The sequence below is a fragment of the Pseudomonas sp. NBRC 111131 genome (assembly GCF_001320525.1).
In the GTDB taxonomy this organism is placed as follows: Bacteria; Pseudomonadota; Gammaproteobacteria; order Pseudomonadales; family Pseudomonadaceae; genus Aquipseudomonas; species Aquipseudomonas ceruminis.
Map to the genome: position 1 here is coordinate 1 of NZ_BCBH01000008.1, position 115,343 is coordinate 115,343.

105 protein-coding genes and 1 pseudogene (1 of these 106 running past the window's edge) are annotated in these 115,343 nt (G+C 62.6%); 52 read left to right on the top strand and 54 right to left on the bottom strand.

Annotated features, from left to right (window positions below):
• Positions 1-2,608 (top strand): membrane-targeted effector domain-containing toxin (locus APH34_RS09770; protein ID WP_054900969.1); only part of this gene is annotated, 2,608 nt, incomplete at its 5' end.
• Positions 2,609-2,672: 64 nt separating this feature from the next.
• On the opposite strand, the gene guaA is transcribed toward APH34_RS09770, so the two are convergent.
• The 4 genes from guaA to APH34_RS09790 all read right to left on the bottom strand — a co-directional run bounded on the left by guaA (position 2,673) and on the right by APH34_RS09790 (position 7,243).
• On the bottom strand, positions 2,673-4,250 hold the full coding sequence (gene guaA, locus APH34_RS09775; RefSeq protein ID WP_054900970.1) for a glutamine-hydrolyzing GMP synthase: 1,578 nt from the start codon (positions 4,248-4,250) through the stop codon (positions 2,673-2,675).
• A gap of 77 nt (positions 4,251-4,327) precedes the next feature.
• The gene (gene guaB / locus APH34_RS09780; RefSeq protein ID WP_054900971.1) at positions 4,328-5,797 is read right to left on the bottom strand and encodes an IMP dehydrogenase; all 1,470 of its coding nucleotides are present in this window, start codon (positions 5,795-5,797) and stop codon (positions 4,328-4,330) included.
• Between the two features lie 86 nt (positions 5,798-5,883).
• Positions 5,884-6,441, bottom strand: a complete 558-nt coding sequence (locus APH34_RS09785) for a hypothetical protein (RefSeq protein WP_054900972.1) — start codon at positions 6,439-6,441, stop codon at positions 5,884-5,886.
• A gap of 46 nt (positions 6,442-6,487) precedes the next feature.
• A complete protein-coding gene (locus APH34_RS09790; RefSeq protein WP_054900973.1) occupies positions 6,488-7,243 on the bottom strand; it encodes a sulfite exporter TauE/SafE family protein in 756 nt (251 codons plus the stop codon).
• A 97-nt stretch (positions 7,244-7,340) separates the two neighbouring features.
• On the opposite strand from APH34_RS09790, the gene APH34_RS09795 reads away from it, so the two are divergent.
• From APH34_RS09795 to leuA, 4 genes are all read left to right on the top strand, one after another.
• Positions 7,341-8,228 (top strand): LysR family transcriptional regulator, encoded by an 888-nt coding sequence (locus APH34_RS09795; RefSeq protein WP_054900974.1) that lies wholly within the window; start codon positions 7,341-7,343, stop codon positions 8,226-8,228.
• Between the two features lie 45 nt (positions 8,229-8,273).
• The gene (xseA, locus tag APH34_RS09800) at positions 8,274-9,653 is read left to right on the top strand and encodes an exodeoxyribonuclease VII large subunit (RefSeq protein ID WP_054901128.1); all 1,380 of its coding nucleotides are present in this window, start codon (positions 8,274-8,276) and stop codon (positions 9,651-9,653) included.
• 3 nt (positions 9,654-9,656) lie between these two features.
• Positions 9,657-10,484 carry a M23 family metallopeptidase gene (locus tag APH34_RS09805; protein WP_054900975.1) on the top strand — a complete coding sequence of 276 codons (828 nt, stop codon included), beginning with the start codon at positions 9,657-9,659 and terminating at the stop codon, positions 10,482-10,484.
• Positions 10,485-10,898: 414 nt separating this feature from the next.
• Entirely contained in the window at positions 10,899-12,572 is a 1,674-nt protein-coding gene (gene leuA / locus APH34_RS09815; protein ID WP_054900977.1) for a 2-isopropylmalate synthase, read from the top strand.
• A gap of 156 nt (positions 12,573-12,728) precedes the next feature.
• Here the strand turns inward: leuA and APH34_RS09820 are convergent, their stop codons facing one another.
• The 3 genes from APH34_RS09820 to zwf are packed head-to-tail and all read right to left on the bottom strand — an operon-like array spanning position 12,729 to position 15,590.
• Positions 12,729-13,403 (bottom strand): bifunctional 4-hydroxy-2-oxoglutarate aldolase/2-dehydro-3-deoxy-phosphogluconate aldolase, encoded by a 675-nt coding sequence (locus APH34_RS09820; protein WP_054900978.1) that lies wholly within the window; start codon positions 13,401-13,403, stop codon positions 12,729-12,731.
• 17 nt (positions 13,404-13,420) lie between these two features.
• Positions 13,421-14,134 (bottom strand): 6-phosphogluconolactonase, encoded by a 714-nt coding sequence (gene pgl, locus APH34_RS09825; protein WP_054900979.1) that lies wholly within the window; start codon positions 14,132-14,134, stop codon positions 13,421-13,423.
• Positions 14,121-15,590: a glucose-6-phosphate dehydrogenase gene (gene zwf / locus APH34_RS09830; protein ID WP_054900980.1), complete on the bottom strand. Its 1,470-nt coding sequence runs from the start codon at positions 15,588-15,590 to the stop codon at positions 14,121-14,123. The genes pgl and zwf overlap by 14 nt, the downstream gene beginning before the upstream one ends.
• A 212-nt stretch (positions 15,591-15,802) precedes the next feature.
• On the opposite strand from zwf, the gene hexR reads away from it, so the two are divergent.
• Entirely contained in the window at positions 15,803-16,666 is an 864-nt protein-coding gene (gene hexR, locus APH34_RS09835; RefSeq protein WP_176513231.1) for a DNA-binding transcriptional regulator HexR, read from the top strand.
• On the opposite strand, the gene APH34_RS09840 is transcribed toward hexR, so the two are convergent.
• From APH34_RS09840 to edd, 11 genes are all read right to left on the bottom strand, one after another.
• Positions 16,659-17,513 (bottom strand): D-hexose-6-phosphate mutarotase, encoded by an 855-nt coding sequence (locus APH34_RS09840; RefSeq protein ID WP_054900982.1) that lies wholly within the window; start codon positions 17,511-17,513, stop codon positions 16,659-16,661. The genes hexR and APH34_RS09840 overlap by 8 nt on opposite strands.
• 117 nt (positions 17,514-17,630) lie before the next feature.
• Positions 17,631-18,974 carry a carbohydrate porin gene (locus APH34_RS09845; RefSeq protein ID WP_054900983.1) on the bottom strand — a complete coding sequence of 448 codons (1,344 nt, stop codon included), beginning with the start codon at positions 18,972-18,974 and terminating at the stop codon, positions 17,631-17,633.
• A gap of 42 nt (positions 18,975-19,016) precedes the next feature.
• The gene (locus APH34_RS09850) at positions 19,017-20,171 is read right to left on the bottom strand and encodes an ABC transporter ATP-binding protein (protein WP_054900984.1); all 1,155 of its coding nucleotides are present in this window, start codon (positions 20,169-20,171) and stop codon (positions 19,017-19,019) included.
• 3 nt (positions 20,172-20,174) lie between these two features.
• Positions 20,175-21,026, bottom strand: coding sequence for a carbohydrate ABC transporter permease (locus APH34_RS09855; protein ID WP_054900985.1), 852 nt, complete (start codon positions 21,024-21,026; stop codon positions 20,175-20,177).
• Positions 21,019-21,927: a carbohydrate ABC transporter permease gene (locus APH34_RS09860; RefSeq protein WP_054900986.1), complete on the bottom strand. Its 909-nt coding sequence runs from the start codon at positions 21,925-21,927 to the stop codon at positions 21,019-21,021. Before APH34_RS09860 ends, APH34_RS09855 begins: the two co-directional genes overlap by 8 nt.
• 131 nt (positions 21,928-22,058) lie before the next feature.
• Positions 22,059-23,345 (bottom strand): ABC transporter substrate-binding protein, encoded by a 1,287-nt coding sequence (locus APH34_RS09865; protein ID WP_054900987.1) that lies wholly within the window; start codon positions 23,343-23,345, stop codon positions 22,059-22,061.
• 104 nt (positions 23,346-23,449) lie between these two features.
• Positions 23,450-24,676: an AGE family epimerase/isomerase gene (locus tag APH34_RS09870; protein ID WP_054900988.1), complete on the bottom strand. Its 1,227-nt coding sequence runs from the start codon at positions 24,674-24,676 to the stop codon at positions 23,450-23,452.
• A 108-nt stretch (positions 24,677-24,784) separates the two neighbouring features.
• Entirely contained in the window at positions 24,785-26,236 is a 1,452-nt protein-coding gene (locus APH34_RS09875; protein WP_054900989.1) for an ATP-binding protein, read from the bottom strand.
• Positions 26,220-26,942, bottom strand: coding sequence for a two-component system response regulator GltR (gene gltR, locus APH34_RS09880; protein WP_054900990.1), 723 nt, complete (start codon positions 26,940-26,942; stop codon positions 26,220-26,222). Before gltR ends, APH34_RS09875 begins: the two co-directional genes overlap by 17 nt.
• Before the next feature lie 69 nt (positions 26,943-27,011).
• On the bottom strand, positions 27,012-27,971 hold the full coding sequence (locus APH34_RS09885; RefSeq protein WP_054900991.1) for a glucokinase: 960 nt from the start codon (positions 27,969-27,971) through the stop codon (positions 27,012-27,014).
• Positions 27,968-29,794, bottom strand: a complete 1,827-nt coding sequence (gene edd, locus APH34_RS09890) for a phosphogluconate dehydratase (RefSeq protein WP_054900992.1) — start codon at positions 29,792-29,794, stop codon at positions 27,968-27,970. Before edd ends, APH34_RS09885 begins: the two co-directional genes overlap by 4 nt.
• Positions 29,795-30,057: 263 nt before the next feature.
• Here edd and gap point away from each other — a divergent pair, with 263 nt between their 5' ends.
• From gap to APH34_RS09920, 6 genes are all read left to right on the top strand, one after another.
• On the top strand, positions 30,058-31,059 hold the full coding sequence (gene gap, locus APH34_RS09895; RefSeq protein ID WP_054900993.1) for a type I glyceraldehyde-3-phosphate dehydrogenase: 1,002 nt from the start codon (positions 30,058-30,060) through the stop codon (positions 31,057-31,059).
• A 204-nt stretch (positions 31,060-31,263) separates the two neighbouring features.
• Entirely contained in the window at positions 31,264-31,776 is a 513-nt protein-coding gene (locus APH34_RS09900) for an RNA polymerase sigma factor (protein ID WP_054900994.1), read from the top strand.
• Between the two features lie 90 nt (positions 31,777-31,866).
• On the top strand, positions 31,867-32,829 hold the full coding sequence (locus APH34_RS09905) for a FecR family protein (RefSeq protein WP_054900995.1): 963 nt from the start codon (positions 31,867-31,869) through the stop codon (positions 32,827-32,829).
• A 126-nt stretch (positions 32,830-32,955) separates the two neighbouring features.
• A complete protein-coding gene (locus APH34_RS09910) occupies positions 32,956-35,541 on the top strand; it encodes a TonB-dependent receptor (RefSeq protein ID WP_054900996.1) in 2,586 nt (861 codons plus the stop codon).
• A 165-nt stretch (positions 35,542-35,706) separates the two neighbouring features.
• Entirely contained in the window at positions 35,707-36,300 is a 594-nt protein-coding gene (locus APH34_RS09915) for a biliverdin-producing heme oxygenase (protein WP_054900997.1), read from the top strand.
• A gap of 53 nt (positions 36,301-36,353) precedes the next feature.
• On the top strand, positions 36,354-36,767 hold the full coding sequence (locus APH34_RS09920) for a YbaN family protein (protein ID WP_054900998.1): 414 nt from the start codon (positions 36,354-36,356) through the stop codon (positions 36,765-36,767).
• Here APH34_RS09920 and arcD (APH34_RS09925) read toward each other — a convergent pair.
• Complete coding sequence (gene arcD, locus APH34_RS09925; protein ID WP_054900999.1) at positions 36,747-38,174, bottom strand: arginine-ornithine antiporter; 1,428 nt, start codon at positions 38,172-38,174, stop codon at positions 36,747-36,749. The genes APH34_RS09920 and arcD (APH34_RS09925) overlap by 21 nt on opposite strands.
• Positions 38,175-38,613: 439 nt before the next feature.
• On the opposite strand from arcD (APH34_RS09925), the gene arcD (APH34_RS09930) reads away from it, so the two are divergent.
• The 13 genes from arcD (APH34_RS09930) (at position 38,614) to APH34_RS09990 (ending at position 54,195) form a co-directional block, all read left to right on the top strand.
• On the top strand, positions 38,614-40,041 hold the full coding sequence (gene arcD, locus APH34_RS09930; RefSeq protein ID WP_054901000.1) for an arginine-ornithine antiporter: 1,428 nt from the start codon (positions 38,614-38,616) through the stop codon (positions 40,039-40,041).
• 33 nt (positions 40,042-40,074) lie between these two features.
• Positions 40,075-41,328: an arginine deiminase gene (arcA, locus tag APH34_RS09935; RefSeq protein ID WP_054901001.1), complete on the top strand. Its 1,254-nt coding sequence runs from the start codon at positions 40,075-40,077 to the stop codon at positions 41,326-41,328.
• A gap of 69 nt (positions 41,329-41,397) precedes the next feature.
• Positions 41,398-42,408, top strand: a complete 1,011-nt coding sequence (locus APH34_RS09940) for an ornithine carbamoyltransferase (protein ID WP_054901002.1) — start codon at positions 41,398-41,400, stop codon at positions 42,406-42,408.
• 85 nt (positions 42,409-42,493) lie between these two features.
• Positions 42,494-43,423, top strand: coding sequence for a carbamate kinase (gene arcC / locus APH34_RS09945; protein WP_054901003.1), 930 nt, complete (start codon positions 42,494-42,496; stop codon positions 43,421-43,423).
• A gap of 56 nt (positions 43,424-43,479) precedes the next feature.
• Positions 43,480-43,848 carry a DUF5064 family protein gene (locus APH34_RS09950; protein ID WP_054901004.1) on the top strand — a complete coding sequence of 123 codons (369 nt, stop codon included), beginning with the start codon at positions 43,480-43,482 and terminating at the stop codon, positions 43,846-43,848.
• A gap of 137 nt (positions 43,849-43,985) precedes the next feature.
• Positions 43,986-45,494: a sigma-54-dependent transcriptional regulator gene (locus APH34_RS09955; protein ID WP_054901005.1), complete on the top strand. Its 1,509-nt coding sequence runs from the start codon at positions 43,986-43,988 to the stop codon at positions 45,492-45,494.
• Positions 45,495-45,667: 173 nt separating this feature from the next.
• Positions 45,668-46,873 carry a sodium/glutamate symporter gene (gene gltS, locus APH34_RS09960; RefSeq protein ID WP_054901006.1) on the top strand — a complete coding sequence of 402 codons (1,206 nt, stop codon included), beginning with the start codon at positions 45,668-45,670 and terminating at the stop codon, positions 46,871-46,873.
• A 313-nt stretch (positions 46,874-47,186) separates the two neighbouring features.
• Positions 47,187-47,570: a glycine cleavage system protein GcvH gene (gcvH, locus tag APH34_RS09965; RefSeq protein WP_054901007.1), complete on the top strand. Its 384-nt coding sequence runs from the start codon at positions 47,187-47,189 to the stop codon at positions 47,568-47,570.
• Between the two features lie 11 nt (positions 47,571-47,581).
• Positions 47,582-50,437: an aminomethyl-transferring glycine dehydrogenase gene (gene gcvP / locus APH34_RS09970; protein WP_054901008.1), complete on the top strand. Its 2,856-nt coding sequence runs from the start codon at positions 47,582-47,584 to the stop codon at positions 50,435-50,437.
• A gap of 82 nt (positions 50,438-50,519) precedes the next feature.
• On the top strand, positions 50,520-51,896 hold the full coding sequence (locus APH34_RS09975; protein WP_054901009.1) for an L-serine ammonia-lyase: 1,377 nt from the start codon (positions 50,520-50,522) through the stop codon (positions 51,894-51,896).
• Positions 51,897-51,922: 26 nt separating this feature from the next.
• The gene (gene gcvT, locus APH34_RS09980) at positions 51,923-53,044 is read left to right on the top strand and encodes a glycine cleavage system aminomethyltransferase GcvT (RefSeq protein WP_054901010.1); all 1,122 of its coding nucleotides are present in this window, start codon (positions 51,923-51,925) and stop codon (positions 53,042-53,044) included.
• Between the two features lie 357 nt (positions 53,045-53,401).
• Positions 53,402-53,614 (top strand): cold-shock protein, encoded by a 213-nt coding sequence (locus APH34_RS09985; protein ID WP_028631500.1) that lies wholly within the window; start codon positions 53,402-53,404, stop codon positions 53,612-53,614.
• Between the two features lie 92 nt (positions 53,615-53,706).
• Positions 53,707-54,195, top strand: a complete 489-nt coding sequence (locus tag APH34_RS09990) for an RDD family protein (protein ID WP_054901011.1) — start codon at positions 53,707-53,709, stop codon at positions 54,193-54,195.
• Positions 54,196-54,247: 52 nt separating this feature from the next.
• Here APH34_RS09990 and lptG read toward each other — a convergent pair whose 3' ends face one another.
• On the bottom strand, positions 54,248-55,309 hold the full coding sequence (gene lptG, locus APH34_RS09995) for an LPS export ABC transporter permease LptG (protein WP_054901012.1): 1,062 nt from the start codon (positions 55,307-55,309) through the stop codon (positions 54,248-54,250).
• A complete protein-coding gene (lptF, locus tag APH34_RS10000; RefSeq protein ID WP_054901013.1) occupies positions 55,302-56,417 on the bottom strand; it encodes an LPS export ABC transporter permease LptF in 1,116 nt (371 codons plus the stop codon). The genes lptG and lptF overlap by 8 nt, the downstream gene beginning before the upstream one ends.
• Positions 56,418-56,707: 290 nt before the next feature.
• On the opposite strand from lptF, the gene APH34_RS10005 reads away from it, so the two are divergent.
• The 5 genes and pseudogenes from APH34_RS10005 to rlmF all read left to right on the top strand — a co-directional run bounded on the left by APH34_RS10005 (position 56,708) and on the right by rlmF (position 63,135).
• Entirely contained in the window at positions 56,708-58,201 is a 1,494-nt protein-coding gene (locus APH34_RS10005; protein ID WP_054901014.1) for a leucyl aminopeptidase, read from the top strand.
• Between the two features lie 48 nt (positions 58,202-58,249).
• Positions 58,250-58,678 carry a DNA polymerase III subunit chi gene (locus APH34_RS10010; RefSeq protein WP_054901015.1) on the top strand — a complete coding sequence of 143 codons (429 nt, stop codon included), beginning with the start codon at positions 58,250-58,252 and terminating at the stop codon, positions 58,676-58,678.
• 5 nt (positions 58,679-58,683) lie between these two features.
• Positions 58,684-59,049: a hypothetical protein gene (locus APH34_RS10015; protein ID WP_054901016.1), complete on the top strand. Its 366-nt coding sequence runs from the start codon at positions 58,684-58,686 to the stop codon at positions 59,047-59,049.
• A 118-nt stretch (positions 59,050-59,167) separates the two neighbouring features.
• Complete coding sequence (locus tag APH34_RS10020; RefSeq protein ID WP_054901017.1) at positions 59,168-62,014, top strand: valine--tRNA ligase; 2,847 nt, start codon at positions 59,168-59,170, stop codon at positions 62,012-62,014.
• A gap of 171 nt (positions 62,015-62,185) precedes the next feature.
• Positions 62,186-63,135 (top strand): annotated as a pseudogene (rlmF, locus tag APH34_RS10025) (23S rRNA (adenine(1618)-N(6))-methyltransferase RlmF).
• Between the two features lie 51 nt (positions 63,136-63,186).
• Here the strand turns inward: rlmF and APH34_RS10030 are convergent.
• A complete protein-coding gene (locus APH34_RS10030; RefSeq protein ID WP_008098055.1) occupies positions 63,187-63,468 on the bottom strand; it encodes an HU family DNA-binding protein in 282 nt (93 codons plus the stop codon).
• Positions 63,469-63,859: 391 nt separating this feature from the next.
• Between APH34_RS10030 and yejK the strand changes: the two genes are divergently transcribed.
• Positions 63,860-64,867: a nucleoid-associated protein YejK gene (yejK, locus tag APH34_RS10035; RefSeq protein WP_054901018.1), complete on the top strand. Its 1,008-nt coding sequence runs from the start codon at positions 63,860-63,862 to the stop codon at positions 64,865-64,867.
• Here yejK and APH34_RS10040 read toward each other — a convergent pair whose 3' ends face one another.
• From APH34_RS10040 to APH34_RS10105, 14 genes are all read right to left on the bottom strand, one after another.
• Entirely contained in the window at positions 64,868-65,152 is a 285-nt protein-coding gene (locus tag APH34_RS10040) for a GIY-YIG nuclease family protein (protein WP_054901019.1), read from the bottom strand.
• Positions 65,153-65,191: 39 nt separating this feature from the next.
• Positions 65,192-65,662, bottom strand: coding sequence for a nuclear transport factor 2 family protein (locus APH34_RS10045; RefSeq protein ID WP_054901020.1), 471 nt, complete (start codon positions 65,660-65,662; stop codon positions 65,192-65,194).
• Between the two features lie 114 nt (positions 65,663-65,776).
• On the bottom strand, positions 65,777-67,057 hold the full coding sequence (locus APH34_RS10050) for an MFS transporter (RefSeq protein WP_054901021.1): 1,281 nt from the start codon (positions 67,055-67,057) through the stop codon (positions 65,777-65,779).
• 13 nt (positions 67,058-67,070) lie between these two features.
• A complete protein-coding gene (locus tag APH34_RS10055; protein ID WP_054901022.1) occupies positions 67,071-67,721 on the bottom strand; it encodes a FadR/GntR family transcriptional regulator in 651 nt (216 codons plus the stop codon).
• A gap of 134 nt (positions 67,722-67,855) precedes the next feature.
• Positions 67,856-68,902, bottom strand: a complete 1,047-nt coding sequence (gene hisC / locus APH34_RS10060) for a histidinol-phosphate transaminase (protein ID WP_054901023.1) — start codon at positions 68,900-68,902, stop codon at positions 67,856-67,858.
• A gap of 2 nt (positions 68,903-68,904) precedes the next feature.
• Positions 68,905-70,230, bottom strand: a complete 1,326-nt coding sequence (hisD, locus tag APH34_RS10065; protein WP_054901024.1) for a histidinol dehydrogenase — start codon at positions 70,228-70,230, stop codon at positions 68,905-68,907.
• 126 nt (positions 70,231-70,356) lie between these two features.
• Positions 70,357-70,992: an ATP phosphoribosyltransferase gene (gene hisG, locus APH34_RS10070; RefSeq protein ID WP_023382134.1), complete on the bottom strand. Its 636-nt coding sequence runs from the start codon at positions 70,990-70,992 to the stop codon at positions 70,357-70,359.
• 169 nt (positions 70,993-71,161) lie between these two features.
• Positions 71,162-72,427, bottom strand: coding sequence for a UDP-N-acetylglucosamine 1-carboxyvinyltransferase (murA, locus tag APH34_RS10075; RefSeq protein WP_054901025.1), 1,266 nt, complete (start codon positions 72,425-72,427; stop codon positions 71,162-71,164).
• 23 nt (positions 72,428-72,450) lie between these two features.
• The gene (locus APH34_RS10080) at positions 72,451-72,690 is read right to left on the bottom strand and encodes a BolA family protein (RefSeq protein WP_003255121.1); all 240 of its coding nucleotides are present in this window, start codon (positions 72,688-72,690) and stop codon (positions 72,451-72,453) included.
• Between the two features lie 119 nt (positions 72,691-72,809).
• On the bottom strand, positions 72,810-73,112 hold the full coding sequence (locus APH34_RS10085) for a lipid asymmetry maintenance protein MlaB (protein WP_054901026.1): 303 nt from the start codon (positions 73,110-73,112) through the stop codon (positions 72,810-72,812).
• A complete protein-coding gene (locus APH34_RS10090; protein ID WP_054901027.1) occupies positions 73,109-73,762 on the bottom strand; it encodes a phospholipid-binding protein MlaC in 654 nt (217 codons plus the stop codon). Before APH34_RS10090 ends, APH34_RS10085 begins: the two co-directional genes overlap by 4 nt.
• A gap of 9 nt (positions 73,763-73,771) precedes the next feature.
• Positions 73,772-74,257 carry an outer membrane lipid asymmetry maintenance protein MlaD gene (gene mlaD, locus APH34_RS10095; RefSeq protein ID WP_054901028.1) on the bottom strand — a complete coding sequence of 162 codons (486 nt, stop codon included), beginning with the start codon at positions 74,255-74,257 and terminating at the stop codon, positions 73,772-73,774.
• Positions 74,257-75,054: a lipid asymmetry maintenance ABC transporter permease subunit MlaE gene (mlaE, locus tag APH34_RS10100; protein ID WP_054901029.1), complete on the bottom strand. Its 798-nt coding sequence runs from the start codon at positions 75,052-75,054 to the stop codon at positions 74,257-74,259. Before mlaE ends, mlaD begins: the two co-directional genes overlap by 1 nt.
• Positions 75,054-75,863 (bottom strand): ATP-binding cassette domain-containing protein, encoded by an 810-nt coding sequence (locus tag APH34_RS10105; protein ID WP_043213285.1) that lies wholly within the window; start codon positions 75,861-75,863, stop codon positions 75,054-75,056. The genes mlaE and APH34_RS10105 overlap by 1 nt, the downstream gene beginning before the upstream one ends.
• A 247-nt stretch (positions 75,864-76,110) precedes the next feature.
• Here APH34_RS10105 and APH34_RS10110 point away from each other — a divergent pair, with 247 nt between their 5' ends.
• From APH34_RS10110 to APH34_RS10155, 10 genes are all read left to right on the top strand, one after another.
• Positions 76,111-77,085 (top strand): SIS domain-containing protein, encoded by a 975-nt coding sequence (locus tag APH34_RS10110; RefSeq protein ID WP_054901030.1) that lies wholly within the window; start codon positions 76,111-76,113, stop codon positions 77,083-77,085.
• A 15-nt stretch (positions 77,086-77,100) separates the two neighbouring features.
• Positions 77,101-77,625 carry an HAD family hydrolase gene (locus APH34_RS10115; RefSeq protein WP_054901031.1) on the top strand — a complete coding sequence of 175 codons (525 nt, stop codon included), beginning with the start codon at positions 77,101-77,103 and terminating at the stop codon, positions 77,623-77,625.
• 7 nt (positions 77,626-77,632) lie between these two features.
• A complete protein-coding gene (lptC, locus tag APH34_RS10120; protein WP_054901032.1) occupies positions 77,633-78,205 on the top strand; it encodes an LPS export ABC transporter periplasmic protein LptC in 573 nt (190 codons plus the stop codon).
• Positions 78,192-78,716: a lipopolysaccharide transport periplasmic protein LptA gene (lptA, locus tag APH34_RS10125; RefSeq protein WP_054901033.1), complete on the top strand. Its 525-nt coding sequence runs from the start codon at positions 78,192-78,194 to the stop codon at positions 78,714-78,716. The genes lptC and lptA overlap by 14 nt, the downstream gene beginning before the upstream one ends.
• On the top strand, positions 78,717-79,442 hold the full coding sequence (lptB, locus tag APH34_RS10130) for an LPS export ABC transporter ATP-binding protein (protein WP_054901034.1): 726 nt from the start codon (positions 78,717-78,719) through the stop codon (positions 79,440-79,442).
• Positions 79,443-79,617: 175 nt separating this feature from the next.
• Positions 79,618-81,111, top strand: a complete 1,494-nt coding sequence (locus APH34_RS10135; protein WP_054901035.1) for an RNA polymerase factor sigma-54 — start codon at positions 79,618-79,620, stop codon at positions 81,109-81,111.
• Positions 81,112-81,190: 79 nt separating this feature from the next.
• On the top strand, positions 81,191-81,499 hold the full coding sequence (hpf, locus tag APH34_RS10140; protein ID WP_003255135.1) for a ribosome hibernation-promoting factor, HPF/YfiA family: 309 nt from the start codon (positions 81,191-81,193) through the stop codon (positions 81,497-81,499).
• 12 nt (positions 81,500-81,511) lie between these two features.
• Complete coding sequence (gene ptsN / locus APH34_RS10145) at positions 81,512-81,976, top strand: PTS IIA-like nitrogen regulatory protein PtsN (RefSeq protein ID WP_054901036.1); 465 nt, start codon at positions 81,512-81,514, stop codon at positions 81,974-81,976.
• Between the two features lie 2 nt (positions 81,977-81,978).
• Positions 81,979-82,833, top strand: coding sequence for an RNase adapter RapZ (rapZ, locus tag APH34_RS10150; RefSeq protein ID WP_054901037.1), 855 nt, complete (start codon positions 81,979-81,981; stop codon positions 82,831-82,833).
• A 20-nt stretch (positions 82,834-82,853) separates the two neighbouring features.
• Positions 82,854-83,126 (top strand): HPr family phosphocarrier protein, encoded by a 273-nt coding sequence (locus tag APH34_RS10155; RefSeq protein WP_054901038.1) that lies wholly within the window; start codon positions 82,854-82,856, stop codon positions 83,124-83,126.
• 60 nt (positions 83,127-83,186) lie between these two features.
• On the opposite strand, the gene APH34_RS10160 is transcribed toward APH34_RS10155, so the two are convergent.
• From APH34_RS10160 to pmbA, 6 genes are all read right to left on the bottom strand, one after another.
• Positions 83,187-84,080, bottom strand: a complete 894-nt coding sequence (locus tag APH34_RS10160; RefSeq protein ID WP_054901039.1) for a ZIP family metal transporter — start codon at positions 84,078-84,080, stop codon at positions 83,187-83,189.
• A gap of 11 nt (positions 84,081-84,091) precedes the next feature.
• The gene (locus APH34_RS10165) at positions 84,092-84,703 is read right to left on the bottom strand and encodes a superoxide dismutase (protein WP_054901040.1); all 612 of its coding nucleotides are present in this window, start codon (positions 84,701-84,703) and stop codon (positions 84,092-84,094) included.
• 1 nt (position 84,704) lies between these two features.
• Positions 84,705-85,166 carry a hypothetical protein gene (locus APH34_RS10170; RefSeq protein ID WP_054901041.1) on the bottom strand — a complete coding sequence of 154 codons (462 nt, stop codon included), beginning with the start codon at positions 85,164-85,166 and terminating at the stop codon, positions 84,705-84,707.
• Positions 85,167-85,210: 44 nt separating this feature from the next.
• Positions 85,211-86,587, bottom strand: coding sequence for a lyase family protein (locus APH34_RS10175; protein ID WP_054901042.1), 1,377 nt, complete (start codon positions 86,585-86,587; stop codon positions 85,211-85,213).
• Positions 86,580-86,981: a FagA protein gene (locus APH34_RS10180; protein WP_082422766.1), complete on the bottom strand. Its 402-nt coding sequence runs from the start codon at positions 86,979-86,981 to the stop codon at positions 86,580-86,582. The genes APH34_RS10175 and APH34_RS10180 overlap by 8 nt, the downstream gene beginning before the upstream one ends.
• Before the next feature lie 129 nt (positions 86,982-87,110).
• On the bottom strand, positions 87,111-88,457 hold the full coding sequence (pmbA, locus tag APH34_RS10185; RefSeq protein WP_054901043.1) for a metalloprotease PmbA: 1,347 nt from the start codon (positions 88,455-88,457) through the stop codon (positions 87,111-87,113).
• 108 nt (positions 88,458-88,565) lie between these two features.
• Between pmbA and yjgA the strand changes: the two genes are divergently transcribed.
• On the top strand, positions 88,566-89,087 hold the full coding sequence (yjgA, locus tag APH34_RS10190; RefSeq protein WP_054901044.1) for a ribosome biogenesis factor YjgA: 522 nt from the start codon (positions 88,566-88,568) through the stop codon (positions 89,085-89,087).
• A 125-nt stretch (positions 89,088-89,212) separates the two neighbouring features.
• Here the strand turns inward: yjgA and tldD are convergent, their stop codons facing one another.
• From tldD to mreB, 8 genes are all read right to left on the bottom strand, one after another.
• Positions 89,213-90,652: a metalloprotease TldD gene (tldD, locus tag APH34_RS10195; RefSeq protein WP_054901045.1), complete on the bottom strand. Its 1,440-nt coding sequence runs from the start codon at positions 90,650-90,652 to the stop codon at positions 89,213-89,215.
• A 2-nt stretch (positions 90,653-90,654) separates the two neighbouring features.
• Entirely contained in the window at positions 90,655-91,506 is an 852-nt protein-coding gene (locus APH34_RS10200) for a carbon-nitrogen hydrolase family protein (RefSeq protein ID WP_054901046.1), read from the bottom strand.
• A 14-nt stretch (positions 91,507-91,520) separates the two neighbouring features.
• Positions 91,521-95,330 carry a YhdP family protein gene (locus APH34_RS10205; RefSeq protein ID WP_054901047.1) on the bottom strand — a complete coding sequence of 1,270 codons (3,810 nt, stop codon included), beginning with the start codon at positions 95,328-95,330 and terminating at the stop codon, positions 91,521-91,523.
• Between the two features lie 88 nt (positions 95,331-95,418).
• Complete coding sequence (gene rng / locus APH34_RS10210) at positions 95,419-96,876, bottom strand: ribonuclease G (protein WP_054901048.1); 1,458 nt, start codon at positions 96,874-96,876, stop codon at positions 95,419-95,421.
• Between the two features lie 54 nt (positions 96,877-96,930).
• On the bottom strand, positions 96,931-97,542 hold the full coding sequence (locus APH34_RS10215) for a nucleoside triphosphate pyrophosphatase (protein ID WP_054901049.1): 612 nt from the start codon (positions 97,540-97,542) through the stop codon (positions 96,931-96,933).
• A gap of 33 nt (positions 97,543-97,575) precedes the next feature.
• Positions 97,576-98,064, bottom strand: coding sequence for a rod shape-determining protein MreD (mreD, locus tag APH34_RS10220; protein WP_054901050.1), 489 nt, complete (start codon positions 98,062-98,064; stop codon positions 97,576-97,578).
• Positions 98,064-99,050, bottom strand: a complete 987-nt coding sequence (gene mreC, locus APH34_RS10225; RefSeq protein WP_371263303.1) for a rod shape-determining protein MreC — start codon at positions 99,048-99,050, stop codon at positions 98,064-98,066. Before mreC ends, mreD begins: the two co-directional genes overlap by 1 nt.
• A 192-nt stretch (positions 99,051-99,242) precedes the next feature.
• Positions 99,243-100,280, bottom strand: a complete 1,038-nt coding sequence (mreB, locus tag APH34_RS10230) for a rod shape-determining protein MreB (RefSeq protein ID WP_003255163.1) — start codon at positions 100,278-100,280, stop codon at positions 99,243-99,245.
• A gap of 204 nt (positions 100,281-100,484) precedes the next feature.
• Here mreB and gatC point away from each other — a divergent pair, with 204 nt between their 5' ends.
• From gatC to APH34_RS10260, 6 genes are all read left to right on the top strand, one after another.
• Positions 100,485-100,772 (top strand): Asp-tRNA(Asn)/Glu-tRNA(Gln) amidotransferase subunit GatC, encoded by a 288-nt coding sequence (gatC, locus tag APH34_RS10235; RefSeq protein WP_054901051.1) that lies wholly within the window; start codon positions 100,485-100,487, stop codon positions 100,770-100,772.
• Positions 100,773-100,787: 15 nt separating this feature from the next.
• Complete coding sequence (gene gatA / locus APH34_RS10240) at positions 100,788-102,239, top strand: Asp-tRNA(Asn)/Glu-tRNA(Gln) amidotransferase subunit GatA (RefSeq protein WP_054901052.1); 1,452 nt, start codon at positions 100,788-100,790, stop codon at positions 102,237-102,239.
• Between the two features lie 11 nt (positions 102,240-102,250).
• On the top strand, positions 102,251-103,696 hold the full coding sequence (gatB, locus tag APH34_RS10245) for an Asp-tRNA(Asn)/Glu-tRNA(Gln) amidotransferase subunit GatB (protein ID WP_054901053.1): 1,446 nt from the start codon (positions 102,251-102,253) through the stop codon (positions 103,694-103,696).
• A 122-nt stretch (positions 103,697-103,818) separates the two neighbouring features.
• Positions 103,819-104,193 carry a septal ring lytic transglycosylase RlpA family protein gene (locus APH34_RS10250; RefSeq protein ID WP_054901054.1) on the top strand — a complete coding sequence of 125 codons (375 nt, stop codon included), beginning with the start codon at positions 103,819-103,821 and terminating at the stop codon, positions 104,191-104,193.
• 71 nt (positions 104,194-104,264) lie between these two features.
• Entirely contained in the window at positions 104,265-105,308 is a 1,044-nt protein-coding gene (locus tag APH34_RS10255) for a calcium/sodium antiporter (protein ID WP_082422770.1), read from the top strand.
• A gap of 10 nt (positions 105,309-105,318) precedes the next feature.
• Entirely contained in the window at positions 105,319-105,690 is a 372-nt protein-coding gene (locus tag APH34_RS10260) for a carboxymuconolactone decarboxylase family protein (RefSeq protein WP_054901056.1), read from the top strand.
• 49 nt (positions 105,691-105,739) lie between these two features.
• Here APH34_RS10260 and APH34_RS10265 read toward each other — a convergent pair whose 3' ends face one another.
• From APH34_RS10265 to APH34_RS10280, 4 genes are all read right to left on the bottom strand, one after another.
• Complete coding sequence (locus APH34_RS10265) at positions 105,740-107,101, bottom strand: amino acid permease (protein ID WP_054901057.1); 1,362 nt, start codon at positions 107,099-107,101, stop codon at positions 105,740-105,742.
• A gap of 55 nt (positions 107,102-107,156) precedes the next feature.
• A complete protein-coding gene (locus tag APH34_RS10270) occupies positions 107,157-108,098 on the bottom strand; it encodes an AEC family transporter (RefSeq protein ID WP_054901058.1) in 942 nt (313 codons plus the stop codon).
• Positions 108,099-108,251: 153 nt separating this feature from the next.
• A complete protein-coding gene (locus tag APH34_RS10275; protein ID WP_054901059.1) occupies positions 108,252-108,812 on the bottom strand; it encodes a response regulator transcription factor in 561 nt (186 codons plus the stop codon).
• Positions 108,812-110,068: an ATP-binding protein gene (locus tag APH34_RS10280; protein ID WP_054901060.1), complete on the bottom strand. Its 1,257-nt coding sequence runs from the start codon at positions 110,066-110,068 to the stop codon at positions 108,812-108,814. The genes APH34_RS10275 and APH34_RS10280 overlap by 1 nt, the downstream gene beginning before the upstream one ends.
• 202 nt (positions 110,069-110,270) lie before the next feature.
• Here APH34_RS10280 and APH34_RS10285 point away from each other — a divergent pair, with 202 nt between their 5' ends.
• From APH34_RS10285 to APH34_RS10300, 4 genes are all read left to right on the top strand, one after another.
• Positions 110,271-110,987 carry an SIMPL domain-containing protein gene (locus tag APH34_RS10285; RefSeq protein ID WP_054901061.1) on the top strand — a complete coding sequence of 239 codons (717 nt, stop codon included), beginning with the start codon at positions 110,271-110,273 and terminating at the stop codon, positions 110,985-110,987.
• Between the two features lie 355 nt (positions 110,988-111,342).
• Positions 111,343-112,968, top strand: a complete 1,626-nt coding sequence (locus APH34_RS10290; protein WP_054901062.1) for an ABC transporter substrate-binding protein — start codon at positions 111,343-111,345, stop codon at positions 112,966-112,968.
• A 148-nt stretch (positions 112,969-113,116) separates the two neighbouring features.
• Complete coding sequence (locus tag APH34_RS10295) at positions 113,117-114,709, top strand: ABC transporter substrate-binding protein (RefSeq protein ID WP_054901063.1); 1,593 nt, start codon at positions 113,117-113,119, stop codon at positions 114,707-114,709.
• 145 nt (positions 114,710-114,854) lie between these two features.
• On the top strand, positions 114,855-115,343 hold the 5' portion of the coding sequence (locus APH34_RS10300; protein WP_054901064.1) for an OprD family porin. It continues 891 nt past the right edge of the window; only the first 489 of its 1,380 coding nucleotides appear in the window; its start codon is at positions 114,855-114,857; the stop codon falls past the right edge of the window.

A 115,343-nucleotide genomic window follows, 5' to 3' on the forward strand; every position in this document is an offset into this window, starting at 1 on the left:
CAAGGACGGTGCGGACAAAGAAGTATTCGACGAGCACAACGAAATTGCCATCGCCCCTCGCGACGTGCTTCAGGACTTCTGGGAAATCGATTTCAGCAGCGCATTCCATAAACGCCTGGATGATTTCTGGACCCAGCACGCCGACGACTATCGCACCCTGGCCAAGGTCAACTTCCTCGCCAAGGTGCTGGAGTTATGCGTGGAGGATGGCCAAAGCGAACTGGCCAGGCGCGCCCGCAGGGTAGCCACCGCCCTGACCGGCGCCAGCACCTGGCCGCCGACCCTTGAGCAACTGCAGCAGCACGTCCCGCCCGCCGCTGGCTACCGCGTTTGCACCTTCGATATCGGCGGCCATGTGGCCACCGACATCCTCCGGGTCGAGATGGACGATGGTTACCAACTGCTCTACACCCCAGGCGAGTTCGAAGCCCTGCACATATTTCGCAACCGCAGCGAGCTGTATTGGTGGGTGCTGATGAACACCAACCAGGCCGATAACAGGGCGCGCTTCATGGGGCATTTCTCGCTCGACACGCTCGACCAAAAGGACAGCAGCGTGGGCCTCAACCACCTGATCGATCTTCTGTTCTTCAACTGGGGAGGCGACGACCACCCCTGCCTCAACCAGCTCGACCGGACAGTGCCCGGTGATGCATTCAGCCATTTGCGAGACTGTGCACGTAAACGCATGATCGACGATGCACAGTTCGCCCTGCGCTCCAATGCCGATTTGCGCAAACAACTGTGGATCGGTTACTTCAAGGCCTTCGGCGAGATAGTGGGCCCCATGGCTGCTGTGTCCTGGCCCGTGGCCCTGGCGGTGGTGGGCGCCGGCCTGGCAGAGACCGGCCTGAGCATCGACCAGGCGGTCAATGGCCATACCACCGCTGAACGCCAGCAGGGGGTGGCCGGCGCGGTGCTGGCTGCCATCAATACGCTGTTCAGCGCGACCCTGCTCGCTGGTGCGCCGGACGCCCGCCTGGGCGAGATTGGCGAGCCCGAGCCGCCGCTGCCGGGCGAGCCCGATGAAACGTGGCACGCCGCCGAGGACAGCGAGCCTGCGACGCCGGCCGAGATCGAAACCTGGGTCCCTGAACCGCACAGACCTGTCAGGCAAAGCGCCCTGCTAGCCCCCTTCGAAACCAACGAGGTACTGACAGGCTCCCCTGGCAGCGGCCCTCTGGAAGGCATTTATACCCAGGGTGGCAACTTCTACGCCTTGATCGACGAGCAGCCCTATCAGGTACGCTTTGTCGGGCAAATGAACAGCTGGGTGGTGGTCGACCCGCAAAACCCGTTTTCTTTCTACCGCAACGTCCCTGTGTCCCTGGATGCCAATGGACAATGGCAGCCCTTCGAGCGCCTCGGGTTACGCGGCGGTATGTTGCCGCGCAAGCTGCTGTCCCTTTGGGGCGGAGCACGGAGCGCTGCAGTGACCGAACTGCCCGCCAGCCCTTATGAAATCCCCCAAGCCCTGCGCAGCGGCTTGAAAAGCGCCGCTGAAGGGGGCAATGACAAAACGTTGAGTGGCATCTTTGTCGACCTGAACCCTGAAGCCAATGAGCAATACATCGAATTCAGGAGACGCCGCGACAGCTTGGCCAGCGACGCCCGGCAGTTCTTCGAAAGCGTACAGCTGCCTGCGCGCCCCAAGCCTCCCGAGCTGCCTCGAGAGGCGAGCCCAAAACAGATCATCCGCAGCCTGTATGAGCGCAGCCACGGCGTTGTCATTGGTGAGGGGCACTCGCAACTGGGCAGCAAACGCTTTCTGATCGACAACATGGCGCTGCTGAAAAAGCAGAAAGTCAGCGTGTTGTACATGGAGCATTTTCTGACGGACTTCCACCAAGCGGACCTGGACTTGTTCAATCGCACCGGGCAAATGCCAGCAAGCCTGGAGACCTACGCGGACACCTTGGACATGGGGCACTTCACCGATCGCGCAGGCCGCTACACGTTCAAGCACGTACTGATCGCAGCCCAAAAACAGCGGATCCGCGTCCAGTCCATCGATTGCATGGCCAGCTACCGCCAGGCCTGGGACAGCGCACCATTGCCGCAGACCCGGCAAACGATGATGAACTACTTCGCGCACCTGACCATCGATGCCGACCAGGTCGTACGCGGCCCGGGCAAGTGGGTAGCCCTGGTGGGCAGTACGCACTCGAACACCTTCGAAGGCGTACCCGGCCTGAGTGAACTACAAGGCGCGATCGGGCTGCGCTTTGAAGACATTCAGATCGGTGAAGTGGGCGGCATTGAAGTCGATCCGGGACGCGTGGTTGTCAGCGCCGACCTTGACATCCATCGCCTTCAGGGCGATCTGCGGGTACAGGTAGCGGTGGCCCAGACCACACGGGGCAGCAGGAACCTGGAAATGAGCCTGGCCAGCAGAGGCATGTTCACCTTCAACGACCTCGATGGCCAAATCAAACTGGTCCATCGAAGCAGCGACGGGCAACTGAAATATACCCTGGTGCGCCAGGACGGGCGTTACGTCTACATCGAAAAGCCAGACTGGCCATGGATCAGCGGACGCCACCTCAATGGCCTGGCGCAGTTGCGCACCGCCCTCACCCGCCAAGGCATGCACTACGTTCACACGTGAACAGCGCGCATGCCCTGCAAGCCAGATACGACAAGGGCGCCTTGCGGCGCCCTTGTGGCTTAACTCATTCCCACTCGATAGTGGCCGGCGGCTTGCTGGACACGTCGTAGGTCACGCGCGAGATACCGTCGATCTCGTTGATGATGCGGCCGCTGACGGTCTCCAGCAGATCGTACGGCAGGTGCGCCCAGCGCGCGGTCATGAAGTCCACGGTCTCGACGGCACGCAGGGCGACAACCCAAGCGTAACGACGGCCGTCGCCAACAACGCCCACCGACTTGACCGGCTGGAACACCACGAAGGCCTGGCTGGTCTTGTGGTACCAGTCGGCCTTGCGCAGCTCTTCGATGAAGATATGGTCGGCGCGACGCAGGATGTCGGCGTACTCTTTCTTCACTTCACCCAAGATACGCACGCCCAGGCCCGGGCCCGGGAACGGGTGGCGGTAGACCATGTCGTACGGCAGGCCCAGCTCCAGGCCGATCTTGCGCACTTCGTCCTTGAACAGTTCGCGCAGCGGCTCGACCAGCTTGAGGTTCATTTCCTCTGGCAGGCCACCGACGTTGTGGTGCGACTTGATCACGTGGGCCTTGCCGCTCTTGGCGCCCGCCGACTCGATCACGTCCGGGTAGATAGTGCCCTGGGCAAGGAACTGGATATTCTCCAGCTTGCTGGCTTCGGCGTCGAACACGTCGATGAAGGTGCGGCCGATGATCTTGCGCTTCTTCTCCGGGTCGGCTTCGCCTTCCAGGTTGTCGAGGAACTGCTTCTCGGCATCGGCACGGATCACCTTGACGCCCATGTTTTCCTTGAACATGGCCATCACCTGGTCGCCCTCGTGCAGGCGCAGCAGGCCGTTGTCGACGAATACGCAGGTCAGCTGATCGCCGATGGCGCGGTGCAGCAGCGCGGCAACAACGGAGCTGTCAACGCCACCGGACAGGCCCAGCAGGACGTTGGCCGAACCGACTTGCTCACGCACCTGGGCGATGGCGTCTTCGACGATGTTGGACGGTGTCCACAGGGCTTCACAGCCGCAGATGTCCTGGACGAAGCGCGAGAGGATGCGACCGCCCTGCTTGGTGTGGGTCACTTCCGGATGGAACTGCACGCCGTAGTAGCCACGGGAATCGTCGAACATGCCGGCGATCGGGCAGCTTGGGGTGCTGGCCAGGATGTTGAAGTTGCCCGGCATCTGGGTGACCTTGTCGCCGTGGCTCATCCACACGTCCAGGCCCAGCACACCGTCGTCATCGACGTGGTCTTCGATGCCGTCCAGCAGGCGGCTCTTGCCGACCACGTCAACACGGGCATAGCCGAATTCGCGCAGGTCGGAACCTTCGACCTTGCCGCCCAACTGCTCGGCCATGGTCTGCATGCCGTAGCAGATGCCCAGCAGCGGTACGTTCAGGTCGAACACGGCCTGCGGTGCACGCGGGCTGTTGGCTTCGTGGACCGACTCAGGGCCGCCAGCAAGGATGATGCCGCGCGGGTTGAATTCGCGGATCGCTTCATCATCCATGTCGAACGGATGCAGTTCGCAGTAGACACCGATCTCGCGCACGCGGCGGGCGATCAGCTGGGTGTACTGGGAACCGAAATCGAGGATCAGGATGCGGTGAGCGTGAATGTCGAGGGCCATGACTCAATCTCGTCAGTGGAAATCGGAAACGACGCGGGGCTGTCGTGACAGCCCCGCTTCTGTTGTAGCTGGAAGCCTCAGCCTACGCGGTAGTTAGGGGCTTCTTTAGTGATCTGCACATCGTGCACGTGGGACTCGGCCATGCCGGCACCGGTGATGCGCACGAATTCCGGCTTGGTGCGCATCTCTTCGATGGTCGCGCTGCCGGTGTAGCCCATGGACGAACGCAGGCCGCCCATCAGCTGGTGGATGATCGCGGCCAGGGCGCCTTTGTACGGGACGCGGCCTTCGATCCCTTCCGGAACGAGCTTCTCGGCGCCGGCCGAGGAGTCCTGGAAGTAACGGTCGGACGACCCTTGCGCCTGCGCCATGGCACCCAGCGAGCCCATGCCACGGTAGGCCTTGTAGGACCGGCCCTGGAACAGCTCGACTTCACCCGGTGCCTCTTCGGTACCGGCGAACATCGAACCCATCATCACGCACGAAGCACCGGCAACGATGGCCTTGGACAGGTCACCCGAGAAGCGGATGCCGCCGTCGGCGATCAGCGGCACGCCCGTGCCTTCCAGGGCTGCGGCGACGTTGGCGATGGCGCTGATTTGCGGCACGCCGACGCCGGCGACGATACGGGTGGTGCAGATCGAGCCTGGGCCGATACCGACCTTGACTGCGTCAGCGCCAGCCTCGGCCAGGGCCTTGGCCGCAGCGCCGGTGGCGATGTTGCCGCCGATCACCTGCACTTGCGGGTAGGTTTCCTTGACCCAGCGCACGCGATCGATCACGCCCTTGGAGTGGCCATGGGCGGTGTCGACCACCACCACGTCAACGCCGGCGGCAACCAGGGCGGCAACGCGCTCGCCGGTGTCCTTGCCGGTGCCGACCGCAGCGCCGACACGCAGACGACCCTGGTCGTCCTTGCTGGCCAGCGGGTAGGCCTTGGCTTTTTCAATGTCCTTGACGGTCATCATGCCCTTGAGGCTGAACTTGTCGTCGACGATCAGGACTTTTTCCAGGCGGTGCTTGTGCAGCAGCTCGCGGACTTCGTTCTTGTCGGCGCCTTCGCGCACGGTGACCAGACGCTCTTTAGGCGTCATCACGTCGCGCACCTTGGCATCCAGGCGGCTTTCGAAGCGCACGTCACGGGAAGTGACGATACCGACCAGGTCGCCGTTCTCCAGCACCGGAACACCGGAGATGTTGTTCAGGCGGGTCAGGTCGAACAGGTCGCGCACAGTGGCGTCGGCTTCGATGGTGATCGGGTCCTTGACCACGCCAGCCTCGAACTTCTTGACCTTGCGGACTTCGCCGGCCTGCTGTTCGATGGTCATGTTCTTGTGGATGATGCCGATGCCGCCTTCCTGGGCCATGGCGATAGCCAGGCGCGCTTCGGTCACGGTATCCATGGCGGCGGAAACCAGTGGGATGTTCAGCTCGATGCCACGAGTCAAACGGGTCTTGAGACTGACTTCATTGGGCAGTACCTCAGAGTAGCCAGGTACAAGGAGGATATCGTCGAAGGTCAGGGCTTCTTGGCTGATACGCAGCATCGCGGGGGCTCCCGGGCGGGAAAAATGGAAGCGCGCCATTATACTCATCCACGGCGCGCCGCTCAATGCAAAATAAGGGCCTTCGGTCAGCGTACTGGCAGTTTTACCTGCACCACCGCCACCGGCTGATCCAGCCAGTCGGCGAAGCTGTCGAGAAAGGCTTGGGTAAACCCGGCCTCGCCCCAGTTGTTGAAGATGAACCCCAGGTTGGAAAAGGCACATGGCTGCAGGAAGATGAAGCCATTGATGTCGTCTTCGAAGCCGCACAACGGGCAGGTGAAGTTGTCACTCACCCCTGGCATCCACTCTTCCAGGCTTTCGAACAAGGGCTCACCCACCTCGCGGCGGCACTCCGGGCAGCCGGCTTCTTCAAGGAAGCCATCGCTGGGTGTATAGATGCAGCGCTTGAGCACCACCTCCAAACCATTGACCGGCTCCCCGAACGGCAACCTTTGCGGGTGCAGGGCGACCTTGCGCGCGCCATCGGCCAGGGCATGGCCCATGCGGTTGCCGGTACGACCACAGGTGGTCAGCGGTTCCTCGACGATCTTCTCCCGCACCAGCCAGCGCAGGATGGCCCGCGCGCGCGCCTCGTGGACCGGCACGGTGGAGAGTCTGGGAACGATGATGCTTTGGGTGTTCATTGACAAAACAGGCCTGCGAACTGCGGTAATGGCGCAATTCTACCGCTCACGCGCTCAGGTAGCGACCGATGAGCGCCAGGCCGCTGCCCAGTACCAGCCAGGTGACCAGGCGCACGAAGGCCTCGCGTGAGAGTTTCAGGGTCAGCCTGCGCCCGACCCACAGCCCGGCGAACATAACCGGCAACAGGCTGGCGGCGAGCAACAGCAGGCTGGTATCGGCGTAGACCCCGGCGATCAGGAACAACGACAGGCGCACCACCGTACTGCAACTGATCAAGGCGCTCTGAGTCGCGCGTATTTGCTCTTTCACCTCCAGCCGCGCGCTCAGGTAGATGGCGTAGAGGAAGCCCCCGCTGCCGAACAAAGCCCCGAACAAGCCACCGGTAATGCCCATCGGCACGGCCCAGAGGCCGGACAGACGGGCCGGCCGCACGTTCACCGCCAGGCCATAGATGGCGTAGGCGGTGACGAACAGCCCCATCAGCAAGAGCGACAGGTCGGACTTGAGGTGCAACAGAAACACCACGCCCAGGGTGCAGCCCACGGCCATGCACGGCAGCAAGCGTAACAGTTCGCCTCGCACCACATCGCGGCGCGACGGTAACAGGTTGCCCAACGCCGCGACGAAATCCAGCAATACCAACAGCGGAATGATCCGCGACAGCGGCATGAAGTGGATCAGTACCGGGCCGGCCACCAGCGCGGTGCCAAATCCGGCAATGCCGAAGACGATGTACGCAACACCGACACCAAGCAGGATGGGCAGCCAGTCAAGGCCAGAAAACGACAGTTGGGCGAGCATGGCAACAGTTCCGGGGAAGACAGCCAAAGGTTAGCCAGCCCTGAGCTATGCCGACTAATATGTCTTTTTAGCCACACCTATCTCGAAAAGGCATGACATGACCTCGATCCGCCAGCTGCGTTACTTCGTTGAAATAGCCGAGTGCGGCAGCTTCAGCGGTGCCGCCGAGCGGCTGTACATCGCCCAATCAGCATTGAGCCGGCAGATCAAGGCGCTGGAGCGGCAACTGGGCACGGCGCTGTTCGAACGTACGGCACGCCTGCCACGCCTGACGCCGGCCGGCCACACCTTTCTGGAGCAGGCACGCCGCTTGCTGGCTGACCTGGCGCAGGCCGAGCGGACCACCCGCGACGTGGGTGAAGGGCTGCTGGGCAGTCTGCGCCTGAACCACTCCAGCACCGTGCCGCTGACCGGCCCGCTACTGGCTCGCCTGGGGAGCTACCTGCGGCACAACCCAGGGGTTTCGCTGGAAATCGCGCAGCAATCGTCAGAGGCGCAGTTGGAGGACATCGCCGCCGGGCGGCTGGATATCGGCCTGTTGCGCCTGCCAGTGTTGCGCCAGCATGAAGGTGTGGTGTTGCATGAACTGTTCAGTGAGCCCCTGTTGCTGGCGGTTGCCGCCGGGCATCCACTGGTGAGCGCGGCACAGGTGAAACTCGAGCAGTTACGGGAAGAGCGCTTCATTTCCATCCCGCACCGGGACCGCGGCGGGCTCAGTTACCTGTCGGCCTCGCTGTGCATGGAGGCGGGCTTTTTCCCAAAAGCGGCACAGGTGGTGTCGCGCAAGACGACACAGTTGCAGCTGATTCAGGCGGGGTTCGGGGTAGCGTTGCTGCCCGAATGCATGCGCGAGATTGCGCCGGCCTCGGTCAGCTTCGTGGCGCTCGAGGGCACGCGCGAAAGCACCGTGGCGCTGGCCTGTCGGCGGGATGCGGGGCAGAGGGTGCAGCAGTTCGTGAGGGTGATGCAGGCTTGCTCAGGATAGGGCCGGGACAGACAACCAGGGCCGATGTCCTTTATGATGCCTGCCATGATCAAAGACCCCTTCGAACGACTCGGCCTGGACCGCGAGGTCCTGACCGTCAGCCAACTCAACGGCCGCGCCCGCGTGCTGCTGGAAGACGTGTTCCGCAGCGTCTGGGTGGAAGGCGAGATTTCCAACCTTGCCCGCCCGGCCTCCGGCCATCTGTACTTCACCCTCAAGGACAGCGGCGCCCAGGTACGTTGCGCGCTGTTCCGCCAAAATGCCACGCGGGTGCGCCAGGCCCTGCGCGACGGCCTGGCGGTGCGGGTGCGCGGCAAGGTGTCGTTGTTCGAGGGGCGCGGCGACTACCAACTGATCCTCGACACCGTCGAGCCCGCCGGTGACGGTGCGCTGCGCCTGGCCTTCGAGGCCCTGAAGGAAAAGCTCGGCGCTGAAGGCCTGTTCAGTGCCGAGCGCAAACGGCCCCTGCCGGCCCACCCGCAGCGCATCGGCGTCATCACCTCGCCCACCGGTGCCGTGATCCGCGACATCATCAGTGTGTTTCGCCGCCGGGCGCCGCAGGTCGAGCTGAATCTGATCCCCACCGCCGTGCAAGGCCGCGAGGCCATCAACCAGATTGTCCGTGCCCTGCAACTGGCCGATGGTCGCGGCTTCGACGCGCTGATCCTGGCCCGCGGTGGCGGCTCGCTGGAAGACCTCTGGTGCTTCAACGAAGAAGCCGTGGCCCGCGCTGTCGCGGCCTGCGTCACGCCCATCGTCAGCGCCGTTGGCCACGAGACCGATGTATCGATCAGCGACTTTGTGGCGGACGTACGGGCACCCACGCCATCAGCCGCTGCCGAGCTGCTGGCCCCTGACAGCAGCGGCCTGCAACAGCGCCTGGACGGTCTGCAACGGCGCCTGCTGCTGCGCATGCAGAACCGCATAGCCCACGACCGTCTGCGCCTGGAGTCACTGACCCGACGCCTGCGCCACCCCGGCGAGCGTCTGCGCCAGCAGGCCCAGCGCCTGGATGACCTGGACATGCGCCTGCGCCGCGCATTCCTGCTCAACCTCAACCAGCGCCGCGAACGCCTGGCACGCCTTGACACGCGCCTGGCGGCGCAGCACCCGGGGCGTACATTGAAGTTGCTCGGGCAACGCCTGGACAGCCTTGCCGAGCGTCTGCCACGGGCCATGCGCGACGTGCTGAAGGACCGCCGCCAGCGCTTCCAGGCGCAACTGCAAACATTGCAGGTGGTCAGCCCCCTGGCCACCCTGGCGCGGGGCTACAGCATCCTGCTCGACGAGCGTGGCCAGGCCATCCGCAGCGCCGAGCAGACCCGCAACGGCCAGCGCCTGACTGCCCGCCTCAACGAAGGCGAACTGCAGGTGCGGGTCGAGGACAACCACCTGACTCCGGTCACCCTTTCACTACTGGACTGACACATGCCCCGCCTGCTCGCCCCCCTGCTTGCCTTTTCTCTGTTGTTGCTGGCTGGCGGCGCCCAGGCCAGCTACATCACCCGTACCCTGAACAAACCGGTCCCCGGCGGCGTCGCCGTGGTCGACCTCGGCCCAGCGGCCTCGGCGCCCAGCGCGCGCTTCGACGGCAAGCCGGTGCTGGTGGTGAAGGAGCAGGACAACTGGCTGGCCATCGTCGGTATCCCGCTGACGCAAAAACCCGGCACGGCCGTGCTCACCCAAGGCGAGCGGCGCCTGCCGTTCAGCGTAGGGGCCAAGCAATACCCCGAGCAGCACATCACCTTGAAGAACAAGCGCCAGGTCAACCCCGACCCGGCCGACCTCAAGCGCATCGACCGTGAACTGGCCGAACAGATCAAGGCCTACCGCAGCTTCAGCCCGAACCTGCCCAGCAACCTGGTGCTCGACAAGCCGGTCAGCGGGCCGCTGTCGAGCAAGTTCGGCGTGCGCCGCTTCTTCAATGGCGAGGAACGCAACCCGCACGCCGGGCTGGACTTCGCGGTGCCGGCAGGCACCCCGATCAAGACCCCGGCCAATGGCAAGGTGATCCTGGTGGGTGACTACTTCTTCAACGGGCGCACGGTGTTCGTCGACCATGGCCAGGGCTTCATCAGCATGTTCTGCCATATGTCGAAGATCGATGTGAATGTGGGGCAGCCGTTGCGCCGCGGGGATGTGGTGGGCCGGGTGGGCTCGACCGGACGGGCTACCGGACCGCACATGCACTGGAACGTCAGCCTCAATGATGCACGTGTGGATCCGGCCATTTTCATTGGTGCGTTTCAGCCTTGACCACGCCTCGCCGGCAAGCCGGCTTCCACAGCGCCGCGCAGCGCGTCTCGGTACCTGTGGAGGCCGGCTTGCCGGCGATGGGGCCGGCTCGCCTAAGCCTCGGCATCACAGCCTTGCGCTATCGAAAAATACTGCGCAACAAGCTATAAACCTAAAAAGAATTTCAGCCATAAAATCTCGCAAACACTCTTTTTTTAAGCATTTATCTCAATTTTCGGCGAGCACTTGCCATCCCTGACCCCACTGGTTAGGGTTGAAGGCATGAAAACCTTCAGCACCCTCATTCTGCTCCGACAACATCGCAGCCTCTGCCTGGTCAGCGCCCGACTACCAGGCTGAATCGCGTCGCCTCGCCCCCTCATCTCGTTACGCTCGGCAGGCCCGATCTCGGCCGCACACAAAAGGATTGCTTCCATGACCATGCTCAAAGACCCATCGAAGAAGTACCGCGCTTTCCCGACCATCGACCTGCCCGACCGCACCTGGCCGTCGAAGACCATCACCGAAGCACCGATCTGGTGCAGTTCCGACCTGCGTGATGGCAACCAGTCGCTGATCGAGCCGATGGACTCAGAGAAGAAGCTGCGTTTCTGGAAGACCCTGGTGCAGGTGGGCGTGAAGGAAATCGAAGCCTCGTTCCCGTCCGCCTCGCAGACTGATTTCGACTTCGTGCGCACCCTGATCGAAGACGGCCACATCCCGGACGACACCACCATCCAGGTGCTCACCCAGGCCCGTGAAGACCTGATCGCCCGCACCTTCGAATCGCTGCGCGGCGCCAAGAAAGCCATCGTTCACCTGTACAACGCCACCAGCCCGTCGTTCCGCCGCATTGTCTTCAACCAGGACAAGCAGGGCGTGAAGGACATCGCGGTGAACGCGGCCAAGCTGTTCGTCAAATACGCTGCCCAGCAGCCGGAAACCCACTGGACCTTCCAGTACTCGCCCGAGACCTTCAGCGCCACCGAGCTGGCGTTCGCCAAGGAAGTCTGTGACGCGGTCATCGACGTGTGGAACCCGACCCCTGAGCACAAGGTTATCCTCAACCTGCCCGCCACCGTCGAAGTTGCCACACCAAACATCTACGCCGACCAGATCGAATGGTTCTGCCGCAACGTCAGCCGCCGTGACAGCGTGATCATCAGCCTGCACTGCCACAACGACCGTGGTACCGGCATCGCCGCCACCGAGCTGGGCCTGATGGCCGGTGCCGACCGCGCCGAAGGCTGCCTGTTCGGCAACGGCGAGCGTACCGGCAACGTCGACCTGGTGACCCTGGCGCTGAACCTCTACACCCAAGGTATCGACCCCAAGCTGGACTTCTCCGACATCGACGGCGTGCGCAAAGTGGTCGAAGAGTGCAACCAGCTGCCGGTCCACCCACGTCATCCGTATGTCGGCGACCTGGTCCACACCGCGTTTTCCGGCTCGCACCAGGACGCCATCCGCAAGGGCTTCGCCAAGCAGCAGGAAGGCGAGCTGTGGGAAGTGCCCTACCTGCCGATCGACCCAGCTGATATCGGCCGCAGCTACGAGGCGGTCATCCGGGTCAACAGCCAGTCCGGCAAGGGCGGCATCACTTACCTGCTCGAGCAGGAATACGGCATCAGCCTGCCGCGCCGCATGCAGATCGAATTCAGCCAGGTGGTGCAGGGTGAAACCGATCGCCTTGGCCTGGAAATGACCGCCCAGCAGATCTACAGCCTGCTGCACAAGGAATACCTCCAGGCCAATAGCCCGTATGCGCTGGTCAGCCATCGTCTGCAGGAAGAAAACGGCCACAGCGCCGTGGAAGTGGAAGTCGCCGGTGAAGGCGAGACCACCCTGCACTGGCGCGGCAAAGGCAACGGCGCCCTGGAAGCCTTGGTGGCCGGCCTGCCGATCGCCGTGGAGATCATGGACTACAACGAGCACGCCATTGGTGCCGGCACCAACGCCAAAGCGGCGGCCTACATCGAACTGCGTGTGGCCGGCGGCCGCCCTGTGCATGGCGTGGGCATCGATGAAAACATCACCACCGCCAGCTTCAAGGCGCTGTTCAGTGCACTGAACCGCTCGCTGAGCCAGCAAGAAGCCAAAGCAGCGTAAGCTGTAGTTTGATGGCCCAGAGCCCGCATCCTTGATGCGGGCTTTTTAATGCCTGTGCCGCGACAAGGCCAGCACAGGCAGCACAAAACCTGCAGGCAAAAAAGGGGGCGCCGACCAAGCGCCCCATAAGCCGTAAAGCACACAACAAATTCAGTATCAGTCCAGCAGGGCCATCGCCTCGGCGCTGCACGCCTGGATCCGCGCCCAGTCACCGTTCTTGATCCAGCTGCTGTCGAGCATCCAGGTACCGCCCACGCACATGACGTTGGGCAGGGCCATGTAGTTGCGCACATTGGCCGGGTTAACCCCGCCGGTTGGGCAGAAGCGGATATCGCCGAACGGGCCACCAAAGGCCTTGATCGCCGCCACGCCACCGCTGATCTCAGCCGGGAAGAGCTTGAAGCGCCGGTAACCCAGGGCATAGCCCATCATGATTTCCGAGGGCGTGCTGATGCCTGGCAACAGCGGAATATCGCTGTCCACGCCAGCCTCGAGGAGGTCCTGGGTGATGCCCGGGGTAACCACGAACTGCGCACCCGCCGCCTCGACCGCTGCATACATGCCGCGATCGAGCACAGTACCGGCACCGACGCACAGCTGCGGACGCTGCTCGCGCAGCACTTGGATGGCCTTCAGGCCATGCTCAGAGCGCAGGGTCACTTCCAGCGTTCGGATGCCGCCAGCGGCCAAGGCATCGGCCAGGGGCAGGATATCTTCCTCACGGGCGATGGTGATCACCGGCAGGATGCGCGCCGCGCCACAGATCGCATCGATCCGGTCGGCTTTCTCGGCCATCGAGAGCAGAGGCTGTGGGCGTTCGAGGGTGGTCATGACAGTGGATCCTTTGCTCATGGGCACCAGTAGATGTCCAGGGGGTCGTGAAGAAAGGCGCGAATCGGCATTTCGGTAAGGTCGTTGCCCGCCAGCGCGGCGCGCAGGGTAGCGAGTTTGCCCGGCCCTTGCACGGACAGGGCGATGAATGCGGCGCTGGCCAGCAACGCACGGGTCATCGACAGGCGTTGGTGGGGCACGCTCGGCGCCAGCAGCGGCAGGCAGCGACGCGTGGTGTTCAGTTCAAGGCCCTCACGCAGGTTGGGGCTGTTGGGGAACAGCGATGCGGTATGGCCATCGTCGCCCATGCCAAGCACCAACACGTCGATGGCCGGTAGCGCAGCAAGGGCCTTATCGGCTTTGTCGGCCGCCCCTTCAACCGTTTCTGCCTGCTGATAGAGGCCAATGAAACGGGCCTGGGCGGCCGCCCCCCTGAACAGATGACGGGCCACCAAGCCGGCATTGCTGTCGGCGTGTTCCACCGGCACCCAGCGCTCGTCGGCCAGGCTGACGGTGACCTTGGACCAATCCAGCACCTCGCTGGCCAGCTTCTCGAGGAAAGGCACCGGGCTGCGGCCACCTGAAAGCACCAGGCATGCCTGGCCCTTGGTGGCGATGGCGGCCTTCAGGCGGGCGGCCACATCAGTGGCCAACGTCGCGGCAAGCACCTTGGCATCACCCAACTGATGCACCTTGACGGCCCCCGGCAATTGCAATTCAGATATCCCCATACCACGCCCTCCCATCGCGCGTAATCAGTGCAATCGAGCTCATCGGCCCCCACGAGCCTGCTGCATATGGCTTAGGGGCATCACCGGCCTTGCGCCAGCCAGCGATCAGCTGGTCGCACCACGTCCAGGCATATTCGATCTCGTCCTTGCGTACAAACAGGTTCTGGTTGCCGCGCATCACTTCAAGCAGCAAACGTTCATAGGCATCCGGAATCCTGGCGGTGCGCCAAGTATCGGAAAAATTCAGTTGCAGCGGGCCACTGCGCAGTTGCATGCCTTTGTCCAGGCCCTGCTCCTTGGTCATCACCCGCAGCGAAATGCCTTCGTCCGGTTGCAGGCGGATGATCAGCTTGTTGCCGACCTGCAAGCGCTGTTCCGGGGCAAAGATATAGTGCGGCGTTTCCTTGAAGTGAATGACGATCTGCGAGAGCTTTTGCGGCATGCGCTTGCCAGTGCGCAGGTAGAACGGCACACCTGACCAGCGCCAGTTGCGGATATCGGCACGCAAGGCAACGAAAGTTTCGGTGTCGCTCTGCGCATTGGCGTTGTCTTCTTCCAGGTAGCCTGGCACCGGCTTGCCATCGCTGTAACCGGCGATGTACTGGCCGCGCACCACGCGGGTGCTCAAGCCGTCGCCAGTGATCGGCGCCAGGGCTTTGAGCACCTTGACCTTCTCGTCGCGAATGCTGTCGGCCGAGAGCTCGCTGGGCGGGTCCATGGCGATCAAGCACAACAACTGCAGCAGATGGTTCTGGATCATGTCGCGCAGCTGGCCGGCCTTGTCGAAGTAGCCCCAACGGCCTTCGATGCCGACCTTTTCCGCCACGGTGATCTCCACATGGGAGATGGAATTCTGGTTCCACTGGGTTTCGAACAGGCTGTTGGCAAAGCGCAGGGCGATGAGGTTCTGTACCGTCTCCTTGCCCAGGTAATGATCGATGCGATATACCCGGCTCTCGGGGAAGAAACGCGCCACGGCATCGTTGACCCGGCGCGACGACTCCAGGTCGTGGCCGATGGGCTTTTCCAGCACCACCCGGGTGCGCCCGGCCAAGCCGGCTTTGTCGAGGTTTTCGCAGATTGCGCCATAAACGGCTGCCGCGGTGGCGAAATAGGCAATCAACGGCAGCTCGGCAGGCGCCTGCTCGGCGAGGGCGAGGTAACCCTCAGGTTGCAGGAAGTCCAGGTGCTGGTAGCTCAGGCGCCCGAGGAAACGGCCCAGGGCGGCAGGCTCCAGGTCTGCATCCGCAACGTGCCGGCGCAGGTGGTTTTCGATGGTAGTAAGGTGCTCCTGCGCGCTGCCGGGCTCCCGGGCCAAGGCCAGCAGGCGGGTGTCGGCGTGCAGCAGGTTGGCACGGTCGAGCTGGTAGAGCGCGGGAAACAGCTTGCGCAATGCCAGGTCGCCGAGGGCGCCAAACAGGGCAAAGGTGCAAGGTTCGACACTGATCGCAGCCATGATGTTGGTTCTTTCCTAAAGTTGAACTAGGAATACCGCTTTCACATACGGTTTTCAAGGGATAATGTAGTAAAAACCACAACATTACCGACAAGTGTTACAGACAAGTGGTGCGTCACCCGCACCGACAGTACGATAGACGACCCTGCAAAAGGCTTGCTGCTCCCTCAGCCGCCTGTCTTTCCGACCCAAGGACACTCCCCATGGACCGCGTGCGAAACCTCCTGGAACAGATTCAGGGACGCCTCGACGAGCTGAACAAGGCCGAACGCAAAGTCGCCGAAGTCATCCTGCTCAACCCGCAACAAGCGACCCGGTTCAGCATTGCCGCCTTGGCCCAGGCGGCCAAGGTCAGCGAACCGACCGTCAACCGCTTTTGCCGTTCGTTCGGCGTCAGCGGCTACCCCGAACTCAAGTTGCAGCTGGCACAGAGCCTGGCCAGCGGCGCCGCCTATGTCAGCCGTGCGGTGGAGGCCGACGACGACCCTGCGGCCTACACCCAGAAAATCTTCGGCAGTGCCATCGCCTCGCTGGACAGTGCCTGCCAGCAGCTCGACCCGCAGCAGGTCAGCCGCGCCGTGGACATGATGATCCAGGCCCGGCAGATCCACTTCTTCGGCCTGGGCGCATCAGCCCCGGTAGCCCTGGACGCCCAGCACAAGTTCTTCCGCTTCAACCTCGCAGTGTCGGCCCATGCCGATGTGCTGATGCAGCGCATGCTGGCCTCGGTGGCCCACACTGGCGACCTGTTCGTGATCATCTCCTACACCGGGCGCACCCGCGAACTGGTCGAGGTGGCACGCCTGGCACGGGAAAACGGCGCCTCGGTGCTGGGCCTGACCGCCGCCGGTTCGCCACTGGCCCAGGCCTGCAGTCTCAGCCTGCACATCCCGTTGCCGGAAGACACCGACATCTACATGCCGATGACGTCGCGGATCATCCAGCTGACCGTACTCGATGTACTGGCCACCGGCATGACCTTGCGCCGCGGCGTGGACTTCCAGCCACACTTGCGCAAGATCAAGGAAAGCCTCAACGCCAGCCGCTACCCGATCGAGGACGACGAACTCAGCTGAGCCGGTGCGCCTGCAGGCGCAGATGGGCGCGCTGCCCAGGCGCAAGGCTCAAGCCTTCGCTGCTGCCACTGGCCGCTTCAACGCAAACAAACCCCTGGCACTCACGCCCGCTCACGCCCATCAGGGGGCGGTTGCCGGGGTGCCAGACCACGGTGTCGTCGCTGTCACCGGTATCGATGCACAGTTCCCGCTGCCAGGCGGGGTCCTGCAATTGCACCTTGGGCGTGTCGGGGTAAACCTTCTGGCAGCCGCCCTTGAGCTTCAAGGCGCCGTCTTCGCGGCACGCTTGCCGGCTCAGGCGATCATAGCCTTCTTTATCTTCCAGCCCAGACAGCGCTATCTCAGCGACATCACTGATACGCCAATAGGCCAGCAGCGCATGGCTCAACTGGCAAGGTTCGCTGTCCTGGTGCTCGGTGCTGAGGCTAAGCTCCATGCGGCTGCCCAGGCGGGCATGCAAGTCGACCTGCCAGTCGCACAGCTCCAGCCGCCACCTGAGGGTCACGCCCTCCTCGTCCTCGCGGCTGTCCACCAGCTTCCAGTCCAGCAGCCGGGCCCAGCCATGGGCCGGCCACAGGTCCTCGCTGGGGTGGCGCCCATACCAGGGCCAGCACACCGGTACACCACCGCGAATCGCCCCCACCTGCGGCCACTGCTCGGCGCACCAGAGCCAAGGCCGCTCACCGGCCGGCTGGAAATGCAACAACTGTGCACCCTGGCGACTGAATACAGCCTGGCAGCGGGGATGGTCGATAATCAGCACATCGCGCTGCTGGTAACGCTCCCACTCGAATGTCGGCCTGGGCCTATGCGAGGAAAAGAAGCGATGTAGCGGATGTTCAGGCATGGTTCCAAGCTCTTTTTGTTTGAGGTAGCGCTGTCTCGACCCCTTCCCGACAACCACTGCAAGCCAGTGGGTGCCGGGGGCCGAAATTGGATTGGCGTAAATTTACAACAATTGAGCTTAGAATGACGACTGAATCTTCACGCCAGCGACCAGTGCGTTGTCGACCTCATCCACCCCGCCTGGGCTCTTGATGTACTGCAGGTTAGGGCGCACGGTCAGCCAGTTGGTGACGTGGAAGCCGTAATAGAGCTCGGCGTTGTACTCGGTACGCTGCAGCGGCACGAAGCCTGGGTTGTCGTAATCGTTGATACCGCTTTGTGCATTGAGCAGCTCGGCGCGCTTCTTCACATCGTCGTTCACATGAATGCGGGCTACACCGAAGCCGATATCATCCTTGGGCCGGGCATCGAAGGCCCCCTTGTACACCAGGCCCACCTGCTGGTAGTTGTCGACCACGTTGGTGGCCTTGTCATGCACGGTGAAGTTGGCGAACAGGCTGAGGCCGCGGCTGGCATCGCCGCCATGGGCCGTGACCTGCTGCTGCGCCACCACCCACCAGCCATGCTTGCTCGAATGCGACTTGAAGGCCTCACCGCTCACTGCCTGCGGGTTGCCGTTGACATCATCGAAGACATCATCGGCCTTGGCTGTGCTGTAGTAATAACCCAAGCGGTATTCGCCCGGCAGGCCATTGACCTGCGGCGACCAGACGGCCTCCACCGGCAGGATCGCGCCTTTGGTGCCGCTGCCACTGAGCTTGAAGCCGTTGCCGGTTTCCAGGTTCGACGGGTTCTGTTCAAAGGCGCCGACCTGGACGAAGAACTCAGGCGTGATGTTGTACTTGACCCGCAGTGCCCACTGGCTCACCGGCCAGTTGTACCAGATGCCGCCCACCCAGTTGCCCACCTGTGAGCCGCAGAACGCCAGGTTCTGGAAGTCGCACGGGAAACTGTTGAAATCCTCACCCTCACCAAAGCGGCCGAATTTCACATCCAGCGCACCGTCGAAGTATTTCTGCTTGACCCACATCTGGGTCAGGCGCCAGGTCTGGCCCCGGCCCCACACCTCCTGTACCGAGCTGAACTGGCCGGCGCGCGGGTCGCTGATGCGGTCGTTGGACAGGTTGCGGCCGCTGCGCTCGGTGACGGCAAGCTTGAATTCGGCATCGTGCCAACCGAAGATTTTCTGCAGGTCCAAGTGCGCCCCCAGGGCGAACTGGTCGCTGTAACGTGCGGTCTTGTCATTGTTGTAACCACCGTTGAGGTTGCCAGCGACTTCACCGACGTAGTCGAGGGTGAAGTCGTAGCCTTTTTCCAGCAATTCGGTGCGGGTGCCGCCCCAGTCGCCGGTCATCCATTTCGACTCACTGGAGAAGGCCTCGGCGGCCTGCACGCCGCTGCTGCCAACTACGGCCAGCAAGGCCAGCGAGCCCAAGGTCTTGATGCGATTGCGCTGTTCCATCCCTTTGCGTCCTCTTTTTTCTTATTGATTGGTGTAGACGATTCAACGGCTCTTGAAGTGAGCCACGTTGCCCTTCACTGAAGCGGTGGAACTGTTCAAGCCCAGGCGTTCGCCACTGGCGGCGTCGAACAGCAGTACCCGTGCCGGGTCAAATTGCAGGTTGAGGCTGTCACCCACCCGACAGGCCACATCCGGCGCCAGGCGGCAGCACACCTTGGTCTGGTTGAGGGTGACGAACACCAGCAGGTCCGGGCCGGTGGGCTCGGTAACCTGCACCTCGGCGCGTATGCCTGGCAGGCCATTGCCCTCCCCCGCGCCGAGGGCGATCTGCTCCGGGCGGATGCCAAGCACGATTTCGCGACCCTCCAGGCCATCGTCGGTCAACCCCAGCGGCAGCTCGCAACGCGCCTGGCCACTGTCGAGCAGGGCCAGCAGGCGGCCGTCCTGTTTCGTCAGCCGCACCGGTATGAAGTTCATCGGCGGCGAGCCGATGAAGCTGGCGACGAACTGGTTGGCGGGGTCGTTGTAGATCTGCTGGGGGGTGCCGAACTGCTGGATGATGCCGTCCTTCATCACCGCAACCTTGTCGCCCAGGGTCATGGCCTCGATCTGGTCGTGGGTGACGTACACCGTGGTGGTCTTGAGGCGCTGGTGCATCAGCTTCATTTCGGTGCGCATCTCGACCCGCAGCTTGGCGTCCAGGTTCGACAATGGCTCGTCGAACAGGTAGATCTTCGGCCGCCGTGCCAGCGCCCGGCCCATGGCCACACGCTGTTGCTGGCCACCGGACAACTGCGCCGGCTTGCGCGCCAGCAGGTGTTCGATCTGCAGCAGCTTGGCCACCCGCGCCACCTCCTCATCGATGGCAGCCTGGGGCATCTTGCGAATTTTCAGGCCGAACTCGATGTTCTGGCGCACGCTCATGGTCGGGTACAGGGCGTAGGACTGGAACACCATGGCAATGTCACGGTCCTTCGGGCTCATGCCGCTGACGTCCTGGTCATCGATGAGGATCGCGCCGCCGGTGATGCTCTCAAGGCCAGCGATGCAGTTCATCAAGGTCGACTTGCCGCACCCCGAGGGGCCGACCAGGATCAGGAACTCGCCGTCCTTGATCGACAACTGGATAGCCTTGAGCGTATCCGGCAGGCCGCTGCCGTAGGTCTTGTTCACATTGCGAAGTTCAAGTGTTGCCATGACTTACCCCTTGACGGCGCCGGCAGTCAGCCCGCGGACGAAATACTTGCCTGCCACCACATAGACCAGCAGGGTTGGCAGGCCGGCGATCATTGCCGCCGCCATGTCGACGTTGTATTCCTTGGCCCCGGTGCTGGTGTTGACCAGGTTGTTCAGGGCCACGGTGATCGGTTGCGAGTCGCCACTGGAGAACACCACGCCGAACAGGAAATCGTTCCAGATCTGGGTGAACTGCCAGATCAGGCAGACCATGATGATGGGCGTCGACATCGGCAGGATGATGCGCCGGAAAATAGTGAAGAACCCGGCGCCATCCAGGCGCGCTGCCTTGACCAGCGCATCAGGAATGCTCACGTAGAAATTACGGAAGAACAGCGTGGTAAAGGCCAGGCCGTACACCACATGCACCAGCACCAGGCCACTGGTGGTGCTGGCCAGGCCCAGCTTGCCGAGGGTGAACGAGGCCGGCAGCAGCACCGTCTGGAACGGCAGGAAGCAACCGAACAGCAGCAGGCCGAAGAACAGCTGCGAGCCACGGAAGCGCCACATCGACAGCACATAGCCGTTCAACGCACCGATTGCCGTGGAGATCAGCACCGCCGGCACCGTGATCATGATCGAGTTCCAGAAGTAGCCGCTGACCGTGCCCCAGGCCTTGACCCAGCCAATACCGCTGATCACTGCCGGCCAGCTCAGCAGGTTGCCGCTGCTGATGTCTTCGGGGGTCTTGAAGCTGGTCAGCAGCATCACCACCAGCGGCACCAGGTACAGCAGCACGGCAATCAGCAGCACCGCGTGAATGGCGATACGGCTCAGGCTCAATTTGCCCGGGCTTGTGACGACAGGATCATGCATGGCGCTTGCTCCGCAGTTCCGAGTACAGGTACGGCACCAGGATCGCCAGGATCGCCCCGAGCATGAGGATGGCACTGGCCGAGCCCATGCCCATCTGGCCGCGGCTGAAGGTGAACGAGTACATGAACATGGCGGGAAGGTCGGACGAGTACCCCGGGCCGCCGGCGGTCATCGCGGCCACCAGGTCGAAGCTCTTGATGGCAATGTGCGAGAGGATCATCAGCGAGCTGAAGAACACCGGGCGCAGGCTTGGCAGCACCACGGTCCAGTAGATACGCGGCAAGCTTGCGCCATCGATCTGAGCGGCGCGGATGATCGACTGGTCGACGCCGCGCAGGCCGGCGAGGAACATGGCCATGATGAAGCCCGAAGCCTGCCACACGGCAGCGATCACCAGGCAGTACACCACCCGGTCGGGGTCGATCAGCCAATCCAGGCGAAAGCCCTCCCAACCCCAGTCACGCAGCAGTTTATCCAGCCCCATGCCGGGGTTGAGCAACCACTTCCAGGCCGTGCCGGTGACGATCATCGACAAGGCCATCGGGTAGAGGTAGATGGTACGGATGAAGCCTTCACGGCGGATACGCTGGTCAAGCAGCACGGCCAGCAGCACGCCGATGGCCAGGCTGATGCCGATGAACAGGCCACCGAACACCAGCAGGTTCTTGCTTGCCACCCACCAGCGGTCGTTGTCGAACAGCCGCGCGTATTGCGCCAGGCCTGCCCACTTGTACGTCGGCAGAAAGGTCGAGGTGGTGAAGGAGAGGACAAAGGTCCACAGGATGTAGCCGTAGAAGCCCACCAGGACGATGAACATGCTCGGTGCCAGCACCAGTTTCGGTAGCCAGCGCTGTAGCGCGTCCAGGGGTGAGGCCCGCAGTTGGGCGGTTGCTGTAGTCATAGTGTGATTACCCGGAGCCTGGGCAGCCCCTTGTGTTGTCAGTGCAGGCCTCATCGCCGGCGAGCCGGCTACCACCTCTGCCCCACAGCGCTCAAGGGCACTGGGTTGCCGACGATGGGGCCATCAGGTGCTCACTTGGCTGCTTTGATCGCCGCCGCCAGCTTCTTCGCCGCGTCGGCCGGGTCGGCCTTGGGGTCGTTGATGTAGTTGGTTACCACATCGAAGAACGCGCCCTGCACAGCCAGCGTGGTGGCCATGTTGTGCGCCATGCTCGGTTGCAGACCGCCGGTCTTGGCATCGGCTAAGAAGTCTTTTGCCGCGGTCTGGGCGCACGCGTCGAAACCGTACTTGCCCATGTCGGCGAGCATGTCGTTGCGCACTGGGATTGAGCCCTTGTTGGTGCTGAACACCTTCTGGAAGTCCTGCCCGAGGACCTTGCGTGCGATGTCCTGCTGGCCAGCGGCCGTGCCCTTGTCGTTCTGCTTGAACACCACCAGCGAGTCAATGTTGTAGAGGAAGGCCTGAGCGGTGCCAGGGAAGGCCACGCACTGGTAATCCTTGCCCGCGGTCTTTTTGGCCAAGGTCCACTCGCTCTTGGCCCAATCGCCCATGATCTGCATGCCGGCCTTGCCGTTGATGACCTTGGCCGCTTCCAGGTTCCAGTCCTGGCCTTTACCGTCGGGGTCCATGTAGGTGGCGACCCGCTTCAGCTCGGTCAATGACTTGACCATTTCTGGCCCCGTCAGCGTGGCTTCATCAAGGTCGACCAGGGCTTTCTTGTAGCCGTCAGCCCCCATCACCGACAACACCACGCTTTCGAACACGGTGCTGTCCTGCCACGGCTGGCCGCCATGGGCGAGCGGGATGAAACCTGCGGCCTTGAGCTTTTCGGCGGCGGCGTAGAATTCGTCGAGGGTGGTCGGTGCCTTGTCGATACCGGCCTTCTTGAACACGTCGGGGTTGATCCACAGCCAGTTGATGCGGTGGATGTTCACCGGCACGGCCACGTAGTCACCGTCGTACTTCACAGTGTCGGCGACTTTCTTGTCCAGCAGCGTGTCCCACTTTTCTTCCTTGGCGACATCCTTGAGCACATCCGGGTCGAGCAGGCCAGTGGCAGCCCAGTCCTGAATGTCCGGGCCCTTGATCTGAGCGACACCGGGTGGGTTACCGGCCACGGCACGGCTCTTGAGCACCGTCATGGCGGTGGCGCCACCGCCGCCGGCAACAGCGCCATCCTTCCAGGTGAAGCCATCCTTCTCGACCTGGGCCTTGAGCACATCGACCGCCGCTTTTTCACCACCGGAAGTCCACCAGTGCACCACTTCGACGCTGCCTTTGGAATCGGCGGCGAAAGCACTGAGGGGCATAAGCGAGGCGAAGGAGATCGCGGCAGCGAGACGGAGCGTCGAATTCATCGGAGTACCTTTCTTGTTGTTATGCCTGGCAAGTCGATCGCTTGCATTGCATGGAGTCTAATCAGTGTGCTCGCCGCGCCAGGTAACGAAGCGATGCGTGAATGTCATCGTTTGGTTACATTGCGCGCGAGCCCGGTTGCCAGGCTCGGCGCCAATGGCAGGGTTGGCAGCAGCAGCGCCTGGTATGCGTGATAGAGGTCAGGCTTGCCCGCCCAGATCGTTGCTGCAGGCTGATTGGCAGGATCCAGTTCGTGGTGCCAACTGCCAGCGGCCCGGTCGATGAAGTAGGTGTCGATGAAATCCCAGAAGCAGCGGTACCAGCGTTGGTAACTCGGCTCGCCGCTGCGTCGCAGAAGGGCGGCAGCGCTGGCGCAGGCTTCAGCGTGCACCCAGTGCAGGCGTTCGTGCACAACCGGCTGATCTTCCCAGTCGAGGGTGTAGACGATGCCTGGCGCGCCATCGATGTTCCAGGCATGCCGGCAAGCGCTGGCGAACAGGCCCCGGGCCCCCTCCAACAGCCAGTCAGGCATCGGTAACCCAGCCAATTGCCCCGCCGCCTCCAGGTGCAACAGCAGGCGCGACCACTCGAAGGCATGGCCAGGCGTCGTACCGTATGGCCGGAAGTGATCGGCCGGTTTGTCCTGGTTGTAGTCCCGCACTGGCTGCCAATGCGCATCGAAATGTTCGATAACCCGGTAATCGTTGGCGGCGGCATGGGTGTGAATGAGGCGCTCGGCAATGCGCAGGGCACGCTCTAGCCAGACCTTGTCGCCGGTCACATCCGCCAGCGCCAGAAAGGCCTCGGTGGCGTGCATGTTGCTATTGGCGCCGCGATAGGCTTGTGACTGCTGCCAGTCGCGAGAAAAAGATTCTCGCAGCGCGCCTTCCTCCTCGCTCCAGAAACGCTCCTCGATGACCCGAATCGCATCGACCAGCAAACCCTGCGCACCGGCAGCGTCAGCAACCACTGCCGAGCTGGCGGCGAGCGCGACGAAGGCATGCAGGTACGCTGCCTTGTCGTCGCCACCCTGCCCTTGCGGATGCGCGAACCAGCCGCCATGGGTGGCGTCGCACAACGGCCCGCGCAGGGCCTGCACGCCGTGTTCCACCAGGGCCAGGCAGCCCGGCACACCTTGAATATGGGCCAAGGCAAAGCTGTGGGTCATGCGCGCGGTGTTCATGGTTTCGGCGACGGCCGCAGGTGGTAACCGGCCTTGGGCATCGAGATTGGCGAAGCCTTCAGGGACTTTCGCGGCCCTGGCAAACAACAGCAAGCGCTGGCCCTCGGCCCTGAGCCAAGCGATATGTTCGGGGGAATCGATGTAGTCCATGCGCCCGCTTCTTTCCATGTCTGAGGTTTGCAGAGTCTAACCAGCCGTCCTGGCCGGGACGTCACGAAGACCTGCGAATAGGTCACCACTGCGTGACATTTAGCGCCTTCAATCCACGCCGCGTGGCAGGCACAACGTCACCCGCAACCCGCCCTCGCGCAGGTTAAGCAAACTCACCTCGCCCCCGTGGCTGTGGGCGATGTTGCGCGCAATCCCCAACCCCAGCCCATACCCCTGCTGTTGCCCGGCCAGCCTGAAGTGCGGCTCGAACACTTGTTCCATCTGCTGCTGCGGCACGCCAGGGCCTTGGTCATCGACCTGCAGGACGAACCCGTCGGCACTGTCGATGATGCGCAAGTGGGCGCGCTCGCCATACTTGATGGCATTGTCGATCAAGTTGCCGATGCAACGCCGCAGCGCCAGCGGCTTGCCCGGATAAGGCGCAAGCGCGCGGCCCTCGACGGTGATGCGGCCGTCCCCGAGGTAAGGCTCGGCGAGGATTTCCAGCACCTGGTTGAGGTCCACCGGCTCGATGTTCTCGTGGATATCGGTGTCCTTCACACACTGCAAAGCGCCTTTGACCAGCAATTCTAGCTCATCCAGATCCTGGCTGAACTTGGCCTGCAGGCGCTCGTCCTCCAGCAATTCCACCCGCAGGCGCAGGCGGGTGATGGGCGTGCGCAGGTCATGGGAAATGGCACTGAACAACTGGCTGCGCTCGGTGAGATAACGGCTGATGCGCTCGCGCATGCTGTTGAAGGCGCGGCCTACTTCCACCACCTCGCTGCCGCCGCCCTCGGCCACCGGCGCCACGTCCGCGCCAAGTGACATTTCCCGAGCGGCGCGCGCCAGGCGTTTGAGCGGCCAGCTCTGCCACTGCACCAACAGGCCGATGAACAGCAGCAGCAAGGCCGTGGTCAGCACGATGAAACCGATCTGCTGACGTGGCAGGCGCTCGGCTTCCAGGCTGGTGTAGGGTTCGGGCAGCAGCGAGGCAATGTACAACCACTCACCCTCGCCCAGGCGGATTTGCGTGACCAACACCGGCGGGTTGAGGGGCTCCAACGTCAATGAGTAATGCGCCCAGGAGCGCGGCAGCTCATCAAGCTTCAGGCCGCTGTTGAAGATGCGCAGGTCATCGGGACCGACGAATTCGACAGAAATTTCCATCTGCTCGCCAAGGCGTTCGTGCAGCACCTGCTGGAACACCTCGATGACCGCCTGCTTGCGCGGCGTTATGGGCAATACCGGCATATCCAACGGCTTGTCGTTGAGCGACACGAAAAACCGCGTGCCGCCCATGCTGCGCAACTGGTCCAGTACCATCGGCCGGTACGCCACCGGCAACGACCGAAAGTAGCGGACACTGGCACTCATCGAGTGCGCCAGGCTGCTGGCACTGGCACGCAGCCCCTGCAACTGGCTGGCGCGCAACTGGGCAACCCAGATCAGGCTCGACAGGCCCTGGGCCAGCAGCACCACGAGCAAGGTCAGCAGCAGCATGCGCCCGAGCAACGAGCGCGGCAGCAGGCGCCAGCGCCGCTCAGCAAGCGCAGACATGGGCAGCCAGCAGGTAACCACTGCCACGCACGGTGCGGATCAGCCGCGGCGGCTTGTCGGTGTCGCGCAAGCGCTGGCGCAGGCGGCTGACCGCCATGTCGACGATTCGGTCCAGCGGCATCGGTTCACGACCACGGGTGGCGTTGCCGATGGTGTCGCGGTCAAGAATCTGCTGGGGGTGATCGAGGAACAGCTTGAGCAGGGCGAAATCGGCACCGGAGAGGATCACCTCTTCACCGTCACGGTGAAACAGCCGATGGCTAACGGTATCCAGGCGCCAGTCGTCGAAGGCCAGTACGGCGCTGACAGGCGCCGCATGGCCGAACTCCGCACGGCGCAACAGTGCCTTGATACGCGCCTGCAACTCACGCGGGCTGAACGGTTTGCCCAGGTAGTCATCGGCCCCCAGCTCCAGGCCGATAACCCGGTCGGCTTCGTCGGAGCTGGCCGTCAGCATGATGATTGGCACACGCGACTGGCGCGGGTGCTGGCGCACCCAGCGGCACAGGCTGAAGCCATCTTCGTCGGGCAGCATCACATCCAGTATGACCAGGTCGCAGGGGGTGGTTTCCAGCGCGCGGCGAAAGCCCTTTCCGTCTGCCTCGGCATGCACCTGCAGGCCGCAGCGGCTGAGGTAGGTTTGCAACAGTTCACGGATTTCCTGATCGTCGTCGACCATCAGGATGGATTTTCCGGCAGTGCTCAAGGTGTCCCGCCCTCTTGTTCGTCGCAGGTCTCTGCCTGCTATGGGGGGCGCTTTGCGCCCCTTCACACATCAGTGATCCAGTGCCTGCTGTAATGCCACCCCGGCGCCCAGCAATCCAGAGAATTCCGCCGTCACCAGCCACACCGGTACCCCGGTAAAATATCCACTCATGCAGCCTTTGTCGGCAAAACTTGCAGCAAAACCGCTACGCAGGAACAGTTCGGCGAACCGCGGGATCACCCCGCCGACAATGTAAACCCCACCACGCGCGCCCAGGGTCAGAACATTGTTACCTGCCACGCGGCCAAGGAAGCGGCAGAACTGCTCGACCACCGCCAGCGCCCGTGGCTCGCCGCCCAGGGCGGCATCGGTAATGTCTGCAGGGCTCTTGTGTCGCGGTGTGTCACCGTCCAGCGCGCACATGGCCTGGTACAGGCGCACCAGGCCTCCGCCACTGAGCACCGTTTCGGCACTCACATGGCCAATCTGGCTGTGAATCTGCTGGTGAATGGCCGCCTCACGGGCGTTGCCCACCGGCAGGTCAACATGCCCACCTTCACCCGGCAACGCCTGCCAGTGCTGCTCGCCCAGGCGCAACAGACTGCCGACGCCCAGTCCGGTGCCTGGGCCAATCACCAGTGCAGGCCGTACGGGGTCGCTCTGGCCAGGGCAGACTTCGCGGAACTCGCCCGCTTGCAGGCGGGTCATGCCCAGCGCCATGGCCGAAAAATCGTTGATCAGCAGCAGCCGCTCGACCTGCAAGGTCTTGCAGAAGGCGCTGCGGCTCAACCGCCAGTGGTTGTTGGTAAAGCGGAATTCATCGCCATCGACCGGCCCGGCCACTGCCAGGCATACCGCCGCCAGCCCACCGCGGGAAATACCCTGATCGTTCAGGTAGGCTTCGATGGCCTGCTCCGGGCTGGTGTAATCCGCAGTCGCGAAGACCTTGACCCGGTACAGCTGGTTGTCACGCCACAACGCAAAACGGGCATTGGTGCCACCGATGTCGCCAACCAGCAGGTCCTTCATTTGAGGTTCTCCAGGGCCGAGGTAAAGGCACTCGCGCCCTTCTCTGCCGGGCTGAACGCCATGCGCATGAAGCCGAACAGTTCACGCCCGCAACCCAAGTCGTTGCCTTGGGGCGGCGGCGGCAGGTCGCGGCTGGCCAGCTCTTCGGCCGACACCATCACCCGCAGCGTACCTTCGGCACCATCGACCCGCACGATATCACCATCGCGCACCCGTGCCAGCGGGCCACCGTCAAAGGCTTCGGGGCAGACATGAATGGCCGCAGGGATCTTGCCCGAAGCACCCGACATGCGGCCATCGGTCACCAATGCGACTTTGTAGCCGCGGTCCTGCAGCACCCCGAGGAAGGGGGTCAGCTTGTGTAGCTCGGGCATGCCGTTGCACCGTGGGCCCTGGAAGCGCACCACCGCGACGAAATCGCGCTCCAGCTCGCCGGCCTTGAACGCCTCGGCCAGGGACTGCTGGTCCTGGAAGACCCGCGCTGGCGCCTCCACCACCCGATGCTCGGGGGCCACGGCGGACACCTTCATCACACCACGGCCCAGGTTGCCTTCCATCACCCGCAGGCCGCCCTCTGCCGAGAATGGCCGCGCCACGGGGCGCAGGATGCTCTCGTCCAGGCTCTGCTGCGGCCCTTCGCGCCAGACCAGCTTGCCATTGTCGAGGAACGGTTCCTGGGTATAGCGGCGCAGCCCATGGCCCGCCACGGTATTGACGTCCTCGTGCAGCAAACCGGCGTCGAGCAGCTCACGGATGAGGAAGGCCATGCCACCGGCAGCCTGGAAGTGGTTGATGTCGGCCTTGCCGTTGGGGTAGACGTGGGACAGGGTCGGTACGACTTCGGACAGGTCGGCCATGTCCTGCCAGGTCAGCTGGATGCCGGCGGCCTGGGCCATCGCAGGGAGGTGCAAGGTGTGGTTGGTCGAGCCACCGGTGGCATGCAGGGCGACGATGGCGTTGACCAGTGCTTTTTCATCGACGATTTCGCCCAGTGGCATGAAGTTGCCGCTGGCCTTGGTCATGCGCGTGACCTGCTGTGCGGCCTCGGCGGTGAGCGCGTCGCGAAGCGGGGTATACGGGTTGACGAACGAGGCGCCCGGCAGGTGCAGCCCCATCACTTCCATCACCAGCTGGTTGGTGTTGGCCGTGCCGTAGAAGGTGCAGGTACCCGGGCTGTGGTAGGACTTCATCTCCGACTCCAGCAGTTCCTCGCGGCTGGCCTTGCCTTCGGCATAGCGCTGGCGCACATCGGCCTTCTGCTTGTTGGAGATACCAGAAACCATCGGGCCGCCGGGCACGAAGAGGGTTGGCAGGTGCCCGAAGCGCAGGGCGCCCATCATCAACCCCGGGACGATCTTGTCGCAGATCCCGAGCATCAGTGCAGCGTCGAACATGTTGTGCGACAGCGCCACCGCGGTGGACATGGCAATCACTTCACGGCTGGCGATGGCCAGTTCCATGCCCGGCTCACCCTGGGTCACGCCATCGCACATGGCCGGGACACCGCCGGCGAACTGGCCGACCGAGCCGACCTCGCGCAGGGCCTGCTTGATCTGGTCCGGGAAGTGCACATACGGCTGGTGCGCCGAGAGCATGTCGTTGTAGGCCGAGACGATGGCCACGTTGGCGGCGTTCATCAGCCGCAGGCTCTGCTTGTCGTCGGCACCACACCCGGCCACGCCGTGGGCGAAGTTGGCGCACTGCAGGCTGGCACGCATGGGTCCATCACTGGCCGCACCGCGAATCAGCTGCAGGTAGCGTTCACGGGTGGCACGGCTACGTTCGACCAGCCGTTGGGTGACCTCAAGGATGCGCGGGTGCATGTACTGACTCCAGGCTAACGGTAAGGGCGGCTTACTGGGCATTTCCCCTCCAAACGATTGCGACCTAGGCTCAATGAAAAGGTGCCTGACGCATCGAGGAGGCGGCTTGCCCGACCACTCGTTGTATGTTTAAACAAAATACTGCCAGTAAAAAGGCTTGTTTTCTATCGCTCAGTGAATAATCTTGTAATTCCAACAACAAAACCGTTTCAGTGAAACCCCTTTGTGCCACAGGTTTCACTCGGACTGCCAGAGGTACTGCCATGACCCTTCGCATCGCCATCAACGGATTCGGCCGCATCGGGCGCAACGTCCTGCGCGCACTGTATACCCAAGGCTACCGCCAGGACCTGCAGGTCGTCGCCATCAACGACTTGGGCGACAGCGCGATGAACGCCCACCTGCTCAAGTACGACAGCGTGCACGGCACCTTCGATGCCTCGGTCGAGGCCGACCACGAGAGCCTGACGGTCAACGGTGACCGCATCGCGGTCAGCGCCATCCGCAACCCGGCCGAACTGCCCTGGAAGGCCGAAGCGATCGACGTGGTTTTCGAATGCACCGGGCTGTTCACCGACCGCGCCAAGGCCGCTGCACATCTGCAGGCCGGCGCTGGCAAGGTGATTGTCTCGGCACCGGCCAAAGGCGCCGACGCCACAGTGGTGTACGGGGTCAATCACGACATTCTGCGCGCCTCGCACCAGGTCATCTCCAATGCCTCCTGCACCACCAATTGCCTGGCGCCGATCGCCCAGGTGCTGCACCGCGAGTTCGGCATCGAGCAAGGGCTGATGACGACAATCCACGCCTACACCAACGACCAGGTGCTGACCGACGTGTACCACAGTGACCCCTACCGCGCGCGCTCGGCAACCCAGTCCATGATCCCGAGCAAGACCGGCGCCGCTGAAGCCGTGGGCCTGGTGCTGCCGGAGTTGGCGGGCAAGCTGACCGGCATGGCGGTGCGCGTGCCGGTGATCAACGTGTCGCTGGTCGACCTCACCGTAAACCTCAAGCACGAGGCCACCGCCGAACAGGTCAACCAGCTGTTCCTCGAAGCCAGCCGGCATTCCAAGGTACTGGGCTACAACGCACTGCCGCTGGTGTCATGCGATTTCAACCACAACCCACTGTCGTCGATCTTCGATGCCAACCATACGCGGGCCAACGGCAAGATGCTCAAGGTGCTGGCCTGGTACGACAACGAATGGGGGTTCTCCAACCGCATGCTGGATAACTGCCTGGCGCTGTGCAACGCCCGCTGATCCCGCTGACCCTGTCACCGGCAGCCCGGCTCACGCGGGAGTTCACTAAGCGCGGGACCAGTGAACGACCTGTGAGCGTGGGCTTGCCGACGATAGGCCCCGGCCTGAACGCTACAATCTTTACCTTTTCCTAACACTTGCGGGCTTGACCAATGGGCAAGATGATAAGCATTATCATTAACCTTTCGTCGGCCAGGTCCCCCCGTGAGTCAGTCCCGGTTCAACTCCGTCTTCCTCGTCCAGCGCCTTTCCTTGCTGCGCACCTTGCAGCGCATGGTGGGCAACCCAAGCACTGCCGAGGACCTGCTGCAGGAAACCTACCTGCGGGTGTCCCGCGCCTTGAGCGAACGGCCCATCGAGCATCTTGAACCTTTCGTGTTCCAGACTGCACGCAACCTGGCCCTGGACCATCTGCGCACACGCCGGGTGCACTCGCGCATGCTGGTCGACGATGTCCCCGATGAGGTCCTGCATAACGTCGCGGCGCCCCTGAGCAGCAGCGAAGATGCCGCACACGCCGAACAGCTGCTCAAGCACCTGAGCGTCAGCCTCAGCCAGCTGACCGAGCGCCAACAGCGCATTTTCATCCTCAGCCGCCTGCACGGCGCCAGCTACCTGGAAATCGCCGAGCAACTGAATGTCTCGGCCAGCACGGTGCAGAAGGAACTGAAACTGATCATGGCCATCTGCATGGGTGTGGCCGATCGCCTCAAGTGAGACGACCGCTGGCCAGTTGAGTGAGGCGAGGCCCTTGCCACACCCCGCCTTAGCCTTGATCATTCGGGAAAATCATTTCAAGGATCCACCGTGACCGACAGCCCCGTCCCTCGCCCGCCAGCCACCGGGCCCGACGCCCGCGCCCGTGCGATGGACGAGGCGCTGGACTGGCTGGTACGCCTGCAATGCGCCACAGAAGCCGACACCCGGGCCTTCGAACAATGGCTCAGCGCCGCGGCGGAAAACGCCGAAGCCTACGTCGAAGCCGAAGCATTGTGGAACGGCACACCTCTGCGCCACGCAGCCACGCAGATGCACAACGGGCGACGCCGCTCTGTGCGCGGGCGCCTGCGGGCGCACTGGAAACCCCTGGCCACAGCCGCAGTGCTGCTGGTCGGGCTATTCACCGTTGGCAACCTGCCGGTACGGCTGCAGGCCGATCACCTGACAGTGGTCGGCGAGCGCCAGCGGCTGCAGCTCGACGATGGGGCCAAAGTGCTGCTCAACACCAACTCGGCGTTTGCCAGCGACCTGCGTGAAGGTCGCCAGGTGGCACGCCTGCTGCAGGGCGAGGCGTACTTCCAGGTGCCGGGCGGAGCCCAACTGCCCCTGGAGGTTCAGGCCGGGCCGTTGCGGGCGCACGTACGCGACACCGATTTTGCCGTGCGCTACCTCGATGGCGAAGCGCAGGTGCGCGTGCAACGCGGTGACGTCGACCTGCAGGCTGCCAGCGACCAACGCATCCGCCTGAGCGCCGGCGACAGCATCAGCGTCGGCCCGCAAGGCTTCGGCCAGCGCCAGCGCCCCGACATGCACAAGGACCTCGCCTGGATCGACGGCCGCCTGGTGTTCGAGAACTGCCCGCTGAGCCAAGTGCTGGCCGAGGTCCGGCGCTATTACCCCGGCTGGATCATCAACCGCAACACGCAACTGGACAACATGGCGGTGACCGGCAACTATCGCCTGGACGAACCGCTGGAGACCTTGCGTGCCCTTGCCCACATCACTTCGGCGCAACTGCACGAATACCCCGCCGTGGTCATCCTCAACTGACCCAGAAACTATTTTTACGCGATCGCGCTGCCCCACCCGTCTCGTTATAGCCAATGCAACTGATTCTTGTTTGAAAACAAGAACGGTCATCACCTATAACAGTTCGCGCGTCAGGGAGCGCTTTCGATGTCCACAGGTTCAACTCGCCCGTCCACCCTTCCCCGCCGTGCAGGGCAACTGTCCCTGCTGACCCTGGCACTGCTCGCCAGTGGCGCCTGCAGCCTGCCGGCACTGGCCGCCGAACCGGCTCAGGCAAGTAGCCCACGCATGGGTGATTACCGCTTCAGCATTGCCCAGCAGCCTTTGGTCGAAGCCATCAATGCCTTCAGCAAGGTGACCGGTTGGCAGGTCGGCTTCAGCGCCGAGCTGGCCGATGGCGTGGCATCACCCGGTGTACAAGGTTCGCTGCCTGCAGAGGCGGCGCTCAAGCGCCTGCTCCAGGGCACCGGCCTGGGCTATCGCAAGATCGGCAATGGCAATGTGGTGCTCGAGCGCCAGTCGGCGGGGAACACCATTGCCCTGCAACAGATGACCGTCAGCGCCACCCGCAGCGCGCAGGACGTCAGCCAAGTGCCCAGCACCGTCAGCGTGCAGACTCGCGAGCAGCTCGACCGGCAGAACGTCAACGATATCCAGGAGCTGGTACGTTACGAACCGGGTGTGTCAGTGGCCGGCATTGGCCAGCGCAGTGGCCTAAACGGCTACAACATCCGTGGCATCGACGGCGAACGGGTGCTCACCCAGATCGACGGCGTGTCGATCCCCGACAGCTTCTTCTATGGCCCCTACGCACAGACCCAGCGCAACTACGTCGACCCCGAGATCATCAAGCGCGTTGAAATCCTCCGCGGCCCGGCCTCGGTGCTATACGGCAGCAACGCCATCGGCGGCGCGGTGAGCTACTTCACCCTCGACCCGGACGACATCATCAAGCCAGGCAAGGATGTGGGCGCTCGCCTGAAGACCGGCTACAGCTCGGCCGATGAAAGCTGGCTGACGTCGGCGACCGTGGCCGGCCGCCAGGGCGACTTCGACGGCCTGCTGCACCTGAGCCAACGCAACGGCCATGAGAAAGAGTCCTTCGGCAGCCATGGCGGTACCGGCCTGGAGCGCACCGAAGCCAACCCCGAGGACGTACGCACCACCAACGTGCTGGCCAAGCTGGGCTGGAACTACGCCGACGACGCGCGCCTGGGGTTCACCTACGAACGCTACAAGGATGACCGCGACCAGAACATTCTCAGCGCTGTGGGTGGCCCGTTCGCCAATGGTGCCGGAATGGGTATGTACCGCAGCCGTAACGGCAACGACACCGTGACCCGCGAGCGCTTTGGCATCAACCACGAGTTCGGCCTGGATTCACTGGTCGCCGACCACATCAAGTGGAGCCTGAACTACCAGATCGCCAAGACCGACCAGCACACCGAGGAAGTCTACTTCCCGTTCAGCCGCACCGTATTGCGAACCCGCGACACCACCTACAAGGACCGCCAGTGGGTCTTTGACGCACAGCTGGACAAAGCCTTCAGCATCGGCGCCACTGACCACCTGCTGACCTACGGCACCACCCTCAAGCACGAGAAGGTGACCGGTTCGCGCAGTGGTACCGGTACCTGCCTGGCAGTCGGTGGTACCTGCCGTGCCATCGGTCAGGTCAGCGCCAGCGATGCCCAGGCACTGGTCAGCGACTTCCCGGACCCGACCGTCAATACCTACAGCCTGTTCGTGCAGGATGAGATCCGCTGGAACAACTGGACGTTCCTGCCGGGCGCTCGCTATGACTACACGCGCATGGAGCCCAAGTTCACCGATGCGTTCCTGCGGGGCGTGCAAGGCACCGGCGCAGCGCCTGCCAGCCTCGACGATGCGGACAAGAAGTGGCACCGCGTGTCACCGAAGTTCGGCCTGACCTATGCCTTCAACGACAACTACACCTGGTACGGCCAGTACGCCGAAGGCTTCCGCACGCCGACCGCCAAGTCGATGTACGGGCGCTTCGAAAACCTGGGTGAGGGGTATCGTGTACAAGGCAACCCGAACCTGGAACCCGAGAAAAGCAAGGGCTACGAGACTGGCCTGCGCGGTAACTTCGATGCCGGTAACTTCGCTGTGGCAGTGTTCTACAACAAGTACCGTGACTTCATCGACGAGGACGCGGTGCAAAGCGCCAACCTTGGCAACACCTTCATGGCCAACAACATCAAGCACGCCACCATCAAGGGGGCTGAGGTCAAGGGCCGTCTGAACCTCGACCACTTTGGCGCGCCGCAGGGCCTGTATACCCAGGCCTCGGTGGCCTATGCCAATGGCCGCAACGATGACACCGGCCAGCCATTGAACAGCGTCAACCCGCTGACTGGCGTGTTCGGCCTGGGTTATGACCAAGCCAACTACGGCGGTTTGCTGAGCTGGACCTTGGTCAAGCGCAAGACCCGCGTCGACGACACCAACTTCTTCGCGCCGGATGGCTCAAGCGCCAAGTTCCGTACCCCGGGTTATGGCGTGCTGGACCTGACCGGCTTCTACAAGGTGACGGAGGACGTGACGGTCAACGCTGGCCTGTACAACCTCACCGACAAGAAATACTGGCAGTGGGATTCGGTACGCGCCTACGACGGCCAGGGTGAAGCGGGTGTGACCCAGCCTGCCAACCTCGACCGCCTGATCATGCCGGGGCGCAACTTCGGCATCAATGTGGTTTGGGATATCTAACCTGAACTGATCAGTTCCGGCCCCTGTCGCCGGCGTGCTCCGCGGGAGCCTGCTTGCCGGCGTCAGGGCCCGGAACTGACAACACGAACACCCGTTTTTTTTTACTGTCCCCACGCCGCTGTTTCGTCTTGTCACTAGACGCCCCCATTTTCCAAGGACATCCCCATGACCGAACGCCCAGCCTTGCGCTCGCAACGCCTCAACCAGGTTACCCACGCCCCGCACACCGAGCTCGACGCCCTGGTCAAATCCCACGCGCCGTTCGACAGCCGTGAAAGCTTTGCCCGCTTCGTCGTTGCCCAATACCTGTTCCAGTCCGAACTGCAGGCGCTGTACAACGATCCACAATTGGTCGCCATCGTCCCTGACCTGGCGGAGCGTTGCCGCGCCGAACAGGCCCGCCTGGACCTGGCTGACCTGGGCACCGAAGTACCGGCTGCGCTACCCGGCGCACTGCAGAACCCGAGCCTGGGTGAGGCATTGGGCTGGATCTTCGTCTCCGAAGGCTCCAAACTGGGCGCTGCGTTTCTGATCAAGCGTGCCGTTGCCCTGCAACTGTCCGACAGCTTCGGTGCCCGACACCTGGGCGAACCTGCCGGCGGCCGCGCCGAAGGCTGGAAGCAGTTCACCCGTATCCTCGATGGCCTCGAGCTGTCGGCCGAGGAAGACGCCGCCGCCGAGCGGGGTGCAGTCGCCGCCTTCGAGCGCTTCACCGAACTGCTCAAACATGCCTATGCTGCGGATAACGCGCTAGCCTGACACGTATTACCCGGCCGCCCCCAGGTGGCCGGAACGTTTTTCGCAGTGAGACCATGACCCAACCAGCCCGCTCGAAACTGTCCCGCCTGCTGTATGGCATCCTGGCTTATGTGAGCCTGGGTATCGGCCTGGTCGCCATCGTCATCCCGGGCCTGCCGACCACCGAGTTCATCCTGCTGGCCGCCTGGGCGGCGACACGCAGTTCGCCGCGCCTGTTGGCATGGCTGGAGAACCATCGGTTGTTCGGGCCGATTCTCTACAACTGGCGCAATGGCAAGGTAATCCAGCGCCGGGCCAAGGTCAGTGCGACGATCAGCATGCTGGTGTGCGCGGGGGTGATGCTGACGTTCCTCGACCATCACTGGCCGGTCTTTCTGGCGATTGCCGGCATGACCCTGGGCAACCTGTGGATCTGGTCACGGCCAGAACAGGCATGCCCTCCTACCTCACAAGCTCAACAGCCCTGAGTACAACGCGTAGGCCGCCAACGCCGCGCCCACCAGTACCGCGGCGAAAATCAGCTTCTCCCAAGGCGTGAACAGTGTCTGCTGCTGTTCACGCTTGGCCCGGGCGAACAGGATCACGCCTGGCGCATACAGCAATGCCGAAAGCAGCAGGTACTTGAGCCCCCCGGCATACAGCAGCCACACCGCGTACAGCAGCGCCACCAGCGCCACCAGCAGGTCCTTGCGCCGCAGCGCCTCCAGCCCGGCGTAGCTCTCCCCTCGCAGCGCCAGCAGCACCGCATACGCGGCCGACCACAGGTAGGGCACCAGGATCATCGACGACGCCAGGTAGATCAGGCTGGTGTAGGTGCCGGCCGAAAATAGCGTGATCAGCAAAAAGCCCTGAATCATGCAGTTGGTCAGCCACAGGGCATTGGCCGGCACGTGGTTGGCATTTTCCTTGGCCAGAAAGCGCGGCATGGTCTTGTCCCGCGCCGTGGCGAAAAGGATCTCGGCGCACAGCAACGCCCACGACAGCAATGCCCCGAGCAGCGACACAGCCAGGCCAATGCTGATCAGCAGCGCCCCCCAAGGGCCAACGATATGCTCGAGCACCGAGGCTAACGACGGGTTTTGCAACCCGGCCAACTCCGGCTGGGTCATCACCCCCAACGACAGCACGTTGACCAGCACCAGCAACGCGAGAACCCCCAGAAAGCCGATCACCGTGGCCTTGCCCACATCCGAGCGGCGCTGCGCCCGTCCCGAGTAGACGCTGGCACCCTCGATGCCGATGAACACGAACACCGTCACCAGCATCATGTTGCGCACCTGGTCCAGCACGTTGCCGAACTGCGGATTGCTCAGGCCCCAGATATCACGGGTGAAGATGTCGGCGCGAAAGGCAAAGGCGGCGATGACGATGAAGATCAGCAACGGCACCACCTTGGCCACGGTGGTCACCTGGTTGATGAAGGCTGCCTCCTTGATGCCGCGCAGCACCAGAAAATGCACCGCCCACAGCAGGAGCGACGCGCAGCCGATGGCAATCGGCGTATTGCCCTCGCCGAACACCGGAAAATAGAAGCCCAGGGTACTGAACAACAGCACGAAATAGCCGACATTGCCCAGCCAGGCGCTGATCCAGTAGCCCCAGGCGGAAGAGAAGCCCATGTAGTCGCCGAAACCGGCCTTGGCGTAGGCGTACACCCCAGAATCGAGCTCCGGCTTGCGGTTGGCCAGGGTCTGAAACACGAAGGCCAGCGCCAGCATGCCCACAGCGGTAATGCCCCAGCCAATCAGCACGGCCCCCACGTCGGCGCGGGCTGCCATGTTTTGCGGCAAAGAGAAGATCCCACCACCAATCATCGAACCGACGACCAGTGCGATCAACGCGCCAAGACGCAGCTTCTGACCTGGTTCACTCATGCACATCCCCATCTTTTGCGCGCGTTGTCATACCGCTGAAACAGCTTTAAGTGCATATCCATATAGCCTCTTATAGCAGACCAAGCCATTAAACCTATAGCACTCATAACTCCTTTGTCTATACCGGCGGCCAGGCAGAAAATGCCGACTGCCGCTCAACTTTTAAAAAAAGTTCAAACGTGGAATTCGCTGTGAAAAATTTGCGAAAACGGCAAAAGAGGCTAGCGTCAGAGATCGCAGGACAAACAGAGCGTTTGCTCTAGAAGTACATGGAGGTGCCAGCATACCAGGCCCAGCAAGCAAAGGCTGTCGGCACTCTCCAGGAGTCATGTGAAGGAATTTTCCTACTTCACAACGTCATGAACTGATCTAAGTCAGTTCATGACCCAGGCGACGGATTTAACCTGTCGTCAACTTTCTCCTGGTACGGAGTTGTTAAATGTCTGATTCTTCCGGAAAACTAAAACTTGGTGCGCTTGTTGCACTTGTTGTAGGTTCAATGATTGGCGGCGGGATCTTCTCCTTGCCGCAAAACATGGCAGCCAGCGCCGGCGTGGGGGCCGTATTGATCGGCTGGGGTATCACCGCCGTCGGCATGCTTACCCTGGCCTTCGTGTTCCAGACCCTGGCCAACCGCAAACCTGACCTGGACGGCGGGGTCTATGCCTACGCCAAGGCCGGTTTCGGCGACTACATGGGCTTTTCCTCGGCCTGGGGCTACTGGATAAGCGCCTGGCTGGGCAACGTCGGTTACTTCGTGCTGCTGTTCAGCACCCTGGGCTACTTCTTCCCGGTCTTCGGTGAAGGCAATACCCCGGCGGCCATCATCGGCGCCTCGATCCTGCTTTGGGCGGTGCACTTCCTGGTGCTGCGTGGCATCAAGGAAGCGGCCTTCATCAACCTGGTCACTACCGTGGCCAAGGTCGTGCCACTGGTGCTGTTCGCACTGATCTGCCTGTTCGCCTTCAGGCTCGACATCTTCACCGCCGACATCTGGGGCACCGGCACGCCGGAACTGGGCAGCGTGATGAACCAGGTGCGCAACATGATGCTGGTCACCGTGTGGGTGTTCATCGGTATCGAGGGCGCGAGCATCTTCTCTTCCCGTGCGGAAAAACGCTCCGACGTGGGTAAGGCCACGGTCATCGGCTTCATCACCGTGCTGCTGTTCCTGGTCCTGGTCAACGTCCTGTCGCTGGGTGTGATGACCCAACCAGAGCTGGCCAAGCTGCAGAACCCTTCGATGGCGGCTGTGCTGGAACATGTGGTCGGCCACTGGGGCGCGGTGCTGATCAGCGTCGGCCTGATCATCTCGCTGCTCGGGGCCCTGCTGTCGTGGGTACTGCTGTGCGCCGAGATCATGTTCGCCGCGGCCAAGGACCACACCATGCCGGAGTTCCTGCGCCGCGAGAATGCCAATCAGGTACCTGCCAACGCGTTGTGGCTGACTAACGCGATGGTGCAGATTTTCCTGGTGATCACCCTGTTCTCGGCCAGTACCTACCTGTCGCTGATCTACCTTGCCACTTCGATGATCCTGGTGCCTTACCTGTGGTCGGCGGCCTATGGCTTCCTGCTGGCCATGCGCGGCGAAACCTATGAGCAAGCCGCTCGCGAGCGCAGCAAGGACCTGCTCATCGGGGGCATCGCCCTGATCTATGCCATTTGGCTGCTGTATGCCGGTGGCGTGAAGTACCTGCTGCTTTCGGCCCTGCTGTATGCCCCTGGCGTGATCCTGTTCGCCAAGGCCAAGCGTGAAATTGGCCAACCGATCTTCACCAACGTGGAAAAACTGATCTTCGCAGCCGTGGTCATCGGCGCCCTGGTGGCAGCCTATGGCCTGTATGACGGTTTCCTGACCCTGTGACCCCACGTTCTCGCTCAATTGGAGGAAAGAACCATGTCCGCTGAAAAACAGAAATACGGTGTCCACTCCGAAGCCGGCAAACTGCGCAAAGTGATGGTTTGCGCCCCGGGCCTGGCGCACAAGCGCCTGACCCCGAGCAACTGCGATGAACTGCTGTTCGATGACGTGATCTGGGTCGACCAGGCCAAACGTGACCACTTCGACTTCGTCACCAAGATGCGCGAGCGCGGGGTGGATGTGCTGGAAATGCACAACCTGCTCACCGACATCGTGCAGAACAAAGAAGCCCTGAAGTGGATCCTCGACCGCAAGATCACCCCTGACACCGTCGGTGTCGGCCTGACCAACGAAGTGCGCAGCTGGCTAGAAGGCCTCGAGCCGCGCCACCTGGCCGAGTTCCTGATAGGCGGCGTGGCCGGCCAGGACCTGCCGCAGAGCGAAGGCGCCGATGTGGTCAAGATGTACAACGACTACCTGGGCCATTCCAGCTTCATCCTGCCACCGCTACCCAACACCCAGTTCACCCGTGACACCACCTGCTGGATCTATGGCGGCGTCACCCTCAACCCGATGTACTGGCCGGCGCGACGCCAGGAAACCCTGCTAACCACCGCCATCTACAAGTTCCACCCGCAGTTCACCGGTGCCGACTTCCAGGTCTGGTATGGCGACCCGGACAAAGAACACGGCAACGCCACCCTGGAAGGCGGTGACGTGATGCCGATCGGTAAAGGCATCGTGCTAATCGGCATGGGCGAGCGCACCTCGCGCCAGGCCATCGGCCAGCTGGCACAGAACCTGTTCGCCAAAGGCGCGGTAGAAAAAGTCATCGTCGCCGGCCTGCCTAAATCCCGCGCCGCGATGCACCTGGACACCGTATTCAGCTTCTGCGACCGCGACCTGGTCACGGTCTTCCCGGAAGTGGTGAAAGAGATCGTGCCGTTCATCATCCGCCCCGACGAAAGCAAACCCTACGGCATGGACGTGCGCCGCGAGAACAAATCGTTCATCGAGGTGGTTGGCGATCAACTGGGGGTCAAACTGCGCGTGGTCGAGACTGGGGGCAACAGCTTTGCCGCCGAACGCGAGCAATGGGATGACGGCAACAACGTGGTGGCAGTGGAGCCTGGCGTGGTCATTGGCTACGACCGCAACACCTACACCAACACCCTGCTGCGCAAGGCCGGGATCGAGGTCATCACCATCAGCGCCGGCGAACTGGGCCGGGGCCGTGGCGGCGGCCACTGCATGACCTGCCCAATCGTGCGCGACCCAATCGACTACTAAACGACCATTCTCCCGGCTGCCCCCACAAGGCGGTAGCCGGGCCGATTACCGAATTCAAGGAGAATCACCATGGCGTTCAACATCCACAACCGCAACCTGCTCAGCCTCGAACACCACACCACCCGCGAGCTGAGGTACCTGCTGGACCTGTCCCGCGACCTCAAGCGTGCCAAGTACACCGGCACCGAGCAGCAGCATCTCAAAGGCAACAACATTGCCCTGATCTTCGAGAAGACCTCGACCCGTACGCGCTGCGCCTTCGAAGTCGCCGCCTACGACCAAGGTGCTAACGTCACCTACATCGACCCCAACTCCTCGCAGATCGGCCACAAGGAGAGCATGAAGGACACCGCCCGCGTACTCGGGCGCATGTACGATGCCATCGAGTACCGTGGCTTCAAGCAGGAAATCGTCGAAGAGCTGGCCAAGTTCGCCGGCGTGCCGGTGTTCAACGGCCTGACCGACGAATACCACCCAACCCAGATGATCGCCGACGTGCTGACCATGCGTGAGCACAGCGACAAGCCGCTGCACGACATCAGCTATGCCTACCTCGGCGATGCCCGCAACAACATGGGCAACTCGCTGCTGCTGATTGGCGCCAAGCTCGGCATGGACGTGCGCATTGCCGCACCGAAGGCGCTGTGGCCCCATGACGACCTGGTAGAACGCTGCAAGAAATACGCTGAGGAAAGCGGCGCGCGCCTCACCCTCACCGAAGACCCGAAAGCCGCAGTCAAGGGCGTGGACTTCGTGCACACCGACGTCTGGGTCTCGATGGGTGAGCCGATCGAAGCTTGGGGTGAGCGCATCAAGCAGCTCAAGCCTTACCAGGTCAACGCGGAGCTGATGAAGTCCACCGGCAACCCACGCACCAAGTTCATGCACTGCCTGCCAGCGTTCCACAACTCCGAGACCAAGGTCGGCAAGCAGATCGCCGAACAGTACCCGGACCTGGCCAACGGCATCGAAGTGACCGACGACGTGTTCGAGTCGCCGGCGTGCATCGCCTTTGAGCAGGCAGAAAACCGCATGCATACGATCAAGGCGATCCTGGTGTCGACCCTGGCTGACCTTTAAAGGCCACTCCTGCCCCTGGAACCCGGCTTGCCGATGACCCCAGGGGCAGGAGGCGACCCTCACTTCTACGTTAAAGGACACTACCATGCGTATCGTTGTTGCATTGGGCGGCAACGCCCTGCTGCGCCGCGGCGAGCCCATGACCGCTGAAAATCAGCGCGCCAATATCCGCACCGCCACCGAGCAGATCGCCAAGATTCATCCTGGCAACGAACTGGTCATCGCCCACGGCAACGGCCCTCAGGTCGGCCTGCTGTCGCTGCAGGCACTGTCCTACAAGCCGGACGAAGCCTACCCGCTGGACGTGCTGGGTGCCGAAACCGAAGGCATGATCGGCTACATGATCGAACAGGAGCTGGGCAACCTGCTGGACTTCGAGGTGCCGTTCGCCACCTTGCTGACCCAGGTCGAAGTCGATGCCAACGACCCGGCCTTCAAAGACCCCACCAAGTTCATCGGCCCGGTTTACAGCAAGGAAGAAGCCGAGCGCCTGGCCAAGGAAAAAGGCTGGGTGGTCAAGGCTGATGGCGACAAGTACCGCCGCGTGGTCGCCAGCCCCAAACCCAAGCGCATCTTCGAGATTCGCCCGATCAAATGGCTGCTGGAAAAGAGCAGTATCGTGATCTGTGCCGGTGGCGGCGGCATCCCCACCCTGTACGATGAAAACCGCAAGCTCAAAGGCGTCGAGGCGGTCATCGACAAGGACCTGTGTTCGGCACTGCTGGCCGAGCAATTGGAAGCCGACCTTCTGATAATCGCCACTGACGTCGACGCGGCCTACGTTGACTGGGGCAAGCCAACGCAAAAAGCCATTGCCCAGGCCCACCCCGACGAACTCGAACGCCTGGGCTTCGCCGCCGGCTCCATGGGGCCAAAGGTGCAGGCTGCCAGTGACTTTGCCCGCAATACCGGTAAAGTGGCGGTGATCAGCTCGCTGGAGAACATCGAGGACATCGTCAAAGGCACGGCCGGCACTCGGGTTTCCACGGCCAAGCCAGGTATCAGCTACCGTTGAATGCAGTAGGCGGGCGTAAGCCGCCCGCCGTTTTCGACCTTCCGGAGGATTCCGCCATGGCCCAGTTCCACCCTGGTCACGTGCATATCGAGCGCACCGCGCTGAACAGCGCCGACCATAGTTATGACCTCAATCTTGAGTACGAGGCGACACAGGACCCCAAGGAAGGCCGAGGTGTACAGTTCCGCCTGCATGGCAGCATCGAAGGTAAGCCGGTGGACGAAACGTTCTTTCTGCCCAAGGACCAGGTCCTGCCAAGCTTTCTGATGGTGCTGAGCCGCAAGGCCCAGGCCCACCTCGCACCGCCCAAGAAATTCGAGACCCTGAGCTCACCGCACAAGATCTACGACCTGATGTTCGAAGACATCCGCGCCAAGCTGGATGTGAAGTCGGGCGACTCGATCAAGCCAGAACATCTGGGGTAACCCCCTCGCCGGCCAGCCGGCTCCCGCAGACCGCCACTGACGGGCAGCACCTGTGGAGGCCGGCTGGCCGGCGATTGGGTTTCACACAGCGCACGAGGCATACTACTGCCCTCCCCCGGCCATAACCTCCTCTCCCCATGCGCATCCACGTCAGCTTCATCGACCGCGTCGGCATCACCCAGGAAGTCCTCGCCCTGCTCGGTGCCCGCAACCTCAACCTGGACGCCGTGGAGATGGTCCCGCCGAACGTCTACATCGATGCCCCGACCCTCAGCCCGGCCGTGCTGGAAGAGCTGCACGACGCCCTGTTCGATGTGCACGGTGTGCAATCGGTGGACGTGGTCGACATCCTTCCCGGCCAGCGCCGCCACCTGCAGCTCGACGCCTTGCTGGCGGCCATGAGCGATCCGGTGCTGGCGGTGGACAGCGCCGGCAAGGTGCTGCTTGCCAACCCGGCGCTGATCGCCCTGTGCGGCCGAGAGTCGGCCGGGCGCTCGGTAGGCGAGCTGTTCGGCGACCCGGCGCTACTGCAGGCACTGCTGGACAACAATTTCCATTTGCCGATGCGTGAGATGCAGCTCAACGGCCAGAGCCTGCTGCTCGATGCCACGCCCATCACCAACGCCGGCGGCCTGCTGACCCTCTACCCACCCAACCGTATGGGCGAGCGCCTGTCGGCCCTGCACCACGACCATGCCGAAGGCTTCGATGCATTGCTCGGCGACTCACCGGCGATTCGCACCCTCAAGGCGCGCGCCCTACGCGTGGCGGCGCTCGACGCACCGCTGCTGGTACATGGCGAGACCGGCACCGGCAAAGAACTGGTGGCCCGTGCCTGCCATGCCATCAGCAGCCGCCATGCAGCGCCATTTCTGGCGCTGAACTGCGCCGCGCTGCCCGAGAGCTTGGCCGAAAGCGAGCTGTTCGGCTATGCCCCCGGCGCCTTTACCGGTGCCCAGCGGGGTGGCAAGCCAGGGCTGATGGAGCTGGCCAACCAGGGGACGGTGTTTCTCGACGAAATCGGCGAAATGTCTCCTTACCTGCAGGCCAAGCTCCTGCGCTTTCTCAGCGATGGCAGCTTCCGCCGCGTGGGCGGCGACCGTGAGGTGAAGGTCGATGTACGAATTATCAGTGCCACCCACCGTGACCTGGAACGCATGGTCGCCGAAGGCACGTTCCGTGAAGACCTGTTCTACCGCCTGAATGTGCTCAACCTGCAAGTGCCGCCACTGCGTGACCGGGGTCAGGATATCCTGATGCTCGCGCATTACTTCATGCAGCAGGCCTGCACCCAGATCCAACGCCCACCATGCCGCCTGACGCCCGCCACCCATTCGGCACTGCTGGCCAACCCATGGCCGGGCAACGTGCGTCAGTTGCAGAACGTGATCTTCCGCGCCGCTGCCATTTGCGAGGGCAACCTGGTGGACATCGGCGACTTGGACATCGCCGGCACGTCGGTAGCCCGCGGGCAGGATGGCGAGGTGGCCAGCCTGGAACAGGCGGTTGGCAATTTCGAACGTGAGCTGCTGCAGCGGCTGTATCCCAGTTACCCCTCCACCCGACAGTTGGCGGGGCGACTGCAGACGTCGCACACCGCCATCGCTCAACGGCTACGCAAGTACGGTATCCCCAACAAGGGCTGATGTGGCGGTATTCGCCCCGGCCCGGTACGAATGCCTCCCCTCTCCATTTGCCCGCAAAATCGAGGTTTTATTCAGAATTTCCCTACCCGTTAAAGGATGACATTGCACATACACTCGGCCCAAAAGGCGCCTCCAAGCAATGTTCGCCCCTCACGGAACCAAGAGTACTCTGAATGCTTCAACTCGATTTTTACGGCACGCTCGTGGCCGCTTCCCTGGTACTTTTGCTAGGGCGCGGTCTTGTCACCCGCGTCGGTTTCCTGCGCACTTACAATATTCCCGAACCGGTAGCAGGCGGCCTGCTCGTGGCGCTGCTGCTGTTGGGCTTACGCACCGTCGACGTGCATGTGCAGTTCGATACCTCACTGCAAACACCCTTGATGTTGGCGTTTTTTGCCACCATCGGTCTGAGTGCCGACATTGCCAGCCTGAAAAAAGGCGGCCGGGTTGTCGGTATTTTCCTGCTGGCGGTCACTGGGCTGCTGGTGGTCCAGAATGCAATGGGCATCGGGCTGGCAAAGGCACTGGGGCTTGATCCGCTGATGGGCCTGTTGTCCGGTTCGATATCCCTGTCGGGCGGCCACGGCACCGGCGCGGCGTGGGGAGCGACGTTCAGCGAAAAGTACGGTTTGGCTTCGGCAACGGAACTGGCATTGGCAGCGGCGACGTTTGGCTTGGTTCTGGGCGGGCTGATTGGCGGGCCGGTTGCACGCCTACTCATCAACCGTGTTGAAACGCCGGGCCTTGATCAGGGTGTTTCACACTTGCCAAAGGGCTTCGAACAGCCAAACGAAGAGCGGCTGATCACGCCCTTCTCAATGATCGAAACCCTTGCTCTGATCGCGGTCAGTTTGATGGGCGGCACCCTGTTGAACGGCCTGCTCCACGAGACGGCATTTGAGTTACCGACATTCGTTTGCGTCTTGTTCGTGGGCGTGCTGCTGCGCAACGGGCTTTCTGCATTTGGCCTGTATCAGGTATTCGAGCGCGAAGTGTCCGTGCTGGGCAATGTCAGCTTGTCGCTGTTTCTGGCGATCGCACTGATGTCCCTGAAACTGTGGGACCTGGCGGCCCTGGCATTACCCTTCTTCACTCTTTTGGCTGTACAAACGTTGGTCATGGCACTGTTTGCAATGTTCGTGACGTTCAGACTCATGGGCAGCAACTACGATGCCGCCGTACTGGCCGCCGGACACTGCGGTTTTGGCCTGGGCGCAACGCCAACGGCCATCGCCAACATGCAAGCCATCACCCAGCGCTTCGGGCCTTCGCAGATTGCATTTCTGGTAGTACCGATGGTGGGCGCCTTCTTCATCGACATCATCAACGTCATCGTGATCAAGCTGTACCTCACGCTGCCGTTCTTTACAGCGCTGTAAAAAATCGGGCCCTTTCGCGGCGTAACCCGCGCATGGGCCCGGCCGCCCTGTCCGTAGCGATATCCGTACATCGTATCGAATTCAATACAAAGCCACTTGGCGCGTTCTGCGCAAGGGTTTGATCCTCCGAACCTTTTCTTTCCGCCCTCCTCTGTAGCGTTTTCATTCCAAAAAAGCGAAAACTACATCGGTTAAATTATTTAAGTTATTGATATTTAATGACTTTTATTTAATGGCCGCATTATTGCTATGGAATCCTTAACCAAGAGCGCGGCCATACCGCGCCCAACGCCCTGCTTCCCGAGGATTCCCCATGAGCGAGTTGCGTTTCACCGAAGATCACGAATGGCTGCGCGTCGAGGCCGACGGCAGTGTCACCGTAGGCATCACTGCCTACGCTCAGAATGCCTTGGGTGACGTGGTCTACGTGCAACTGCCAGAGCTGCAGCAGTACGACAAAGGTGCCGAAGCCTCCACCGTCGAATCGGTCAAGGCCGCCAGCGGTGTCTACATGCCGCTGGCCGGCGAAGTGGTTGCAGTGAATGACCAGCTTGATCAAAGCCCCGAACGGGTCAACGAAGATCCACTGGGCGAGGGCTGGTTCTTCCGCTTCATCCCCGCAGACATGAACGAAGTGGCCGCCCTGCTCGACCAGGACGCCTACGACCGCCTGATCAAAGCCAACGACGACGCCTGAGGACACCTGCCATGACCATCAACCTCGGCACCGCCAACGAATTCATCGCGCGGCACATCGGCCCTCGCACCGCTGACGAGCAGGCCATGCTGGCGACCCTCGGCTTTGACTCGCTGGAAGCCATGACCGCCGCTGTCATCCCCGATACCATCAAAGGCACTAGCGTACTGGGCTCGGCAGACGGCCAGAGCGAGGCCGATGCCCTCGCTGCGCTGAAAGCCATCGCTGGCAAGAACCAGCTGTTCAAGAACTACATCGGCCAGGGCTACTACAACACCCACACCCCGGCACCGATCCTGCGCAATCTGCTGGAAAACCCTGCCTGGTACACTGCCTACACGCCTTACCAGCCTGAAATCTCTCAAGGCCGCCTGGAGGCCCTGCTGAACTTCCAGACCCTGATCAGCGACCTGACTGGCCTGCCGATCGCCAACGCATCCTTGCTCGACGAAGCGACTGCCGCCGCCGAAGCCATGACCTTCTGCAAGCGCCTGTCAAAGAACAAGGCCAGCCATGCCTTCTTTGCCTCCGTGCACTGCCATCCCCAGACCCTCGACGTGCTGCGGACCCGTGCCGAACCGCTGGGCATCGAGATCGTGGTGGGTGACGAGCGCGAGCTGAACGATGTCAGCACCTTCTTCGGTGCCCTGCTGCAATACCCGGCCAGTAAGGGTGAAGTGTTCGACTACCGTGAACTGGTGCAGCGCTTCCATGCCGCCAATGCCCTGGTGGCCGTGGCCGCCGACCTGCTGGCCCTGACGCTGCTGACCCCGCCGGGCGAATTCGACGCCGACGTGGCCATTGGCAGCGCCCAGCGCTTCGGTGTACCGCTTGGTTTCGGAGGCCCCCACGCGGCCTACTTCGCCACCCGCGATGCCTTCAAGCGTGACATGCCGGGCCGCCTGGTCGGCGTGTCGATCGACCGCTTCGGCAAGACCGCACTGCGCCTGGCCATGCAGACCCGCGAGCAGCACATCCGTCGCGAGAAGGCCACCAGCAACATCTGCACCGCCCAGGTGCTGCTAGCCAACATCGCCAGCATGTTCGCCGTGTACCACGGCCCGCAAGGCCTCAAGCGCATTGCCCAGCGCACCCACGCGCTGACCGCGATCCTTGCCGCCGGCCTGAAAACCCTGGGCATCGACGTGCTGGGCGAAACCGCCTTCGATACCCTGACCCTGGCCACGGGCAGCGCAACCGCAAGCCTGCACGCCAAGGCCCGTGAGCAACGCATCAATCTGCGCCAGATCGACAGCGACACGCTGGGGCTGTCGCTCGACGAAACGACCACCCAGGCCGATGTAGAAGCCTTATGGCAGGTCTTCGCCGGCCAGCAGGCACACCCTGACTTCGCCGCCCTGGCCGCCAGCACCGGCTCGCGCCTGCCGGTCGCGCTGCTGCGCCAGTCGGCCATCCTCGAACACCCGGTGTTCAACCGATACCACAGCGAAACCGAACTGATGCGTTACCTGCGTCGCCTGGCCGACAAGGACCTGGCGCTGGACCGCAGCATGATCCCGCTGGGTTCGTGCACCATGAAGCTCAACGCCGCCAGCGAAATGATCCCGGTGACCTGGGCCGAGTTCGGCAACCTGCACCCGTTCGCCCCCGCCGAGCAGAGTCAGGGCTACCAGCAGCTGACCCGTGAACTGGAAGCCATGTTGTGCGCCGCCACTGGCTACGACGCCGTGTCGCTGCAACCCAATGCCGGCTCCCAAGGCGAGTACGCCGGCCTGCTGGCCATCCGCGCTTACCACCGCAGCCGTGGCGAAAGCCATCGTGATATCTGCCTGATCCCGTCTTCAGCCCACGGTACCAACCCCGCTACCGCGCACATGGCCGGTATGCGCGTGGTTGTCACCGCCTGTGACGCCCGTGGCAACGTCGATGTCGATGACCTGCGTGCCAAGGCCATCGAGCACCGGGAGCGCCTGGCCGCGATCATGATCACCTACCCATCGACCCACGGCGTGTTCGAGGAGGCGATCGGCGAGATCTGCGCGATCATTCACGACAATGGCGGCCAGGTGTACATCGACGGCGCCAACATGAATGCCATGGTCGGCCTGTGCGCCCCCGGCAAGTTCGGCGGCGATGTCTCGCACTTGAACCTGCACAAGACGTTCTGTATTCCACACGGCGGTGGCGGCCCGGGCGTCGGCCCGATTGGCGTGAAAGCGCACCTGGCGCCATTCCTGCCAGGCCATGCACAGCTGGAAAACCACGAAGGTGCCGTGTGCGCGGCGCCGTTCGGCAGCGCCAGCATCCTGCCCATTACCTGGATGTACATCCGCATGATGGGCGGTGCGGGCCTCAAGCGCGCCTCGCAAATGGCGATCCTCAATGCCAACTACATCGCCCGGCGCCTGGAAGAGCACTATCCTGTTCTGTACACCGGTGGCAATGGCCTGGTGGCACACGAGTGCATTCTCGACCTGCGCCCGCTCAAGGACACCAGCGGCATCAGTGTCGACGACGTGGCCAAGCGCCTGATCGACTTTGGCTTCCATGCCCCGACCATGTCCTTCCCTGTGGCGGGCACGCTGATGATCGAACCGACCGAAAGCGAGTCCAAAGAAGAACTGGACCGCTTCTGCAACGCAATGATCCAGATCCGCGAAGAGATTCGCGCCGTGGAGAACGGTAGCCTGGACAAGGATGACAACCCGCTGAAAAACGCCCCGCACACGGCGGCCGAGCTGGTGGGCGACTGGGCCCATGGTTATAGCCGTGAGCAAGCGGTGTACCCACTGCCGAGCCTGGTGGAGGGCAAGTACTGGCCGCCGGTCGGGCGGGTCGACAACGTGTTCGGTGACCGCAACCTGGTCTGCGCCTGCCCGTCGATCGAAAGCTATCAGGACGTTTGAGGCGGACTCCCCTTGTGGAGCGGGCTTGTCCCGCGCCCACAGGGGCCAATGCTGTCTGCACGACCTACCTGGAGGAACCACTATGTCCCTGAGCGTCTTCGACCTGTTCAAGATCGGCATCGGCCCCTCCAGCTCCCACACGGTCGGCCCGATGCGCGCTGCCGCACGCTTTGCTGAAGGGCTGCGCCGCGACGGCCTGCTGGCCAGCACCGCGAGCATCAAGGCCGAGCTGTATGGCTCGCTCGGTGCAACCGGCAAAGGCCACGGCAGCGACAAGGCGGTATTGCTCGGCCTTGAAGGCGAGCACCCCGATACTGTCGACACCGAATCCATCCCCGCCCGCCTGCAGGCGATCCGCGACAGCGGCCACCTGCGCCTGCTCGGCGAATACGATATTGCCTTCACCGAAAAGCAGCATCTGGCGATGATCCGCAAGCCGCTGGCTTATCATCCCAACGGCATGATTTTTCGTGCCTTCGACGCAGCCGGCTTGCAGATCCGTAGCCGCGAGTACTACTCGGTAGGCGGCGGCTTTGTGGTCGATGAAGACGCCGCCGGTCACGACCGTATCGTCGAGGACAGCACGGTGCTGCCCTATCCCTTCAAAACCGCCAAGGAACTGCTCGGGCATTGCACCGCACAGCGCTTGTCGGTCAGCCAGGTGATGCTGGCCAACGAAGCGGTGTGGCGCCCCGAGGCCGAGACCCGTGCCGGCCTGCTGCGAATCTGGCAGGTGATGCAGGACTGCGTCGAGGCCGGCTACCGGCATGAGGGCATCCTGCCAGGCGGCCTCAAGGTCAAGCGCCGCGCACCGGCGCTCTACCGCCAGCTCAGTCAGCACCCGGAGGCCAACCTGCGCGATGCGCTGTCGGTGCTCGACTGGGTCAACCTCTACGCGCTGGCAGTGAACGAGGAAAACGCCTACGGCGGGCGCGTGGTCACCGCACCGACCAACGGCGCGGCGGGCATCGTCCCGGCGGTGCTGCACTACTACATGCGCTTCGTCCCCGGTGCCAGCGAAGACGGCGTGGTGCGCTTTTTGCTCACCGCCGCCGCCATCGGCATCTTGTACAAGGAAAACGCTTCGATCTCCGGGGCCGAAGTGGGCTGCCAGGGCGAGGTGGGTGTGGCCTGCTCGATGGCGGCGGGCGCCTTGTGCGAAGTGATGGGTGGCAGCGTGCAACAGGTTGAAAACGCCGCCGAGATCGGCATGGAACACAACCTTGGCCTGACCTGCGACCCGATAGGCGGGCTGGTCCAGGTGCCTTGCATCGAGCGCAACGCCATGGGCTCGGTGAAGGCCATCAATGCGGTGCGCATGGCCCTGCGCGGCGACGGGCAGCACTACGTCTCGCTCGATAAGGTCATCCGCACCATGCGCCAGACCGGCGCCGACATGAAAAGCAAATACAAGGAGACCGCCCGCGGCGGCCTGGCCGTCAACATCATCGAATGTTGACCCGATAAAAAACCAAGGAGTCATCGATGTCCGAAACACTGCACAAGACCCCGCTGCACGCCCTGCACCTGGAGCTGGGCGCTCGCATGGTGCCATTCGCCGGCTTCGACATGCCGGTACAGTACCCGCTGGGCGTGCTCAAGGAGCACTTGCACACCCGTGAGCAGGCAGGGTTGTTCGATGTCTCGCACATGGGCCAGATCATGCTGCGCGGCAAAGAGGCGGCCCATGCCCTGGAAAGCCTGGTGCCAGTGGATATCATTGACCTGCCGGTAGGCATGCAGCGCTACGCCATGTTCACCAACGAGCAAGGCGGTATCCTCGACGACCTGATGGTCGCCAACCTGGGTGACGACACACTGTTCCTGGTGGTCAACGCTGCCTGTAAGGAGCAGGACCTGGCCCACCTGCAAGAACACCTCGCTGACCGCTGCCAGATCCAGCCCCTGTTCGCCGAACGCGCCTTGCTCGCCCTGCAAGGCCCAGCGGCGGTCAAGGTATTGCAGCGCTTGGCACCGGAAGTGGCCGCCATGACGTTCATGCAGCTGCGCCCGGTCAGCTTGCTTGGCGAGGACTGCTTCGTCAGCCGATCGGGCTACACCGGCGAAGATGGCTATGAAATTTCGGTACCGGCCGGCGCCGCTGAAGCCCTGGCTCGCCGGCTGCTGGCCGAACCCGAAGTGCAGCCGATCGGCCTGGGCGCGCGCGACTCATTGCGCCTGGAAGCGGGCCTGTGCCTGTATGGCCACGATATGGATACCACCACCACACCGGTCGAAGCCAGCCTGCTCTGGGCCGTGTCGAAGGTGCGCCGCGCCGATGGTACCCGTGCAGGCGGCTTCCCCGGTGCCGCGGTGGTGTTTGCCCAGCAGCAAGCGGGGGTGGCACGCAAGCGGGTGGGTCTGTTGCCACAAGAGCGGACGCCAGTTCGCGAAGGGGCAGAGATAGTCGACGCTGCTGACAAAGTGGTAGGCAAAGTGTGCAGCGGTGGCTTTGGTCCGACACTCGGTGCCCCCGTTGCAATGGGTTATGTCGATATCGAACATGGCGCACTCGAAACGCCACTGTTTGCCTTGGTACGGAGCAAGAAGGTTGCCCTGAAAGTCAGCAAAATGCCTTTTGTTCCACCACGTTACTATCGCGGTTGAACGTATCATCTGAGGTATCCAGGCAGGCTAGACATATTCGTTTTCGAACCTGCCCAATAGCTTTTGAACATAGCGCCAGCCCAGGCACCATGCCGTTTCCGACAAATATGTCGGTAAACGGCAAAAGCCCGATTTTCCATACGACCAAGGGCTTGTTTTTTTCTCGAGAGTTGGCGTAGAGTCACTGCACTGTGTTTGCATGGGTCGCAACAGTTCGTGACCTGGGCCAGTAGCCGCAATCTGCTACAACCCGTTCGACGTCTCTTACTTTCCTGCAACCCAGCCCAGTAATCTTTCACACTTTATTAGTGTGATAGAAACTGTCATCAAAATTTAAGCTTCATAGGAAATAAGACAATGGCTGAGCGTCAGAACGGTACCGTCAAGTGGTTCAATGACGAGAAAGGTTACGGCTTCATCACCCCAGAAAGCGGTGCTGATCTGTTCGTGCACTTCCGTGCTATCGAAGGTAACGGCTTCAAGAGCCTGAAAGAAGGCCAGAAGGTCTCCTTCGAAGCAGTCCAGGGCCAGAAAGGCCTGCAGGCTGACAAGGTTCAGGTCCTCGGCTAAGCCGGCGCCGACGTCGAAGAAAAGCCCCTGCCCAGTGCAGGGGCTTTTTTTTGCCCGTAGAATAGCGGCTTCGTCATTCGGAGCCGTTCTGCATGTCCAAGCCTCTGCTCTCCCCCCAGGGAGATTTCCCACCTGTCGGCCTGGGTCGGCGCCTGGCGGCGATGTTTTACGACTTTTTGTTGTGCACGGCACTGCTGATCGTGACCGCAGGCGCCTACAAGATGATCCAGATGACGATCATCGGCGAGGCGCGCATGCGTGAATTGACCGACGCCGGCGCGCTGGACGGCGATCCACTGTTGTCGACGGTCCTGTTGTTTGCGCTGTTCGGCTTCTTTGCCAAGTTCTGGACCCATGGCGGGCAAACCCTCGGCATGCAGGTGTGGGGCGTACGCGTACAGAATGCCGATGGCAGCGCAATCAGCCTGTGGCAGGCGTTGCTGCGCTTTGTCGTGTCGATTGCCTCGTGGCTGTGCCTGGGGCTGGGGTTCTTCTGGTCATTGATCGACAAACGCAAGCGCAGCTGGCATGACATCTATTCGGAAACCCAGCTGGTACGGGTGCCGAAGCAGAAGAAATGAGCCCCACAAAAAAGCCGACCCCAAGGTCGGCTTTCTTGTACCGGTCAGGCCATCATCCCGCCCGGCGTAACAACCAGAACCCAGCGATGGTACATACCCCTACCGGTATCACCACGGCCAGTAGTGGCGGGAAGCCAAATACCTGGCTCGAAGGGCCGAGCAACTCGCCGGCAATACGGAACACGAAGCCTACCAGGACACCGGTAAACACGCGCTGGCCCAGAGTCACCGACCGCAGCGGGCCGAAGATGAAGGAAATCGCCATCAGCACCAAGGCCGCTGTCACTGCCGGCTGCAGCACCTTGGTCCAGAACGCCAGCCAATAGCGGGCGTTGTTCAGGCCCTGGTCGGCCAGGTAGTGGATGTAATCCCACAAACCGGTGATCGACAGCGACTCAGGCGGCAGTACCACAGTGTTGAGCAGTTGCGGCGTTACCGAAACATCCCACACCTCTTCCGGGACCTTGACAACCTCGGTGTGATCGCCACGGAAGTAGGTGGTGCTGACATCGCTGAGCACCCAGCGATCATTCTCGTAGCGCGCCCGGCGAGCGAAGCTGGAGGTCATGATCTTGCGCTCGTTGTCGAAGCGGTAGCGGGTCACACCCAGCAGCAGGCCATTGGGCTGTACCGAGTTGATATGCACGAACTCTTCGCCCTGACGGTGCCACATGCCGCGCTTGGAGCTCTGCGCCTCGCCACCGCCCTGGGCCAGCGAGCGGTCGGCCTGGGCCTTGTTCTCGCTGACAGGTGCCACGTACTCACCGATCAGCAAGCCGACCAGCATCAGGATCAGCATCGGCTTCATCACGGCCCAGACGATGCGCCCAATGGACACCCCGGCGGCGCGCATGATGGTCAGTTCGCTGCTGCTGGCCAGGCTGCCCAGGCCAATCAGACAGCCGATCAACGCCGCCATCGGCAGCATGTCGTAAAGCCGGCGCGGCGCGGTCAGCAGGACGTAGGAGCCCGCGTCCATGACCGTATAGGTATCGCTCAGGTCGCTCATCTCGTCGATGAAGGCGAACAGGGAAGCCAGGCCAAGAATGATGCCCAGCACAGCGAGAATGGCCAGCAGCACGCTCTGGCCGATGTAGCGGTCGAGTTTAGCCACGGGCCACCTCCGCACGGCGAGCGGCACGTTTGAGGCGCAGCGGCTCCCAGTACATCAGCGCCAGGCCGATCAGCAGGAACAGGCCATGCACCCACCACATGCCCAGGGCGATCGGCAACTTGCCTTTCTCCAGAGCGCCGCGTACGGAAATCAACATCGTCAGGTAGGCCATGTACAGAAGAATCGCCGGCAGCAGCTTGAGGAAGCGGCCCTGGCGCGGGTTGACCTTGGCCAGCGGCACCGCCAGCAGGGTCACGATGAACACCAGGATCGGCAGCGAAATGCGCCACTGCAACTCGGCGCGCTCGCGCAGGCCGTCGTGGCCGATAAGGTCCGTGGTCGGAATGGCTTCGCGCTCGGTCACCTCTTCGCTGACCTCAGGCTTGGGCAGCAGCACGCCATAAGTGTCGTACTTGATGGCGCGATAGTCGGCCTGGCCCGGGTTGCCGTCATAACGGTAACCGTTTTCCAGCACCAGGTAGCGGTTGCCATCGGCCTGCACTTCCTGGTGGCCTTTTTCGGCAACCAGCACCGATGGCGCACGGTCTTTGGTCTTGTCCTGGTTGAAGCGCTTCTCGGAAATGAACACACCGTCGAGCTTGACCCGGTCATCGGACAATTGCTCGGTGTAGGTGACACGCGAGCCATCGCGCAGGGTCTGGAAACGGCCAGGGACCAAGGTATCGAACTCGGTCAGGGCATCCTGCTGGGCGATGATCTTCTGCACCTGGGCGACCCCCAGCGGGGCCAGGCTCAGGCTCAACCAGGCAACCACCAGCGCTACCAGCGCCGCCGGTGCCATGGTCAGGCCCAACAGGCGTTGCTGGCTCATGCCGGTGGCCGAAAGCACGGTCATCTCGCTTTCCAGGTACAGCCGTCCATAGGCCAGGAGAATGCCCAGGAACAGCCCCAGAGGCAGGATCAGCTGCAGGAAACCCGGCAAGCGGAAGCCCATGATCAGGAACAGCACGCCCGGGTCGAGCATGCCCTGGGCCGCCTGGGCCAGGTATTTGATGAAACGCCCGCTCATGATGATCACCAGCAGCACGGCGCTGACGGCGCTCAAGGTCAGCACGACCTCGCGGGAGAGATAACGAAAGACGATCAAACCAGACACTCCTGGGTTGTCAGGGGCGGACTGCCAAACAAAGGGTTACGACAGCCAAGACCAATGCCGGTTCGCCAAGGGCGAACCTCCTTGTAAAGTGCGCGCATTATCCTGTGATTGGCAGCGCCTGTCACTTGGCCGCGCATGAAGCCGCACATCGGGGTTGTCAGCACTGTTGTCAGAGGCTCAAACTGGCAGCTTTTCCACTGGTACGCGACCACGCGGCCAAGCCTGTTCAGAGCGCGAAGACACTACAGCGCCCACTGCAAAGACCATTCGGGGACCCTGACATGGAACTGGTTGTAAAAAGCGTAGCTGCTGCATCCGTAAAAACCGCCACTCTGGTCGTACCGGTCGGTGAAGGCCGCAAGCTTGGCGCCGTTGCCAAAGCTGTCGACCAGGCCGCCGAAGGTGCCATCAGCGCCGTGCTCAAGCGTGGCGACCTGGCCGGCAAACCGGGCCAGACCCTGCTGCTGCAGAGCCTGCCTGGCCTTAAGGCAGAGCGTGTACTGCTGGTCGGCAGTGGCAAAGACGAAGCGCTGGGTGACCGTGCCTGGCGCAAGCTGGTCAACAGCGTGGCCGGGGTACTCAAAGGCCTCAACGGCAGCGACGCGGTACTGGCCCTGGACGACATCGCCGTCAGCAACCGCGAGGGCCACTACGGCAAGCATCGCCTGCTGGCCGAAACCCTGCTCGACGGCGAATACGTGTTCGACCGTTTCAAGAGCCAGAAGGCCGAACCCCGTGCCCTGAAAAAGATCACCCTGCTGGCTGACAAGGCAGGCCTGGCCGAGGTCGAGCGCGCCGTCAAGCACGCCAGCGCCATCGCCACCGGCATGGCCTTCACCCGCGACTTGGGCAACCTGCCACCGAACCTGTGCCACCCAAGCTTCCTCGCCGAACAGGCCAAGGACCTGGGCAAGGCCCATAAAGGCCTGAAGGTCGAAGTGCTGGACGAGAAGAAAATCAAGGACCTGGGCATGGGCGCGTTCTATGCCGTGGGCCAGGGCAGCGACCAGCCGCCACGCCTGATCGTGCTCAATTACCAGGGTGCCAAGAAAGCCGACAAACCCTTCGTGCTGGTCGGCAAGGGCATCACGTTCGACACCGGTGGCATCAGCCTGAAGCCTGGCGCCGGCATGGACGAAATGAAGTTCGACATGTGCGGCGCCGCCAGTGTGTTCGGCACCCTGCGTGCAGTGCTCGAACTGCAACTGCCGATCAACCTGGTGTGCCTGCTGGCCTGCGCTGAAAACATGCCAAGCGGCGGCGCCACGCGCCCAGGCGACATCGTGACCACCATGAGTGGCCAGACGGTCGAGATTCTCAACACCGACGCCGAAGGCCGCCTGGTGCTGTGCGACACCCTGACCTACGCCGAGCGTTTCAAGCCGCAGGCCGTCATCGACATCGCCACCCTGACCGGCGCCTGCATCGTCGCCCTGGGCAGCCATACCTCGGGCCTGATGGGCAACAATGATGAGCTGGTCAGCCAACTGCTGGACGCCGGCAAACGTGCCGACGACCGCGCCTGGCAGCTGCCGCTGTTCGACGAGTACCAGGAACAACTGGACAGCCCGTTCGCCGACATGGGCAATATCGGTGGCCCGAAAGCCGGCTCCATCACGGCCGGCTGCTTCCTGTCGCGCTTTGCCAAGGCCTACAACTGGGCGCACCTGGACATCGCCGGTACCGCCTGGATCAGCGGTGGCAAGGACAAGGGCGCCACTGGCCGCCCAGTCCCGCTGCTGACCCAGTACCTGCTTGATCGCGCTGGCGCCTGATGCCGTGAACCGGTGGTGCCCTGGCACCACCGGCTGGCAGACTGAACCATGAGCAAAGTCGATTTCTACATTCTGCCCACCGACGCCCTGTCGGCGCGGTTGGACTTCGCCTGTAAGCTGTGCGAAAAGGCCTGGCGCCTCGGCCACCGGGTCTACCTGCACTGCCAGGACGCTGAGCAGCGCAACGAGCTGGACCTGCGCCTGTGGCGCTTCAAGGGCGAAGCCTTCGTGCCCCACGACCTGGCCGAGGCGCATGCCGACGCCACGGTGGCCCTGGGCCTGGGCGACAAGGCGGGCGAGCACCGCGGCCTGCTGATCAACCTGGGGGCCAATGTGCCTGGGTTCGTCGGCCAGTTCGAGCGGGTTGCCGAGATCGTTGTCGAGGAGCCCGGTATTCGCCAATCGGCACGCGAGCGATTCCGTTTCTACCGTGAACAGGGCTATGCTCTGCAAGACCACCGCTTACAGCGACTTTAACGACGATGGACAAGCCTTCCGCCCTACCCGATTCCGCCCATCTGCTCGACGACCTTGAGTCGATCCGCCAGCTGCTGGGTGATGCTGACCTGCAGCCACCGTTGCTGACCGAAACGGTGGAACAGATCCCCCTGTTGCTCGACACCCCGGCCGGCAACGCCACGCCCGCGCCAGCGCCGGTAAAAGCCGAGCCTGAGGATGACCCGCAGACCCGCCGCCAGGACACCTTGCTGCACCTGGAGGCCGAGCTGCGCGCTGCGGCGCAGTTGATCATGCAGGACGTGATCAATGATTTCACCCCGCATATCGAGACCGAGATCAAGCGCCGCCTCGATGCGCGTATCGAGCGTCTGATCAAGCGCTCCGAGTAGGTCGGCACCGCCTCATCGGCCGCAAGCCCAGGCAACACAAGTACAGCTGTCGCCTGCGGCCCCCACCTTGGTTATACTTCCCGGCTTTCCCGAATAAATGCACAGGGTCCCGCCGCGCATGGATAAGACCTACCAGCCGCACGCCATCGAAACTTCCTGGTACAACACCTGGGAGTCCGAGAACTATTTCGCTCCACAAGGTGCAGGTGAGTCCTACACCATCATGATCCCGCCACCGAACGTGACGGGCAGCCTGCACATGGGCCACGGTTTCAACAACGCGATCATGGACGCCCTGATCCGTTTCCGTCGCATGCAGGGCCGCGACACCCTGTGGCAGCCCGGTACCGACCACGCCGGTATCGCCACCCAGATGCTGGTAGAGCGCCAGCTCGAGGCCAAGGGCCAGAACCGTCACGACCTCGGCCGCGAAGCCTTCCTGGACAAGGTCTGGGAGTGGAAGGAGCAGTCCGGAGGCAACATCAGCCGCCAGATCCGTCGCCTGGGCTCGTCGGTAGACTGGAGCCGTGAGCGCTTCACCATGGACGACGGCCTGTCCGAAGCGGTCAAGGAAGCCTTCGTGCGCCTGCATGAAGACGGCCTGATCTACCGTGGCAAGCGCCTGGTCAACTGGGACACCAAGCTGCACACGGCAATCTCCGACCTCGAGGTGGAAAACCACGACGAGAAAGGCCACCTGTGGAACCTGCGCTATCCGTTGGCCGACGGCGCCAAGACTGCCGAAGGCAAGGACTACCTGGTGGTTGCCACCACACGTCCGGAAACCCTGCTGGGTGACGCCGCAGTCGCGGTCAACCCGAACGACGAACGCTACCAGGCCCTGATCGGCAAATACGTCGAACTGCCGCTGGTCGGTCGCCGCATCCCAATCATCGCCGATGATTACTGCGACCCGGAATTCGGCACCGGCTGCGTGAAGATCACCCCGGCCCACGATTTCAACGACTACGAAGTCGGCAAGCGCCACAACCTGCCGCTGCTGAACATCTTCGACAAGAATGCCCTGGTGCTGTCCGCCGCCCAGGCCTTCAACCTCGATGGCAGCGTCAACGAGCAGGTCGATACTAGCCTGCCAGCTCAGTACGCCGGCCTCGATCGTTTCGTCGCCCGCAAGCAGATTGTTGCCGACCTGGACGCCCAGGGCCTGCTGGTGAGCATCGACGACCACGCGCTGAAAGTACCGAAGGGCGACCGCTCCGGCACGGTCATCGAACCGTGGCTGACCGACCAGTGGTACGTTTCCACCAAGCCCCTGGCAGAACCTGCCATCGCTGCCGTGGAAGACGGCCGTATCCAGTTCGTGCCCAAGCAGTACGAGAACATGTACTTCTCCTGGATGCGCGATATCCAGGACTGGTGCATCAGCCGCCAGCTGTGGTGGGGCCACCGCATCCCAGCATGGTACGACGAGGCCGGCCAGGTCTATGTCGGGCGCAACGAAGAAGAAGTGCGTGCCAAGCATGGCCTGGATGCCGACGTCGCCCTGCGCCAGGACGACGACGTGCTCGACACCTGGTTCAGTTCGGGCCTGTGGACCTTCTCCACCCTGGGCTGGCCGGAGCAGACCGAGTTCCTGAAGAAATTCCACTCCACCGATGTGCTGGTCACGGGCTTTGACATCATTTTCTTCTGGGTTGCCCGGATGATCATGCTGACCATGCACCTGATCAAGAACGAGGATGGCACCCCGCAAGTACCGTTCAAGACCGTCTATGTGCACGGCCTGGTACGTGACGGCCAGGGCCAGAAGATGTCCAAGTCCAAGGGCAACGTCCTCGACCCGCTGGACATCGTCGACGGCATCACCCTGGATGCCCTGCTGGAGAAACGTACCAGCGGCATGATGCAGCCTAAGCTTGCCGAGAAGATCGCCAAGCAGACCAAGGCCGAGTTCCCTGAGGGCATCGCCAGCTACGGCACCGACGCGCTGCGCTTCACCTTCTGCTCGCTGGCCTCCACCGGCCGCGACATCAAGTTCGACATGGGCCGCGTCGAAGGCTACCGCAACTTCTGCAACAAGATCTGGAACGCTGCCCGCTACGTGCTGGACAAGGGCGAGGACTGTGGCCAGAACGGCGAAGCCTACGAACTGTCGCTGGCCGACCGCTGGATCATCTCGCAGTTGCAGCGCACTGAAGCCGAAGTGACCCGCCAGCTCGAGCAGTTCCGCTTCGACCTGGCCAGCCAGGCCCTGTACGAGTTCATCTGGAACCAGTACTGCGACTGGTACCTGGAACTGTCCAAGCCGGTACTGTGGGATGAAAACGCCCCGGTCGAACGCGCCCGCGGCACCCGTCGCACCCTGGTGCGGGTACTGGAAGTAGCGCTGCGCCTGGCTCACCCGTTCATGCCGTTCATCACCGAAGAGATCTGGCAGCGCATTGCGCCGCTGGCCGGCATCCAGGGCAAGACCATCATGCTGCAGCCGTGGCCGGTCGCTAACGAAAGCCGCATCGATGCCGCCGCCGAAGGCGATATCGAATGGCTCAAAGAGCTGATGGTGGGCCTGCGCAACATCCGCGCCGAAATGAACATCGGCCCAGGCAAGCCACTGCCACTGTTCCTGAAGAACGCCAACGCCGACGACCAGCGTCGCCTGCAGGAAAACGAAGCCCTGCTCAAGAAACTGGCCAAGGTCGAATCGTTCACCGTGCTTGGCGATGCCGACGAGGCCCCCCTGTCGGCCACCGCCCTGGTAGGCGACCTGCAAGTGCTGGTGCCGATGGCCGGCCTGATCGACAAGGACGCCGAGCTGGCTCGCCTGAACAAGGAAATCCAGCGACTGCAAGGCGAAGTGCAACGCGTCGGCGGCAAGCTGTCCAACGCAGCGTTCGTCGACAAGGCACCGCCTGCGGTGATCGAGAAGGAGCGCGCCAAGCTGGCTGAGTCCGAGCAGGCCCTGGCCAACTTCACCGAGCAGCATGCGCGGATTGCGGCGCTGTAACCTGATATTGCTGATCTGACCGGCGAGGGCTTCGCCCTCGTTCGCGGCACAAGGCCGCTCCCACAGGATAGGGGTGCTATCGCCAACCTTACTATCCTGTGGGAGCGGCCTTGTGCCGCGAATAGGCCGCACCGCGGCCCCCAGGCCAGCGATGCTCATTTGGATTCAAGCATGACCCAGAAACCCACCCTGCACCCGCGTAACCGCCATCAGGGCCGCTACGACTTCCCCAGCCTGATCAAGGCGCACCCTGACCTGGCCCGCTTCACCATCACCAACCCCCACGGCAAGCCCAGTATCGACTTCGCCAACCCCGAAGCCGTACGGGTATTCAACCGTGCGCTGCTCAAGGCGCAGTACGGCATTCAGCACTGGGACATCCCACCGACTACCTGTGCCCGCCCATCCCTGGCCGTGCCGACTACCTGCATGTCGCCGCCGACCTGCTGGCCGAGGGCAACGCCGGCGAAGTACCCAAGGGTGCCCAGATCCGCGCCCTGGACATCGGCGTGGGGGCCAACTGCATCTACCCCCTGCTCGGCCACAGCGATTACCGCTGGCGCTTCCTCGGGTCGGACATCGACCCGGTGGCACTGGCCTCGGCCAAGGCCATCGTTCAGGCCAATGGCCTGAGCAAAGGCATAGCCCTGCGCCAGCAGGACAACCCCAGGCACATCCTCGCTGGCTTGCTGCAAGCGGACGAACGCTTCGACCTGACCCTGTGCAACCCGCCCTTCCATGCCTCACGCGAGGAGGCCACCCGTGGCAGCCAGCGTAAGTGGAAGAATCTGGGCAAGCAGGACCCCAAGCGCAAATTGCCAGTGCTCAACTTCGGCGGACAGAACAACGAGTTGTGGTGCGAAGGCGGCGAAATCCGCTTCGTCAGCCAACTGGTCGGCGAAAGCGTGGATTATGCGCATCAGGTGCTGTGGTTCACCAGCCTCGTGTCCAAGGCCAGCAACCTGCCTGGCATCGAGGCGGCACTGAAAAAGGCCGGGGCCAAGGCACTACGCATCGTCGAAATGGGCCAAGGTCAGAAACAGAGCCGCATGGTCGCCTGGAGTTTCCATGACGATGCCGCACGCCAGGCATGGCACGCCAGGCGCAAATCACACGCATAAAAAAACCGCGCCCGGGCAAGCCGGGCGCGGTTTCGTCACACCGTCAACAGATTACTTGTTGATGGAGTCGCTCAGGGCTTTGGCCGGAACGAACTTGACGACTTTCTTGGCAGCGATTTCGATGGCAGCGCCGGTCGAAGGGTTGCGGCCGGTACGGGCAGGACGCTCGGAGACTTTCAGCTTGCCAATGCCTGGCAGCGTGATTTCAGCGCCGTTTTCCAGTTGGTCGGCAACGATCTGGCCCAGTTGCTCCAGCGCGTTACGGGCAGTGGTCTTCGGCGCGTCGATGGCTTCGGCGATGTCGGCAATCAGTTGGTCTTTGGTCAATGCCATGGTGGTGTTCCTTCCCTATCAAATTCAGTGGTTATGCAGCGCTCTACGACGTTATCGGGCCAGCCCCTAAGTCTGGAGGGCCGCGCCAATCGGCATGTAGATGCGTAAATCGGCGTTTGGTTCGACACGGTGCAAGCGCGCTGCCAGCAATGCGCCACTCGAGGTGCGCAAGACCGCGCAAAGCTACCACAGGAATAGATAAATATCCGCAGCCCACCTGGTTTTTATGCAGGTTTTTCGGGGCTTTTAGGCAAAAACGCACAAAATTGAACAAAAAACGAACAACCGGCATTTCTGCCAACATCCGGCCACTGCACCACCTGTGGTCTGGGTTAAACTGGACGACTTTTGCAGCGCGGCGCCTGGCCGCCCCAGACTCACCGAGAATTCCATGCCAATCCGTCATTGCATCGTTCACCTGATCGACAAGAAGCCCGATGGCAGCCCCGCCGTGCTCCATGCACGGGACACCGAGCTTGCGGCATCGGATGCCATTGAAAACCTCCTGGCCGACCTCAACGACAGCTACAACGCCAAGCAAGGAAAAGCCTGGGGCTTCTTCCACGGCGAATCCGGGGCCTACCCACTGAGCGGCTGGTTGAAGCAGTACCTTGAAGCCGAGAAAGATTTCACCGCGTTCAGCCGCATTGCCGTCGAACACCTGCAAAAGCTGATGGAAGAATCCAACCTTTCCACCGGCGGCCACATTCTGTTCGCCCATTACCAGCAAGGCATGACCGACTACCTGGCCATTGCCTTGCTGCACCACAGCGAAGGCGTGGCGGTGAACGCCGAGCTGGATGTGACCCCTTCGCGGCACCTGGACCTTGGGCAGTTGCACCTGGCGGCGCGCATCAACCTCTCGGAGTGGCAGAACAACCACAACTCCAAGCAGTACATCTCGTTCATCAAGGGCAAGAATGGCAAGAAGGTCTCGGACTACTTCCGCGACTTCATCGGCTGCCAGGAAGGCGTCGACGGGCCGGGCGAAACCCGCACCCTGCTCAAGGCCTTCAGCGATTTCGTCGAAAGCGAAGACTTGCCAGAGGAAGCCGCCCGCGAAAAGACCCAGACCCTGGTCGAATACGCCACCACTCAGACCAAACTTGGCGAACCGGTCACCCTCGAAGAGCTGTCCAGCCTGATTGACGAGGACCGCCCGAAGGCCTTCTACGACCACATTCGTAACAAGGACTACGGGCTGTCGCCAGAGATCCCTGCGGACAAACGCACCCTCAATCAGTTCCGCCGTTTCACCGGGCGCGCGGAGGGCCTGTCGATCAGCTTCGAGGCTCACCTGCTGGGGGACAAGGTGGAATATGACGAGGCCGCGGGCACCTTGATCATCAAGGGTTTGCCGACACAGCTGGTGGATCAGCTCAAGCGTCGCAAGGACTGATCACGGCGCGGCATAGGAGGCGACCAACGCCTCCTTCGCCGATTTGCGCAGTTTCTTCACCAGGCGCTCTTGGCGCAAAGCCTCGCTCTTGTCCGGCCACTGCTCGACATACACCAACGCTTGCGCCGGGCTGGTCTTGAAATACCGCGCGCCCTGTCCCTTTTGATGCGCCACGAACCGCCGCTGCGGATCGTCACTGATGCCGCAGTACAACGAACCATTGGCGGCCCGCACCAGGTACACATACCAAGGCTTGCAAGCCGGAATTTCGGATACTTCGCTCACGATGCGCCTGACTGGCCGGAAAGCCGACAGCTTAACCGCTCAACGCCCCTGCTGGAATGTACGCAGCCCTTTGAACGCCTGCTGGCGTACCTTGTTTTGCAACATCGGCGACCAACCCAGCAACACCCCGGGCGCACCCAGTGCCTGACGCGACCAACGCCACAGGTCGAAGGTATCATCGTGCTGGCAGATCAGCCCATCGCGGATGACGAAACGTGCCTGGATGTCATTGACCACGGTGCGCCCCGTCTGGCTGAACAGGTAGGTCGCGACCCAGTGCGCGCTCGCGCTGCGCTCGTCGGCACGGACCTGGTCGAAAGTGAGGGAAAAGTCTTTGGCGCGGGCGGTGAGCATACGCCACATGTCCCCCGCGTCGCGCCCGCGCAGGGAGCCAAAAACTGGGTCGCTGAAGACGACGTCGTCGCTGTAGCAGGCCACCATGGCTTCGGCGTCCAGGCGCTGGAAGGCCTGATAGAAACGGGTGATCAGGTCACGGTTGGCGTCGCTCATAGGCTGGTCCGTCCTGGGAATGGGTAGGTGCACGATAATCTGCGCAACGACGTAATGCCATGCTCATTCGCAGCATGAATGCGCGCGACATGACCGGCACTGCCGGCCTGGATTTCAGACTTTCTCGCTGTTCACCTGCACGTACAGCGCGCGACCTGCCCCAAGCCCGAACACGATCGCACCGACGCCCAGCACAGCGAAGATCCAGCCCACCGCCGCCCAGCCCCCGGTCAGGTCATGCACCAGTCCCACGGCAAAGGGGCCCATCGATGCCAGGGTATAACCCACCCCTTGCGCCATGCTCGACAGGTTGGCAGCTACGTGCGCGTCCTTCGAACGCAGCACGATCAGGGTCAACGCCAAGGCAAAAGTCCCGCCCTGGCCCAACCCCAGCAGCACTGCCCAGCCCCACAGGCCGGAAATCGGCGCATACAGGCAACCGAACAGGCCGGCCAAGGTAATCAGCATCACAACGACGATCGCCAGCCGCTGGTCTTTGCCGCGGGTCGCCAGCCAAGGCGCACTGAGCGAGCTGGCCAACTGCACGATCACCGAGCCTGACAACACCAGGCCGGCCTCGGTTGGGCTCAGGCCACGGCCGATGAGAATCGACGGCAACCAGCCAAAGACAATGTACGCCAGTGACGACTGCAGCCCCATGTACAGCGTTACCTGCCAGGCCAGGGGGTCACGCCACAACCCCCGCACCCGGTAAGCGACCTTGTGCAAACCATGGCGCTGACGCACCTGTGGCAGCCAGACCAGCATGGCCAGCACCGCCGGAATCACCCAGAAGCCCAAGCCAAGGGCCCAGCTGTCGCCCAAACGCTGGGCCAGGGGAACGGTGGCGCCCGCTGCCATGGCCGCACCCAGGCACAAGGCCATGGTGTACACCCCGGTCAGAGTGCCTGCGTGTTTGGGGAAATCGCGCTTGACGATCCCTGGCAACAGCACGCCGATGATGCCGATACTGGCGCCAGCCACCACGCTGCCCGCAAACACCCCTGCCTCGCCCAGCGTGCTGCGCAATACAATGCCCAACGCCAAGGTCAACAGGATGCCGAGGACCACGCGTTCGCTGCCAAAGCGCCGGGCCAACATTGGCGCCAACGGTGCGAACAGGCCCAGGCACAGCACCGGCAGGGTGGTCAGCAGCCCGGCCTGTGAAGCACTCAGGCCCAGACCTTCACTGACCTGGCCGAGTACAGGCGCCATGCTCGACAGCGCCGGGCGCAAGTTCAGCGCCACCAGTACCAGGCCAAGCAATAGCAGCCATGGCCGCTTCAGCAGCACCGGCTGTTGCTGCACCTGAGCATCATCGGCTTCGGCATCGATCAGCAGTTCATCGAGTTCCCGCTCACGGGCGGTAGTGTCACGGGTCATTGGTTCGGCCATGGCCTTCTCGTTCTCAGGATTCGATAAGGGTTCGGCTCAGGCGCTTGGCCCGTTCCGAATCGCGATGCTCGATGGCATCGAGGATCTGCCCATGCAGGTCGAAGGTGGCCTGGCAGCGCGGCACGGTGGTCATGTTGTGCTGCAACGCTGCGGCCACCACGTCGGAAAAATAGCGGTACAGTTCACTGAGCGCCGGATTGTGCGCGGCGTCGATCAAGCATTGATGAAACACCAGGTCGCAGCTGACATAAGCATCCACATCGCCATGAAAGTGCTCGGCGCTGCCCTTGAGCGCTGCGCGCAGTCTGTGCAGGTCGTCTTCGCTACGCCGCAGCGCAGCCAGCCCGATTGCCTCGGTTTCAAGGATGTGACGGGTTTCCCGCGCTTGCTCCAGGGTACAGCGGGACATCGCCTGCACCGCCTGCAGCGGGTCCTGGCAAGTACGCAGGTAGCTGCCGTCGCCCTGGCGGATTTCCACCAGGCCACTGAAGGCCAACACACGCATGGCCTCGCGCACGGTATTGCGGCTTATGCCCAGCTCAAGTGCCAGTTCAGGCTCGGTGGGCAGGCGCTGCCCGACCTGCCAGTCGCCCTGGAGGATGCGCTCACGCATACGCTCCACGGCAAGCTCAACCAGCGATCGCTTGGTCAGCTCAGTGCTCATGTCTACTCAACCAATCATCCGATGAATTTAGATAGCTTAAGGGAGCCCAGGCCTCTGCGCAAATACCTAGCATCCTTAGCTGCCGACTTCACCTCGGCCTATTCGCGGGCAAGCCCGCGAATAGGCCAATGGCTTTAACCCAGTGCGTCAATCAGCGCCTTGTTCATGTCCGGCGTACCAATGGTGATCCGCAGGAACTGAGCGATGCGCTGCTGCTTGAAATGACGCACGATCACGCCCTGCTCGCGCAGGCGTGCAGCAAGCTCGGCTGCGTCCTGCTGCGGGTGGCGGGCGAAGATGAAGTTGGCGGCCGAGGGCAGCACCTCAAAACCTTTGGCGGTCAGTTGCTCGACCAGTGCCTCGCGGCTGTCGATCACCTTGCGGCACGTCTCTTCGAAATAGGCCTTATCCTCGAACGCCGCGGCCGCACCGACGATCGCCATGCGATCCAGCGGGTAAGAGTTGAAACTGTTCTTGATACGTTCCAAGGCTTCGATCAAGTCCGGGTGGCCGACCGCCAGGCCAACGCGCAGGCCGGCCAGCGAGCGCGACTTGGACAGTGTCTGGGTCACCAGCAGGTTGTCGTAGCGGCCCACCAGACTGATCGCCGTTTCACCACCAAAATCGATGTAGGCTTCGTCTACCACCACCACCGAATCACGGTTGGCCTGCAGCAGTTGCTCGATCGCCTGCAGCGGCAACAGGCAACCGGTCGGCGCATTGGGGTTGGGGAAGATGATCCCGGCGTTGGGCTTGTTGTAGTCCTCGACGCGGATCTGGAACTGCTCGTCCAGTGCCACCTGCTCGAATGGGATGCCGTACAGGCCGCAGTAGACCGGGTAGAAACTGTAGCTGACATCCGGGAACAGCAGCGGGCCGCCGTGCTGGAACAGGCCGTGGAAGATGTGCGCCAATACTTCGTCCGAACCATTCCCCACGAACACGTGCCCAGGGGTTACGCCGTAGTACTCGGCCACCGCCTGCTTGAGCCGGTCACCGTTGGGGTCCGGATACAGGCGCAGGTTGTCGTTGAGTTCGCCACGCATGGCCTCCAACGCCTTGGGCGACGGGCCATAGGGGTTCTCGTTGGTGTTCAGCTTGACCAGGCGCGCCAGCTTGGGCTGCTCGCCCGGCACGTAAGGCACCAGCTCCTTGACGAAGGGGCTCCAGAATCGGCTCATGTTCAGTTCCCCTTGCCTTGGGTCAGGATACGGTATTCGGCGCTTCGGGCGTGGGCAGTCAGCGATTCGCCCCGGGCCAGGATCGACGCGGTGTTGCCCAACTCGGATGCCCCCTGCTCGGAGCAGAAGATGATCGACGAACGCTTCTGGAAGTCATACACCCCCAGCGGCGACGAGAAACGTGCAGTGCCAGAGGTCGGCAGCACATGGTTAGGGCCGGCGCAGTAGTCACCCAGTGCCTCGCTGGTGTGGCGGCCCATGAAGATCGCGCCAGCATGACGGATCTGCGGCAGCCAGGCCTGCGGGTCGGCGACCGACAGCTCCAGGTGCTCCGGGGCAATGCGGTTGGCCACGTCGATGGCCTGCTGCATGTCACGCACCTGGATCAGCGCACCCCGACCGTTGATCGATTTTTCGATGATTTCGGCCCGCTCCATGGTCGGCAGCAGTTTGTCGATGCTGGCGGCAACACGGTCAAGGAACGCCGCATCCGGGCTGACCAGAATGGCCTGGGCATCTTCGTCGTGCTCGGCCTGGGAAAACAGGTCCATGGCGATCCAGTCCGGGTCGGTCTGGCCGTCGCACACCACGAGGATTTCCGACGGGCCGGCAATCATGTCGATACCGACCTGGCCGAACACGTGTCGCTTGGCGGTGGCCACGTAGATGTTGCCCGGGCCAACGATCTTGTCGACCTGGGGCACGCTTTCGGTGCCGTAGGCCAAGGCCGCGACCGCCTGCGCACCGCCCACGGTGAACACGCGGTCGACACCGGCGATGCAGGCGGCGGCCAGCACCAGCTCGTTGATTTCACCACGCGGGGTAGGCACCACCATGACCACCTCGGCCACGCCAGCGACCTTGGCCGGGATGGCGTTCATCAGCACCGACGACGGGTACGACGCCTTGCCACCTGGCACATAAAGCCCGGCACGGTCCAGCGGGGTGACCTTCTGGCCGAGCACGGTGCCATCAGCTTCGGTGTACTGCCAGGAATCCTGCTTCTGCCGCTCGTGGTACATACGCACACGGTTGGCAGCGGTTTCCAGGGCTTCGCGCTGGGCCGCAGTGATGCGGGTCAGGGCCAGCTCCAGGCGCTCGCGGCCCAGGATCAGGTCCTCGATGCGGGTGGCATCGACACCGTCGAAACGCTGGGTGAACTCTACCAGCGCTGCATCACCGCGCTCACGCACGGCCTTGATGATGTCGAGCACGCGCTGGTTGACCGCATCATCAGACACACTTTCCCAGCTCAGCAGATGATCCAGATGTCGGGCGAAATCCGGATCAGCAGCGTTGAGACGGGCAATTGCAGTGGACACGGTCATGGCGAGGGCCTCGATTATTAGCGAATGCTCAGGCGCCCTAGGCTACCAGTCCATCCGCGCGGGCACCCGAGAAAAATGGCTATGACGCGGATAGACGGGCGCGACAGCGAAGGTCGCGCGCAGAGGTCAGCCGCGGTGTCGCGATTCGACAGCTTGGCGCAGGGTGTCGATCAGGCTTTGGATACGGGCGTGCTGCATCTTCATGGACGCTTTGTTGACCACCAGGCGTGAGCTGATCGTAGCGATCAGTTCCTGGGGTTCCAGGCCATTGGCGCGCAGGGTATTGCCGGTGTCTACCACGTCGATGATCTTGTCGGCGAGGTTGATCAAAGGCGCCAGCTCCATCGAGCCGTAGAGCTTGATGATGTCGACCTGGCGGCCTTGCTCGGCATAGTAGCGCTTGGCAACGTTGACGAACTTGGTGGCCACACGCAGGCGCCCCTTGGGCTCCGGCGCACCGACCACGCCAGCGGTCATCAGCTTGCAGCGGGCAATCTGCAGGTCCAGCGGCTCGTACAGGCCCTGGCCGCCGTACTCCATCAGCACGTCCTTGCCGGCCACACCGAGGTCGGCGGCGCCATGCTCGACATAGGTCGGCACGTCGGTGGCGCGCACGATCAGCAGGCGCACGTCATCCTGCGTGGTGGGAATGATCAGCTTACGGCTCTTGTCCGGATTCTCGGTCGGCACGATACCGGCTTCAGCGAGCAGCGGCAGGGTGTCGTCGAGGATGCGGCCTTTGGAAAGCGCGATGGTCAACATTGGAACGTCGGTCCTTAAGCGGCTACTGCCGGCCGGGCCTGGGCCCGACCGCATTCAATTCGTGTGTGGGAGCGGGCTAGCCCCGCAAACACCGGCAAAGCCGGTGCCCTATGCCGCGATGGCTTGTTCGCGGGGCAACCCCGCTACCACTCCCTGCACCAGCGGGTTACTAGCCCGGTACGCGGCGGATCTTCGCGCCCAGCATCTGCAGTTTCTCTTCGATGCACTCGTAACCACGGTCGATGTGGTAGATGCGATCGATCAGGGTATCGCCTTCGGCGACCAGGGCCGACAGCACCAGGCTGGCCGATGCACGCAGGTCGGTGGCCATGACCGGAGCACCCTTGAGCGCCGGCACGCCAGTAACGATGGCGGTGTTGCCTTCGACCTGGATCTGCGCGCCCATGCGGTGCATCTCATACACATGCATGAAGCGGTTTTCGAAGATCGTCTCGATGACCGCGCCTGTGCCTTCGGCAATGGCGTTGAGGGAGATGAACTGCGCCTGCATGTCGGTCGGGAACGCCGGGTACGGAGCGGTACGCAGGTTCACGGCTTTCGGCCGCTTGCCGTGCATGTCCAGTTCGATCCAGTCCTCACCGGTGGTCACGTCGGCACCCGCTTCCTTGAGTTTCTCAAGCACCGCTTCGAGGATGGTCGGGTCGGTGTCCTTGACTTTGACACGGCCGCCGGTCACGGCTGCGGCGACAAGGTAGGTGCCGGTCTCGATGCGGTCAGGCATGACGCGGTAGTTGGCCGAGTGCAGGCGCTCCACACCATCGATGGTGATGGTGTCGGTGCCGGCGCCGTGAACCTTCGCACCCATGGCGATCAGGAAGTTGGCCAGATCGACCACTTCAGGCTCACGTGCGGCGTTTTGCAGCACGCTGCGGCCTTTGGCCAGGGCTGCGGCCATCATGATGTTCTCGGTACCGGTCACGCTGACGGTATCGAAGAAGAAGTGTGCGCCACGCAGGCCGCCTTCAGGCGCCTGGGCCTTGATGTAGCCACCTTCGACTTCGATCTTCGCGCCCATGGCCTCGAGGCCGCGGATGTGCAGGTCGACCGGGCGCGAACCGATGGCGCAGCCGCCTGGCAGGGCCACTTCGGCCTTGCCGAAGCGCGCGACCATGGGGCCGAGCACCAGGATCGAGGCGCGCATGGTCTTGACCAGTTCGTAAGGCGCAACCAGGGTCTTGATGGTACGTGGGTCGATCTCCACCGCCAGCTTTTCGTCGATCACAGGCTCGATGCCCATGCGCCCGAACAGCTCGATCATGGTGGTGATGTCGTGCAGGTGCGGCAGATTGCCCACGGTGACCGGGCCATCGGCCAGCAGGGTCGCCGCCAGAATCGGCAGGGCTGCGTTCTTCGCGCCCGAAATGCGGATCTCGCCGTCAAGGCGAGCGCCGCCAGTAATAATCAGTTTGTCCATTGGAGTCTCGCCGCCACGTTGGCTCAGGTGCGCTCAGCCCAGGCTGCGCTGCTGAAAAATTTCATGGTTACCGCATGGATGCTGCCATTGGCGATCCAGGGATTCAGGTGAGCATAGATCGCCTGCTGGCGCTTGACCGGGCTCAGGCCAGCCAACTCGTCGCTGATCACGTTCAACTGGAAGTTGCAGCCTTCGCCTTCAACTTCGACCCGGGATCCCGGCAATTTCTCTTCAAGGAAGCTCTTAACTTCTACGGCCTGCATGCTCAACCTCAATCGGCGCCCGATGCGCACGGGTCGGCCATCATACAAAAAAGCCCCTCGCCTGCGAAGCCCAACGAGGGCGTGCGCTGACCGAGGGGCTGTTCACGCGTAACGAGCCATCAGCTCGCCAGTACTTCATCGAGGTCGTAGACCCCGGCAATTTCCCGCATGTCATCAGGCATGCCACGCACCTCGCAGGCCTTGCCGGCCGCCTGGGCGTCACGGATGAAGGCCAGCAGCAACGACAGGCCAACACTGGATGACTTTTGCACAGCCGTGCAATCGAGCACCAGGTGCGACTCGCGGGAAGCGTCTACCAACGCCTTGCCCTGCTTGCGCAAGGCCGGGCCGCTGCGATAGTCCAGCACGCCCGCCAGGCGCAGAACACCCGGCTCGGCCATGCTTACGCTGGTTTCACTCATTTGACGGTCTTCTCGGGCGAGGTATCGGCGGCTTCCTTGGCCTTGGCAACTTCGCCAGCCCAGCCGTCAATGGTCTTGTCCAGGTTGTTGCCATTGCGCTGCATGGCATCGGCGAACTGGTCGCGGAACAGCTTGCCGATGTTGATGCCATTGACGATGACGTTACGCACCTTCCACTCGCCACCCAGGTTCTCGAGGGTGTATTGCACCGGGTACACAGCACCGTTGTTGCCGGTGACTTTCATGCCGACACTGGCACGCTTGCCATCGTCAGCCTTGGCTGGGTCCACGACGATACCCTGGTTGTTGTATTCGAGCAGGGCGTTGCCATAGAACTGCATCAGGCTGCGCTTGAAGTTTTCCTGGAAGCGCTGCATCTGCTCAGGCGTGGCCTTGCGCGAGTACTTGACGGTCATGATGCTTCTGGAGATGCCGTCGGCATCGACCACCGGGCCCAGGATGCGATTGAGCGCATCGTAGAAGGCCTGCGGGTTGGTCTTGTACTGTTCCTTGTTGGCCTTGAGGTCACCCAGCAATTCGTTGGTCGTGCCCTGGACCACGTCGTGCGGGGTTTGCCCCGGCGCCGCCACAGCCAGCAAGGGGAAAGCCGCCAGCAGGACCAGCAGGCCACGTCGCAGGATCGAAATCATGGAAACTCCTTAATTAGCCGGTTGCGCTTCTTTGGGTTCCTTGCCAACGGTGTTGAGCAGGAACTTGCCAATCAGATCTTCCAGCACCAGCGCCGACTGCGTGTCATGGATGGTAGCGCCATCCTTGAGTACCTGCTCTTCGCCACCCACGCTGATGCCGATGTACTTCTCGCCCAGCAACCCGGCGGTCAGGATCGAGGCAGTGGAATCGGTCGGCAGGTTGTCGACCTTCTTGTCCAGCTGCAACGTCACCCGACCGGTGTAGGAATCACGGTCCAGATCGATGGCGGTGACCTTGCCGATCGTCACACCGGCCATGGTCACTTTAGCTCTGACAGTCAAACCGGCGATATTGTCGAAGTACGCGTAAACTTTGTAGGTATCGCTGCTCGGGCTGGCCGACAGCCCGCTGACACGCAGAGCCAGCAGCAGCAGCGCCAGGATCCCGGCCAGGAGGAACAGGCCGACACCGATTTCCAGGGTGCGGTTTTGCATCAGAAATCTCCAAACATCAAGGCGGTCAGAATAAAGTCCAGACCCAGTACTGCCAACGAGGCGTAGACCACGGTCTTGGTGGTGGCACGGCTGATCCCCTCTGAAGTGGGCTCACAGTCATACCCTTGGAATACGGCGATCCAGGTGCTGACGAAGGCAAACACCAGGCTCTTGATCAACCCATTGAGCACATCGTCGGTGAAGGACACGCTGTTCTGCATGTTGGCCCAGAACGAGCCTTCATAGACGCCCAGCCAGTCCACCGCGACCCATGAGCCGCCCCAGATGCCGACCACGCTGAAGATCAGCGCCAGCAGCGGGAGCGAAATGAAGCCGGCCCACAGGCGTGGTGCGACGATGTACTTGAGCGGGTCGACACCGATCATCTCGAGGCTCGACAGCTGCTCGGTGGATTTCATGTTGCCGATCTCGGCAGTCAGTGCCGAACCGGCACGGCCTGCGAACAGCAGCGCAGTCACTACCGGGCCCAGCTCACGCAGCAGGGTCAGGGCAACCATTTGCCCGACTGCCTGCTCGGAGCCGTACTTGGTCAGGATGCTGTAGCCCTGCAGGGCCAGCACCATGCCGATGAACACACCGGAGACCACAACGATGGCCAGCGACAGCACACCCACCGAATACAGCTGCTTGGTCAGCAGCTGGAAACCGCCACCGATGCCGCCACGTCCGACCAGTGCATGGAACAGGAACAGGCAGGAACGGCCAAGCACCGCCAGTACATCGATCGCCGAGCGGCCGAGCAGACGGATACGTTCGAGTAAGGATTTTCTGCGCATCAACGCGCCCCCAGCAAATCGGCGCGGTAGTCAGGCGCAGGAAAATGGAAGGGTACCGGGCCGTCCGGGTCGCCCTTCATGAATTGGCGAATACGCGGGTTGTCCGACCCCATCAGCTCGTCGGGCGTACCCTGCCCCAGCACCTGACCATCACCGACCACATAGATGTAGTCGGCAATACTGGCGGTTTCGGCCAGGTCGTGGGACACCACGATGCTGGTGATGCCTAGGGCGTCGTTGAGCAGGCGGATCAGGCGCACCAGTACGCCCATGGCGATCGGGTCCTGGCCGACAAACGGCTCGTCGTACATGAGGATCTGCGGATCGAGCGCGATCGCTCGGGCCAGCGCTACGCGACGCTTCATGCCGCCGGAAAGCTCGTCGGGCATCAGGTCGATGGCACCCCGCAGGCCCACGGCCTGCAGCTTCATCAACACGATGTCACGGATCATCTCGTCCGACAGCTGCGTATGCACACGCAGCGGGAACGCAACGTTCTCGAACACGTCGAGGTCGGTGAACAGGGCGCCACTCTGGAACAGCACCCCCATCTGCTTGCGTGCATCGAACAGGTCGCTACGCGACAGGCTCGGCAGGTTCTGCCCGGCAACCCACACTTCACCACTGGACGGACGCAGTTGCGCGCCCATCAGGCGCAGCAGCGTGGTCTTGCCACAACCCGACGGCCCCATGATGCCGGTGACCTTGCCACGCGGAATGCGTATGTCGACATTGCTGAAAATGCTGCGCGAACCGCGCTTGAAGGTGACGCCCTTCAACTCGACCGCGTAGGCGCTATCCACACTCATCTAGACTCCTTGCTAGTGCAGCCTCGTTCTAGTGGACGCTGGCGTTCATCTTGAAGGCACACGCGCCCCTCGCGGGCCGAATAGCGGCGAACTATAGCACCGCTCACAGTGCGGCCCCAAGGCCATGGAACGAGTCGTTCAGGCCAGCGACAGGGTTTGATGACATTTGATAGGACAATCGAAAGGATGAGGCTTTCTTCCATTGCAGCTATAATCGCCGCCTTTTCATCAGGCATTGCTTTTCGACATGAGCCAATCCAATGAGCTGATCCAGTCCGCCCAGCGAACCCTGCGCCTGGAAATCGAGGCAGTACAGGGCTTGGCGGCCAGTATCGATGCCAATTTCGTCAAAGCCTGCGAGCTGATTCTGGCCAGCAAGGGCCGAGTCGTTGTGGTCGGCATGGGCAAATCGGGGCACATCGGCAACAAGATTGCCGCCACCCTGGCCAGCACCGGTACGCCGTCGTTCTTCGTGCACCCGGCCGAGGCCAGCCACGGCGACATGGGCATGATCACCCGCGATGATGTCATTTTGGCCCTGTCCAATTCCGGCAGTACCGCCGAAATCGTTACCCTGCTGCCCCTGATCAAACGCCTTGGCATCCAGCTGATCAGCCTGACCGGCAACCCTGACTCGCCCCTGGCCCAGGCCGCCGAGGCCAACCTCGACGCCCGTGTTGCCCAGGAAGCCTGCCCGCTGAACCTGGCGCCCACCTCCTCTACCACAGCGGCACTGGTACTGGGCGACGCCCTGGCCATCGCCCTGCTCGAGGCACGCGGCTTCACCGCCGAAGACTTCGCGTTTTCGCACCCCGGCGGAGCGCTGGGCCGTCGCCTGCTGCTCAAGGTCGAGAACGTCATGCATGCTGGTGACGAGCTACCGCAAGTACAACGCGGCACCCTGCTCAAGGACGCACTGCTTGAAATGTCCCGTAAAGGTTTAGGGATGACCGTCGTACTGGAACAGGATGGAACCCTGGCAGGGGTCTTCACCGACGGCGACCTGCGCCGCAGCCTGGACCGCAACATCGACATACACAGCACGCTGATCGATCAGGTGATGACCGTGCACGGCAAGACTGCCCGCGCCGACATGCTCGCCGCCGAGGCACTGAAGATCATGGAAGACAACAAGATCAGCGCACTGGTCGTTGTCGACCCACACGACCGCCCTACCGGCGCCCTGAACATGCACGACCTGCTGCGCGCAGGGGTCATGTAGATGAGAACCTTGCACATGAACCAGGATCTGATGCAACGCGGCAAAGCCATCAAGCTCGCCGTGTTCGACGTAGATGGCGTCCTGACCGACGGGCGCCTGTACTTCCTCGAGGACGGCAGCGAGTTCAAGACCTTCAACACGCTGGACGGGCATGGCATCAAGATGCTCATGGCCAGCGGCGTGACCACGGCGATCATCAGCGGGCGCAAGACCCCGGTGGTCGAGCGCCGCGCGAAGAACCTCGGCATCCCGCACCTGTTCCAGGGCCGTGAGGACAAATTGGTGGTGCTCGACGGCCTGCTGGCCGAACTGGGCCTAAGCTATGAGCAGGTCGCCTATCTGGGTGATGACCTGCCCGACTTACCGGTCATTCGCCGGGTAGGGCTGGGTATCGCGGTCGCCAATGCTGCTCCGTTCGTTCGCCAGCATGCCCACGGCGTGACCCAAGCACGCGGCGGTGAAGGCGCTGCGCGCGAGTTCTGCGAACTGATCATGCAGGCCCAGGGCACCCTGGACGCTGCCAACGCCAACTACCTGTAGGTTGCCCATGTTCAGCAAGAAAGCCCGCAATGTTGCGCTGCTCGCGGTGATCGCCGCCCTGCTGGTGGCAATCGGCTACTGGAATGTCAGCCCCGAGAGCTTCCTCGACAAACCGGTGGCGCAAGTCGACGAAAGCGCCATCGATTACTATGCGATCAATGCCCATAGCGTGCAGTTTCTGCCCGACGGCAAGCTGCAATACGAAATGACGGCCGACAAGGTCGAACACCTCAAGGCGACCGAGGTCACACTGGTGACTACGCCCGACCTGCACATGTACCGGGGCACCGAATACCCCTGGCACGTACAGAGCGCGCGTGCCGAGGTCAACCCGGACGGCACCGAGGTCGAACTGATCGACCAGGTGCGCGTGGCCCGTACCGACGAAAAACAGCGTGAAACCATCATTACCAGCTCACGCATGACCGTGTTCCCGCAGAAGCAATATGCGCAGACCGATCAAGCCGTTAGAATCGACGGCGCCGGTGGTACAACTACGGGCAAAGGAATGAAAGCGTATTTGAAAGAAGGCAGGATGGACCTGCTCTCTAACGTAAGAGGACAGTATGAGGCTCGTTAAAACCCTCCCCCTTTTGCTCAGCCTGAGCGCAGCACTGGGAAGCGCGAGCGCCTTCGCCCTGCCGACCGACCGTGACCAGCCGATCCGCATCCAGGCCGACAACGCGCACCTGGACGACAAGCAAGGCGTGGCCACCTATACCGGCGACGTGATCATCACCCAAGGCTCCATGATGATCAAAGGCAACACCGTGACCATGACCCGTGCCGCCAATGGCGACATCGACGTGGTGACCTCGGTGGGCAACCTGGCCTACTTCGAGCAGCAGCAGAGCGCCGCCAAGCCCGACAAAATGAAAGGCTGGGCCGTGACCATCCAGTACCAGGCGCAGAAAGACACGGTGATCCTGACTGACCGCGCCAAGGTCGAGAACGAAAGCAACACCACCGAAGGCGAGAAGATCGTCTACAACACCAAGACCCAGGTTGCGACCGCCGGTCGCGGTGGCAACGTGACCCAGCCACGTCAGCGCATCGACATGGTGATCCAGCCGAAGAAGAAGGCCGAGTAAATGGCAACCCTCAAAGCCCAGCACCTGGCCAAGAGCTACAAGGGGCGTCAGGTCGTGCGTGACGTCAGCCTGTCGATCGACAGCGGCCAGATCGTCGGCCTGCTCGGCCCCAACGGCGCCGGCAAGACCACCTGCTTCTACATGATCGTCGGCCTGGTCCAGGCCGATCAGGGCCGCGTCCTGATCGACAGCCTCGATGTCAGCCACCAGCCCATGCACGGCCGCGCTCGCGCCGGTATCGGCTACCTGCCGCAGGAAGCCTCGATCTTCCGCAAGCTGTCGGTGGCCGACAATATCATGGCCATCCTCGAGACCCGCAAGGAACTCGACCGCGATGGCCGCCGCAAGGAGCTGGAAAGCCTGTTGCAGGAGTTCCACATCAGCCACATCCGCGACAACCTCGGCATGAGCCTGTCCGGGGGCGAGCGCCGCCGGGTCGAAATTGCCCGCGCCCTCGCGACCGCACCAAAGTTCATCCTGCTCGACGAACCTTTTGCCGGCGTCGACCCGATCTCGGTCGGCGACATCAAGCAGATCATCCACCACCTCAAGGCCAAGGGCATCGGCGTACTGATCACCGACCACAACGTCCGTGAAACCCTGGATATCTGCGAAACCGCGTACATCGTCAACGATGGCCAGCTGATCGCCGAAGGCGATGCCCAGACCATCCTGGCCAACGACCTGGTCAAAGAGGTCTACCTGGGTCACGAGTTCCGGCTCTGACCCCGGGACGCGCCTGGAGCACTGGCTTTCCCGCCCTGGCGGGGTTTAAGTTGTTACAGTGCTCTAGGCAAACGCTACAATTTAAGGCATAAAACTTGCTTGAATTTGGCGCCTCGGCGCCCTCGTGTAGTGGATGGCGCATGCGCGCCGGCGAACAAGGTATTAAGCCCCTGCCATGAAACCATCGCTCGTCCTAAAAATGGGCCAGCAACTGACGATGACCCCGCAGTTGCAACAGGCCATCCGCCTACTTCAGCTCTCCACCCTGGACCTTCAGCAGGAAATCCAGGAAGCGCTGGAGTCCAATCCGATGCTCGAACGTCAGGAAGACGGCGACGACTTCGACAACAGCGACCCAATGGCGGACAACGCCGAGAACAAGCCGGCCGCCGAGGTCCAGGACAACAGCTTCCAGGAAAGCACCAGCAGTGCCGAAAGCCTGGAAGACGGTGAGTGGAACGAGCGAATCCCCAATGAACTTCCGGTCGACACGGCCTGGGAAGACATTTACCAGACCAGCGCCAGCAGCCTGCCGAGCAACGATGATGACGAGTGGGATTTCACCACCCGCACCTCGGCCGGCGAGAGCCTGCAAAGCCACCTGCTGTGGCAGCTGAACCTGGCACCGATGTCCGATACCGACCGACTGATCGCCGTCACCTTGATCGACAGCATCAACGGCCAGGGCTACCTGGAAGACACGCTCGAAGAGATTTGCGCAGGCTTCGACCCGGAGCTGGACATCGAGCTTGACGAGGTCGAAGCGGTATTGCACCGCATCCAGCAGTTCGAGCCAGCAGGTGTCGGCGCGCGCAACCTGGGCGAATGCCTGTTGCTGCAATTGCGCCAACTGCCGGCCAACACACCCTGGATGGCCGAGGCCAAGCGCCTGGTCACCGATTTCATCGACCTGCTCGGCAGCCGCGACTATAGCCAGCTGATGCGCCGGATGAAACTCAAGGAAGACGAGCTGCGCCAGGTCATTGAGCTGGTACAGAGCCTCAACCCACGTCCTGGCTCGCAGATCGAGTCGAGCGAGCCAGAATACGTGGTACCCGATGTCATCGTGCGCAAGGACAGCGACCGCTGGCTGGTCGAGCTGAACCAGGAAGCGATCCCCCGCCTGCGGGTCAACCCGCAGTATGCCGGGTTCGTCCGCCGTGCCGACACCAGCGCCGACAACACCTTCATGCGCAACCAGCTGCAGGAAGCTCGGTGGTTCATTAAAAGCCTGCAAAGCCGCAACGAAACGCTGATGAAGGTCGCCACCCAGATCGTCGAGCATCAACGCGGTTTCCTCGACTACGGCGACGAGGCGATGAAACCTCTGGTGCTGCACGACATCGCCGAAGCGGTGGGCATGCACGAATCGACCATTTCGCGGGTGACCACGCAGAAATACATGCATACCCCCCGCGGCATCTACGAACTGAAATACTTTTTCTCAAGCCATGTGAGCACCGCCGAAGGCGGAGAATGCTCGTCCACGGCCATCCGCGCGATCATCAAGAAACTGGTAGCGGCGGAAAATCAGAAAAAGCCATTGAGTGACAGCAAGATCGCTGGTTTACTGGAGGCACAAGGCATCCAGGTAGCCCGTCGCACCGTCGCCAAGTACCGCGAGTCCCTCGGCATCGCACCGTCGAGCGAGCGCAAGCGACTGATGTAGCCCCTGAGATGTGCCATAGCGTTTGTGGGGCAGGTGCAATACCTGCCTCTTTATGCACGGGCAACAAAGGAGAAGCTGTATGCAAGTCAATATCAGTGGACAGCATGTAGAAGTCACTCAGCCGCTGCGCGATTATGTGCTTGAAAAGCTCGCCCGCGTGGAGAGTCACTTCGACAAGATCACCAACGTGCAGGTCATCATGAAAGTCGAGAAGCTGCAGCAGAAGGTCGAAGCGACCTTGCAGATTCCCGGCGGCGAAGTGGTTGCCAACGCCGAACACGAAGACATGTATGCAGCGATCGACGCCCTGGCCGACAAGCTCGACCGCCAACTGAAAAAACACAAGGAAAAACAGCAAAGCCTGCTGCAAGGTGCAGCCGCCCGCTGATCCCCCTCATCCATGATCCGACTTGAAACCATCCTGACCCCCGGCCGTTCCCTCGTGAACGTGCCGGGCGGCAGTAAGAAACGCGCCCTTGAAAAGGTCGCCAACCTCATTGCCGAACAAGTACCCGAGTTGGAGATGCAGGTCGTCTTCGAAAAACTCATCGCTCGTGAAAAGCTCGGCTCCACCGGCTTCGGTAATGGCATTGCCATTCCCCACTGCCGGATCGAAGGATGCACTGCCCCCGTCAGCGCCTTGCTGCACCTGGACGCTCCAATCGACTACGACGCCATCGATGGTGCGCCGGTCGACCTGCTGTTCGTCCTGCTGGTGCCCGAGGCTGCCACCGACGCCCATCTCGAATTGCTGCGCCAGATTGCCAGCATGCTCGATCGCAAGGAGGTCCGCGATCGCCTGCGTGCTGCCAATAGCAGCGAGGCCCTGTACCAGGTTGTCCTGGACGTACAGAACGAGCACTGAACATGCGCCTGATCATCGTCAGCGGCCGGTCCGGCTCCGGCAAGAGTACCGCCCTCGATGTGCTGGAAGACAACGGCTATTACTGTATCGACAACCTGCCCGCCGGCCTGCTGCCGCAACTGGCGGAAAACGCGCTGATCAATACCGAGCTGCTGCAACCCAAGGTGGCCGTTTCGATCGATGCGCGTAACCTGCCGAGCCACTTGTCGCGCTTTCCGGACCTGCTGGCAGAAGCCCGTGGCCGCCATATCCAATGTGACGTGCTGTTTCTCGACGCCGACGAAGACACGCTGCTCAAGCGCTTCTCCGAGACGCGACGGCGCCACCCGTTGACCAACGCAGACCGCTCGCTGGCGGAGGCAATCCGCGTGGAAAGCGAGTTGCTCGGGCCGATCTCCGACCTTGCCGACCTGAAGATCGACACCACCAACCTCAACCTCTACCAACTGCGCGACTCGATCAAGCTGCGCTTGCTCAACCAGCCCGAGCCCGGCACCGCCTTCCTGGTCGAATCATTTGGCTTCAAGCGAGGCATGCCGGTCGACGCCGACGTGGTGTTCGATGTGCGCTGTCTGCCCAACCCCTACTGGAAGCCTGAGCTGCGCGAGCATTCCGGCCTGGATCAACCGGTAATCGACTACCTTGCCGCACAGCCGGATGTCGAAGAAATGTTCAACGACATTTCCAGCTACCTGCTCAAATGGCTGCCACGCTTTGCTGCCAGCAATCGCGCCTATGTCACTATCGCCATCGGCTGCACCGGCGGCCACCACCGCTCGGTGTACATCACCGAACGCCTTGGCCAATTGCTGCAACAGTCCCTGAAAAACGTCCAGGTCCGCCACCGCGACCTCTAGCCCACAGGATCCGCACCACGATGCCCGCCCGCGAAATCACCATCATCAACAAGCTGGGGCTACACGCCCGGGCGGCAGCCAAGTTCGTCGGCGTGGCCGGGCGTTTCCCCTGCCAGGTGCGGGTCGGGCGTGCGCCTGACAAGCTGGTTGACGGCAAGAGCATCATGGCCGTGATGATGCTGGCTGCGGGCAAAGGCACCCAGGTGCACCTGCACACCGAAGGTGAGCAAGACAGCGAAGCCCTGGAGGCGCTGGTGACGTTGATCAACAACTACTTCGACGAAGGCGAATAACGGCGTCATCTTCGCCGAGTGACCAGCACGCTGACAAAGACAGCTCCCGCTCCAGGTCCTTCACGACATCGCTGTATCCATCACCATCATCAGGCAAAACCCGATACATAGCCCAAGGCTGGCCAAGCGGTGGTGCCCGTTGCTGCGCGACTCGGGGATGATTTCCTGGGTCACCACCAACAACATCGCGCCCGCTGCACAGGCCAGGCCCAGAGGCAATAGCAGCTGTGCAACATTCACCAGCCAGGCACAGATCACTGCCGCCAGGGGCTCCACCAGCCCCGATGCGGCACCAATCAGAAATGCCTTGAACCGCGACATCCCCGCCCCTGCCAATACCAGCGCAATGACCAGGCCTTCGGGCACATCCTGCAAGGCAATGCCCATGGCCAGGCTGTCGGCATCGGGCATGCCGCCACCGGCTGACACACCAATGGCCATGCCTTCAGGTATGTTGTGGGCGATGATGGCGATGACGAACAACCAGATTCGCGCCGCGATCACCGGCTGGTTTTCACTGCCGACCAAGGCCTCTGGCGAAGCGCCAGACACCTTGAGGTCGACAACGAACAAGCAGAAGGCGCCGAACAACAAGCCGAAACTGACCAGGCCACCGGCACCCCACGGGCTGAAACCGAGGGCTTGTGCCGCGTCCAACCCCGGTATGATCAGGGAAAACGCTGTGGCGGCCAGCATCACGCCGGCACCAAAGCCCAGCAGGGTATCGGCCAGGGCCACTGGCATGTTGCGAATGACCAGCACCGGTACCGCGCCCAGCGCCGTCCCCAACGCGCACAATGCGCCGCCTTCCAGAGCACGCAGCATGCGCGGCTCCAGGTCCAGCCAGGCGATACCCCGTGCCACCAGCAGAGCCGTGCCGACCAGGAGCAACAAGGTGCCTAGCGCCAGGCGGAACAGGCGCACACTGCTGACAGACATCACCTCCGAGCGCATACCGGGTCGACTCACTTCAAGGCTTCGAGATAACGACGTTCCACTTCCGCCCAATCAATGACGTTGTAGAAAGCACCGATGTATTCCGGGCGACGATTCTGATACTTCAGGTAGTAGGCATGCTCCCACACATCCAGGCCGAGGATCGGCGTGTTGCCGTGCATCAGCGGGCTGTCCTGGTTGCCGCTGCTTTCCACCACCAGATGCTTCTCCGGGGTGACGCTGAGCCAGGCCCAGCCGCTGCCGAAGCGGGTCAGCGCAGCTTTGGTGAAGGCGTCCTTGAATGCCTCGAAACCACCCAGCCCTGTGTCGATGGCGTCGGCCACCTGGCCCTGTGGCTGACCACCCCCTTGCGGCGACATGACCGTCCAGAACAGTGAGTGGTTGGCGTGGCCACCACCGTGGTTGGTCACCGCACTGCGCAGGGCCTCGGGTAGTTGCTTGACTGCGCCGACGAGTTTTTCGACCGGCCATTCGGCCCACTCGGTACCTTCGATGGCAGCATTGAGGCCGTTGACATAGGTCTGGTGATGCTTGGTGTGATGAATCTCCATGGTCTGGGTATCGATGTGCGGCTCCAGCGCATCGTAGGCGTAAGGCAATGCAGGCAAGGTATGGGGCATATCAATGGATTCCGTAGGCTTGAGGGCTGGATGCCAGGCCCGGCTGGGCTGCCAGTTCACTGGCGGCTGGCACGTGGCGGTTGAGCAGGCGCTCGGTTCGCGGATACTGGCCGTACTCGGCGATGAAACTCAGGAGCTCGGTGTAGGTTCGCCCGCTGTGACGCAGTGCGGCATCTCGCAACGGCTGCGCCAGGCGGGGCTCCTGGCTGGCTTGCAGCAAGCGCTGGTGAGCAGCGCACAAGTAATCGGCACTCTCGTGCGGCTGGTTCAGGCGCAGGTGCAGGTCCGCCAGGTTGTGGTGGGCAATGACAAATGCCGCCACCGCTTCATCGACGTCATGCCAGCGCTCGAACAGCACTTGGGCCAAGGCCAGCGCTTGCAGATAGTGTTCGCGAGCATCGACCAGCTCACCCTGCTCGAACAGGCGATTGGCGGTTTCAGTGGTGCGTTTCCAGTGCTGCATGACGTTCCTCCTGCGCGCTGATGACTCATGCGCGCTGACGCGGGTCAGATTCCGCCGGCGGTGAGTTTTTCCGGGTCCAGCAGCGCCTCGAGCTGATCACGCGACAGATCGGTGTGCTCAAGCGCCACATCGATGATCGGGCGACCTTGCTTGTAGGCGGTCTTGGCGATCTCCGCGGCCTTGAGGTAGCCGATGATCGGATTTAGCGCTGTGACCAAGATCGGGTTGCGCGCCAAGGCTTCCTTGAGCTTGCCTTCGTTGACCTTGAAGGTTGCAATGGCCTTGTCGGCCAACAGGCGGCTGGCATTGGCCATCAGCTCGATGCTCTCCAACAGATTGCGGGCGATCACCGGCAACATCACGTTGAGCTCGAAGTTGCCCGATTGGCCTGCCACGGCGATGGTCGCGTCGTTGCCGATGACCTGAGCGGCAACCATGGCAGTGGCCTCGGGAATGACCGGGTTGACCTTGCCCGGCATGATCGAGGAGCCAGGCTGCAACCCTTGCAGCTCGATTTCTCCAAGACCTGCCAATGGGCCTGAGTTCATCCAGCGCAGGTCGTTGGCGATTTTCATCAGCGCCACGGCGGTCGTCTTGAGTTGCCCGGACAGCGCTACGGCGGTGTCCTGAGAGCCGATGAGGGCGAACAGGTTCTCACCCGGGGTGAACTTGACCTGGGTCAAGGCACTGAGTTGACGTGCGAAACCCGCGGCAAACTGCGGATGGGCGTTGATTCCGGTGCCCACAGCGGTCCCCCCTTGAGCCAGGGCTTGCAGGCTCGGCAGGATCGCTTCGAGATGCCCCTTGGCAGCATTGACCTGTGCAGCCCAACCCTCAAGCACCTGGCTCATGCGCACCGGCATGGCATCCATCAGGTGAGTACGGCCCGTCTTCACGTACTGGCGCACTTGCACCGACTTGGCTTCGATCACCTGAACCAGGTGGCCCAGTGCAGGCAGCAACTGCTCGTGCAGCGCCAACGCGGCGCTGACATGGATAGTGGTCGGGATGATGTCGTTGCTGCTCTGGCCACAGTTGACGTGATCGTTGGCATTGACCGGCTCGCCGAGCACTCGGCTGGCCAAGGTGGCGAGCACCTCGTTGGCGTTCATGTTCGAGCTGGTGCCGGAGCCAGTCTGGAATACATCGACCGGGAAGTGCGGGATGAAATCGCCGGCCAGCAGTTGCTCCACCGCCTGGACGATCGCCTGGCCCTGCCCTGCCGAGATCTGCTCCAGCTCGATATTGGCCTTGGCAGCAGCGGCCTTGGCCAGCAACAGGGCACGAATGAACTGGGCTGGCATACGTTGGCCGCTGATTGGGAAGTTGTCGACCGCGCGCTGGGTCTGGGCACCATACAGGGCCTGGGCCGGCACCTGCAGTTCACCCATGCTGTCACGCTCGATACGGGTATCACTCATCATCAAATCCTTGCATCAGTTCATCGGGAGAAATCGACGGCAACAACCGGCAATTGGCCAGTTGCAGGGCATAGGGCTGCCAGCGCTGGTTGTGTTCGCGGCGATCGAGGTTGCGCAGGTCGAGCAACGGCCGCCAGGCCTGGTCCAGGCACTGACAGCGCCAATGCCAGGGAAGCATGCGGTCGCACGCGGTATCGAGCAGCAGGCGGAAGGAGGTGAGTGCCACCGTCCATGGCGCAGTTTCGGTGCAGCACACCAGGTAGCGGCCCTCGGCCAGGTAGTGCTCGATCAGGCGCGGCTCATCAGGTTCGAGCGCACAGCGGATGCGCCGGCTGAGCCAGCGCCAGTTTTCCAGGTAAGGCAGTTCGCGCAGGACGGGTTTCATGAACATCATCGCCGGGGTTACTGGATAATGATATTCATTATTAAGTGATAACTAGAATCACTTCAAGAGGGGTGCGACGAAAGTAAAAAACCCGGCGCGAGGGCCGGGTTATGCAAATCAGTCTACAACGTGAAAGGATCAGCTACCGGCGACAGTCATGCGCTCGATCAGTACCGATCCCGTATGAATATTGCTGCGGGTTTCAAGATCGCTACCAATCGCGACAATCTGCTGGAACATGTCTTTCATATTACCGGCGATGGTCACCTCCTGAACGGCATGCTGGATCTCGCCGTTCTCGACCCAGAAGCCCGCCGCCCCACGGGAATAATCCCCGGTCACCATGTTCAGGCCATGGCCCATCAACTCGGTCACCAGCAACCCGCGCCCCATGCGACGGATCAGTGCTGCCTGGTCTTCCACGCCATGGGTGACGTAGAGGTTATGCACGCCACCGGCATTCGCTGTGCTAGGTAGCCCCAGCTTGCGCCCTGAATAGGTACCCAGCAGATAGGACACCAGCTCACCTTTGTCGACGAAGGGCTTGGCATAGGTAGCCAGCCCATCATCGTCGAACGCGGCGCTGCCCAGCGCGCGTGGAATGTGCGGGCGCTCGTCAAGGGTCAGCCAGCTGGGGAATAGCCGTTGCCCGATGGCACCGTCAAGGAACGACGACTTGCGGTACAGGTTGCCGCCGGAAATGGCCGACAGGAAGCTGCCGAACAGGCCACCGGCCAGCTCGGCAGAGAACAGTACCGGTACCTCGCAGGTCTTCACCGGGCGTGCGCCAAGACGGCTGGCGGCACGCTGGGCGGCACGCAGGCCGATGCTGCGCGGGTCGGCCAGCAGGTTGCCCTGACGGTTTACGTCATACCAGTAATCCCGCTGCATCTGCCCTTCGCCCTCGGCGATCATCACGCAGCTCAGGCTGTACCGAGTCGAGGCATAACCGCCGATGAACCCATGGCTGTTGCCGTACACACGGCAACCCTGGTGGGTATTGAGGGTCGTGCCATCAGCGTTGAGAATGCGCTTGTCGGCGTCAAATGCCGCAGCCTCGCAGGCCAGCGCCATTTCGATGGCCTTCTCTGGCTCGATATCCCAGTCGTGATAGAGATCGAGGTCCGGGATTTCACGGGCCATCAGCGCCGCGTCGGCCAGGCCCGCGCACTCGTCCTCGGAGGTGTGCTTGGCAATCGCCAATGCGGCGGCAACGGTTTCACGAATTGCTTCCGGGCCACTGGCCGAGGTGCTGGCCGACCCCTTGCGCTGGCCAACATAGAGGGTGATGCCAAAGCCCTGGTCGCGGTTGAACTCAACCGTTTCGACCTCACGCTGGCGTACGGTGGTGGACAGGCCCTGCTCCAGCGACACCGCCACTTCGCAGGCACTGGCGCCCTGCTGGCGCGCCTCGGCGATGATCGCTTCGACCTGTTCCTGCAACACTGGCAGGTCCTTCGGGCCTACGCTCTGGACTGCACTCATGGTTTTCTCCACTCAAATTCTGCGTTCGGCAGGGGTCATTCTACGACCGGGCCGGACAAGCGGCCCCCGACTGGTTATCATGGCGGCGATTTCTAGCGGACTGCCACCATGGTTGATTCATACGACGACGCCTTCGACGGCGAAAAAAGCAAAACCCAGATCAAGCGCGAACTGCATGCACTGGTCGAACTCGGCGAGCGACTGACCACGGTCAAGGCCGATACCCTGGCACGCCTGCCGCTGACCGACGAACTGCGCAAGGCGCTGGCCGACGCCTCCAAGCACACTGCCCATGGCGCACGCAAACGCCACATGTCGTTCGTCGGCAAGCTGATGCGCGACCAGGACCTGGACGCCATCCACGCGGTACTCGAGCAGATCGACAGCTCCAGCCGCCAGTACAACGAGCGCTTCCACAACCTGGAACGCTGGCGTGACCGCCTGATCGACGGTAATGACGAAGACCTTGAGCGCTTCGTCAACGAGTACCCCGAAACCGACCGTCAGCAACTGCGTTCGCTGATCCGTCACGCGCAACACGAGAAAGCGCGGAACAAACCGCCTGCCGCTGCGCGCAAGGTGTTCAAGTACATCCGCGACCTCGATGAATTGCAGCGCGGCCTGCGCTGACAGGTCGGTACGCAACCCCTCGGGGAGCGGGCCTGTCCCGCAACCCTCGGCGAAGCCGGTGCCAGCCAGCACCGGGTCGCTTTCTGCACAGGTCAAGCCCGCTCCCACGCAGGCCCTGAAGGCCATCAGGCGCCGGTACCACCGACGGTGATCGCGTCCAGCTTCAAGGTCGGCTGCCCTACCCCAACCGGCACCGATTGCCCATCCTTGCCACACGTCCCCACGCCACTGTCCAGCGCCAGGTCGTTGCCGACCATCGACACCCGGCTCATTGCCTCAGGGCCATTGCCGATCAGCGTCGCGCCCTTCACCGGAGCAGTGATCTTGCCGTCTTCGATCAGATACGCTTCGCTGGTGGAGAACACGAACTTGCCGCTGGTGATATCTACCTGGCCGCCGCCGAGATTGGCGCAGTAGATGCCCTTCTTCACCGACGCGATGATTTCCTGCGGATCGCTTTCGCCGGCACGCATGTAGGTGTTGGTCATGCGTGGCATCGGCAGATGAGCGTAGGATTCTCGACGGCCATTGCCGGTCACGGCCATGCCCATCAGGCGCGCATTGAGCTTGTCCTGCATGTAGCCCTTGAGCACACCGTTCTCGATGAGCGTGGTGCATTCGGTCGGCGTGCCTTCGTCGTCAACGCTCAGCGAGCCACGACGGCCTTCGAGGGTGCCGTCGTCGACGATGGTGCACAGGCTCGATGCGACTTTTTCACCAATACGGCCACTGAAGGCGGAGCTGCCCTTGCGGTTGAAGTCGCCTTCCAGGCCATGGCCCACCGCTTCATGCAACAGTACCCCCGACCAGCCGGAGCCCAGCACTACCGGCAAGGTGCCAGCAGGCGCAGGGATCGCTTCCAGGTTCACCAAGGCCTGGCGCAGTGCCTCACGGGCATAGCCCATGACCCGCTCCTCGGTGAAGAAGCGATAGTCGGTACGCCCGCCGCCACCTTGGCCGCCGCGCTCACGGCGGCCATTCTGTTCGACGATGACACTGACATTGAAGCGCACCAGCGGCCGCACATCGGCCGCCAGGCTGCCGTCAGCGGCTGCAATCAGAATGCGCTCCCAGACCCCGGCCATGCTCACGCTGACCTGCTGGATACGCGGATCCAGCGCCCGCGTAGCGGCATCGACGCGCTTTAGCAGCTCGACCTTCTCGGCACGGCTGAGGACATCCAGTGGGTTGTCTGGCGCATACAAGGCCGTTACATCCTGGCTGCGGAAGGCCTGGACCGTGCCATTCTGGCCAGCACGGGAAATCGAACGGGCGGCACGTGCCGCCGAGGTCAGTGCTTCATGGTTGATGGCGTTGCTGTAGGCAAAACCGGTTTTCTCACCCGACTGGGCACGCACGCCCACGCCTTGGTCGAGGTTGAAGCTACCCTCCTTGACGATGCCGTCCTCCAGCGCCCAGGTTTCCGAGATCTGGCCCTGGAAGTACAGGTCGGCGGCGTCGATGCCCGGGCCTGCCAACTCCCCCAGCACAGCCTGCAGGCTGTCCAGGGTCAGTCCGCCTGGGGCCAGGAGCTGCTCGCTGACGGTGGATAACATCTGGCTCATAGTCACTCCGAGGTGTGCGCAGGCCGCAAGGCGTCCTGCGAGAAAAAGCGCCGGTGCGAGGCAACCGGCATGCGCGCCCGAATGGACGCCTGTTCATCACTGTCACGCTCGGCGAGCAATACCGCTTCGCCTTGCGCCTGTTCGGCGACGATCCGCCCCCAAGGGTCGACGATCGCCGCATGCCCGTGGGTTTCCCGTGGGCCTGGATGGGTACCACCCTGCGCGGCGGCCAGGACATAACATTGGGTCTCGATGGCGCGTGCACGAATCAGCACTTCCCAATGCGCTGCCCCTGTGACCGCAGTAAACGCGGCCGGTGCCGTAATCAGTTGCGCACCGGCGCCGCGCAGAGCGCTGTACAGCTCGGGGAAACGCAGGTCATAACAAACACTCAACCCCAGGCGCCCCACCGGCGTGTCAGCCACCACTACGCGAGCGCCATGGGCATAGTCGTCGGACTCACGGTAGCGGCCACGGTTATCGGCCACGTCGACATCGAACAGGTGCAGCTTGTCGTACCGCGCAACCACTTCGCCGTGCTCGTCGATCAGCAGCGAACAGGCATGGGCCTTGGCATCGGGCTGGGCGGCAGGCGGCAACGGCAATGTGCCGGCCACTATCCATAATCTGAGGTCGCGAGCCGTGCGTTTCAACCACGGCAGGATCGGCCCTTCACCCAGCGCCTCTGCCCGGCCAATTGCGGCAGCGTCCTTGCGGCCCATGGCCGCGAAGTTTTCTGGCAGTACCGCCAGCCGTGCGCCGCCGTATGCGGCTTGTTCAAGCAGGGCGCCCGCGCGTTGCAGGTTGGCCAGCACATCGTCCTGGCTGACCATCTGGATTACCGCTACCTTCATGGGCGCTCCTGACACTATTTGTTGAAGGGTTTCACAAAGGTGATTCTAGGCTCTTTCCACGGCCCTTCGACCCGATAGTGCACACTGGCAAAGCGCGAAACCCGGTCGCCGATCAGCCGATCGACCAGGAACAGCGCCCCGCCGACCGCCGGTGCACCGACGATCAGCGCCGCCAGCGGCAGGTTGTTGGTCACTGGCAGTGATACCTGCAGGTTGGCGTCGACCCGGTCACGAACCAGGTCCAAAGTGCCGTCGAGCTCAAAATTGCTCGATGGCCCAGTAACGGCGATCGGCTCACGGGTCACGTAGACACCGTCACTGGCCACCAGCAGACCTTTGATCCGGTCATAGGCCAGGCCTTTGTCGAACAGGTCGGAAAAGTCCAGGCGCAAGCGGCGGCCAATGGAGTTGAAATTGAGCAGGCCGAACACTCGCAGGGCTTGGGCCCCACCTTCCACCTCGACGAACTGCCCTGTACGCAACGCCGCATCCATGCTGCCAGAGAAGCGTTTGAGGCCGACCCAGGCAGGTGAGCCAGGCCAGCGACCGTCCACATCCAGGCGAAAATCGCGGCTGGTCACGGTGGGGGCGAAGCCCCAGGCCTCAAGCACGTCACCCAGGTTCTTGCCATCCAGGCGTCCCTTGTACCAACTGCTGGTGGCACCCGGGTTACCCTCCCACGCGCCGCTACCGTCGATGTGTAGCCCCTTGAGGTCCAGGTCGATGTCCTGCGCCGCCACGCCGCGGGCGGTCGGCCGGAGTTTCAGAGCAACCTTGCCGAACAGATCATCACCGCGATACAGCTTGTCGATGGTCAGGTCCAACGCCGGCACCTTACGCGGATCGAAAGAGGCCAGCGGGTCAGGGCCCTCCTCCGCTTGCGCTTCGGCGGGGTCAGCGGCAGGCAGGCGCAGGGTCTGCAAGCGCACCGTCATCGCCGCACCCTTGGCGTCGGGCAGGCGCGCGTTACCGATGACTTCCCTGCTGTCCAGCCGCAGATCCCAGGCAGGGCCGCCACGGGCCATGCGTACCACCGCCTGGTTCAGGTCCATGCCAAAGGCCTTCAGTTGGCCAATGCTCAAGTCGACGCTCTGCAGGGTCTGACGGGCACTGCCGCCTGGGTCATCACCGCCCAGGCGCGACATCTGCTCTTGCCAGGGCGCCAGGTCCAGGCTCTGCAACCGCCCGCGTACACGCAAGCCTTGGCCGGAAGGGACCTGCGCCTGTCCAGTCCCCAGCAGCAACTCACCACGGCCCTGGGCCAAGTTGTCGGCGGGTGCGGCATAGGCAAAGCGCGCAAGCTCGGCGTAGGCTCCATCGAAGCGCCGCTGGGTGCCTTGCAGGTTCATGCTGAAACGGCTGTCTCGGGTATCCGCCGCAGCCTTGCCAAACGGGGCCGGCAGGTCGATGGCAAGGCCTTTGAGCGACGAGTTCACGCTCAGGCTGTTGTCACTGCTCCCCAGATTGAGCTGCAACTGGTAGGGCAAGTCACCCGAAGCAGGCAACGCCTGCTTGAACTGCAACCAGTCGGTCAGGGCCTTGAGCGATACCTGGCCGCTTGCACTGATGCGCGTCTGCATCTGCCCTGGCTGCCCTTGGGCGGTGATCTGCGCAGTGACGGGCTTGCCGAACGCCTGTAGGGCGATGTCCCGGCCACTGAGCCCCTTGTCCAGGTCGAAACTGAACTCGCCTTTGAGGCGGCTTAGCTCCAGGCTGGGCGGCGCCACCTTCAAGCGGGCATCGTTGGTGGCGAAATCGACCAGCACCTTCGGCCGCTCGCCATGGGCCAAGGGGATATCGAGCTTGACGCGCCCCTTGAGCGGCCCCTCGCCTTCCCAACCGGCAAAGATCTCCTCGGTACCAATCGGCGCCTGCTTGAGAATCTTCAAGCCATCGCCAAGGCTGCCGTCAAAATCGCCATCAAGGTACAGGTGGCTGTGCTGATCGCCATCGACATGGGGAATGTCGACGCTGACATCGCTGACCTGAGTACCCAGCAACAGGCCTTTTCTGGCCTTGATGCGCACGCCGCTGTCTTCGATCAGCACATCACCCTCGACATGCTGCACCTGTGGCCAGCCAGGCTGGAAGTCCAAAGCAGCGTCGTGCACCTTGAAGAACAGGCTGATACTGCGCGCCTGCGGCGAAGCACCGTGGTTGAGCGAACCCTGGTACTGGAAATAGCCCTGGTCCACATTGCCTTTGACGATGGCACTGCGCAGCCATTCATCCAGGGCCGGGCTGAGCACCTCGGGCAGGTATTTGGCTGTGTAACGGCCATCACCTTCGGTCAGGCCGACGCGCAGGTCCATATAGCTCTCGGTGCCTTCGGCGAACAGCAGGCGAATCAGGAAATCCCCGGCAATCTTGCCCTCTTCACCCAGTACCTTCAGGTAAGGGGCGATCAGGGTGAAGCCGTCCTTGTCGAGCGCCCAGGTCAGGCGCGCGTTGGCTTTCTGGTAATGCCAGGGTTTGGCGAAGATCGGGTAGAGGTGCAGCATGAATGCGTCGGTATCCAGACACAGCTCGCCGTGCCCCAGATCGCCGCTGATACTGCCGCTCACATTGCCTGCAGCCGGGGCGCCATGGTAGGCATCGAAGCCGACCTTTTCCAGGTTGGCGGCAAACTGCAAACGCTGGTCGCCTTCGGCCTTGGGCCGCACTTCAAGACGCACATTGCGCAGCGCGCCAGTGACGTTCAAGGCATCGACCACGGTCATGAGTTTTTCTGGCAGCGGCGCCAGGGCATTGATCAGCGGGGTGAGTGGCGTGAGGTCGAGGCGGTCTGCCTGCACCTGCCAGCGCTCGGCCGAGGGGTCTTCACCCATGCGTTGGCGCACCTGCAGGTGCGACTCCCAACGGGCCTTGCCAATGTTGGCAGCCAGCGAATCGACCACCACATCGAAGCCCTGGTCCTGGCGCTGCAGCCAGGCCGACATGGCCAGGTTATCCAGCGTGACAGCTTTACGCTCGGCATAGGCACCCCGCAGCTGTGGGGCGTTGAGTCGGACCGCTGCCTGCTGCAGTTGGCCTTTGCGCCAGTCGACCCAGAACTCGCCTCCGGCGCGCAGTGCATCCGCATGCCATTGGCCGAGAAGCCGTGGCGGCAACCAGCGTGCCCAGTCGCTTTGTGGCAGGCTTAGATAAGCCTCGAACTGGCCGTCGCGCCAGGCCTTGGCCGTTGCCCTGCTGCGCAGGTTGAGCGCCATGGGCTGGCCATCGGGCAAGGTCGCGCGCAGGTCCAGGGCCTGGCGCGAGGTGCCGGCTTTAAGGCCGAGGCTGACACAGGTAAGCGTCAACGGGTCACGCTGCCAGGGCTGCAGGGTGACCTGGCTGTCGAACACATCAATGCGCCCCAATTGGCGCAGGCGCTGCAGCAGCTCGGCCGGGTCCAGCGGCGCGTCGTCTTTTTTCGGCAGGCCTTCCAGGGCCCATTCGCCCTGCTCGTTCTCACGCAGGATCAGTTGCAACCCCGAGAGCTGGATATGCGCCAGGCGCAGCTCGCGGGAGGTCAGGCTCGCCCACAGATCGGGCACCAGCCTGACATCATCCAGGCGCAGAGCAGCAGCGCCCTCGCCCAGTTGCAGGTCACGCACCCGCAGTACCGGCGCCAGGCCACTCCAGCGCCCTTCCAGGGCACCGACATGCACCGGCATGCCTAACGCCTGCTCGGCCTTCTGTTCGGCGTCTGCACGGTACTCGGCCACCAACGGCACCAGCTCGCGCCCGAGGCTGACGTAAACCGCCACCAGCACTGCCAGCAAGGCGCAGATCCCTAGTCCCCAACGGGTCAAGGCAACAAGAACGCGGGTCAGACGTCCCATGGCCACGGCCCTCCGGTTCGTTTATCCATGATGGCTGCCTGGGCCGTTTTTGCCAGCCCAGCCATCAAATGGCGCGCGTCAAGAAGCCTCAGAGCAGCACCACATCGTATTGTTCCTGCGAATACATCGACTCGACCTGGAAGCGAATGGTTCGGCCGATGAAAGCTTCCAGCTCGGCCACATTACCTGACTCTTCGTCGAGCAGACGGTCGACCACCTTCTGGTTGGCCAGCACCCGATAGCCCTCGGCCTGATAGGCACGGGCTTCACGGAGGATCTCGCGGAAGATTTCGTAGCAGATTGTTTCTGGGGTTTTCAGCTTGCCGCGGCCCTGACAAGCCACGCAGGGCTCGCACAGCACCTGCTCGAGGCTTTCGCGGGTGCGCTTGCGAGTCATCTGCACCAGCCCCAGCTCGGTGATGCCGATGATGTTGGTCTTGGCATGATCTCGCTCGAGCTGCTTTTCCAGGGTACGCAGCACCTGACGCTGGTGCTCTTCGTCTTCCATGTCGATGAAGTCGATGATGATGATCCCGCCGATGTTGCGCAGGCGCAGTTGCCGGGCAATGGCCGTGGCCGCTTCGAGGTTGGTCTTGAAGATGGTCTCTTCGAGGTTGCGGTGGCCAACGAATGCACCGGTGTTGACGTCGATGGTGGTCATCGCCTCGGCGGGGTCGACCACCAGGTAGCCTCCAGACTTGAGCGGTACCTTGCGCTCCAGTGCACGCTGGATTTCATCCTCGACGCCATACAGGTCGAAGATCGGTCGCTCGCCGGGGTAATGTTCCAGCCGGTCGGCGATCTCCGGCATCAGTTCGGCAACGAACTGCGTGGTTTTCTGGAACGTTTCCCGCGAATCGATGCGGATTTTCTCAATCTTCGGGTTGACCAGGTCCCGCAACGTACGCAGCGCCAGGCCGAGGTCTTCGTAAATGACCGTAGGAGCGCCGCAGGTCTTGATCTGGCTGCCGATCTGCTCCCACAGACGGCGCAGGTAGCGGATGTCCTGCAGGATCTCTTCGGCGCGCGCGCCCTCGGCGGCGGTACGCAGGATGAAACCACCGGCGTCCTTGATGTCCTCGCTGTCCATGCAGTTGCTGACCACCTGTTTGAGGCGTTCACGCTCGGCTTCGTCTTCGATTTTCAGGGAAATACCGACATGGCTGCTGCGCGGCATGTACACCAGGTAGCGCGAGGGGATCGACAGCTGCGTGGTCAGGCGGGCGCCCTTGGTACCGATCGGGTCCTTGGTCACCTGCACCACCAAGGCCTGGCCTTCATGCACCAGTGCGGTGATGGTTTCTACCGCCGAGCCTTCTCGCTGGGATATTTCCGAAGCATGAATGAACGCAGCGCGCTCAAGGCCGATGTCGACAAACGCCGCCTGCATGCCGGGCAGCACGCGGACTACCTTGCCTTTGTAGATATTGCCGACAATGCCACGGCGCAGGGTGCGCTCGACGTGCACTTCCTGCAGCACCCCGTTTTCCACCACCGCCACACGTGACTCCATCGGGGTGATGTTGATCAGGATCTCTTCACTCATGGCAGGCTCTCGTCAAAGGTCTTCGGTAATGATGGATCGCGGGTGCCGGGCTGGCTACTGCTGGTTTGTTACCTCAGGCAAAAGCGCCGGTACCTGCCAGCAGGCAATACCGAATTGAGCGAGCAGTTCGGCCGTTTCGCTCAGGGGCAGGCCGACCACTGCCGAGTAGCTGCCTTGGAGGCCGGTGACGAACACCGCGCCCAGGCCTTGAATAGCGTAGCCGCCGGCTTTGTCCGCCGGTTCGCCACTGGCCCAGTAGCGCTGGGCCTCTTCGACGCTGATAGGGCGAAAACGCACCTTGCTGGTCACGCAGACACTCAGGCAGCACTGCCCATCGCTCAGCGCTACTGCCGTCAGCACCTGATGCTCGCGACCGGCCAGGTCGCCCAGCATGGCCAGGGCATGTTCGCGGTTTTCCGGTTTGCCGAGAATACGACCATCGAGCACCACCGCAGTGTCTGCCCCCAGCACCACTGCCGGCCCGCCAACACTGGCAAGGCCGGCTTCGGCTTTCGCCCGCGCCAGGCGTTCGACATAGGCCACGGCGCTTTCATCGGGCAAGGGGGTTTCATCGATGGGGGCACTGGTGATGCTGAACGGCACGCCGATCTGGGTCAGCAGTTCGCGACGACGGGGTGAGCCGGAGGCCAGGTAAAGTGGTTTCATGCAGACATCTCCCTGTCAGTGGCGGCAGCGCCGTCAGTTGATATGCAAGCGCCGGCGCAAATCGCGCAGGGCATAGCTGATCCATGGCCAGAGCAAGGCACTGATCACCGCCGACCACACCAGGGCCAGGGTGGGCAAGCGATTGCCGGTAAGCGCGCTGAGCCACAGCTGGATCAATTGAGCGATACCAAAGATCACCAGGATCACCAGGCTCTGCTGCCACATCGGGAACATGCGCAGGCGCTGCTGCAGGGACAGTACCAGGAAGGTGATCAGGGTGAGGATCAGGGCGTTCTGCCCAAGCAGGGTGCCATACAGCACGTCCTCGGCCAGCCCCAGCATGAACGCGGTGGTCATGCCGACCTTGTTCGGCACCATGAGGGTCCAGAACGACACCAGCAGCGCCAGCCACATGGGCCGGAACATTTCCAGGAACTGAGGCATCGGCGAGACGCTGAGCAGCAGGCCGATAGCGAACGTCAGCCAGATGACCCAGCCGTGGTTGCGGCGCGATTTGGCCATCATTGCCTCCGGGGTTGAGCGGGCGCCGCTGGCGCGGCGGCGGCGGGGCTGGCAGGGGCTGCAGGGGCGGCGGCCGGCGCACTGGCCGGTGCCTCGTGCGCGCCACTGGCGGCAGGCTGGCCACTGCCTTCGGCGCCTTTGCGATCGGCCTCTTCCTGGGCAATCGCCGCCTCGGTTGCACGCTGCTCCGGCGTGCGCCGGTCGCTGAACACCAGCAGCATGTAGCGGCTGCGGTTAAGCGCCGCGGTGGGGATGGCGCGCACAATGGCGAACGGCTGGCCGGAATCGTGGATCACCTCGTTGACCGTGGCCACCGGATAGCCTGCCGGGAAGCGCTGGCCCATGCCTGAACTGACCAGCAGGTCGCCTTCCTTGATGTCGGCGGTGTCCGCCACATGGCGCAGCTCCAGACGCTCCGGGTTACCGGTGCCGCTGGCGATGGCGCGCAGGCCGTTGCGGTTGACTTGCACCGGGATGCTATGGGTGGTGTCGGTGAGCAGCAGTACCCGTGAGGTATAGGGCATCAGTTCGACCACCTGGCCCATCAGGCCACGGGCATCGAGCACCGGCTGGCCCAGGAACACGCCGTCGCGCTCGCCTTTGTTGATCAGGATGCGGTGGGTGAACGGGTTGGGGTCGACACCGATGAGCTCGGCCACCTCGACCTTCTCGTTGACCAGGGCCGACGAGTTGAGCAGCTCACGCAGACGCACGTTCTGCTCGGTCAGGGCCGCCAGCTTCTGCAGGCGCCCCTGCAGCAGCAGGGCCTCGGTCTTGAGCTTCTCGTTTTCCGCGATCAGTTCGGTACGGCTGCCGAACTGGCCCGCCACGCCTTGCCACATGCGCTGCGGCAGGTCGGTGATCCAGTACGACTCCATCAGCACCAGGCCCATCTGGCTGCGCACGGGCTTGAGCACGTCGAAGCGCGCGTCGACCACCATCAGCGCGACCGACAGCACCACCAAGACGAGCAGGCGAACGCCCAGCGAAGGGCCCTTGGAGAAAAGCGGTTTAATGGGCCGTTCCTCGTGGACGACTCAGGAGGTCATTGGACATGGGACAACGCACCAGCCTGGTTGCGGGTTGACGGAAACGACGCCCGAACGGACGCCAGCCCAGCACATACAGGTAGCACTGCGCGTGCTACCTGTAAACCGGGCGCTCGATCGCTGCGATTATCACTCGCTGGAGAGCAGGTCCATCGCGTGCTTGTCCATCATCTCCAGGGCGCGACCGCCGCCACGGGCGACACAGGTCAGCGGATCCTCGGCGACGATCACCGGCAGGCCGGTTTCCTGAGCCAGCAGCTTGTCGAGGTCACGCAGCAGCGCGCCGCCACCGGTCAACACCAGGCCACGCTCGGCGATATCGGAGGCCAGCTCCGGCGGCGATTGCTCCAGGGCACTCTTGACCGCCTGAACGATGGTCGCCAGAGACTCTTGCAGGGCCTCGAGCACTTCGTTGGAGTTCAGGGTGAAGGCACGCGGCACGCCCTCGGCCAGGTTACGGCCACGGACATCGACTTCGCGCACTTCGCCGCCCGGGTAGGCCGTGCCGATTTCCTGCTTGATGCGTTCGGCGGTGGACTCGCCGATCAGGCTGCCGTAGTTGCGGCGCACGTAGGTGACGATGGCTTCGTCGAAGCGGTCGCCGCCAACGCGTACGGATTCGGCATAGACCACACCGTTCAGCGAGATCAGGGCGATTTCGGTGGTACCACCGCCGATATCGACGACCATCGAACCACGGGCTTCTTCCACCGGCAGGCCGGCACCGATGGCCGCTGCCATCGGCTCTTCGATCAGGAACACTTCACGGGCACCGGCCCCCAGGGCCGACTCGCGAATGGCGCGGCGCTCTACCTGGGTCGACTTGCACGGCACGCAGATCAGCACGCGAGGGCTGGGCTGCAGGAAGCTGTTTTCGTGAACCTTGTTGATGAAGTACTGCAACATTTTTTCACAAACGCTGAAGTCGGCGATGACGCCGTCCTTCATCGGACGAATGGCGGCAATGTTGCCAGGCGTACGGCCCAGCATGCGCTTGGCTTCGGTACCGACGGCCACGACGCTTTTCTGGTTGCCGTGGGTACGGATGGCAACAACCGAGGGCTCATTCAGGACGATACCGCGCTCACGCACGTAAATAAGGGTGTTGGCAGTACCCAGGTCGATGGAAAGATCGCTGGAAAACATGCCACGCAGTTTCTTGAACATGGGAAAGTGACCCTGGGGAAAGCGTGGGTAAAAAAGTGCGGCAAACTCTAACAATGGCAGGGATTTTGGGCAAGGAGCCAATATGTTAAATTGGTCGTTTTTCCGAGCAAGCCAGCAGATGATCGCGGCCGTATGACCGCCAGAATGCCGACATGTTCCTCATCACGGACCCTATTCCGTTCTTTGTTTCCCCTGGAGATTCCCATGGCGCTTGAACGCTGCGACGTGGAAAAGATCGCCCATCTGGCCCGCCTGGGCCTGAATGAAGGCGAACTGCCACGCATTACCGATGCACTGAACAGCATTCTCGGGCTGGTCGACCAGATGCAAGCGGTCGACACCACTGGCATCGAGCCCCTGGCCCACCCCCTGGAGGCCAGCCAGCGCCTGCGCCCCGACCAGGTCACCGAAAGCAACCAGCGCGATGCCTACCAAGCCATCGCGCCGTCGACCGAAAGCGGTCTGTACCTGGTTCCCAAAGTCATCGAGTAAGGGATAGAGCCTGCCATGCATCAATTGACCCTGGCCGAGATCGCCCGCGGACTCGCCGACAAGTCGTTTTCCTCCGAAGAGCTGACCGGCGCCCTGCTGGCGCGTATCAAGCAGCTCGACCCACAACTGAACAGCTTCATCAGCGTCACCGAGGAGCTGGCCCTGAGCCAGGCCCGTGCCGCCGACGCCCGCCGCGCCGCTGGCGAGGTGGGCGTGCTGCTGGGTGCGCCGATCGCCCACAAAGACCTGTTCTGCACCAACGGCGTGCGTACTAGCTGCGGCTCGAAGATGCTCGACAACTTCAAGGCGCCGTATGACGCGACCGTGGTCGCCAAACTGGCCGAAGCCGGCATGGTCACCTTGGGCAAGACCAACATGGACGAATTCGCCATGGGCTCGGCCAACGAGTCCAGCCACTATGGCGCGGTGAAGAACCCGTGGAACCTCGAGCACGTGCCAGGTGGCTCGTCCGGCGGTTCGGCGGCGGCCGTGGCGGCGCGCCTGCTGCCGGTCACCACTGGCACCGACACCGGCGGTTCGATCCGTCAGCCGGCAGCACTGACCAACCTCACCGGCCTCAAGCCGACGTACGGTCGTGTTTCGCGCTGGGGCATGATCGCCTACGCCTCGAGCCTCGATCAGGGCGGCCCGCTGGCCCGCACCGCCGAGGACTGCGCCCTGCTGCTGCAAGGCATGGCCGGTTTCGATGCCAAGGACTCCACCAGCATCGACGAGCCGGTACCGGACTACAGCGCCAACCTTAACGCCTCGCTGCAAGGCCTGCGCATCGGCCTGCCGAAGGAATACTTCGGTGCCGGCCTCGACCCGCGCATCGCCGAACGGGTACAGGCCAGCGTCAAGGAACTGGAAAAGCTCGGCGCGGTGATCAAGGAAATCAGCCTGCCGAACATGCAGCATGCCATCCCGGCGTACTACGTGATCGCGCCTGCCGAGGCGTCCTCCAACCTGTCGCGTTTCGACGGTGTGCGCTTCGGCTATCGCTGTGAAGAGCCCAAGGACCTGACCGACCTGTACAAGCGCTCCCGTGGCGAAGGCTTTGGTGCCGAAGTACAACGGCGCATCATGGTCGGCACCTATGCCCTGTCGGCGGGTTACTACGATGCCTACTACGTCAAGGCGCAGCAGATCCGCCGCCTGATCAAGAACGACTTCATGGCCGCCTTCGAAGGCGTCGACCTGATCCTCGGCCCGACCACGCCAAACCCGGCCTGGAAGCTCGGCGCCAAGAACAGCGACCCGGTCGCCGCCTACCTTGAAGACGTCTACACCATCACCGCCAACCTGGCGGGCCTGCCGGGCCTGTCGATGCCAGCCGGTTTCGTCGATGGCCTGCCGGTCGGCGTACAGCTGCTGGCCCCGTACTTCCAGGAAGGCCGCCTGCTCAACGTCGCGCACCGCTACCAGCAAGTCACCGACTGGCACACCCGCGCCCCCAACGGCTTCTGAGGAATTCACACATGCAATGGGAAGTTGTGATCGGGCTGGAGATTCATACCCAGCTGGCCACCCAGTCGAAGATCTTCTCCGGCAGCGCCACCACCTTCGGCTCCGAGCCGAACACCCAGGCCAGCCTGGTTGACCTGGGCATGCCCGGCGTATTGCCGGTGCTGAACCAGGAAGCCGTGCGCATGGCCTGCATGTTCGGCCTGGCGATCGATGCCGAAATCGGCAAGCGCAACGTGTTCGCACGCAAGAACTACTTCTACCCCGACCTGCCCAAGGGCTACCAGATCAGCCAGATGGACCTGCCGATCGTCGGCAAGGGCCACCTGGACATCGCCCTGGAGGACGGCACCATCAAGCGCATCGGCGTAACCCGTGCGCACCTTGAGGAAGACGCCGGCAAGAGCCTGCACGAAGACTTCAGCGGTTCCACCGGTATCGACCTGAACCGTGCCGGCACGCCGCTGCTGGAAATCGTCTCCGAGCCTGACATGCGCAGCGCCAAGGAAGCGGTCGCCTACGTCAAGGCGATCCACGCACTGGTGCGCTACCTGGGCATCTGCGACGGGAACATGGCCGAAGGCTCGCTGCGCTGCGACTGCAACGTATCGATCCGGCCAAAAGGCCAGACCGAGTTCGGCACCCGCTGCGAAATCAAGAACGTCAACTCGTTCCGCTTCATCGAGCGTGCGATCAACAGCGAAATCCAGCGCCAGATCGACCTGATCGAGGACGGTGGCAAGGTCATCCAGGAAACCCGCCTGTACGATCCGAACAAGGACGAGACCCGCTCCATGCGCAGCAAGGAGGAGGCCAACGACTACCGTTACTTCCCCGACCCGGACCTGCTGCCGGTGGTCATCGAGGACAGCTTCCTCGAAACCGTCCGCGCCGGCCTGCCGGAGCTGCCGCCGCAGAAAGTCGAGCGCTTCCAGAGCCAATACGGCCTGTCGGCTTACGACGCCAACGTGCTGGCGTCCAGCCGCGAGCAGGCGGACTACTTCGAACAGGTGGTCAAGATCGGCGGCGACGCCAAGCTGGCCGCCAACTGGGTCATGGTCGAGCTGGGCAGCCTGCTGAACAAGCTGGGTATCGAGATCGACCAGGCGCCGGTCAGCGCCGAGCAACTCGGTGGCATGTTGCTGCGTATCCGCGACAACACCATCAGCGGCAAGATCGCCAAGACTGTGTTCGAAGCAATGGCCGCCGGTGAAGGCGATGCCGACAGCATCATCGAAAGCAAAGGCCTCAAGCAGGTCACTGACACCGGCGCGATCGACAAGATGCTCGACGAGGTACTGGCCGCCAACGCCGAACAGGTCGAACAGTACCGCGCCGCCGACGAGGCCAAGCGCGGCAAGATGTTCGGCTTCTTCGTCGGCCAGGCGATGAAGGCATCGAAAGGCAAGGCCAACCCGGGGCAAGTGAACCAATTGCTCAAGGCCAAGCTCGAAGGGTGATTGTTTCACCCTTGTAGCCCTGCGAGGCTTTGCCCTCGTTCGCGGATCACCCCCTTCCACAGGCTGGGGATGATCCGCGACGGGCCGCACAGCGGCCCCACTGGCAGCACCGGAGCATCGACTTGCTAAAACGCCCCCTCGCCACCTTTGCCCTCTTCTCACTGTTGGCCGGCTGCGCCAGCCACGACATCGACCCCCGCGGATACGACAAGACCGGCACCGCCTCCTATTACGGCTCCCGCCACCATGGCAACCGCACCGCCAGCGGCGAAGCCTTCAACCAGCACGGCCTCACCGCCGCCCACCGAAGCCTGCCGTTCGGCAGCCGTGTACTGGTCACCAACCTTGCCAACCAGCGTAGCGTGGTGGTCCGCATCAACGACCGCGGGCCCCACACACGCGGCCGCCTGATCGACCTGTCACGGGCCGCCGCAGAAAAAATCGGCATGCTCCGTAGCGGAACGGCGCGCGTCCGGGTACAAGGTCTTAGCGATTGACCTGACTGCCCCCTGACAGGAGCCCGACCATTTTCGACCTGGCCACACTCCCCACGTTCAGCCTGCTGCAATTGGGCGTAGCGCTGCTGCTTATGATCGCCGGCGCCGAACTGCTGGTACGCGCCGCCCTGCGCCTGGCCCTGCGCCTGCACGTTCGGCCACTGATCATCGGCCTGAGCCTGGTGGCTTTCGGCAGTACTGCGCCACAACTGACCGTGAGCCTGCAAGCCGCTTACCAAGGGGCACCCGACGTGGCGGTGGGCAGCGTGGTGGGCAGCAACATCTTCAATGTGCTGGTGATCCTTGGTCTGGCTGCGCTGATCATCCCCTTGCGGGTTTCACGTCAGCTGGTGCGCCTGGACATCCCGTTGATGATCATCGCCAGTGCCTTGGTGTATGCACTTGCAGCCAACGGCCAACTGGGCCGAATGGAAGGCCTGCTGTTACTGCTGGGCCTGGCGGCCTACCTGGCCATGCTCTGGCACCAGTCACGCCACTATGCACGCACCTACCCTGCTCCGCGCCCGCTCGCCAGCAGCCCCGGGCGCTTCTGGTCCGGCACGCTGCTGCAGGTACTGTTCGGCCTTGGCCTGCTGAGCCTGGCCGGCCATTTGCTGCTAGAAGCGGCAGTCGAAGTGGCCACCGACCTTGGCTTGTCAGAGCGCATCATCGGCCTGACCGTCGTTGCCGTGTGCACTTCCCTACCCGAACTGGCCGCAGCGCTGATCGCCGCCATTCGCGGCGAACGGGAGATTGCCGTGGGCACGGTGATCGGCAGCAACCTGTTCAATCTGCTGGCGGTGCTGGGGCTGACGGCGATGGTCACCCCCGAACCCTTGAGCATCTCTCCCAATGCCCTGGGCTTCGACCTGCCGGTAATGCTAGGTGTAGCCGCCCTGAGCCTGCCGGTGTTCTACTCCGGCTACCGCATCACCCGCGCCGAAGGCCTGATATTCCTCTGCCTTTACCTGGCCTATGGCCTGCATGTGGTGGCCTTCACCACGGGGATGCCATTGGCCGGCCGCCTGGAGCGGCTGATGCTGTTCTACGTCCTGCCAGTGCTCGGCATGCTGCTGCTGTACACCACCGTTCGCGCCTGGCGCCGCCAACACTAAGGAAAACAACATGGCTGAAAACAAATCCGGCGAGCAGATTCGCCGTCAGGTGATGGGCGATGCGTTCGTCGACCGCGCGCTGGGCAACGCCACCGACTTCACGCAACCGCTGCAGGACTTCGTCAACGAGCACGCCTGGGGCAGTGTCTGGGCACGTGGCGGCCTGCCATTGAAGACCCGCAGCCTGATTACCCTGGCCACACTGACGGCGCTCAAGTGCCCCCAAGAGCTCAAGGGGCATGTGCGCGGGGCGCTGAACAATGGCTGTACGGTGGAGGAAATTCGCGAGGCGTTGCTGCATTGCGCCGTCTATGCCGGCGTGCCGGCGGCGATCGATGCGTTCAGAGCGGCGCAGGAAGTGATCGACAGCTACCCGGCCTGATCAACGAGGCCCCTATCGTCGGCAAGCCGACGATAGGGCCAGTGCAGACTCAGGCCCTGCCCTGCCGAGCCTTCTTCAGGCGGAACGCTACCCAAAGCAAGGCAATCCACGCCGGAATCAGCATCACCGAAATGCGGATCGGCGGGGTCAGGTACATCACCACCAGAATCAGCACGATGAACGCCAGGCACAGGTAATTGGTAAACGGGTGCCCCCAGCTCTTGTAGAACGGGGTAATACCCGCCCCCAGCTTGGCCTTGCGGAACTTCAGATGGGTGATGCTGATGCTCGCCCAGTTGATCACCAGCGCCGACACCGCCAGCGCCATCAGCAGGCCAAACGCCTCACCCGGCATCAGGTAGTTGATCAACACGCACATGCCTGTGGCGAACGCCGACACACCCAACGCCGTCAGCGGTACGCCGCTGCGGCTGACCTTGAGCAACTGGCGGGGTGCATCGCCCTGGCTGGCCAGGCCGAACAGCATACGGCTGTTGGCGTAGACGCAGCTGTTGTAGACCGACAGCGCCGCCGTCAGCACCACGATGTTGAGGATGGTCGCCACCAGGTCACTGTCCAGTTCGTGGAAAATCATCACGAACGGGCTACCGCCCTGCACCACCTTTTGCCATGGGTACAGCGACAACAGCACCGCCAGGGCACCGATGTAGAAGATCAGGATGCGGTACACGACCTGGTTGGTCGCTTTGGGGATGCTGTGGCGTGGGTTGTCGGCCTCGGCGGCGGTGATACCCACCAGCTCCAGGCCACCGAAGGAAAACATGATGACCGCCAGGGCCATCACCAGCCCGCTAATGCCGTTGGGGAAGAACCCACCGTACTGCCACAGGTTGGCCACGCTGGCATCCGGGCCGCCATGGCCACTGCTCAGCAGCCAGGCACCGAAGCCGATCATGCTGACGATGGCCACTACCTTGACCAGGGCGAACCAGAATTCCATTTCGCCGTAGACCTTCACCTGGGTCAGGTTGATCAGGTTGATGACCACGAAGAAGATCGCCGCCGTGGCCCAGGTAGGAAAGCCCGGCCACCAGTACTGCACGTAGATGCCAACCGCAGTGAGCTCGGCCATACCCACCAGCACGTACACCACCCAGTAGTTCCAGCCCGAGACAAAGCCTGCGAATTCGCTCCAGTACTGGTGGGCGAAATGGCTGAAACTGCCAGCCACCGGCTCTTCCACGACCATCTCGCCCAGTTGGCGCATGATGAAGAAGGCCATCAGACCCGCAATGGCGTAACCCAGCAGAACGGAGGGGCCAGCCAGCTGGATGGTCTGGGCGATGCCCAGGAACAACCCGGTCCCGATGGCGCCGCCCAACGCAATCAGCTGGATATGGCGATTCTTCAGCCCGCGCTGCAACCGCTCGGGCTTGCTCTGGTCTTGCATGAAGTGTCCTTAAGCTCAGTGAGGCCGTGTTTTTATGAGGTGTGCAGTCAAGGATCTAGATCCATCCGCCCCACTGCAAGATGAAAATACCAATATTGGTGGTGATCGCTGCCATTAGCGTAGTAATCACGATGATAGAGGCCGCCAGCTCATGGTTGCCCTTGGCCGCTCGCGCCATGACGTAGCTGGCTGCCGCCGTGGGGCTGCCGATGTACAGGAACAGGATGCCCAGTTCGGCACCGCGAAAACCGCAGAGCCAGGCGCCAAAGGTGCCAATCAGCGGCAGCCAGACCATCTTCACCAGGCTGGCATCGATGGCCAGCTTGCCGCTGTCGCGCAGCGCCGCCAGCGACAGGGTGCCACCGATGCAGATCAGCGCCAGCGGCAGGGTCATCTGTGCGAGGTAGTCACCCGAGGTGAGCAGCCAGTTTGGCAGCGGCACTTGCCCGTAAGCCATGGGCGTGGCCACCAGCACGCTGAGGATCAGCGGGTTACTGATAATGTTTTTGCAGATGCTCCAGGGGTCGGACTTGAGGTCCGGGCTGTAGACCGCCAGCACCACCGCCGACAGCGAGTTGTACAGGAGGATCACAAGACCAGCGAGCACCGCGCCCAGGGAGATGCCGTAATCGCCATACAGGCTGGCGGCCAGGGCCAGGCCGATCACGCCATTGTTGCCACGGAACGCCCCCTGGGTATAGATACCGCGATCGGCCGGCGGACTGCGCCAGATGGCCAGGCCCCAGGCCGCAGCGAAGCCGACCAGGGTGGCGAGAACGAAGTACAGAATAACGCCAGGTTTGACCGCCGCAGCCAGGTCGGCATGGTAGATACCGAGAAACAGCAGCGCGGGCATGCAGACGTTGAAGACCAACTGCGAAGCGACCCGGTTGAAATTGTCGTCGATCAGGTTGATGCGCTTGAGCAATACGCCCATGAACAGCATGGCGAAGACGGGCGCCGTGATGTTCAGCGTCTGGATAAGAAGGGCGAGCATGCGCTAGCGATCCTGAAGGGGTTGCCGTTAGGGGGCTAATGATACGTCAACACGCCAGGAGTTGCGGGATCAGCTGCAATATAAAGAAATTTCTGGCAGCACAGGCCCAATCGCCGGCCTGCCAGCGATAGGACCTGTGCGATCAAGACGGATTCAGCGCCGAACCGGCCGCTTCTGCAATTTGCGCTGCAAGGTCCGCCGGTGCATGCCCAGCGCCCGTGCGGTGGCGGAGATGTTGCCTTCGTGCTCGCTGAGAACCCGCTGGATATGCTCCCACTGCAAACGGTCCACCGACATCGGGTTTTCCGGCACCAGGGCGTCCAGGTCGGTGTGCTCCGAGAGCAGCGCCGCCAGCACATCGTCGGCATCGGCCGGTTTGCACAGGTAGTTGCAGGCGCCGCGCTTGACCGCCTCGACCGCGGTGGCGATGCTCGAGTAACCGGTCAGGATCACCACTCGCATTTCCGGGTCGAGCTCCAGCAGCTTGGGCAGCAGCACCAGGCCCGAGTCACCTTCCATCTTGAGGTCCAGCGTGGCGTAGTCCGGCAGGTCCTGCTGAGCCAGGATCAGCCCCTCCTCGGCGGAGCTCGCCGTACTGACGCGAAAACCGCGGCGGCTCATGGCCCGGGCCATGACCCGAGTGAAGGTGGCATCGTCATCCACCAGCAGCAGGTGCGGCAACTCTTCGCCTTCGACCTGGTTTTCTTCGCTCATCATTCATCTCCTCGCTTGCCATGGGGCAGGCGCAATTCGGTCAGGGTGCCACCCTGCTCATGACTATAGAGTTTCACCGAACCGCCCGCACGGGTCACGCTGGCTTTGCTCAAGAACAGGCCCAGGCCGAAGCCTTTGCCTTTGGTGGTAATGAAAGGTTTGCCGATCGCCTCGGCGATCGCCGGCGGTACGCCAGGGCCGTGGTCACGGATACTGATGACGATGTCCTGGGCATCCCAGTCCAGGCGTACCTCAAGGTCATCGGGGCAGGCATCGGCAGCATTGTTCAACAGGTTCAACAGGGCCTGGGTCAGGTCGGGCGGCGGTGTCAGGCGGGGAACCTGGCCATCACGCAGGCGCTGGAAGCGATAGCTGGCTTCCGGGCGCATCAGGTGCCAACGGTTGAGTGCCTCATCCAGCCATACAGTCACCTCTTGCTCGACCACGGCCAGACGGCGGTTGGCCTCGGCGGCGCGCACCAGCTGCTGCAAGGTCTCCTTGCACAGCTTCACCTGGTCCTGAAGGATCTGCAGGTCTTCCTGCAACAACGGGTCGGCATGGTCCTGGCGCATTTCATTGAGCAATACACTCATGGTCGCCAGCGGCGTGCCCAGTTCATGGGCAGCGCCGGCGGCCTGGGTGGCTACGGCCAGCAGTTGCTCATCGCGCAGGCTTTCTTCCCGTCGCTCGGAGCGCAATTGCTCCTGACGGCGCAGCTCTTCGGCCATGCGCGCGGCGAAGAAGGTAATCACTGCAGCGGCCAGGGCAATACTCAGCCACATGCCGTAGACCTGCATCTTATCCCGCGCCATCGGCAGCCCTTCGAGCGGATAGAACTGCACCAGCAGCAGGCTGTAGGCCGTCAGCGCGATACCCGACAGGATCAGCGAGTACAGCCAGGGCAAGGTCACGGCGGCAATCGCCAGCGGCACCAGGTAATAGGAAACGAACGGGTTGGTCGAGCCACCGGAGTAATACAGCAGTGCACTGTGAATAAGCAGGTCGCAGGCCAGCTGCAATGCATACTCAAGTTCGGTGACCGGCAGCGACAGGCGCAGTCGCAAGGCGGTGAAGGCGCAGAGAATGGACGACAGGGCCAATGTCGCGGCCAGCGAGAACCACGGCAGCGGCAGCAGTTCGGTCCAATAAGCAACGCCCACGGAGCCTGCCTGAGCGGCCAGGACCAGAACGCGAATGACAGTCAGGCGCCAGAGGTTCTGACGAGTAGCGGACAGCGGGTGTGCGGCGGCGAGCATGAGCTCTCCTGATGAGTGCTCCAGGAAAATCGCCTGGAGTATACCGAAACCAGGCACTTGGCAGCAGCGATGCGGCAAAGCGCCACACTTTGTCACAGGAGAATGATGGCACTTTTGAACCCGCTACACTGTTTCCGGTCCTATGGGCCATGCGTGGAATGGATGGCCAGAACCCACGCCTTTTATTGCCAAGGAGTACCACATGCATATCCCTCGTCGCGGCGCTGCCCTGATCCTCTCCTGCGGCCTGCTCGCCAGCCTGCCGGCCCTGGCGGCCGATGAACCGCGCTACAACCAGGTATCGCTGCGTGCCGAAGTCAGCAAGGAAGTCGCGCGTGACCTGATGGTCGTGACCCTCTACAGCGAAGCGCAGAACAGCGACCCGGGCAAGCTGGCCAAACAGATCACCGAAACCATGAACAAGGCCGTGCAGCAGGCGCGCCAGGTCAAGGATGTGAAGATCAGCCAGGGCAGCCGCAACAGTTACCCGGTCTACGACAGCAAAGGCCAGAAGATCACCGGCTGGCGTGAGCGTGCCGAGTTGCGCCTGGAAAGCGCCGACTTCCCGGCCCTGTCCCAGCTCAGCGCCGACCTGCTGCAAGACCTGAAAATGGGCGGCATGGACTTCTCCATCGCCCCGACCACGCGCAAGGCCAGTGAGGATGCGCTGCTCAAGGATGCCGTCGATGCCTTCAAGGCCCGTGCACAACTGGCCACCGAGGCCTTGGGCGGCAAAGGTTATAAAGTGGTCAGCCTGAATCTCAACAGCAGCGGCTACCCACGCCCGTACCTGCGCAGCGCCCCCATGGCCATGAAGGCTATGGCTGGCGATGAGGCGGCGCCCGCTCCGGATATCGAGGCCGGCACCAGCGAAGTCAGCATGAATGCCGATGGCTTGATCGAAGTGCAGATGCCGTAACCTGACGAGCCGCCTTGCGGCTAATCGTCGGCAAGCCAACCCTGGAGCGTCGGTGCAACGCTGATACTCCAGAGCTGGCCCTAATCACTCATATTCAGACATTTCCTACGCACCTTTAAGGTGCATCCGTCATCCCTCATCTTTTCGAAATATCTAGAAAAAGCCATCATTTTGCCTGCGCAAACGTTCAACTTCGTCGAAAGTTATACAGATGCGACATCCATGTACGCTCGTACTACTTTTCGGGCGCCAACTATCCTTCTATGTGTTGCATTGGGATTCTCCCCTGCATAAGTATCCGCAGGTCGGCTCACGAGGCCGCCTCTAATCGAAAAATGACAACAATGAGGCCACCATGCTCAAACACGCAGTCATTCCGTTTCTGCTCGGCGCAGGCTTGCTAGCTGGCGCGCCACTCGCCCATGCCGCGTCCAACCTGGTGTTCTGCTCCGAAGGCAGCCCGGCTGGCTTCGACCCGGGGCAGTACACCACCGGAACCGACTTCGATGCTTCAGCCGAGACCGTGTTCAACCGCCTGACCCAGTTCGAACGAGGCGGTACCGCCGTCATCCCGGGCCTGGCGACCACCTGGGACGTGTCCGACGACGGCAAGACCTATACCTTCCACCTGCGTGAAGGCGTCAAGTTCCACACCACCGATTACTTCAAGCCGACCCGCGAATTCAACGCCGACGACGTGCTGTTCACCTTCAACCGCATGCTCGACAAGGAACAACCGTTCCGTAAGGCCTACCCCACCGAGTTCCCCTACTTCACCGACATGGGCATGGACAAGAACATCGCCAAGGTGGAGAAAGTCGACGAGCACACCGTGAGGTTCACCCTCAACGAAGTGGACGCCGCCTTCATCCAGAACCTCGCCATGAGCTTCGCGTCCATCCAGTCGGCCGAGTACGCCGAGCAGTTGCTCAAGCAGGGCAAGGCCGCCGACATCAACCAGAAACCCATCGGTACCGGCCCGTTCGTGTTCAGCAAGTACCAGAAAGACGCGCAGATCCGCTTCAAGGGCAACAAGGACTACTGGAAACCCGAGGACGTGAAGATTGATAACCTGATCTTCGCCATCACCACCGATGCCTCGGTCCGCATGCAGAAACTGAAAAAGAACGAGTGCCAGGTCACGCTGTTCCCGCGCCCCGCCGACATCGAGCCACTCAAGGCCGACAAGAACCTGCAGATGCCGCAGCAGGCCGGGTTCAACCTCGGTTACATCGCCTACAACGTGATGGACAAGATCAAGGGCAGCAACCAGCCCAACCCGATGGCCCAGCTCAAGGTGCGCCAGGCGCTGGACATGGCCGTCGACAAACAGAAGATCATCGAATCGGTCTACCAGGGGGCAGGCCAGCTCGCCGTCAATGGCATGCCGCCGACCCAGTGGTCCTACGACACCATCATCAAGGACGCACCGTACGACCCCGAAAAGGCCAAGCAACTGCTCAAGGAGGCCGGGATCAAGGAAGGCACCGAAATCACCTTGTGGGCCATGCCGGTGCAACGCCCCTATAACCCCAATGCCAAGCTGATGGCCCAGATGCTGCAATCCGACTGGAGCAAGATCGGCATCAAGGCAAAGATCGTCAGCTATGAATGGGGCGAGTACATCAAGCGTTCCAAAGGCGGCGAACAGGGCGCGATGCTGATTGGCTGGAGCGGCGACAACGGCGACCCGGACAACTGGCTGGGCACCCTGTACGGCTGCGATGCAGTCGACGGCAACAACTTCTCCAAGTGGTGCTACAAGCCCTACGACGATCTGATCAAGCAAGCCAAGGCCACCTCCGACCAAGCCAAGCGCACCGAGCTCTACCAAAAGGCCCAGCACATCCTCAAGGAACAGGTACCGATCACCCCGATCGCCCACTCCACCGTGTACCAGCCAATGAGCGCCAAGGTGAAAGACTTCAAGATCAGCCCGTTCGCCCTCAACGCGTTCTACGGCGTGAGCGTGGAAAAATAGCCTAGCCCCGGCACCCGCTGCTTGGCGGGTGCCAGTCCACCGTCCCCGATCATTACCCCCGCCCCGATGCCATCCGCAACGGGGTCGGGCAACTGTTGCCGCAATTCGTACCCCGAGTCGTCGCGCAACAGCTGGAAGAGGAACCGCCATGCGCAATACCACCCGCCTCGCCACCCTGCTCGCCCTGGGCCTGCTGAGCCAGGCCTCGGCCCTTGAGGCCAAGAGCCTGGTGTTCTGCTCCGAAGGCAGCCCGGCCGGCTTCGACACTGCCCAGTACACCAGCGCCACCGACAATGACGCGGCCGAGCCGCTGTACAACCGGCTGGTGGAGTTCCAACGCGGCGCCACGGCCGTGCAGGCCGCACTGGCCACGAAATGGACCGTGAGCGATGACGGTCTGCGCTACACCTTTCACTTGCGCGAAGGGGTGAAGTTCCATGCCAACAACGTCTTCAGGCCAAGCCGCGACTTCAATGCCGACGACGTGCTGTTCACCTTCAACCGTATGCTCGACAAAGGCCACCCGTTCCGCCTGGCCTACCCTACCGAGTTTCCGTACTTCGTCAGCATGGGCCTGGACAAGAACATCGCCCGTGTAGAAAAGACCGGCCCGCTGACCGTGGTGTTCACCCTCAACAAGGTCGATGCGGCCTTTGTGCAGAACCTGGCGATGAGTTTCGCGTCGATTCTGTCCGCCGAATATGCCGACCAGTTATTGGCCAGCGGGCGGGCCAGCGACATCAACCAGCACCCCGTCGGCACCGGTCCGTTCGTATTCCAGCGCTACCAGAAGGATTCGCAGATCCGCTTCAAGGGCAACAAAGACTACTGGAAACCCGAGGATGTGAAGATCGACAACCTGATCTTCTCGATCAATACCGACCCTTCGGTGCGCATCCAGAAGCTGCGCCGTAACGAATGCCAGGTCACCCTGCACCCGCGTCCGGCCGACCTGCCGGCGCTCAGGGCCGACAGCACGCTGCAAGTACTCCAGCAACCGGGCTTCAACCTGGGCTACCTCGCCTACAACACTCAGCACCCGCCCTTCGACCGCCTGCAGGTTCGCCAGGCCATGGACATGGCCGTGAACAAGGAGGCGATCCTGCGGGCGGTGTATGGGGAGTCCGGCCAAAGGGCGGTAAATGCCATGCCACCCACCCAGTGGTCCTATGACGACTCCCTCAAGGATGCGCCCTTCGACCCGGAAAAGGCCAAACAGCTGCTCAGGCAGGCAGGGGTCAAGGACGGCAGCGAAATCACCTTGTGGGCCATGCCGGTACAGCGCCCCTATAACCCTAACGCCAAGCTGATGGCCCAGATGCTCCAGTCCGACTGGCAAAAGCTCGGCTTCAAGGTGCGCATCGTCAGCTACGAATGGGGCGAATACCTCAAACGCCTGAAAAGTGGCGAGCACGATATCGCGCTGATCGGCTGGACGGGCGACAACGGCGACCCTGACAACTGGCTCGGCACCCTCTACAGCTGCGACGCCATCGGCAGTAACAACTACTCCAGATGGTGCGATGCGCAATACGACAGCCTGGTCAAGCAGGCCAAGCACGTCACCGACCGCACACAGCGAACCGCCCTTTACCAGCAGGCGCAGCAGCGCCTCAAGCATCAGGTGCCCATCACGCCCGTGGCGCATTCCACGGTGAACCAGCCCATCAGTGCAACGGTTTCGGGCTTCAAGGTAAGCCCCTTTGGGCGCAATGCATTTTCCGGTGTGAGTGTCGATTGACCACTCGCCAGCGCCGGCCCGATCGCCGGCAGGCACTCCCAACACCCTCTGATTAGCCGGCGACCCCGGCAACCCAGGCAACACCGCAACGGCCCGGCTCACAAGGCCAGGCAATAACTAGAAAAACAGAAAGGGAGCTTCAATCTTGAGACTATTCACACTAACCGCACTGGCCTTATCCATCGGCGCATGTCCCGTCATGGCCCAGGCCGACAGCCAAAGCCAGGACTACGTCCCGCTCAGCCTCAAAGGCACCAGCGAACAGGACCAGGCAACAGGCTTCATCGAAGGCCAGAGCCTTTCCGGCAGCACCCGCAACTGGTATGCCCGCGAACGCGCCACCCGCGCTCCGCTGTGGAAGTACTACAAAAGCGACGGCAGCCGCCACGACACCCACAGCCGCGACAACTGGCTGCTGGGCACCATCCTTAACTACAGCTCTGGCTTTACCCAGGGCACGGTGGGCTTTGCCGTGGAAGCGGCCGGCTACAACGCCATCGCCCTGGAACAAGGCCGCGCCGCAATCGCCGGGCCAAACAACCGCACCCTGACCCACAGTGATGGCGATCCGCTCGGCCAATGGAGCAAGATGGGCCTGGCCAACCTCAAGGCACGCGTCTCCAACACCACCCTC

Coding starts and splice junctions, on each gene's coding strand:
- guaA (WP_054900970.1), bottom strand. CDS start 4,250: ATGGCCCTCGACATTCACGCTCACCGCATCCTGATCCTCGATTTCGGT.
- guaB (WP_054900971.1), bottom strand. CDS start 5,797: ATGCTGCGTATCAGCCAAGAAGCCCTGACCTTCGACGATATCCTCCTT.
- APH34_RS09785 (WP_054900972.1), bottom strand. CDS start 6,441: ATGAACACCCAAAGCATCATCGTTCCCAGACTCTCCACCGTGCCGGTC.
- APH34_RS09790 (WP_054900973.1), bottom strand. CDS start 7,243: ATGCTCGCCCAACTGTCGTTTTCTGGCCTTGACTGGCTGCCCATCCTG.
- APH34_RS09795 (WP_054900974.1), top strand. CDS start 7,341: ATGACCTCGATCCGCCAGCTGCGTTACTTCGTTGAAATAGCCGAGTGC.
- xseA (WP_054901128.1), top strand. CDS start 8,274: ATGATCAAAGACCCCTTCGAACGACTCGGCCTGGACCGCGAGGTCCTG.
- APH34_RS09805 (WP_054900975.1), top strand. CDS start 9,657: ATGCCCCGCCTGCTCGCCCCCCTGCTTGCCTTTTCTCTGTTGTTGCTG.
- leuA (WP_054900977.1), top strand. CDS start 10,899: ATGACCATGCTCAAAGACCCATCGAAGAAGTACCGCGCTTTCCCGACC.
- APH34_RS09820 (WP_054900978.1), bottom strand. CDS start 13,403: ATGACCACCCTCGAACGCCCACAGCCTCTGCTCTCGATGGCCGAGAAA.
- pgl (WP_054900979.1), bottom strand. CDS start 14,134: ATGGGGATATCTGAATTGCAATTGCCGGGGGCCGTCAAGGTGCATCAG.
- zwf (WP_054900980.1), bottom strand. CDS start 15,590: ATGGCTGCGATCAGTGTCGAACCTTGCACCTTTGCCCTGTTTGGCGCC.
- APH34_RS09840 (WP_054900982.1), bottom strand. CDS start 17,513: ATGCCTGAACATCCGCTACATCGCTTCTTTTCCTCGCATAGGCCCAGG.
- APH34_RS09845 (WP_054900983.1), bottom strand. CDS start 18,974: ATGGAACAGCGCAATCGCATCAAGACCTTGGGCTCGCTGGCCTTGCTG.
- APH34_RS09850 (WP_054900984.1), bottom strand. CDS start 20,171: ATGGCAACACTTGAACTTCGCAATGTGAACAAGACCTACGGCAGCGGC.
- APH34_RS09855 (WP_054900985.1), bottom strand. CDS start 21,026: ATGCATGATCCTGTCGTCACAAGCCCGGGCAAATTGAGCCTGAGCCGT.
- APH34_RS09860 (WP_054900986.1), bottom strand. CDS start 21,927: ATGACTACAGCAACCGCCCAACTGCGGGCCTCACCCCTGGACGCGCTA.
- APH34_RS09865 (WP_054900987.1), bottom strand. CDS start 23,345: ATGAATTCGACGCTCCGTCTCGCTGCCGCGATCTCCTTCGCCTCGCTT.
- APH34_RS09870 (WP_054900988.1), bottom strand. CDS start 24,676: ATGGACTACATCGATTCCCCCGAACATATCGCTTGGCTCAGGGCCGAG.
- APH34_RS09875 (WP_054900989.1), bottom strand. CDS start 26,236: ATGTCTGCGCTTGCTGAGCGGCGCTGGCGCCTGCTGCCGCGCTCGTTG.
- APH34_RS09885 (WP_054900991.1), bottom strand. CDS start 27,971: ATGAAGGACCTGCTGGTTGGCGACATCGGTGGCACCAATGCCCGTTTT.
- edd (WP_054900992.1), bottom strand. CDS start 29,794: ATGCACCCGCGCATCCTTGAGGTCACCCAACGGCTGGTCGAACGTAGC.
- gap (WP_054900993.1), top strand. CDS start 30,058: ATGACCCTTCGCATCGCCATCAACGGATTCGGCCGCATCGGGCGCAAC.
- APH34_RS09910 (WP_054900996.1), top strand. CDS start 32,956: ATGTCCACAGGTTCAACTCGCCCGTCCACCCTTCCCCGCCGTGCAGGG.
- APH34_RS09915 (WP_054900997.1), top strand. CDS start 35,707: ATGACCGAACGCCCAGCCTTGCGCTCGCAACGCCTCAACCAGGTTACC.
- APH34_RS09920 (WP_054900998.1), top strand. CDS start 36,354: ATGACCCAACCAGCCCGCTCGAAACTGTCCCGCCTGCTGTATGGCATC.
- arcD (WP_054900999.1), bottom strand. CDS start 38,174: ATGAGTGAACCAGGTCAGAAGCTGCGTCTTGGCGCGTTGATCGCACTG.
- arcD (WP_054901000.1), top strand. CDS start 38,614: ATGTCTGATTCTTCCGGAAAACTAAAACTTGGTGCGCTTGTTGCACTT.
- arcA (WP_054901001.1), top strand. CDS start 40,075: ATGTCCGCTGAAAAACAGAAATACGGTGTCCACTCCGAAGCCGGCAAA.
- APH34_RS09940 (WP_054901002.1), top strand. CDS start 41,398: ATGGCGTTCAACATCCACAACCGCAACCTGCTCAGCCTCGAACACCAC.
- arcC (WP_054901003.1), top strand. CDS start 42,494: ATGCGTATCGTTGTTGCATTGGGCGGCAACGCCCTGCTGCGCCGCGGC.
- APH34_RS09950 (WP_054901004.1), top strand. CDS start 43,480: ATGGCCCAGTTCCACCCTGGTCACGTGCATATCGAGCGCACCGCGCTG.
- APH34_RS09955 (WP_054901005.1), top strand. CDS start 43,986: ATGCGCATCCACGTCAGCTTCATCGACCGCGTCGGCATCACCCAGGAA.
- gltS (WP_054901006.1), top strand. CDS start 45,668: ATGCTTCAACTCGATTTTTACGGCACGCTCGTGGCCGCTTCCCTGGTA.
- gcvH (WP_054901007.1), top strand. CDS start 47,187: ATGAGCGAGTTGCGTTTCACCGAAGATCACGAATGGCTGCGCGTCGAG.
- gcvP (WP_054901008.1), top strand. CDS start 47,582: ATGACCATCAACCTCGGCACCGCCAACGAATTCATCGCGCGGCACATC.
- APH34_RS09975 (WP_054901009.1), top strand. CDS start 50,520: ATGTCCCTGAGCGTCTTCGACCTGTTCAAGATCGGCATCGGCCCCTCC.
- gcvT (WP_054901010.1), top strand. CDS start 51,923: ATGTCCGAAACACTGCACAAGACCCCGCTGCACGCCCTGCACCTGGAG.
- APH34_RS09985 (WP_028631500.1), top strand. CDS start 53,402: ATGGCTGAGCGTCAGAACGGTACCGTCAAGTGGTTCAATGACGAGAAA.
- APH34_RS09990 (WP_054901011.1), top strand. CDS start 53,707: ATGTCCAAGCCTCTGCTCTCCCCCCAGGGAGATTTCCCACCTGTCGGC.
- APH34_RS10005 (WP_054901014.1), top strand. CDS start 56,708: ATGGAACTGGTTGTAAAAAGCGTAGCTGCTGCATCCGTAAAAACCGCC.
- APH34_RS10010 (WP_054901015.1), top strand. CDS start 58,250: ATGAGCAAAGTCGATTTCTACATTCTGCCCACCGACGCCCTGTCGGCG.
- APH34_RS10015 (WP_054901016.1), top strand. CDS start 58,684: ATGGACAAGCCTTCCGCCCTACCCGATTCCGCCCATCTGCTCGACGAC.
- APH34_RS10020 (WP_054901017.1), top strand. CDS start 59,168: ATGGATAAGACCTACCAGCCGCACGCCATCGAAACTTCCTGGTACAAC.
- APH34_RS10030 (WP_008098055.1), bottom strand. CDS start 63,468: ATGGCATTGACCAAAGACCAACTGATTGCCGACATCGCCGAAGCCATC.
- yejK (WP_054901018.1), top strand. CDS start 63,860: ATGCCAATCCGTCATTGCATCGTTCACCTGATCGACAAGAAGCCCGAT.
- APH34_RS10045 (WP_054901020.1), bottom strand. CDS start 65,662: ATGAGCGACGCCAACCGTGACCTGATCACCCGTTTCTATCAGGCCTTC.
- APH34_RS10050 (WP_054901021.1), bottom strand. CDS start 67,057: ATGGCCGAACCAATGACCCGTGACACTACCGCCCGTGAGCGGGAACTC.
- APH34_RS10055 (WP_054901022.1), bottom strand. CDS start 67,721: ATGAGCACTGAGCTGACCAAGCGATCGCTGGTTGAGCTTGCCGTGGAG.
- hisC (WP_054901023.1), bottom strand. CDS start 68,902: ATGAGCCGATTCTGGAGCCCCTTCGTCAAGGAGCTGGTGCCTTACGTG.
- hisD (WP_054901024.1), bottom strand. CDS start 70,230: ATGACCGTGTCCACTGCAATTGCCCGTCTCAACGCTGCTGATCCGGAT.
- hisG (WP_023382134.1), bottom strand. CDS start 70,992: ATGTTGACCATCGCGCTTTCCAAAGGCCGCATCCTCGACGACACCCTG.
- murA (WP_054901025.1), bottom strand. CDS start 72,427: ATGGACAAACTGATTATTACTGGCGGCGCTCGCCTTGACGGCGAGATC.
- APH34_RS10080 (WP_003255121.1), bottom strand. CDS start 72,690: ATGCAGGCCGTAGAAGTTAAGAGCTTCCTTGAAGAGAAATTGCCGGGA.
- APH34_RS10085 (WP_054901026.1), bottom strand. CDS start 73,112: ATGAGTGAAACCAGCGTAAGCATGGCCGAGCCGGGTGTTCTGCGCCTG.
- APH34_RS10090 (WP_054901027.1), bottom strand. CDS start 73,762: ATGATTTCGATCCTGCGACGTGGCCTGCTGGTCCTGCTGGCGGCTTTC.
- mlaD (WP_054901028.1), bottom strand. CDS start 74,257: ATGCAAAACCGCACCCTGGAAATCGGTGTCGGCCTGTTCCTCCTGGCC.
- mlaE (WP_054901029.1), bottom strand. CDS start 75,054: ATGCGCAGAAAATCCTTACTCGAACGTATCCGTCTGCTCGGCCGCTCG.
- APH34_RS10105 (WP_043213285.1), bottom strand. CDS start 75,863: ATGAGTGTGGATAGCGCCTACGCGGTCGAGTTGAAGGGCGTCACCTTC.
- APH34_RS10110 (WP_054901030.1), top strand. CDS start 76,111: ATGAGCCAATCCAATGAGCTGATCCAGTCCGCCCAGCGAACCCTGCGC.
- APH34_RS10115 (WP_054901031.1), top strand. CDS start 77,101: ATGAACCAGGATCTGATGCAACGCGGCAAAGCCATCAAGCTCGCCGTG.
- lptC (WP_054901032.1), top strand. CDS start 77,633: ATGTTCAGCAAGAAAGCCCGCAATGTTGCGCTGCTCGCGGTGATCGCC.
- lptA (WP_054901033.1), top strand. CDS start 78,192: ATGAGGCTCGTTAAAACCCTCCCCCTTTTGCTCAGCCTGAGCGCAGCA.
- lptB (WP_054901034.1), top strand. CDS start 78,717: ATGGCAACCCTCAAAGCCCAGCACCTGGCCAAGAGCTACAAGGGGCGT.
- APH34_RS10135 (WP_054901035.1), top strand. CDS start 79,618: ATGAAACCATCGCTCGTCCTAAAAATGGGCCAGCAACTGACGATGACC.
- hpf (WP_003255135.1), top strand. CDS start 81,191: ATGCAAGTCAATATCAGTGGACAGCATGTAGAAGTCACTCAGCCGCTG.
- ptsN (WP_054901036.1), top strand. CDS start 81,512: ATGATCCGACTTGAAACCATCCTGACCCCCGGCCGTTCCCTCGTGAAC.
- rapZ (WP_054901037.1), top strand. CDS start 81,979: ATGCGCCTGATCATCGTCAGCGGCCGGTCCGGCTCCGGCAAGAGTACC.
- APH34_RS10155 (WP_054901038.1), top strand. CDS start 82,854: ATGCCCGCCCGCGAAATCACCATCATCAACAAGCTGGGGCTACACGCC.
- APH34_RS10160 (WP_054901039.1), bottom strand. CDS start 84,080: ATGCGCTCGGAGGTGATGTCTGTCAGCAGTGTGCGCCTGTTCCGCCTG.
- APH34_RS10165 (WP_054901040.1), bottom strand. CDS start 84,703: ATGCCCCATACCTTGCCTGCATTGCCTTACGCCTACGATGCGCTGGAG.
- APH34_RS10170 (WP_054901041.1), bottom strand. CDS start 85,166: ATGCAGCACTGGAAACGCACCACTGAAACCGCCAATCGCCTGTTCGAG.
- APH34_RS10175 (WP_054901042.1), bottom strand. CDS start 86,587: ATGAGTGATACCCGTATCGAGCGTGACAGCATGGGTGAACTGCAGGTG.
- APH34_RS10180 (WP_082422766.1), bottom strand. CDS start 86,981: ATGATGTTCATGAAACCCGTCCTGCGCGAACTGCCTTACCTGGAAAAC.
- pmbA (WP_054901043.1), bottom strand. CDS start 88,457: ATGAGTGCAGTCCAGAGCGTAGGCCCGAAGGACCTGCCAGTGTTGCAG.
- yjgA (WP_054901044.1), top strand. CDS start 88,566: ATGGTTGATTCATACGACGACGCCTTCGACGGCGAAAAAAGCAAAACC.
- tldD (WP_054901045.1), bottom strand. CDS start 90,652: ATGAGCCAGATGTTATCCACCGTCAGCGAGCAGCTCCTGGCCCCAGGC.
- APH34_RS10200 (WP_054901046.1), bottom strand. CDS start 91,506: ATGAAGGTAGCGGTAATCCAGATGGTCAGCCAGGACGATGTGCTGGCC.
- APH34_RS10205 (WP_054901047.1), bottom strand. CDS start 95,330: ATGGGACGTCTGACCCGCGTTCTTGTTGCCTTGACCCGTTGGGGACTA.
- rng (WP_054901048.1), bottom strand. CDS start 96,876: ATGAGTGAAGAGATCCTGATCAACATCACCCCGATGGAGTCACGTGTG.
- APH34_RS10215 (WP_054901049.1), bottom strand. CDS start 97,542: ATGAAACCACTTTACCTGGCCTCCGGCTCACCCCGTCGTCGCGAACTG.
- mreD (WP_054901050.1), bottom strand. CDS start 98,064: ATGGCCAAATCGCGCCGCAACCACGGCTGGGTCATCTGGCTGACGTTC.
- mreB (WP_003255163.1), bottom strand. CDS start 100,280: ATGTTCAAGAAACTGCGTGGCATGTTTTCCAGCGATCTTTCCATCGAC.
- gatC (WP_054901051.1), top strand. CDS start 100,485: ATGGCGCTTGAACGCTGCGACGTGGAAAAGATCGCCCATCTGGCCCGC.
- gatA (WP_054901052.1), top strand. CDS start 100,788: ATGCATCAATTGACCCTGGCCGAGATCGCCCGCGGACTCGCCGACAAG.
- gatB (WP_054901053.1), top strand. CDS start 102,251: ATGCAATGGGAAGTTGTGATCGGGCTGGAGATTCATACCCAGCTGGCC.
- APH34_RS10260 (WP_054901056.1), top strand. CDS start 105,319: ATGGCTGAAAACAAATCCGGCGAGCAGATTCGCCGTCAGGTGATGGGC.
- APH34_RS10265 (WP_054901057.1), bottom strand. CDS start 107,101: ATGCAAGACCAGAGCAAGCCCGAGCGGTTGCAGCGCGGGCTGAAGAAT.
- APH34_RS10270 (WP_054901058.1), bottom strand. CDS start 108,098: ATGCTCGCCCTTCTTATCCAGACGCTGAACATCACGGCGCCCGTCTTC.
- APH34_RS10275 (WP_054901059.1), bottom strand. CDS start 108,812: ATGAGCGAAGAAAACCAGGTCGAAGGCGAAGAGTTGCCGCACCTGCTG.
- APH34_RS10280 (WP_054901060.1), bottom strand. CDS start 110,068: ATGCTCGCCGCCGCACACCCGCTGTCCGCTACTCGTCAGAACCTCTGG.
- APH34_RS10285 (WP_054901061.1), top strand. CDS start 110,271: ATGCATATCCCTCGTCGCGGCGCTGCCCTGATCCTCTCCTGCGGCCTG.
- APH34_RS10290 (WP_054901062.1), top strand. CDS start 111,343: ATGCTCAAACACGCAGTCATTCCGTTTCTGCTCGGCGCAGGCTTGCTA.
- APH34_RS10295 (WP_054901063.1), top strand. CDS start 113,117: ATGCGCAATACCACCCGCCTCGCCACCCTGCTCGCCCTGGGCCTGCTG.